The following is a 109,799-nucleotide window of genomic DNA, read 5'->3' as shown; positions in this document are numbered from 1 at the left end:
CCGCGCAGCGCGATCTCCAGCTTGTCCTGCATGACCCGCTCCAGCAGGGCCGCCAGCAGGGAGTGCTTGGTGTCGAAGTAGAAGTAGAACGTGGGCCGCGAGATGCCCGCCTTGGCGGCGACCTCCCCGACGGAGATCTCCGCGAACGGCTTCTCCGCCAGCAGGGTCTCCGCGGCGGCCAGCAGCGCCTCCAGACGGCGGTCCCCCCGGCTCGCGGGGCGCGCCCAGCTACGGGGGGCGGCCTGAGCCGGTTCTCGGGATGCGCTCGTGTCGGTGCGTCGGGCTGCCACGCCAGTTCCTCTCGTTCCGCGGCTCCCGTCCCGCGCCCGCGGCGATGCCGGCCGGTGGGGAGCCTGCCCATCGTAGCCAGCGGGGGAGGTGGTCGGGTGGCGCGGACTCAACAGGTGTTGGTTTAAGGTGACACATGTCGAGCGGCGTGCGTCGAGTGACGCCGCATCCCATCGAAAGGGGCCCACGTGGCAACCATCCTGATCACCGGCGCGTCCGACGGCCTCGGCCGCGCGCTGGCCGAGGATCTCGCGGCGGACGGCCACCGCCTGCTGCTGCACGGCCGCCACCGGGGGCGGCTCGCCGAGGTCGCCGCCGCCACGGGCGGCGAGGTCTACCCCGCCGACCTGTCGTCCCTCGCCGCGACCAAGCGGCTCGCCGCCGACGTCCGCGCCCGCCACGACCGTCTCGACGTCCTCGTCAACAACGCGGGCGTGGGCTTCCGCGGCGCAAGCACCCAGCGGGACCTCTCCCAGGACGGTCACGAACTCCGTCTCGCCGTGAACTACCTCGCGCCGGTGCTGCTCACCCGCGAACTCCTGCCCCTGCTGCGCGAGGGCGCCCCCGCACGCGTCGTCAACGTCGCCTCCGTCGGCCAGCAGCTCCTCGACTTCGACGACCCGCAGCACGAACACCGCTTCACCCAGGCCGACGCCTACTGCCGCTCGAAGCTCGCGCTGATCAGCCACACCGCCGACCTCGCGGAGCAACTGGCCGGCTCCGGCATCACGGCGAACTCCGTCCACCCCGCGACGTTCATGGCGACCACCATGACCAAGTCCTCCGGCATGCCGAGCCAGGAGCCGCTGGAGAAGGGGGTGGCGGCCGTCCGACGCCTGGTGGACGCCGCCGATGTCGCCGACGTGAGCGGCGCCTACTTCCACAGCGAGGAGAAGGCCGACCCTTCGGAGCCGGCCGCTCTCGACCCCGCCTACCGCAGGCGTCTCGCCGCGCTCACCCAGAACCTCCTGGACGCCGCGGGCGTCTAGGGCGTGTTGCGAAAGCCCCGCCCCGCCCGCCTTCTTCCCTCTCCCACCTCTTCATCAGGAGCATCCATGGCACACACGTACGTCAGCGCCGTCGTCCCCGCCGGCGCCGCATCCGTATGGCAGGTCGTCCGCCCCTTCGACGGCCTGCCGCAGTGGCATCCGGCCATCGAGTCGAGCGTGCTGGAGGAAGGCGAGGCCGCGACGGTCGGCGCGCTGCGGCGCCTGCGCTTCGCCGGCGGGGACACCACGGTGCTGGAACGCCTGACAGCGCTCGACGACACCGCACGCGCCTTCACCTACGAACTGGTCGAGCACCCCTTCCCCGTCCGGCGCAGCGTCTCCACGCTGCGGGTGCTGCCCCTGACGGACACCGGCGAGGCATTCGTCGAGTGGTCGGCCGAGTCGCAGGAGGACGCGGGGGACTCCGCCGCCGCGCAGAAGCTCGTGGCGGACCTGTACGGCAGCGGCCTGTCCGCGCTCCAGCGGTATTTCGCCACCCGTTAGGGTTGCCGGGCGAGGACGGGCCGTCGTGAGAAGGCCCTGCTGGGAACGCGGCACGCACGTGGCGTGCGGGAGGGCACGAGATGGAAGCGCCGCCACACGGCACGGTCGCCGAGCGCGTGAACACGGCGAGGGACACCGCGTTCGTCGGCAGAAGGACCGAACTGGCGCTGCTGCGTGACTCCCTCGCCGGTCGCCCCGGCGCCGCCTCCGTGCTGTACGTGCACGGCCCCGGCGGGATCGGCAAGTCGACGCTCCTGCGGCAGTACGCGAAGGAGGCCCGCGCCCTCGGCCGCCCCGTGGTCCACGTCGACGGACGGGCCCTGACCGCGGCGCCGGAGGCGTTCGAGAAAGCGGCCGCGGCGGCCGTGCGCGCGCCGGGCACGCTCCTGCTCATCGACACCTTCGAACACTGCCAGAGCCTGGAGGGCTGGCTGCGCGAGGAGTTCCTGCCGGGCCTCGCCGACGACGTCCTCGTGGTCGTGGCGGGCCGGCGGGCGCCGACCGTCGACTGGGTGACGGACCCCGGCTGGGCCGGCCTGCTGGCGGTGGTGGAGCTGGCGGACCTCGGCGCCGACGAGGCGGAACTCTTCCTGGAGCGGCGGGGGATCGCCCCCGCCGAGCGGGGGCCCCTGCTCGCCTTCGCCTCCGGTCACCCGCTCGCCCTGGCGCTCGCCGCCCACACGGCGCGGACCACGGGCATCGACCTGCCCGCGTCCGGCGCCTGGAGACCCGCCCCGGAGGTCGTCGCCGCCTTGCTGCGCCAGATCCTGGGACACCTGCCGGGCCCGCGCCACCGCCTCGCCCTGGAGGTCTGCGCCCAGGCGCATCTGACGACCGAGACACTGCTGCGGGCCGTGGTGGGCGAGGACGCCCCGGAACTGTTCGCGTGGATGCGCGAGCAGCCGTACATCGACCACTGCGCCGAGGGGATCTTCCCCCACGACGTCGTCCGGGAGGCGCTGGCGGCCGACCTGCGCTGGCGGGACCCGGAGAGATTCGACCGCCTGTACCGGAAGCTGCACGGACACCTGCTGGAGCGGATCGGCTCCGCGCCGTCCGAACGGCTGCTGCACACGGTCGGTTCCCTCCAGTTCCTCTACCGAGGGGAGGGACACATGGACCAGAGCCACCTGTGGCACCTGCCCGGGCTCGTCGACGACCACCCGTACGGGCCGTCGGACGAGGCCCAGGTCCTCGCCCTCGCCGAACGGGCGGAAGGCCCCGACTCGGCCGGGACGGTCCGGTACTGGCTGCGGACCCGGCCCCAGGACTTCCGGGTGCAGCGGCTGCGCGGCACGGCGCCCGCCGTGGCCTTCTCCGCCTGGCTGCGACCGGAGCCCGCCCAGGGCCGCGAGCACGACCCGGTCGCGGCCGCGGCCTGGGACCATGTGACGTCCCACGGTCCGCTCGGGCCCGGCGAGCACATCGCCCTCGGCCGCTTCCACGTCCACCCGCGCCACTACCAGCGGCCCTCGCCCGTCATGGACCTGATGCTCTGGCGCATGTTCGGCGAACTCCTGCGGGACAGTGGACTGGCGTGGTCGTTCATCGTGCTGCGCGACGACGGGTTCTGGGACGCGCACATGGAGTTCTGCGACATGACAGCGCTGGAGCGGCCCGTCGTCGTCGGCGGATCGGCCTACCGGCTCTTCGCCCACGACTGGCGCGACCTGGCACCGCGCGCGTGGCTGACGGAGAAGCAGCGCACGCTGCTGTCCGGCACGGACCCGGGGACCGCGAGCGCGGGCGCTCCCGATCCCCCACCGCTCCCCGGCGCCCCCGAACCCGCGTTGAGCCGCCCGGAGTTCGCCGCCGCCGTCCGGGCCGCGCTGCGTGACCTGACGCGGCCGGAGGCCCTGGAGCTGAACCCTTTGCGGCACAGCCGCCTGGTCACCGACCACGGCACGAAACTGCGGGACGTGCTCACCCACGCCATGGCGTGCCTCGTCACCCGGCGCGGAGGGGACAAGGCACTGCGGGTCGCCACCCTCGCCTTCGTGGAGGGGGCACCCACCCAGGAGGCGGCTGCCCGGCGCCTGGGCATGCCGTACAGCACCTACCGGCGCCACCTGGCCGCCGCGATCTCCCACATCGAGGAGATCATGTGGCGCCACGAGGAGACCGGCCTACCGCTCCTGCCCCCGTGACGCCGCCGCGGCCTCCGGTCGCAGGACGACCTTGCCGACGGTGGCCCGGGTCTCCAGGGCGTGGTGCGCCCGCGCCGCACGGGCGAGCGGGAAGGACTGGACGACAGGGCTCAGCCGCCCCTGCGCCGCCCACCGCAGCGCTGTCTCCTCCAGTCGGCGGATACCGCCCGGCAGCCCGAACAGCGCCGGTCCCACCGCCAGTTGGGAGGTGATGCCGTACGCCTCCAGCTCCTCGGGGGAGAAACCGGTGAACCGGCCCTCGTCGGAGACCCAGCCGAAGTACAGGTGCCGGCCTCCCGCACCGAGCGACTCGGCCGCGGCCCGCCCGAGCCGGCCGCCCACCCCGTCGAGGACGACGGTCGACGGTACGCCGCCCAGCGCCTCGCGCAGGTGCTCCTCCCAGCCGGGCAGGGTGTAGTCCACGGCGCCGTTCGCACCCTGCTCCCGCACCACCTCCAGCTTCCGCGGGCTCCCGGCCAGGCCCACGACCACGGCACCCGCCCGCCGTGCCGCCTGCACGAGCAGCGTGCCCAGGCCCCCGGCGGCAGCCGTGACCACGACGACGTCCCCGGCGGACAACGCGGCCTGCTCCAGGATGCCGACCGCGGTCCGCCCGGTCCCGATCATGGTGACGGCGGTGTCGTCGTCGACCCCGTCGGGGACCCGGTGCAGGGAGTCGGCCGATGTCACGGCATGCGTGGCGTAGCCGCCGTTGCGCTCGTGCCCCAGGTAGGCGGCCACCCGCTGACCGAGCCATTCCTCGGCGACGCCCGCGCCGACCGCGTCGACCACGCCCGCCGCCTCCCGGCCCGGTGTCATCGGCAGGCGCGGCAGGGCCATCCCCATCTCGCGGCCCGCGCGCAGCACGGTGTCCATGACGTGGACCCCGGCGGCGGTGACGGCGACGCGGACCTCGCCCGGGCCCGGCGCCGGGGTGTCCACCTCCTCGTACACCAGCATGTCCGGTGCGCCGAAGGCGTGTTGCCGTATCGCGTACATGGTTCTTCCTCTTTCCGGCTCAGCTTGTGAAGGGCTCAGCCCCGGCGCTCGGTCAGCAGCGCCAGGACTTCGGGAGCCGGAGTCATCGCGGCGATGTTCCGGGCGGCGGCCCCGGCGGCGGTGCGGAACGACGGCTGGTCCAGCACCCGGGCGACCGCGTCACCGGCCTCGTCCGCCGCGCCGATGACCTCCGCGGCACCCAGCGCGGCGGCCCGTTCGGCGTTCAGGGGCTTGTCGAGGCCCATGGGCCAGATCACCATCGGGATGCCGTCACCGAGCACCGAGAGCACCGTTCCGGCGCCGCCGGAGGAGACGACCGCGTCGACACCCCGGAGCAGCAGCCCCATGGGCACGAACCCGGTCACGTGCACGCCGTCACCGGCTCCGTCGACGGGAAGCCTGTCTCCCTCGGCCGACGGCGGAAGGGCGACCACGACGTTCACGTCGTGCTTGGTGAGCGAGGTGACGATCCGGGTGAGCGCGTCGGCGTCGTCGATGATCGTGCCCAGGGTCACGAGGACCCGGGGCAGGTGCTCACGGCCGGGGAAGGACGGCACCTGCCAGTCCGTACCGGTCTCGGACTCGTGGGCCTCGGGCCGAATGGTGACGCGGTCCGCCGCCGGCTCCCAGTCGTCGCGCTGGAGGCAGTCGGGCCAGGGGTCGACCGAGGTCACGGGCCGGGCGAGCGTGACGCCCCGTCCGGCCGCACGGGCGGCGGCCGTCGCCCACATCGCCTCGGCCAAGGGGGCCTCCAGGGCGATGCCCACACCGTGGGAGGCCCACGCCACGCCCGACTGCGAGGCCACGAGCGGGCCGAGGAAGTCCGCGGTCTCCGCTATCACCAGGTCAGGGGCGAAGTCCCGGGCCGCCGCCAGGGCCTCGTCCGCGCCGAGGTCGACACGGGTCCCGCCGAAGAACTCGCCCGCGGTGGCCGGACTCATGTCGGTGGCGGCGTTCTTGCCCGTACGCCGCTGGAACTCGCCCAGGGTCTCCTCGAGCGTCGCGCCCGCGCCGAGGACGGGAGCCGGGGCCACCACCTCGCCGAGGGAGGCGTGGGTCAGGAACGCGGTGGTGTGACCGGCCTGTCGGGCCGCTCTTTCCAGGGGGAGCAGCGGCAGCAGGTGGCCGTAGGCCGGCGTGCCGGAGAACAGGATGCGCATGGAACACCTTCAGCAGAGAGAACAGGGGGCCCGGGACGCGGCAGGGCCCGTACGAGTCCGGCCGTCGCAGACCGCTCGGCCTGTTCCGGACCTCGTCGTTCCATCATGCGGGCGCCCGCCGCCCGTCCGGCGCCCCGGCGACTGCTCAACTCCGCTCAATTCTGCCCACGCGCGCGCCCCGACTTCCGTTGTGCCGGGTGGAATTGGGCCCCCGCCGCGACCGACCATTCACGCGATGTGAGACAAACCTCAACGGGGCGCATCGCGCAACCAGTTGATTCAGCGATGAAGTAACTTATGAGCTAACCGTCGATGGCGAAGTCGGCCCAGCGCGGTGCATTTCTAGAGAGGAAAGAAACGGAATGGCGCCGGAAGAATCCGCCTCCCGCTCCGCCGGTGAAGAGGACCACCCGCCCGTCCGGGACCGGGGCGGCCGGCTCGCCGACAGGCTCGCCTCGGCGAGGATGCACAACTTCGTCGGGCGCGAGGAGGAGATAGGTCTCTTCCGCGGGGCGCTGCGGGGCGAACCGTCCGCGCCGATGGTCATCGCGTTGCACGGACCGGGCGGCATAGGCAAGAGCGCGCTCCTCCAGCGGTACGCCGCCGAGGCGCGCGCCGTCGACAGGCCGGTCGTGTCCGTGGACACCCGCACGATCTACCCCTCGCCGACCGCCTTCGAGCAGGCGGCCGCGGCGGTCTTCGCCCGTAGCGACTCCGTCCTCCTGGTGGACGGGTTCGAGCGCTGCCGGGACATGGAGGAGTGGATACGCGACCGGTTCCTGCCGCGGCTGCCCGAGGGCGCGCTCGTGGTCCTCGCGGGACGGCTTCCCCCGAGCCCCCTGTGGCGGGCCGACCTCGGGTGGAGCAGCCTGATGACGGTGGTCCCGCTCACCGAGCTGGGGCCCGCCGAAGCCGCTGCCCTGCTCGCGGGGCAAGGCGCCGATCCCGCCGCGCACGGTGAACTCCTCGCCTTCGCGGGCGGCAACCCGCTCGCACTGCGGATGGCCGCCGAGGTCGCCGTCCACGACCCCGCGGACAGCGTCGAGTGGGCGCCCTCCCGCACGGTCGTGGAGCAACTGCTCTCCCACCTGGTCGGTGAACTCCCTTCCCCCGCCCACCGCCGCGCGCTCGAGGTCTGCGGCCACGCCCTGGACACCACGGAGGACCTGCTCAGAGCCGTCCTGCCGGAGGAGGACGCGACGGAGTTGTTCGCGTGGCTGCGCCAGCTTCCGTTCGTCCGGTCCGGCCGGTTCGGCGTCTACCCGCACGACGTCATCCGTGACTCGCTGGACAGTGACTTCCGCTGGCGGGACCCGGGCCGCTACAAGGCCATGCACCGCGCGGTGCGCCGTCATCTCGTGGAGCGCATCCGCAACGCGCCCGAGGACGAGGCGCTCAGGGCGACGGGCGCCTACAACTACATCATCTCCAGGGCTCCTTGGATCCGGAAGTTCCACGGCAGCCGCGAGGAGAGCGGTGCCTACGAGGACGTCGCACGCCCCGAGGACGTCCCCGAACTGATCGCCATGGCCCGCGAAATGGAGGGGGAGGAGAGCGCGCGGATCGTCGAGTACTGGCTCGACCGGCAGCCCGAGGCCTTCCGGGTGCACCGCCGCTACAGCTCCGACGAACTGCTCGGTTTCATGGCCTGGTTGCGTGTCGGCACCGTCGACGCGGCCCTGCGGCGGACCGACCCCGTCGTCGCGGAGGCGTGGGACGCCGTCCGCGCCACGGCACCGCCCCGCCACGGCGAGCACCTGGCCGTCGCCCGCTTCATGGTGCACCGCGCCACCCACCACCGCCCCTCCCGCTCCTGGGACCTGGTCCACATGCGGATCATCTTCGAACTCCTGCGGGCCAAGCACTGCGCCTGGTCCTGCGTCGTCCTCGCCGACGCCGAGTTCTGGGAACCGCTGATGACCTACATGGGCATGTACCAGCCGTCCGGCCGCGGCGAGGGGGACGTGGGGCTGTTCTGCCACGACTGGCGCGCCGTGCGCGTGGAGGAGTGGGCCGACGGCATCGACGAGCGGCTGCTGAGCGGGCCTCCCGGCAGGCCGGCCGACGAACCGAGGGCGGCGGCGCCGGTACTGACGCGCGAGGAGTCGGACGCCGCCGTCCGCGACGCTCTGCGCAACTGGCTCGATCCCGACGGGCTCGCCCTCAACCCGTTGCTGCGCTGCCGCCTCGTGGAGACGTACGGCGCGCAGGACCCGGTGACGGCTTTGCGGGACGTGCTCGGCAAGGCCGTCGCACGGCTGGAGGCCAACCCCCGTACGCAGCACCTCCATCCCGTGCTGACCATGACCTTCCAGTCGTCGCTCACCCAGGAGGCGGTGGCGCGCCGGCTCAACATGGCCTTCAGCACCTATCGCCGGTACCTCGCGCGAGGCGTCGACGTGGTCAGGGAACGCATCTGGCTCTGGGAGACGCAGGGGTACGTGTCGGAGTGAGAGCCGACGCGCCGGTCCGTCGGCCGTCATCGGCGCCCCGGTCCGTCGGCGATCCGCCTCCGACGTGCGGGCGCGGGCGGGCGCGGCCGGGTGCCGGCGTCCGGATCGCGTCTCCACCCACCTGCGTTCCGCGGCGATCCGGCCGGCGCGTTCCGTGGGGGCGTGCCCCGGGGGACGACGTCGGCGGCGTCCGCCCGCAGCAGGCCACGCAGTCCGTGCGGTCGGGGGCGAGGACCATCAGGGAGGCGATGTTGCTGAGCGCCCGCACGCGCCGCTCCGGATCCGGGGCCCCTCGCGGATCGGGCACGTCCAGGACGGCCAACGCCGCGCCTTTGCTTCCCATCAGCGCCGCACAAGCCGATTCCGAGCCCCAGGTGTGACTCAGCGCGGGCCGTACCTGCTGACTGCGCATCGAGCGCGGCGAAACCGCCGTCAGGTCACGCCGGAGCGAGATGACGGTATGGACGGGAAAGCTTTCCCGATTCTCGTCGGAGAGAAATCTTCCTTAAATTCGCGGAGTTCGGTGAGGGGCATGCCGATGCCTTAGATGCAGACGTCCTTGGGGAATGTCTCCATCATCTCGGGCCCGGCAGCGCAATTCCGGACGAGGGGCTGCCCCATTACTGTCCGGTCCTGTTCCGTCAGGGCGCCGTGCGGGGTGTCACCAGTCCGCAGTCGTAGGCCAGGACCACCGCCTGTACGCGGTCGCGCAACTGGAACTTCTCCAGAATGCGGGCGACGTGGGATTTCACGGTCGTCTCTCCGATGCCCAGTTCCCGGCCGACCTCCGCGTTCGACAGGCCGCGCGCCAGAGCGCGCAGCACGTCGAGTTCGCGGGCCGTGAGCGCGTCGAGCCGGGGCGGCACCGCGGGCGCGGACTCCGACGGCATCGCGGCGAACCGGTCGAGGAGGCGGCGCGTGACGCGCGGAGCGAGGACGGCGTCGCCCGTGGCCACCGTCCGGATCGCCTCCACCAGGGAGTCGGCGGGGCCGTCCTTCACCAGGAAGCCGCTCGCCCCCGCCCGTAGCGCGTCCACGACGTGGGCGTCCAGGTCGAAGGTGGTGAGGATGATGACGCGACTGGCCGGAGCGGAGTCGGCGATCAGCCGGGTGGCCTCGACGCCGTCCATGTTCGGCATCCGGATGTCCATGAGGACGACGTCGGGCGTCAACCGCTCGGTCTCCGTGACCGCCTCCTGGCCGTCGGACGCCTCCGCGACGACCTCGATGTCCCCTTCCGCCTCCAGGATGAGCCGGAAACCTGTCCGGATCATGGGCTGGTCGTCAGCCAGCAGAACGGTGATGCGCCGCATACGGTTCGCTTCCTTCGTCATGGTGCGGTCGGGTCAGGCCAGATCCAGGACGGCGTGCACGCAGTAGCCGCCGCCGGGCCGCGTACCGGTGTGCAGGGTGCCACCGACGGCGGCGATCCGTTCCCGCATACCGACCAGGCCGTGGCCGGTGCCGTTGGCGGGCGTGACCGGGGTCCGGGCCGCCGGTACGGTCGCGGCCGGACCGTCGTCGCAGACCCGGATCGTGAGGCGCTGTGGTCCGTCCTCCCAGATGAGCCGCACCTGGGTGTGGGTCGGACCGGCGTGCTTCATCGTATTGGTCAGCGCTTCCTGCACGATCCGGTAGGCCGTCAGGTGCGTTCCGGCCGGCAGGGGCAGCGGCGTGCCCGTCACCCCGTAGTCGACGTCCAGGCCCGTGTCCCGCACGGAGCCGATCAGCGCGGGCAGGGCGTCCACCGTCGGCTGCGGCGGCTCCTTGGAAGGATCGGCCCCGGCCTCCTCATCGGTCCGCAGGACGTCCAGGAGCCGGCGCAACTCGGTGACGGTGTCCCGGCCGGTCTGCTCGACCGTCGCGTGCAGCTCGTGGGCCTTCTCCGGGGAGCGGTCCTGAATCCGGTCGGCGGCGATGGTCTGCACGACCATGAGGCTCACGTTGTGGGCGACGATGTCGTGCAGCTCCCGGGCGATGCGGGCCCGCTCGTGCATCACCGCCGCCCGGGCGTTCGCCGACTGTTCGCGTTCGAGCGCGGCCGCGCGCTCCACGGCGTCGTCCCGGATCGCGGCCCGCGCCCTCGCGAGGCGCCCCAGGGCCCAGGCCGCCAGCAGCAGGACCGCCTGGGTCAGGAACGTGGCGATCCGGTGCCCCGGGGGCGCGATGAACCCTTCCACCAGGGAGTCGAGCGGGATGAACACGCCCGCGACGACCGTGGTGATCCAGGGCCCGCGGCGCACGGCCGTGAGGAACACCGCCGTGGCGACGGCCAGGTACGTCGGACCGATCGAGGTGCCCTGCGCTCCCGAGAGCTGGGGAACGTACGTCAGCGCCTGCACCGTGCTCGCCGCCGCCGCCGTCACCAGCAGACTGCCCAGCGGCAGCAGACGGTGCGCCGCCAGCGGCAGCGCGACCAGCAGCACGAGGACGAACCACCGGGTGTCCGGCGCCCGCAGGTCCTGGCCGTCCGCCGGGATCACCGTCGGCAGGGCGAGACAGCCCGCCGCGGCCAGGACGGCCAGCACGGCGTCCGTCACCGCGGCCGGTATGCCGCGACCTGCCAAGAAGCCTGTCACCTTCATCATTCAACTTTAAAGTGTGTTCTTCCCCGCGCCGCCACCCACAGGGTGGACGCCGCTCGCGGCTCCTCCTCCCTGCTGCCCCCTCCTCAGGGAGGAGACGACGCGCACTCCTTCGCGACAGGCCGCCCGCCCCCTCGTCCGGGCGGCGGAGAGCCCGCCCCGCCTCCGCCACCGGGCGGAGGCGGGGATTCGACACGAGGGCGGAGGAACCGGCGCCTTGTCGCGGATGGACTGGAGTCATCACTCACCGCAGCACTCGACGAGGGCCACTCATGCTCAGAGCACGCAGCCGGAAGTCACCGGCCCGCACCACCCCCGACACCACCGCGGTCAGCACCGCGACCGCGGTACGACTGACCCAGGTCACCAAGCGCTACGGCGACGGCGTCTCGGGGGCCGTGGCCCTCGACGACGTCAGCATCGGCATCCGGCCCGCCACCTTCACCGCCGTCATGGGACCGTCGGGCTCGGGCAAGAGCACCTTCCTCCAGTGCGCGGCCGGCCTCGACCGGCCCACCTCGGGAACCGTGCAGCTCGGCGGCCAGGACCTGGCCGAACTGAGCGAGAGCCGGCTCACCGAGTACCGCAGGACCCGTATCGGCTTCGTCTTCCAGGCCTTCAACCTGCTGCCGTCCCTCACCGTGGAGCAGAACATCACCCTGCCGCTGCGCCTGGCCGGTACCGCGGCCGACAGCGGATCGGTCGACAGCGTCGCGGCCGGGGTCGGACTGGCCGGTCTGCTGCGCCGCCGGCCCGCCGAACTGTCCGGCGGGCAGCAGCAGCGGGTGGCCATCGCGCGCGCCCTGATCACCCGGCCCGAGGTCGTCTTCGCCGACGAACCCACCGGCGCGCTCGACCCCGACACCGCCCAGGACATCCTGTACCTGCTCCGGCAGGCGGTCACCGACCTGCACCAGACCGTGGTGATGGTCACCCACGACCCGGTGGCGGCCCAGCACACCGACCGGGTCGTCTTCCTCGACGCCGGACGCGTGGTGCACCGCGTGGACCGGCCCTCCGCGGACCAGGTCAAGCGCGTGATGTCCGAGCTGCGGAGGACCCGCTGATGCTGCGCCTCGCCCTCACGACGCTCCGCGCCCGCAAGGGCCCGTTCGCCGCGACCTTCCTCGCCCTGCTGATGGCGGCGGCCGTGATCAGCGCCTGCGGAGTGCTCCTGGAGTCCGGGCTGCGCTCCGCCCTGCCGCCCGAGCGCTACGCGAACGCGCCGCTGATCGTCGCGGGGCGGCAGAGCGCGGAACTCGACGTGAAGTCCGCCGACGGCTCCACCTACCGCAGCTCCCAGCCGCTGCCCGAACGTCTCGTACTGCCCGCGGCCCTCGCCGACGACATCGCCGCGGTCGACGGTGTCGCCTCCGTGGTACCGGACCGCGGCACGGCGGTCCGGCTCCTCGCCGGGGACCGGGCGGTGACCGGGCACAACGGCGCCTCGCCGCAACTGCACACCTGGGCGAGCCGCTCCCTGGGCGGCTTCCGCCTCACCGCGGGCCACCAGCCGCGCGGCGCGCACGAGGTGGTGCTCGACTCCGACCTCGCCGCCCGCTCCGGCCTGCGGATCGGCTCGTCGGTACGCCTCATGGCGACCTCCACCCCCGTCACCTTCGAGGTGGCAGGGATCGTCGCACTCGACGACGACCGCGCACCCCGGCAGTCCGTCCTGTTCGCCGCCGACACCGTCCTCGACCGCCTCGCGCCCGACACCGTACGCGGCGTGTACGCCTTCGGTGTGCTGACCGCCGCGGGAGCCGCACCGTCCGACGTCGCCTCGGACATCGAGCACGCCTTGAGGAAGCAGCGGTCCGTCACCGTGTACGCGGGCGACGACCGCGGCCGGGCCGAGTTCACCGACATCGCCGTCGGCGCCGCCAACGTGGTCGAACTCGCCACCGGCATCGGAGGGAACGTCCTGCTGGTGGCCGTGTTCGTGCTCTGCGCCACGACCTCCCTCGCGGTACGCCACCGCCGTCGCGAACTGGCGCTGCTGCGGGCCATCGGCACCACACCGCGCCAACTGCACGGCATGATCGGCGCCGAGTCGGCCGTGGCGGGCCTGGCCGCGGGTGTCCTCGGCTGCCCGCTGGGGGCCGGCGTCGTGTACTGGCTCAGCTCCGAGTTCGCGGGCCGCGGCATCGTCCCGCCGGACTTCCGGCCGGTGCTCGGCCCACTCCCGTTCCTGGCCGCCGTCGTCGCGACCGTCGTCACCGCCGTCGTGGCCGCCTTCGTCGCCGCCCGGCGCGCGGCCCGCATCCGCCCCACCGAAGCCCTGGGGGAAGCGGCGTCCGAGCCCGCCCGCCTCGGCCGGGGACGCCTCGTCACCGGCGGTGTGCTGCTCGCCCTGGCCGTGTCCGTCTTCGGCCTGGGCCTCGGCTACCGGGCCGACTTCATGACCCTCGTGGGACTCGCCAACTCCCTGGTCCTGCTGCTCGCCGTCGCCGCCGCCGTGCTCGGCCCGCTGCTGACCCGTACGGCGATCCGGCTGCTGGCACCGCTGCTGAACCGGACCGGCGTCACCGGCTGGCTCGCCGCGGCCAACTCCCGCGCCGGGGCGATCCGGACAGCCGGAGCCGTCACGCCGCTGATCCTCGCCGTCTCGTTCGCCGCGACCGTCGTCTTCACGCAGACCACCCAGTTGCGCGAGTCGACCGACCAGATCCGCTCCGGCACCGTCGCCGACCACGTGCTGACCGCCCCGGCAGGTGTCTCCCCCCAACTGGCGCGCAGGGCGGCGGAGTTGCCCGGCGTCACCGCCGCGACCGGCTTGGTGCGCTCCAAGGCCGTCGGCGTGGGCTCCCTGCTCGGGGAGGAGGAGACCGTGTCACTGAGCGCCCAGGGCGTCGAGCCGCGAGCGCTCACGGACACCCTCGACCTGGACGCGCGCGAGGGTGACCTGTCCGCACTGAAGCGTGACACGGTGGCCCTCAGCACGACGGCGGCCTCGTGGCTGGGCCTCGACGTCGGCGACCGGGCACACCTGCACCTGGGGGACGGCACGGCCTTCGACGGCAAGGTGATCGCCGTGTACGGCCGCGGCTTCGGCTTCGCCGACCTCACCTTCGACCACGATCTGCTGCTGGCCCACACCACGGAGGCCGTCGACCGGTCCGTCCTGGTCCGGTCGGCGCCCGGCTCGGCGGACACCGGCCGGAAGCTGTCCGCACTGGCGCGCGACTATCCGGGCACGGTGCTCAGCCAGGGCCTGGCGGCCGACGCCCAGGTCGAGGAGCAGCGGGCGACCGCCTGGGTGAACTACCTGGTGGTCGGCCTGATCATCGCCTACACCGCCATCACGGTCGTCAACACGCAGGCCATGAACACCGCCGCCCGCAGGCGGGAGTTCGCCCTCCTGCGACTGACCGGCACCAACCGCTCCCAGGTGCTCGCCATGATGCGGCGCGAGAGCCTGACGGTGGTCGCCATCGGCGCCGTGGTGGGCGTGGCGCTGGCACTGCCGCCGCTGGTCCTCGTCGCGACAGCCCTGACCGGCGGCCCCGCCCCGGCCGCCCCGCTGCTTGGCTGGCTGGCGATCCTCGGCTCCACGGCCGCACTGGCGGTGGCGGGCGCGATGCTGCCCGCACGGCTGATGCTGCGGGCCCGTCCGGTGGAGGCGATCGGCATGAAGGAATAGCTACGCCATGTACTAGGACGCTTCTGGACGCCGAAAACGCCGCGCCCCCCTTTGAGGAGCGCGGCGTTTCTCCATGCCCGGCAAGCCGCTGCCACGCGGGTCCCCGCCTACCCGGGGACCTCCTCCCACGACGTGAGTACGCGCATCCGTTCGCCCTGGGCGCCGAAGAGACTCAGGAACTCGACGGCCTGCTCGCCCGCGTTGGCCAGCGCGTGGGGCAGGCGGGTGTCGAACTCCGTGGCCTCCCCGGCGGTCAGGACGATCTGCCGGGTCCCGGCGGTGATGCGCAGCCGCCCGTGCAGGACGTAGACCCAACTGTGCCCCTGATGCGTGTGCGGTCCCTGTCCCGATGCGGTCGTCGTGCCCGGTGGCAGCACGTGCTTGTGCGCGTGGGGGCCGCCGTGGTGGCGGACCAGCGGAAGGACCGTCTGCTGTTGCCCGGGCACGGCGACGGGGCGCAGGTGGAGGCGCGGATCGCCGGTCGGCGGGGCGCCGACCAGTTCGTCGAGCGGCAGGCCGTAGACGGCCGAGAGCGGCAGCAGCAGGTCGAGGGTGTACTTGCGCTGCCCGGACTCCAGCCGCGACAGCGTGCTCGGGGAGATACCGCTGCGCTCGCTGATGTCGTCCAGCGTCGCGTTCCGCTGCTGCCGCAGGGTCCGCAGACGCGCCCCGACCGAGCGCAGCACCTCCTCCTGTTCATGGTGGTTCACACCCGCATCTTGCCAGGTCGGCAAGGTGCCTTGGGTTTCGCCGTCGGCCGCCCGCAAGATCACCGCCGAGCGAAGGGAACACCATGGAACACACGCAGGACACGTACGACACCGAACCGCGGGCGGCCGCGGGACAGCAGGAGCCGGGCTACGACGTCGTCGTGGTCGGGGGAGGCGCCGCGGGCCTGAACGCGGCGCTCACCCTGGGCCGCGCCCGACGCACCGTACTGCTCGTCGACGCCGGGCAGCAGCGCAACGCCCCCGCCCACAGCATGCACAACTACCTGGGCCACGAGGGCATCGCGCCCGCCGACTTCCTCGCTCTCGCGCGGCAGGAGGTGGCGCGCTTCGGCACGCGCACGGTCCAGGCGTCCGTCGTCGCCGCCGAGCGTGCCGGGGACGGGCACTTCGCGGTCTCGCTCGACAACGGCACCGTCGTGCGCGGACGCCGCCTGCTCCTGGCCACCGGCCTGGTCGACGAACTCCCCGACGTGCCAGGGATCGCCGAGCGCTGGGCGCGGGACGTGCTCCACTGCCCCTACTGCCACGGCTGGGAGGTGCGTGATCAGGCCATCGGCATCCTGGCGACCGGCCCGGTCGGCGTCGAGCAGGCGCTGCTGTGGAGCCAGTGGAGCGAGGACATCACCCTGTTCACCCATGTCGGGCCGCCACTGGACGACACGGCGCGCGCACGCCTCGCCGCGCGGAACGTGCGCGTGGTGGAGGGGGAGGCGGTACGCCTCGACGTGCGGGACGACCGGCTGCGCGGCGTCGTCCTGGCCGACGGCCGGTGCCCGGAGGTGAGCCACCTGGTGGTCGCCCCGCGCTTCACCGCCCGCCTGGAGGGGCTGGCCGGACTGGACGTCGAGACCACGGAGCTGCGCCTGTTCGGGCAGGTCGCCGGGGAGCACGTGGTGACGACCCCGCAGGGAGCGACGAGTACGGAGGGCGTGTACGCGGCGGGCAACGTCACCAGCCTCACGGAGACCGTCATCGGCTCGGCCGCCGCCGGTCTCATGGCGGCGGCGGCGATCAACCTCGACCTCATCGCCGAGGACACGCGGCGCGGCGTCGCCGCCGCGGCCCCGACCGCCGCCTGACCCCGCCTCGGCGGTGATCCGCTGATCCGGTGAGCCGCCCCGTCGGCTCAGTCGCGGGCCACGACCACCACCGCGTTGTGGCCGCCGAAGCCGAAGGAGTTGCTGACCGCGAACGCCGAGGAGACCGGCCGGGCCCGGCCGGCGACCACGTCGATGTCGAGCGCCGGGTCCTGGTCGGTCAGGCCCGCCGTGGGCGGGACGACGTCCGCGCGCAGGGCGAGGACCGTCAGGGCCGCCTCGATCGCGCCGGCCGCGCCGAGGGAGTGGCCGAGCGCGCCCTTGGCGGAGGTGACGGGCGGCCGGTGGGGGAGGACCCGGGCGAGGACCGCCGCCTCCATCGCGTCGCCCCGGAGGGTGGACGTGCCGTGCGCGTTCACATGGTCCACGTCGCCGGGGGCGATCCCGGCCTCGGCGAGCGCGGCGCGCAGGGCCCGCTCGGCATGGCGCCCCTCGGGGTGCGGGGCCACGAGATGGTGGGCGTCGCTGCTCGCCCCGTACCCGGCGATCCGGGCGAGCCGGGGCGCCGAGCGGGCCGCCGCGTGCGCGGGCCGTTCCAGGACCAGGGCGCCCGCGCCCTCGGCGATGACGAAGCCGTCGCGGGCCCGGTCGAACGGGCGCGAGGCGACATCGGACAGCGCTCGGAGCTGGGCGAAGCCGGTCACGATGAGCGGGGTGACGCTCGCGTCGGCGCCGCAGACCACGGCGATGTCGCACTGGTCGGAGGCGAGCAGGTCGCGGGCGGTGCCGATCGCGGTGGCCCCCGAGGCGCAGGCGGTCGCCACGTTCAACGTCGGCCCGCACGCCCCGAGGTGCAGGGCGACGGTCGCGCACACCATGTTGGGCAGATAGCCCGTCAGGAAGTACGGGGAGACACTGGCCGGGCCGTCGGCGGCGAACCGCGTCGCGGCGGCCCGCTGGGTGTGCACCCCGCCGACGGAGCACCCGGTGACGACGGCGACGCGTGCCGGGTCCCACGCGGCGGGATCGAGCTTGGCGGTGTCCAGGGCCTGGGCGACGGCGGCCAGACCCATCCGGGCGGCGGGATCGAGGTGCGCGGCTCGGGGCAGCCGCGGACGCGGCGCGGGCACGTCGTCGACGCGGCAGCTCAGGGACGTGGCCAGGTCCCGCAGCTCGGGGTCGGGCCGCGCGGTGACGCGGCCCTCACGGACCGCGGCCCAGGTGCTCTCCGTGTCGGGCCCGGCCGAGGTGACGAGGCCGAGCCCCGTCACCACGACACCGGCGTCCCGCGTCATCCGGCGCGGCGCTCGTCGACGCGGGCGGAGAACTCGGCGAACGTCAACTCCCGCAGTTCTTCCTCGGTGGCGCTGACACCCAGTTCGTCCTTGAGCGTGATGGCCATCTCGACGACCATCAGCGAGTCGGCGAGCAGGTCGGTCATCCGGGCATCGGCCCGCACGGCGGCCGGGTCGACCTCGAACCGGTCGACGAGCAGGCCGGTGATCAGATCCGCGGTCGCGGAGGACGCGGAGGACGCAGAGACACTCATGGCGGGCCTTTCCCTGAACGCCGCCCGGCGGTCGGGCGCAAGGGAGAGAGACCACCTCAATGGCACCTTTAGTCTTGCGCCGCCCCATTTTCAGCAGAAAGTGGGATCTTGTGACCGAAGCGATGGAGCGACCACGGGACGAGGCCGGTGCGGAACTGGTCGACGGCGTCCTGCGCTGGCTGGCCGACGACTACTTCCGCGTCGAGGTGTCGGGCCTGGAGCACCTGGCGCGCCGCGGGCCCGCGCTCCTGATCGCCAACCACTCGGGCGCCTGGGGACTCGACGCGTTCGTCCTGCACAAACTGCTCCACCGCGAGCTGCGCCGGCCCGTCCACTTCTACGCCTCCGAGGTGGCCTTCCGGCTGCCCCCGCTCGCCGCCTACGCCCGCCGGCACCACGCCTTCACCGACGATCCGACCCTGGGCCGGGACCGGCTGGAAGCGGGGCAACTCGTCGCCGTCTTCCCCGAAGGGCTCGACGGGGTCGGCAAACCGTTCTCGCAGCGCTACCGGCTGCGGCCCTTCAGCCCGGGCTTCGCCGCCACCGCGATGCGGACCGGCGCCCCGGTGGTGCCCGTGTCGATCGTCGGCGCCGAGGAGGCGTACCCCAAGCTGGGCGAGGTCCGGGCGCTGGCCCGCCGGTTGCGCCTGCCGTACTTCCCCGTGACGACGGCGCTGCCGCTGCCGACGAAGTGGCGCGTCAGCATCGGCGAGCCGATCCCGGCCCCGGCCCCGGCCGCCTCCTACGCCGACCGCTCGGCCGCGGCGCGGCGGCTCTGCGACGAGGTCTGGTTCACCGTCCAGGGCATGGTCGACCGGGACCGCGACCGCCGGCCCTCACCGTTCTGGTGAGTGGCCGGGAGCGTGGCCCGCGGGCTCAGTTGGCCAGCCAGTCGGCGGCCCGGCGCGCGTCGGCCGCGGCGCGGGCGCAGCGCCGGGCGTGGGCCAGCAGCGTCATCCGGCAGTGTTCGCCGAACGCGTCGTGGTTCCAGCCGGACTGACGTGCGCAGTCGGCGAGCCTGCGGGCGTGCTCGTCCAGGCTCCGGGCCCCGGCCGCGACGAGGGTGGCGTAGCGGGCGGCGCTCTGTCCGGCGGCGAGCGGCCCGCTCCCGTCGGCCGTGGGGCGGGCGGCGGTGCGGTCCGGCGTGTGGTCGGCGTCCGCGAGGGCGAGGCGGAGTGAGGCGGCGGGCAGCTCGGCGGGGAGCGCGTCGGCGCCGAGGTGCGGGGCGAGGACGACCGGTTCGGCGTGCCGGACGAGGGCGCGGACGAGTTCGGTGGCGGCGAGGGCGGCGAGTTCGGCCGCGCCGCAGGGAGCGGGTGCCGCGCACAGGGACGCCGACGCGCCCCCGGCGCCGTGGCCCCGCGCCTCGTCCAGGTCGCGCAGCCAGGCGGTCGCGCACAGGAGGTCGGTGCCCGCCTCGACGTCCAGACCGTGCCAGGTGAACGGGGCGAGCACCTGGTGCACCGTGGCGGCCAGCGGCGGATAGCGGCGCAGCGCCTCGCCCACCGACCGCTCGATGCGGTCGTCGGCCGGTAGCGGCGGGTCCACGCTCACCAGGGCGAGGGCCTGCGCCGCCGTGTCGGTGAGGGCGCGCGTCACGGTCTCCAGGGCGTGCTCGACCACCGCGTCCGCGTCACCGGCGGCGAGCCCGGCCGTGAGAACTCCGCTCCGCTGCGCGCCATGGACGTACGGGTCCAGGCGGCGCCGCAGCGCGGCCACGCGCCCCGTGTACTCGGTGGGGTCCTCGGCCCTGGCGGCGACGTCCAGGATGGCGCTGACGAGACTGTCGGCGGCGGCGTCGGCGCCGAGGACGATCCGGCGGGCGCAGCGCGCGGCGAGGGCGCACCAGTCGGCGCGGGCGAGACTCCCGTCCGTGTGCCGTGCGGCGTGGATCGCGGCGGCTGTCTCCTCGGCCGCCGCCCGCACCTCGTCGCGCAGCGCGCCGAGGGGGACGGGCAGCGGGGCGTGGGGTGTCAGGCGCAGACGGCGGCCCTCGGCGGTCAGGGCGGTGACGGTGCCGCGCGCACCGGTCTCCTCGGCCCGGCCGACCAGGCCGGTGGCGTCGTCGGCGGTCAACGGCATCAGATAGGTGCCGAACGCGGTGCGCAGCCGGGTCGGCCGGCCCGACGTGCGGCGCCGCAGCCCGGCCAGGGCCTGCCGGGTCAGGTGCTGCCGCGTGAACGGCTTGAGGCCGAGGCTGCGTGCGGGGGCGTCGATCCAGGAGACGCGCTGGGCCGCGAGCGCGGCGCTGATCAGCGCGTTCTCCAGGGGCCAGGCCGTCGCGGGCCGGTGTGGAGCGGTCGTGGTGTCACTGGCGGTCATCGCCGGTCTCCCTCGGGGTGTGCTCGGCCTCGCGGCGTCACTTGTCGCGCAGCAGATAGGGCTGGTTGCCGACGATCTCGCCGTCGTAGCGGGTGATGAGCGCGTTGACGCTCGCGCGGTGCGGGACGTCGCCGCTGCGCAGGGTGTCGGCGTACGCCTGCGGGGCGTGGGAGAGCGGATAGTCGTACGTCTCGTCCAGCCAGGAGAACTCGACCCAGTCGGCCGGGATGTCGTTCGCGGAGGCGGGACCGCGCCCGTCGAGGCCCGGGATGACGTCGTGCTGGTTGACGAGGCTGACCACCCGCGTCGTGGGGTCGGCGGGGCGCTTGGTGTCGATGGGGGAGCCGACCGTGATCACGTGCGTCAGCCGGTACGTGGACACGAAGTCGAGGTCGCAGGCGAGGTTCATGGCGGTGATGCCGCCGAGGCTGTGCCCGACGATCATCAGCTCCGAGCCCTCCGGCACCCCCGCCCGCACCAGCATCTGCTTCACGGAGCGGCTGTACGTCGTGTCGGTGCGCAGCAGCGCGTCGAACGCGCCGACGAGGTCCTGCGGGGTGCTGTTGCTCAGCCGCCCGAAGCTGGTGCCCGGCAGCAGCACGACGTGGCGCCGGGTGCCGTCCGCGCAGGCCACGCTCCGCAGCAGGGCGAGACCGTGGTTGCCGAGGGCGGAGATGTCGTCGATGTAGCGGACGATGTCGTTGCCCGAGCGCTCCAGGACGCGGGCCAGCATCGCGTCTGCCTCCGTCCGCTCGGCGCGCCCCGCGCCCGGGTTGAGGTGCCGGATGAGCGCGGCGGGCAGACCGAGGAGCGGGTCGGTGGCGGGCACGCCTCCGGCCAGGGTGACCCAGGCGAAACTGTCGTTGGTCGGGTTCTCGTCCAGCAGCCCGGCGAGCGCCAGCAGCTCCATGATCACGGGGCTGATCGTGGTGAGGGTGCGGGTGACGCCGAGAAGATCGACCAACTCCCTTGTGGCGCGCAGCACTTCGAGTCGGCGTCCGGCGACCACGGCGTCCGTGAGTCGTTTGGCGAGCGGCGCCGCCAGGTTCGGGTGCTCGCGGGCCGCGGCCTCGATGCGCAGCGCGAAGGCGTCCACGGCCATCGCCACGCAGGCGGGCCGCCGACGCGTCACCGCGCCGAGCGAGCGGACCGTCTCACCGACCATCCCGCCGTTGACGGCGAGGCCGAGCCCGCCGGGGTTCGACAGCGCGCGGGCCGCCGACAGCGCGGTGCCCAGGGCCCAGCCGGGGCGCCGCAGCGCCTGGAGCCCGACCCGCCAGCTCGCGGCGGCAGCGGTCAGTTCCGCGCCGGTCCGCCGCGCCGCGAGCGCGGCGTCCGCGAGCAGCACCGAGGCCGCGACCAGCAACTCCGCGTCGGTCTGCGCCTGCGGTTCCTGTCGTACGGGCGTCCGCCCGCCGACGACGATGTCGGCTGTCGGGGCTGTCATCCCGCCACCTCGTTCCTGAGCGCGTCGGCGGGACCGTCCACGAAGGTGCGGCGCCCGGCGTGTCCCCCTCCAGCAGTAGAACCGGCGCGGGGTCGCTCGGCAGGACCTGGCCGCCGCTCGGGTGAATCACCCCGCGTGCGCGCGTGTCGGGGCGCCGCCCCGCGCGTGACTGTGCGCAGCTTGCCGGTGTGATCATCGCAGGAGCGGATGTGCGGGGGGACCGGTCGGCGCGGTGGCTGCTGGTGGCTCTCCTCCTCGCCGCGGGCTGCTGGTCGGCCGCGGGACCGTCCGCCGCCGACGGCGCCGGGACCCGCGGGCTGACCCTCGACGTCACCGTGAACACCCGGCCCGGCCTGGGCGCCCTGCGCCCCGGGATCAGGACCGGCGCCCCCGTCGTCAAGTCGTACCGCCTCGTCAACCGCGGCGGCGCCGACCTGCACGAGGTGCGGGTGCGGGACCCCGGCATGCCGGGCGCCGTGATCCGCTGCCCGGGCGGCCCCGGCCGGGTGCCGCTGCTGGCAGGACTGCGCTCGGCGCGCTGCACGGCGACCGGGCCCGCACGCCCCGGCCCCTGGATCGGCGACGTGCAGGCCACCGGACAGGCACGGCTGCGCGCGATCGTCCGGGCCACGGCCCGCTCCGGATACACCGGCGTCGGCGCCACCCTCACCCTCACCGAGACGGCCCGCGTCACCGGCCAGGACCGGGCACGGCTCCACTACGTCCTGGCCAACCACGGCAACCGGCCGCTCCACGGCGTCCGGCTCACCGACCAGGCCCTGCCCCGCGAGCGGATCATCTGCCCGGGCGGGCGCCCTGTCGTCGCCCACCTCGCCGCAGGCGCCCGCGCCGTGTGCACGGCCGTGGTCCGGCGCACCCCCGGCACCTACCTCAGCAGCGGGCGGGCCGACGGCAGCGACCTGCTCCGCACCCTCGACCCCCGCGGCGGTCGGGCCCCGGCCCCGCGGCTCACGGCGCACGCCTCGGCACGCTTCACGCTCCGCGCCCCGGCACACGCCACCCCCGCGCCGCCACCGAAGCACCCCGCGCCCGCGGCCCCCGGCAAGCAGCCGCACCCCGCGCCACCGCCCGCCCGGCACCCGCGCCCCGCACCACCCGTCGCCGCGCTGCTGCTCCTGACGCCCCCACCCCCGGGCGTCGCGGCCCCGGGCCTCGTACCGCCCGGCGCCGCGACCACGGGCCCGCTGCCGCCCGGAGCCGTACCACCGGGCTCGTCCAGGCCCGGGGGAGCGGTCCCCGGTGTGGGCGCCGACCCTGCCGTACCCGGCACCCGGAAAGGGGCCGCGAAGACCCCGGCGTCGGTCCCGCCGCCCACGGTGCCGACAGCCGCGGTGCCGTCGGCGGCCGAGTCCCCGACCGCGCATCCGCAGAAGCGGGCCGCGTCGAGACCCTCGCTGCTCAGGCGCTTCGTCCGGGAGGACCACCGCCCCACCGACCTGGGCGTGCTGACCGCGCTGTTCCTCGTCCTGCTGCCCGCGGCCGTCGCCGCCGCCGTGTTCGGCTCCCGCCGACTCTGACCCGCCCCCACGGAACAGGACCCGCAGATGATCGAAAGCCTCGCCATCGTCCTGGGCGTCGCCCTGCTCGCCGCGGCGGTCGTCCTGGTCAAACACCGCTTCTGGCCCCTCGGACCGGACGACGAGCCGCGCGAGGACGTCGCCGAGTACATCTCCATGATGGTCGGCGTCCTGTACGCCCTCGTCCTGGGCCTCGCCCTGGTGACGGTCTGGGACACCCACTCCGGCGCCGAGGAACACGCGGCCACCGAGGCCAGCGCCGCGCACCAGATCCATCTGCTCGCGGCCGGACTGCCCGCCGAGCAGGGCGACCGGATGCGGGACCGGATCGAGACGTACACGCGGCACGTCGTCCACACGGAGTGGCCCGCCATGGCCGAGGGCGCCGCGCTGGGCCCCGCGGGCTGGCACCTGCTGAGCGAGGTGCGCGCGACGAGTCAGGTCCCGGCGGACGCCACCCCGGCCCAGCAGGCGACAGGACAGGAGACGTTGGCCCAGTTGAGCACCCTGGACGAGGCGCGCAGGGGCCGGGAGTCCGACGCCACGCAGCGATTGTCACCGGCGATCTGGTTCGGCCTGATCGTCGGTGGCCTCCTCACCATCGCCTTCATGTTCATGTTCGGTGTGCAACGCAGCTTCACCCATGTCGTGATGGTGATGGGCCTGTCCGCCCTCATCACCTTCACCGTGCTGCTCATCTACCAACTCGACAGCCCCTTCGACGGGTTGTTCGCCGTCGCACCCGATCCGTTCACGCGCTACTTCCCCGTTTGATACGACTGGCGCCATGGACAGCGGGCGGGAATCGCGCGCGGAGAAGGACGCCATGACGGTGGAGATCATGTTCGCCCTGGTCACGGGCGCCGCGCTGGGCGCCCTCGTGTTCGCCGCGTTCCTGGTGCCCGTCCTGGTCCTCGACGCCTCCCGATCCGCGCGGGAGGTGCTCCTGACCGTGGGCGCCGTGCCGGCCTGCGGGGCCGCCGTGTGGCGGGTCGTACGGGTACTGCTCCGGTTCGACGCGCGGCGGCGGCTGGGGCGCTGACGGCGCGGCGCGGCCGCATGCCCCGCAACCCGTGAAAGTAACGCACCCATTGTGTGTTTGTCGGGTGGCGCCAAGAGCACACGAGGGCCAGGAGGTTGATAACGATGGTTCCCCTGCTTCTGGTTCTTCTTCTGGCTCTGATCCTCTTCGGCGCGGGTTTCGCGCTGAAGGCCCTGTGGTGGATCGCGATCATCGTGCTCGTGGTGTGGCTGCTCGGCTTCGTGATCCGGCCCGCCGCACACGGCAGCCGCAAGGGCCGCTGGTACCGATGGTGAGGCGCGCCGTCTGAGGACTCCGCGCGGCAAGCGCGCACGGACACCTGAGCGGCACCGCGCCACGGGCGGTGGCGTGCGTGCCAAGGGGTGGGCCCGGCCTGGGACGGCCGGGCCCACCCCTCTGTCGTAGGGGACCGCGCGTCAGCCGGCCCGCGTCGCCGCGGCGACGTCCGGGTGGAGGGCGAAGACCTGGTCGAGGCCGACGATGCGCAGGATGCGCAGGGTGTTGGCGGGGACGGCGACCAGCGCCATACCGGCACCGGCTGCGCCGGCGTGGTTGTGGGCGGCGATCAGGGCGCTGACGCCGCTGGAGTCGCAGAACGGCATCCCGGCCAGGTCCAGGACGAGGAGTTGCCCCGGCCGCAGGGCGATCGTCGGCAGCAGTTCGCGCAGTGTGGGCGAGGTGTCGTGGTCGAGATCGCCGACGATCCGCAGCACGGGCCCGGCCGCGTGCTCCTCGGTGGTGATCCGCAGCGGGCTCATGGCGTACTCTCCGTCGTCGCGGGCGGGGTCGCGGTGGAGGCGGGCACACCCAGCGCGAGCAAGGCGGTGTCGTCGTCGAGGCCGTCGCCGAGTCCGCTCAGCAGGCCGCTGAGCGCGGCGATCAGTGCTTCGGCGGGACCGGCGTGCTCGGCGACGAAGTCGCGCAGCGCCTCCTCCCCGAAGAGCTCGGAGCGGTCGGAACCGGTCCGGGCCTCGGTGACGCCGTCGGTGTAGAGCAGCAGGGTGTCACCCGGGGCGAGGACGGTGGTCGCCGCGGTGAAGTGAGCGATCGGCAGGGCGCCGACGAGCAGGCCGCCTGGGGTGTGCAGGAACTCGGGCGGCCCGCCGGACCGCAGGACGAGAGCCGGCGGGTGTCCGCCGGAAGCGAGCCGGACGGTGACGTGCCCGGCCTCCGGGCCGGGATCGAGGACACCGAAGACAGCGGTGCAAAAGCGCGGGTCGACCCCCGAGTAACGCTCGTGGAGGACCTGGTTGAGCGTGGTCAGAGCCGCCACGGGGTCGGGGTCGTGCAGAGCGGCGGCGCGCAGGGCGTACCGGGTCAGGGAGGTGACCGAGGCCGCCTCGGGACCCTTGCCGCAGACGTCACCGAGGAAGAAGGCGAAGCGCCGGTCCGCCAGCGGGAAGACGTCGTAGAAGTCGCCGCCGAGCCGGTCGGGGGAGGCGGTGTGGTAGTACGCGGCCGCCTCCATCCCGGGGATCCGCGGCAGCGACGCCGGCAGCAGCGACTGCTGAAGGACCGCCAGCGCCTGTTGCAGCCGGGCCCGGTCCTCGCGGGCCTGCCGCGCGGACTCCTCGGCCGCCCTGCGACTGCGCAGCAGCTCCTCCTCGTACGCACGCCGGTCGGTGGCGTCGAAGACGGTGATGCGGGTCAGGAGCGGCGTTCCGGTGCCGCCGTACTTGACCACACCGGAGACCAGCACCGGCAGACGGCCGCCGTCGGCCCGCTTCAGTTCGAGGGCCACCCCGCTGATCTCGCCCCGCATCCGCAGCAGCGGCGCGAAGTGCGTCTCGTGGTACAGCCGGCCGCCCACGGGCAGGAGGTCCGTGAAGCGCAACCGGCCCACCACCGCCTGCCGTTCGAGCCCCAGCCAGTCCAGCAGGGTGTCGTTGAGCTTGACGATCGTGCCGTCCATCAGCGTGGACAGGTAGCCGCACGGCGCGTTGTCGTACAGATCCTCGTGGCTGTCCTCCAGGAGCGCCGCGAACGTCGCGTCGGATGCCGTTCGGCCGTCGGCCTCCCCGGCCCCCGACCCGTTCCGGCACATCACCGCTGACCTGCCAGGAACTCGATGATCGCCGCATTGGTGGCCGCGGGCTCCGACAGGTGCGGGCAGTGCCCGGTCGCCTCCAGCGTGACCAGCGTCGAGCCGGGTATCGCCCGGTGGACGTAGGCGCCGACCTCCCGGGGAGCGATGGCGTCCTGGGTGCATTCCAGGATGAGCGTCGGCACCCGTACGTCCCGGAGCGCGTCGCGGGCGTCCGAGAGGAAGGTGGTCCGGGCGAAGACGCGCGCCATCTCCGGGTCGGTCGCGCAGAAACTGTTCTTGAGCTCGTCACCGAGTTCGGGCCGCTCGGGGTTGCCCATGATGACCGGGGCCATCGCCGCCGACCAGCCCAGGTAGTTCGCCTCCAGCGACTCCAATAGCTCCTCGATGTCGCTCTCGCTGAACCCGCCCCGGTACTCCTCGTCGTCGATGTACCGCGGCGACGGAGCGACCATCACCAGCGCCCCGACGCGCTCGGGCACCTGCCGGGCGGCCAGCACGCCGATCATCGCGCTGACCGAGTGGCCCACGAACACGGCGTCGCGCAGATCGAGCGCTTCGCACACCTCCACCACGTCCCGCGCGTAACCGTCGAGGGAGCCGTAGCGCTCCGCCGAGAACGCGGACAGGTCCGAGCGGCCCGAGCCGACATAGTCGAAGAGGACCACGCGGTGCTCCCGCTCCAGCGCGGGCACGGTCAGCCGCCACATGTTCTGGTCACAGCCGAAGCCGTGGGCCAGCACCACCGTCCGGCCTCGTGGGTTGCCGGTGACCGTGACGTTGTTCCTGCGGAGGATGTCCATACCCCCATGATCGCAGGGCCGCCGCGGACGGCGCCAAGCGCGGTGACCCCCTGTTTGTCGCCGGAGGCCGAGGGCAGGCGGGTGTCAGTGCTTGGGACCACAGGCGCATTCGTGGGGAGCACCGTGCCCGGGATGCGGGCCCCGCTGCCTCTCACGATGACTCACGGAAGCAGCGATAGGAGGAGACATCCTGATGGCCGTTCGCCGACTGCACGATGACGCGCCCGAGACCGCAGAGGCGTTCCACCGTCTCGCCGCCGCTCCCGAGGGACCCGAACGCGACCTGCTGTGCCAGGAGTTGGTGGAGGCGTGGCTGCCCATGGCCCACCGTCTCGCCACGAAGTTCCGCAACCGGGGCGAGAACCTGGAGGACCTCAAGCAGGTCGCCGCCATGGGCCTGGTCAAGGCCGTCGACCGCTACGAGCCGAGCCGCGGGGCCTTCGAGTCCTACGCGGTCCCCACGATCACCGGCGAACTGCGCCGCCACTTCCGCGACCACACCTGGGACGTCCGGGTCCCGCGCCGGGTGCAGGACCTGCGCAACAAGGTCCGCGCCGCACGCCGCGACGTCATGAACCGGCCGGGCCACGCCGGGGAGGCGAGCCTGGAGGAGATCGCCGCACAGGCCGGGCTCACCGTGGACGAGGTACGCGACGGCATGGAGGCGCTGGAGAGCTACCGCTCGCTCTCGCTGGACGCCGAGTCCGGCACCGCCGACGACGACGGCGTCAGCCTCGTCGACACCCTCGGCCACACCGAGACCGGCTACGACGTCATCACCGACCGCGAGGCCGCCAAGGAAGGGCTCAGGGCGCTGCCCGAACGGGAACGCACCATCCTCTACCTGCGCTACTTCGAGGACATGACCCAGGCCGGGATCGCGGAGAAGGTCGGCATCTCGCAGATGCACGTCTCGCGCCTCATCAGCCGAAGCTGTGCCCGGGTCCGCGACCACGCCAACCGGGAACCCGCCCAGCGGCAGGCCGCATGAACGGCCTGCCGCCGACCGGATGGAGCGGGAGCCGCTTCAGCCGTCCTCGTCCGCGTCGTCGTCCGGGACGTGGATGTCGAAGACATTGATGTTGATCTCGGTCACGTCGAGCCCGGTCATCGTCTCGACCGCCTGAATGACGTTGGCGCGGATCTCCTCGGCGAGTTCGTGGATCAGGACGCCGTACTCGACCTCGACATCGACGTCGACGGAGACCTGATCGCCGTCCACCTGCGCCTTGACCGAGCGTCCGGGTGACGAGGGCCCGGGCATCCGGCTCGTGACCGCGCCCAACGCCTTGGACGCGCCTTTGCCCACGGAACGTACGCCGTCCGTCTCGCGGATCGCCACCCCGGCGATGGTGGCCACGACGCTGTCGGCGATGGTCGTGGTGCCGCGCGTGCCGCCGGTCTTCCGGGCGCCGCCTGTCGTCGTGCTGCCGGTTCCGATTCCGATGTCGGACATGGCCGCCTCACAGTGAGTCGCTGGCACGGACGGGGGTGCCCGCCCGTGAGACCCCCTCACCACTCTGCGCTCCCTGCTCGCGACCTGCCATTCGAGTGACGCGCGCCCGGCACAAAGCCCCTGAGGTCCCGGGCTCTCGGTCGCGGGGGAGGAGGGAGCCGAGCGGGCCGAGATCCAGATTGAGGTCTTCGGGGCGCACTCCGTGCCGGTCGCAGAGTTCCCGCATCCGTCGTCGAGCAGCATCAGGGTCGTCCCGATCTCCTCGACCTGCTCGTCGCGCAGATCTCCCTGCTCGACCCGCCGGACGGCCTGCCGCTCCATCAACTGTCGCACCAGCTCGGCCACGCTCGACCACGGTCAGCACCAGGGTCACCAGCCGCCGTCGTCAGCGTCGTACGGCCGAGACGCCTTCGGTGCGGTGGCCGCTCAGTCCTTCCGGGCTCTGGCAGGCCGCCCGGGCCGCGTACCCGGGACCCTTCCTGACCGCGGGTCTTCTCCGTGTCGCCACCGGGGAGCCACCGGCAGGTGCTCTGCGTTGGTCCGCCATGCAGACCAGGCTTGTCACTGTGCGGCGCGTCGCATCTTGGGAGAGCGACACGAAGGCAGCACGAAGGGACCGCTTCGGGAGGGGACACCGAGCGGTCGGGTCAGGGACGGTGCGAGGGGAGCGCTTCGACGCGCGGGGCTCCGGTCAGGAGCCGGTGCGGCGAGGTGGTCGCCGCTTCGTCCGGTCCGTGTCGGACGATGCCGACAGCGGTCCCGGGAGGGTTCCGCGCAACACCTTCAGCGGCGCGGCCAAGGGCCGCGCCGCTGAAGGTGGTCGGGACAGGGGGAATCGGGACGGGCGATCGTTGTCCCGGCTCAGGCGACCAGCGTCTGGTCGGCCTGTTCCTGACCTGCCATGGGCCGCGTCTCCGGGGTCGACGGATCGACGGCCAGGAGCCGTTCTGCCGCTGCGAGAGCGTCTTTGATCTCGCGGGTGGCAGTGGTGACGCACAGTGTGTAGGCGACGTCCTCAAGGAGGCGACGATTCGCGACTGTGTCGTCCTCGACGAGCTGGAGGCGCGCCTTGGCGTAGCGGGAGAGCAGCGCGCGCAGCATCTGCGGGTGGGGAGTGATCATTCCGAGAGGCTCCTTTTGTCAAAGCAACTCGCTCCCCGAGTGTCCCGCCACGCACATTTCATGCACGGCTGCGTCGTGGAACACGGGAGCGCGCGGGGACCACAGGGCTGAACCGCGTCGCCCAGCGGGTCATTCGCCCTGGACGTCCTCCTGGGCGGCGGGGTTGGGCGAGGTCGCGTCGGCGCCCTCCCCGCGCTGCCGGTCCTTCCTCTCACGGTGCCGCGGATCCGTCTCGGCCTCCTCGAACTCGTGCAGGACCTCCTCCGTCGCGGTCCGCGGCGGACGGGACTCGTCGTGCCGCTGTTCGCGGTCGTTCGTCATGTCATGCGTCATCGTGGCTCGTCTCCGATCAAGGTGTCGCGTGGGTTGGTTACGGCGCGGGGCGGACGGGAGTTTGAGACAGGTCCTACGACGTTGTCTCCTGCGCGGTGCGGTGACGTTGGTTGTAGGCGCGGGACGACCGGTCGTTCAGGGCGCTGCCCAGCGAGCGCAGCCGCTCCCCGAACGTGCGCGGGGCGGCCGGTTCGACGTCGATCCCGGGACGCAGTTCGGGCTCACCCGCCGCCGAGGGCAGCAGGGTGTTCACGGCGTGGCTCAGCCGCGCGGTCAGCACCGGGGCGAGGCCGTGGGCCTTGTCGGCGACCCGGGCGGCGGGGGTGAGGACGAGGCGGACCCGGCGGCGCTGCACGGCGGTGACGATGCGTTCGGCCGCGCGCTGGGCGTCCATCGAGACCAGCGGGGTGCCGGCGAGAGCGGAGAACCAGGCGAACTCGCGGCGCCGGTCACCGCCGAACACGGCGTGCAGGTGCGAGCCGGTCCGCATGAGCCCGGGATGTACGGCGGTCACGGAGACACCGTCGCGCGCCGCCTCCACGTGCAGCCCCTCGGCCAGCGCGCCGACGGCCGCCTTGGCGCAGGAGTACGGCAGCAGATGCGGCACCGCGAGCAGCCCGCCCACCGAGCCGATCACGGCGAGCCGTCCACCCGCCCGGCTCTCCCGCAGGTGGGGGAGTGCTTCGAGGCTCGTGTGCAGCGCGCCCTCGAAGATGGTGCTCATCGCGTCGTCGAAACCGGCCGTGCCGACCGTCTCGGCAGGCGCCACCTGGATGATCCCCGCGTTGGCGACGACCACGTCCACGCCCCCGCAGGCCTCGGCCGTCTGCCGGAACAGGTCGGCGACGCTCTCCCGGTCGCGTACGTCGGTCACGGCGGTGCGCACGGCCGCCGCCGCGTGCCGGTCGTGGAGCAGCCCGGCGGCCCGCTTCAGCTCGTCCGCGTCCCGGGCGGCGAGCGTCACGGAGCAACCGCGGCGCAGCAGTTCGTCGGCGATGAGCAGGCCGAGACCGCGCGAGCCGCCGGTGACCACGGCGGAGAGTCCGTGCAGGGACCCGGACGGGTGCGGGGGCAACGTTGCCGGCATGGAGGTCACTCCCTGTCTTTGCGTCTTCGCGTCTTCGCGTCTTCGCGTCATCACGGATTCGCGTGTTCGCGGGCTGTCGGAGGGGAAGGGGAACGTGCGGTCCGGCGGAGGGCCGCTCACCGCGTGGGGCCCCGCACCGGAGAGGCGCGGGGGCGGTCGGACCCTTCCCGAAGGAGCCGCCGTTCTCGCTGAGTACCCTCCGGTCGCACGAACAATCCGGTGGTCGCCGGGCCCCGTCCGAGCGCTCTCGTACGGCCCTGGAGTCACCATAAGTCCGGCCGCCGATCGCCGCACCGCCGTGCCCGGGGCCGTCGGCGAGGGCGGCGTTCTCCGCGGTGAGCTGGGCCGAACGGGTTTGAAGAGGCATGTGCAGGACACCCAGTGCAGTGGCCGCCCGGCCACGAACGGCTGCGTCGTTCGCGTCCGGGCTTCCCCACTGAAAGAGAGGACCCGCCATGTTCAAGGCCATAGCTGACGTACTGCGCGCGATCGGCGGCGCGGTCGCCACCGTCGTCACGCTCCCCTTCCGCGCTGTCGCACGGCTTTTCGGCGGTGCCTCGGCCGGCGCGCACGGTCATCACTGAGAACCACGGCACTGCCGACGGCGTGAGAGCGGCGGGCGAGACAAAGAATGAGAAGGGGCGGACACATGACCACCGTGACGGCGCAGGACCAGACCCAGGTACCGGCCCGACAGAGGGAACAGGACCTGATCGATCGCGCCTATGCGGACCCGGCCTCGCTCGCGCCCAAGGACGCGCGTGAGGTCGGCAGGCGGTTCTTCGACCGGCTCGCCGAGCTGGAGGAGGGCACGCACGAGTACCAGTACGTGCGCAACTGCCTGATCGAGATGAACTTGTCGCTCGTGCGGTACGCGGCGTCGAGGTTCAGGCACCGCGGGACCCAGGAGATGGAGGACATCGTCCAGGTCGGCACGATCGGCCTGATCAAGGCGATCGACCGGTTCGAGCTGACGCGTGAGGTCGAGTTCACCTCGTTCGCCGTCCCCTACATCACGGGCGAGATCAAGCGCTTCTTCCGTGACACCTCCTGGGCCGTGCACGTGCCGCGCCGCCTCCAAGAGGCCCGCCTCGAACTGTCCAGGGCCACCGAGGAGCTGCGGACGCGCCTCGGCCGCTCCCCCTCCACGGCGGAACTCGCCGAGCTGATGCAGCTCGAACCCGCCGAGGTCGCCCAGGCCCAGATGGCGTCCAACGGCTACAACAGCGTCTCCCTCGACGCCGCGGTCAGCGGCAAGGACGACGAGGCCGAGACGATCCTCGCCGACTTCATCGGCTTCGACGAGGGTCGCTTCGAACTCGTCGAGGACTTCCACTCGCTCGCCCCGCTGATCGCCGGTCTCGACGAGCGTGAGCGCAGGATCATCCACCTGCGCTTCGTCGAGGAGCGCACCCAGCAGCAGATCGCCGACGAGCTGGGCTACTCCCAGATGCACGTCTCCCGGCTGATCACCCGTGTGCTGGGCAAGCTGCGCGCCGGTCTGCTGACGACCGACTGACCGCACCCGCCGGTCCGGCTGGCTCCTCCCCGCCCCCGGTCCGTGAGAGACCGGGGGCGGTGGGGTAGAGCTGCAGAAACGGGGTAACGAAACCACGCAAACCGGTACGAGACAGGAGGCTGTACGTTGACTTCCAAGGCCAAGGCCACCACTCCCCGCTACACCGTCCCCGGCATCTCGGTGGAGGACGCTGCCACCGTCATCGAGGTGTTGCAGCAGCGGCTGCACAGCCTCAACGACCTCCACCTGACGCTGAAGCACGTCCACTGGAACGTGGTGGGCCCGCACTTCATCGCGGTGCACGAGATGATCGACCCGCAGGTGGAGCAGGTACGCGACATGGCGGACGACGTCGCCGAGCGCCTGGCCGCCCTCGGCGGAGTCGCCCAGGGCACGCCCGGCTCGCTGGTCGCCGCGCGCACGTGGGAGGACTACAGCGTGGGCCGTGCCGACGCCATCTCCCACCTGGGCGCCCTCGACATCGTGTACACCGGGCTCGTCGAGGACCTGCGCGCCGCGATCAAGACGGTGGGGGAGATCGACCCGGCCACCGAGGACCTGCTGATCGGGCAGTTGCGGGACCTGGAGCAGTTCCAGTGGTTCGTCCGCGCCCACCTGGAGACCGCGGGCGGCACGCTCACCACCGCCGATGCCACCACCGAGAAGGAGGCCGCGAAGTCGGCGTGACGCCGCGCGCGGCTCAACTGCCTCGCTCCTTCGCACGGGGACGCGACCGACGACCGGTCGCGTCCCCTTCCGCGCACCTGTGGGCCGTTGCGGGCGACATGTCCGCCCCGGCGCTCCGCTGACCCGTTCGTTCCGCCCGCACCAGGAGAATCGCCAGCCATGACCACTCCGACCGCCCGTGCCGGCGCCTTCGTGCCCCGCCTGCTGCGTTCCTGCCTCGACGCGCTCGACCGCGTGGAGAACACCGAAGCACTCGACCGTGTCGCGACGCCCGTGCAGAAGGCCGTCCGCGCCCTGCCGCTCGGCTCCCTGCGCGACGTCCTCCACGGCCGCCAGCTCGGCCACCCGCTGCACCCGGTCGCGGTGCAGGTGCCGATGGGGGCCTGGATCTCCTCCGCCGTCCTCGACTTCGTGCCGGGCGCGCGCAGGCCCGCCCGCCTCCTCGTCGGCCTCGGCACCGCGGCGGCGCTCCCCGCCGCGCTCGCCGGCTGGGCCGACTGGGCCGAGCAGCACCAGCAGCAGATGCGTACCGGCCTGGTGCACGCCACCGCCAACATCGCCGCCGTGTCGCTCTACGGTGCGTCGTTCGTCGCGCGGGGACGCCGTCCCGTGCTCGGCCGGGCGCTCGGACTCGGCGGCCTGGCCTGCGCCGGGGTCGGCGGCTTCATCGGCGGCCACCTGGCCTACCGGCAGGCCGCAGGGGCCAACAAGGCGGAACCCGTGGCGCACCTCGTCGAGCCCGGCTGGCACCGGCTCGGCCCGGTCGCCGAACTGACCCCCGGCAAGCCGGTGCGCCGGATGCTCGGCGAGGTGCCGATCCTGCTGGTGCGCGGCGAGGGCGACACGGTCGACGTCATCGCCGACCGGTGCAGCCACCTCTCGGGCCCGCTGTCGGAAGGGGAGGTCGCCGACGGATGCGTGACCTGCCCCTGGCACGGGAGCGTGTTCCGCCTCTCCGACGGGTCCGTGGAGCGCGGGCCCGCGACCGCGCCGCAGCCCTGCTTCGAGACGCGGATCGAGCCGGACGGCGTCCTCGCTGTGTCCCTGCCCGGCGCGAGCTGACCGCGGGACGTGACACGTATGCGGCTCGACTGCCTCATCCTGGACGCCGCCGACCCCGAGCGGCTCGCCGCTTTCTGGTCGGCGGTGCTCGAGCGGCCCGTCGTGGGCCGGACCGGACCCTACGTGTGGCTGCGCCGCGAGGACGGCCTGGGCATGGGGATCCAGCGCACAACGGAGCCCAAGGCGGGCAAGAACCGGCTGCACCTCGACATCTCCTCGCCCGACCCCGCCGCCGAACAGGCCCGCATCGAGGAGCTGGGCGGGCGCCGCCTCCACGAGTACGACGACGGGGGCTTCCTGGTGATGGCGGACCCCGAGGGCAACGAGTTCTGCGTCATCCCCGAGGACTCCGTCGGCCTGGACGAGGAGGGACGCGCGCACTACCTGGACCAGAAAGACCGGTGAGAACCGGGCCCGGTGGGCGCTCGGGTGCCCGCGCTCTCAGCCCACCAGGTCCGGTGCGCGCAGCATCTCCGGCGGGATGCCCCAGGCGTCTACGAGGTCGGCCGCGATCGGCCGGATCTCACGGCAGAGGACGTTCACCTCACGGGTGATCGCCTTGGACCGCTGCGCGGAGAGCCTGCCGTGCTCCATGAACCACGCCCGGTCCGACTCGATCGTGGAGAGGGCGAAGAGGTGGCACAGCAGCTCCAGCGCCGCCTTGTTGTCCCCCTCGGGCAATGACCGCACCTTCTCCACGAACGCCTCGAGGACCAGCCGTTCGACGTGCGCGTCGGCCAGGGCGATCACGTGGTCCTGCACCTCGGAGAAGACCGCGCCGGGGCCGGCCTTCCCGTCCATGCCGCGCTTGAGCCGTCGGGCCGCGCCCGCGAGCATGTGCTCCTCGCGGAAGCGGAGCATGGCGAGGTGGTACTCGGGGTCGAGCAGCCCCGCCTCCTGGTCCCATCGGTCGCCGCCGGGCAGCAGGTCCCGTACCCGTTCGAGGAGGGTGTGCGCCGACGTCCTCTCGATGACCGTCTCGACGGCAAGACCGGTGACGTAGCGGACCATGTCGAGCTGGTCCATGTCGCCGAACTCACTGGCGTAGCCGGTGAGGAGCCCCTTCGCCACGAGCTGGAGCAGCACGTGGTTGTCGCCCTCGAACGTGGTGAAGATGTCGCTGTCGGCCTTGAGCGCGGCGAAGCGGTTGACGGCGAGGTAACCGGCGCCGCCGCACGCCTCACGGCACTCCTGGATCACCTTCGTGGCGTGCCAGGTGCCGAGCGCCTTGGTGCCGGCGGCCCGTGACTCCAGCTCCCGCCGGCTCTGCTCGTCGTCCTTGATGCCGGAGAAGACCTCGTGCAACTGCGTGCGCACGACGTCCTGGGCGAAGTGCAGGGCGTAAGTGCGCGCGAGGAGCGGCAGCAGGCGGCGCTGGTGCAGCCCGTAGTCGAGGAGGACCTGCTCCTCGGTGTCGGAGTCCGCCTTGAACTGGCGGCGGCGCTCCGCGTACGTGACGGCGATGGCGAGCGCGACCTTGGCGGCGTTGATCGCGCCGCCGCCCACGCTGACCCGCCCCTGGACGAGCGTGCCCAGCATGGTGAAGAAGCGGCGGCCCGGATGCTCGATCGGGCTCTCGTAGACGCCTTCCGGGGTGACGTCGGCGAACCTGTTGAGCAGCGCCTCACGCGGCACCCGCACGCCGTCGAACCAGATCCGGCCGTTGTCCACGCCGTTGAGGCCCATCTTGCGGCCGTCGTCCTCGATCCGGACGCCGGGCGCCACCTGACCGTCGACCCGGATCGGTACGACGAAGGCGTGCACACCCTCTGACCTGCCGCCCACCTCCAGTTGGGCGAAGACGACCGCGAGCTCGGCGTGGCGGGCGGCGTTGCCGATGTAGTCCTTGCGCGCCCGGTCGTCACTGGTGGTGATGACGAACTCCTGCTTCTCGGCGTCGTACGTGGCGACGGTGCCGAGCGCTTGGACGTTGGAGCCGTGTCCGGTCTCGGTCATCGCGAAGCAGCCCATCAGTTTCCCGGTGATGAGGTCCGGCAGATAGGCCTCGTGGTGGCGCTCGGTGCCCAGTTGCAGGAGGGCGCCGCCGAAGAGGCCGAACTGCACGCCGACCTTCACCAGCACCGACAGGTCACCGAAGGCGAGGGTCTCGAAGGCGGCGATCGAGGCGCCGACCGAGCCGCCCCCGCCGTACTCCTTCGGGAAGCCCATCCCGGTCTGGCCCGTCGCCGCCATCTCGACGACGAGCGTGCGCACGCGTTCGCGGAACTCGTCGATCCCGAGGTGCTCGGCGTCGTCGAGGACGGCGGCGTGCGTGACCAGATTGCTGCGGACCAGGGCACGGATGTCGGCGTATTCGCCGTCGAGGAGTTCGGCCAGAGCCGGGACGTCGACGGCGGGTGGCACGTGACCGCTCGGGGGCGGGGCGCTTGGGGTGGACATGCCGGTCTGTTACCCGTCCGTAGGACGATCAAGCAGCGGGCCGATGCGGCGCAGCGCCTCGTCGCGGTCGGCGGCGGGCGCCAGGACCTCGGTGACGCCGGTGATGTCGAACAGCCTCCGGACGGCGCTGCCCTCGGCGACGGCGAGGACGAGGGGGCGCCCCGCCCGGTCGTGCTCGGCCTTCGCCCGCAGGATCAGGTTGAGCAGGGTGCTGTCGGCGAAATCGAGTGCGCACAGGTCCAACAGGGTGACGACGGTGCCGGGCTCGGTCCGTGCGCGGTCGAGGACGGCGGCCACCTCGTCCCCGAGCTCGATGTCGATGTCATGGCGCAACATGACGACCGCCACCCGGTCCCGCCGCGTGAGTTCGATGTTCTCGCTGTCACTGACCATGCCCCGACCCTGTCATATGCCAGAACTCCTCGGGAACGGGATCGCTGTGTTCTTCGACTCCCGTTCGCACCCTCGATTCACTGCCAAAAGGCCAGGTCGGGCAGGTTTTCACAAGTGTGAACGGCATCTGGGGGAGTTGCCCGCCCGTGCGGGTGTGCGGATAGCAGCGCTGGGAAAGCGGGGTGAAAGCGACGATGAAGTGCGGTGTTTGCACGTGTACAGAGAGGATCACGTCTTGATGAGTGTTCCCGAGACACCTGCTCCGGAGCGCACCACTTGTGCGCAGGCCCGGGCGGAAGTCAGTTGGGTTCTCATGGAAGTGTGCTGCGGGCTTCCCCTGCCGCAGGCGCGGCGTCTGCACGACGACGCGCTGCTCGTGGCCACCGAGTTGACGGCCAACGCGATCCGCCACGCAGGGGGGACGACGGCGTTCGAGGCCGGACTTCAGGGTGACTCCCTCTGGATGCGGGTGAGCGACCGCAGCGGACGCGTGCCGCACCGCGTCGTCTCGGAGCCGAGCGAGCCCGGCGGGTTCGGCTGGATGGTGGTCCAGCGGCTCAGCTCGCACGTGGCGGTCGAGGTGGGGCCCTGCGGGAAGACGGTCACAGCCATACTCGACCTGCCCGCGCACCCGGGCCCCGCATGACCCGGGTGGGGGAGCGAAGAAGGTGTCAGGCCGCCGTCGACTCGTCGCCGGTACGGGACGCCGCGGCGTTCTCCAGGACGCGGTCGGCCGCCATCAGGGCATCGCGCACGGTCCGGGTACCGGTGCTGGCGCACAGCGTGTAGGTGACGTCGTCGAGCTGCCACTGCAGTTCCTGCGTCGGACGTTCCGAGAAGCGCAACTGCACGTCGGCGTAGCGGCTCAGAAGAGTCCGGATGAACTTCGGGTCGGGGTTCAGCACGAGACGCTCCCTGTTCTATTGTCCGATGGCTGGTATCGACGGGACATCGACTGCCCCGGATCGCCGCGGACATGCCTGATTTCTGTCCGACGCGGTCAGGCCGCGGTGCGGGTGGGCCGTGCCGCGCAGGCGCTCTCGTGCTCCGCGCTGCGCGACACGAACCACACCGAGCAGCAGGCGGCCTCCAGCTCGGCTTCCGCCCCGAAGACCGCGGAGGTCCCGAAGGCGGCGGAGCCGAGAAGCCGGCCTCCGCGCGCCCGCGGTCCGACGATGCTGCGTTCCTGGCTGCGGACTGTCATCTACGTTCCTCGCTCATCGGCTGCTGGTGCGCCGCCCGGCGCGTCCGGCGCGGCTCATCCCGGTTGCCCCGGATACCGCCGCCGACGCCCGTGAGCAAGGCCACTTCTGATCGACGCCCTCCTGGTCAGTGACGACGCAGCCGACCGAGCCACTGGCGGGCCTGGGCGCGCTTGCGGGGGTCGGCCGCGGTACGCCGGGCCGTCGCGATGTTGCGCCGACCCTGGGGGGTACGGCTGTACTGCTTGATCCGATTGAGAATGCCGGGCATGACGCCTCCATGGTGTGTGCCGTTCGACACGGGCCACGACGAAGTGCCGGGCTTGTGTTGCGGCTACCCGTGAAGCGGGCCGGAACACGGCCCGGCGCCCGCCGACTTGACGGCGCCCCGCGTCCGGCGGCGCTCAGGAGGTCTGCCGCGCCTGCTGCACGTCCTCCTCGTCCCAGGCGCTGGTGTCCCGGGGCTCGACGAACAGTTCCTCCTGACTCGGATGGCCGCCGCTGATCGCGCGCTGACGGGCGATCTCGGCGTCGAACGCGAGACCGAGCAGGAGGGCGAGGCTGCTCAGCCACAGCCACACGAGGAAGACGATGACGCCCGCCATGGTGCCGTACGTCTTGTTGTACGACGCGAACCCGGCCGCGTACAGCGTGAAGCCCGCCGACGCCACGAGCCAGACGAGCAGGGCGAGGGCCCCGCCCGGTGTGACCCAGAGCCAGCCGCTGCCCTTGACATTGGGCGCCGCCCAGTACAGCAGGGCGATCATCAGCACCAACAGGACGGCGAGCAGCGGCCACTTGGCGACGGACCAGACGGTGAGCGCGGTGTCGCCCACGCCGAACACCGAGCCGACCCGCCGCGCGACCCCGCCCGTGAAGACGACGATGAGGGCACTGAGCGCGGTGAGCACCATCAGGGCCAGGGTGAGGCCGAGGCGCAGCGGCACGATCTTCCACAGCGGCCGTCCTTCCGGCACGTGGTAGATCTGGTTCGCCGTCCGGATGAACGCTCCGACGTAACCCGACGCCGACCACACGGCGAGCACGATGCCGACGACGGCCATGACCGAGCCGGTGCCCGCGCGGCCCTGCAACTGCTCGACGGCGCGGATCAGGATTTCCCGCGCGGGGCCGGGGGCCAGGGCCTCCACGCTGTCGAGGACCTTGTGTGTGGCGGACTCGCCGATCACGCCGAGCAGAGCCACCAGGACGAGCAGGGCGGGAAAGAGGGAGAGGACGGCGTAGTACGTCAACGCGGCGGCCCTGTCGGTCAGTTCCTCCTTCTGGAACTCGCGCAGACTGTGCCGCAGCACCTGGCCCCAGGCGTGCCCGGACAGACCGGCCGGAGTGTCGGGAGCGGCCTTCTCCACCTCGGGGGAGGGGCCGAAGGCGGCTGCCTGGTTCTCGTCCGGTGCGTCGGGCAGGTCCGTGGCGTCGGTGGGCTCGGTTCCGCGCTGTTCGAGGTCGCTCTGCTGTTCCGGCATGCCTTCCGGATGTCCGCGGCGCGGGGATTCAGACGCACGGGGGTGCAACGACAGGCGCTCTCACAGCCTGTCCGCCGACATGGGTCCCCAGGGCGCCGGCCCACTGCCCTCCGCCCAGGCGGTGAGCGCGTTGCCGTCGACACAGCGGATGCCGCACGCCGCGGCGTACTCCTCCGCGGGCGCGGTGAACTCGCTGGTGGTCACCACGGCCGCCAACTGGGCTCCGTGCACCGTCCAGCAGGTGCCGCCGAAGCGCTGGAGATCCTGGGAGCCGACCTTGTTCGTTGGGCCGTACTGCTTGCACTGGAGGACGACGCGTCGGCCGTCGGGCGCGGTCGCGAGGACATCGGCGCCGAGGTCTCCCGCGCCGCCCACGACCTCGACCTCCGTGCAGCCGTCCCGCTCGCACAGCGCGGCGACGGCCGCCTCGAACCCGTCGGGGTCGAGGGCCGTGAAGTCGGGGGCGGGCTCCGGCAGTACGGCGGTACGACCGTCGCGGACCGTGCCGGGGCCCGTGCCGAGCCGTACCGTGTCCCGGTCCCCTGCGACCGGGCCGGGCGCGGACACGGCGGCCGTCCGCGCCGCCTCGGCCAGTTCCCGGTCGGCCTGTTCCATCCCGGCGCGGGCGGCGCGGCGCAGTTCGCGGGCGCGCGGCATGGCGCGGAACAGGACGTAGAGCACGGGCAGGGCGAGCAGGGCGAGGAACGCCGCGGTCAGCGGGTGGCCACCGGCCCAGTCGGCGAAGCGCAGGAAGAGCAGGACGGCGGCGCAGATCAGGGCGCCGATCAGGCCGAGGGCGACGAGGGGCCCCGACAGTCGCTCCGCGGGCTGGGGCCGGCCGGCGGCGCTCTTGGTTTTCCGTATCAGCACTGGCTCTCCTGGGCGTCGCTACGAATCTCTCCGAGCGACACATGCCCCGGCCGGGGCCTCCCATGATCAACAAGTTCGCGCCCGTGCTCCGGTCAACTGCCCTATGGAGATGGCCCACTTGACGAGCCTCCGAGTCGTAACACGGCGACGGCGGGGCATTCGTTCGCCGAGACGGGGGGCGCGGTTCCCACTCCGAAAATCGACAGAACCGTGAAGGTTTGGCCAGAGATTCAAGGGCACGCGGGGAGGAGATCGCCATGACAAACACATCTCATTCTTCAGACAACGAGTCCGACGGCACATCCGGGGAAACCGCCAAGAAGGGGAGCGGTACGAGGAAACGCGCCGCGGCCGAGAGTCCGCGACGCACCAGGAGCCAGAGCCTTCGTCCGACCGAGGCGCTGCGCGAGGCACGTGAGCAGTTGATGGAGCTGACCGGCAAATCGGTCGACTCGGTGTCCTCGTTCCGTGCCACCGAGGACGGGTGGCTGCTCGAGGTCGAGGTCCTGGAGCTGTCCAGGGTCCCCGACACCATGAGTCTGCTCGCCAGTTACGAGGTCGCCCTGGACGACGAGGGGACTCTCACCGGCTACCGGCGGCTCAGGCGCTACGAGCGCGGGCGCTCCGACGAACGCCGCTGACCGGCCGTCGCCGGCCGCCCGCCACGAGCGGGCCGCACCCGGCGAACGGCCCCCCGGAAGGCGAACGACAAGGAGGAACTGCACATGACAGTCGCAACGACCCAGCAGGGCGGTGGAGGCGGCGGCGGGACCAGCGGTCTCTACGACGTCCTGGAACTCGTCCTCGACCGCGGCCTGGTGATCGACGCGTTCGTCCGTGTCTCCCTGGTCGGCATCGAGATCCTGAAGATCGACATTCGTGTCGTGGTCGCCAGCGTGGACACGTACCTGCGCTTCGCGGAGGCATGTAACCGCCTCGACCTGGAGACCGGCAGCAAGAAGCCCTCGGGCCTGACGGACATCATGGGCGACACCGTGGAGTCCGGCGCGCGGGGCAAGACCAAGGGCGCGCTCTCCGGCGCGGCGGAGACCATATCGGACGCGTTCTCGCAGGCCCGGGACGAGGGCAAGAGTGAGCGACCGCGCCAGCGCCGCACCACGTCGAGCCGCCGTAAGGAGGAGCAGGAGTGAGCACGTACGTCTACGGCATCGCCGATGCCGACCACCCGAGCCTGCCCGACGGCATGGAGGGCATCGGAAGCCCCGCGCTGACCGTCCGGATCGTCAAGGGCGGCGGCCTGGCCGCACTCGTCAGCGACGCCCCCGAGAACCTGCGGCCCAAGCGGCGCGACCTGCTCGCCCACCAGAACGTCCTCTCCGAGGCCGGTGGCGGCGGCACCGTCCTGCCCATGCGCTTCGGCAGCGTCGCCGAGGACGACGCGGCGGTCGCGGCGGCCCTGGAGGAGCGGGTCTCGCACTACAAGGAGCGCCTGGCCGCACTGTGCGACCGCGTGGAGTACAACGTCAAGGTCCAGCACGAGGAAGAGGCCGTGCTGCGTACCGTCATGGCGGAGAACTCCGACGTACGGGCGATGGCGGACCGCAACCGGGCCGCCGGCGGCGGAAGCCACGAGGAGAAGCTGCAACTGGGCGAGGCCGTCGCCAAGGCCGTCCAGGCCCGTGAGGCGCAGGACGCCCAGACCGTGCGTGCGGCGCTGGAGCCGACGGCGGACGCCGTCAGCGAGGGCCCCGAGAGCACCGGCTGGATCACCAACCTCTCCTTCCTGGTGGACCGCACCTCCTCCGAGCGGCTGCTCGGCGCGATCGAGGAGATCCGCACGTCGGCCCCGCACCTCGTGTTCCGGGTCAACGGCCCCCTGCCGCCCTACAGCTTCGTGGAGGCGACTCCCACGGCCTCCGCCAGGGGATGAGGCTCTCATGGGGCTCCTGAGTGAGGTGCTCCTGCTGCCGCTGGCGCCCGTCAGGGGCTCCATGTGGGTCCTCGACCAGGTGGTCGCGGAAGCGGAGAGCCAGTTCTACGACCCCTCGGCCATCCAGGCGCAACTTGCCGCCCTCGAGAAGCAGTTGGAGGAGGGCGCCATCGACGAGGAGACCTTCGACCGGATGGAGGACGAACTCCTCGACCGCCTGGAGGCCAGCCGCAACAGACAGACAGGCGCGTGACGACCGGCGCGTGAGGCCGGGTCACCACTAGGCGCGTGAAGCGATACGTGCAGGAACGGACACACCATGAACCGAACAGCAGTCGGCCTCGCGGTAGGAGCCGGGTACGTTCTCGGACGTACCAAGAAGATGAAGCTGGCCTTCGCCGTCGGCACGATGATCGCCGGTAAGAAGATGCAGCTCAGCCCCAAGGCCGTCATGGACATGGTCCGCACCCGGTTGGACAGTGATCCACAGTTCAAGGAGCTCGGCGGGCAGTTGCGCGACGATTTCCGCGGCGTCGGCAAGGCGGCCACCGGAGCGATCCTCGAACGGCAGATGGAGGGCCTGGCCAGCAGGCTGCACAGCAGCACGGCCGGAGTGCGGGACCGCCTGGAGGGCGGGGCCCCGGCCGACGACGCCGATGACCCCGAGGAGGCAGAGGAGACCGACGAGCCCCACGCCTCCGACGAGCCCGACGACGGTGACGAGCGCGACGACGGTGACGAGCGCGACGATGAGTCCGGCGCGGACGAGGAGCGCCGGGCACCCCGTAAGCGCGCCCCCGCCAAGAAGTCCGCCCCGTCGGGCCGGCGCAAGGCGGAGCAGGGTACGCGTGGCCGGGGGACAGCCGCCAAGAAGGCGTCATCGGGCGGCGCCAAGAAGGCCGCGGGGACCGCCCGGCGGGCCCCGCGCAGCGCAGCGAAGGGGGCGCAGGACCATGGCTGAGACCAAGGCGAACCCGCTCAAGGGCCTCGCGCAGAGCGAGGCGGCCGACCGGCTGAAGGCCGAGGCGCAGGACTACCTCGCCGCCCAGGCGACCCAGTTGCTGACCGGCGTCGGCCGCAAGCTGGGGCAGGCCACGACCCGGCTCAACGACATAGCCGAGGGGAACAGCCCCGGCTTCACCAAGCTCGCCCTGGACGGCGGCCGCAAGCTCGCCGAGGGCAAGGGCCCCGTGCGCTCGGCCGTCGAGAGCGGCGCGGGCCACCTCAAGGACAACGTGGTCGACGGGGTGAAGGGCCTGTTCAACAAGGGCAAGGGCGGCAAGGGCAAGTCCAAGTCCGGCGGCGGCCAGAAGCCGACCGTCATCATGGAGAGCATCGACGTGGGCGTGGATCTGCGGACCGCCTACGACCAGTGGACCCAGTACCAGGAGTTCTCCACCTTCGCGCGGGGCGTGAAGAACGCCAACCGTGCGGACGACGTCACCTCCGACTGGCAGATGAAGGTCTTCTGGTCCACCCGCAGTTGGAAGGCGCACACCACGGAGCAGGTGCCCGACCAGCGCATCAGTTGGAGCTCCGAAGGGGCCAAGGGCACCACCAAGGGTGTCGTCACCTTCCACGAGCTGGGCGAGAACCTCACCCGGGTCCTGCTGCTCATCGAGTACTACCCCAAGGGCCTCTTCGAGAAGACCGGCAACATCTGGCGGGCCCAGGGCCGGCGCGCCCGCCTCGACCTGAAGCACTTCGCTCGCTTCATCTCCTTCAAGGGCGAGGCGAGCGACGGCTGGCGGGGTGAGATCCGCGACGGTGAGGTGGTCCGCAGCCACGAGGACGCGGTGGCCGAGGAGGAGGAGCGCGCCCAGGAGGAGGGGCAGGAGGACGAGGACCGGCCCGATGAAGAGGCCGCCGAGCCCGAGAACCTCGACGCGGACGACGACGCCGACGACGAGGCGGAGTACGTGGACGAGGACGAGCCCGTCTACGAGGACGACGAGGACGAGGCCGAGGCGGACGACGGCGAGTACACCGACGAGGAGGGGTACGCCGACGAGGAGCCGGAGGAGGAGTACGCCGACGAGGACGCCCCGGCCGACGAGACCGATGAGACCGATGAGATCGACGAGCCGGACGAGGCCGACGAGGTCGACGAGTCCGACCGGCGTGAGCGCGTCTCCGCCCGGAGCCACTGATGAGTACCGCAAGCAGCTTTCCCGACTCCCCCCTGGGCGGGGGGAGTTCGGGGGCCAACCTCGCCGACATCCTGGAGCGGGTGCTCGACAAGGGCATCGTGATCGCGGGTGACATCCGCATCAACCTGCTCGACATCGAACTGCTCACCATCAAACTGCGTCTGATCGTCGCCTCGATCGACAAGGCGAAGGAGATGGGCATCGACTGGTGGGAGGACGACCCGGCCCTCTCCTCCGGCGCCCGGCGCAAGGAACTCGCCCGGGAGAACGCCGAGTTGAGGGAGCGGCTGGCAGCGCTGGAGGGTGGCGGCACGTCCGAGGCGCTGGAGACGGCGCGCAAGGAGGAACCGCACCATGACTGATCTGCGGTACGTCTACGCGGTCTGCGGCGCCCTCGACGCCCCGCTGCCACCGGAGCTGACGGGCGTCGGCGGGGCCACGCCGCGCGAGATCCGGCACGCCGGTCTGACGGCCGTCGTCAGCCACGTGCCGGCCGACCAGTTCTCGGAGAGCGCCCTGCGCCGCAACCTGGAGAACCTCGACTGGCTCGCCGATACGGCCCGCGCCCACCAGAACGTCATCGCGGCGCTCACCTCGCTCACCAGTCCGCTGCCGCTGCGCCTCGCGACCGTGTTCCGGGACGACAGCGGCGTGTGCGCCATGCTGGAGGAGCAGGAGGAGCGCCTGCGCACCTCCCTGGCGCGCATCGAGGACCGGATCGAATGGGGTGTGAAGGTCTTCGTCGAGGACCAGCCGGCAACGGCCGCCGAAGCGAGCACCGGCTCCGGGACCGCGCGCCGGGAGCGGGTCTCCGCGCAGTCGCTCGGCAGCGGCTCGGGCCGTGACTACCTGCGCCGTCGCCGCGCCGAACGTGAGGGCCGCGACCAGGTCTGGCGGCACGCGGAGACGTTCGCCCAGCGCCTGCACGACCAGCTCGCCGAGCACAGCGTGGAGAACCGCGTCCACCCGCCGCAGAACCCGGAACTGGCCAAGAGTTCGGGGCGCAACGTGCTCAACGGCGCCTACCTGGTGCCGCGTTCCGCGTCGGAGGCGTTCGTGGACATCGTCGACGCCACCAAGGACGGACAGCCCGGCCTGCGCGTCGAGCTGACCGGGCCCTGGGCGGCGTACTCCTTCTCCGCCCCGCCCGAGGAACGCGCGGACGAGGCGGCGCCCTCCGGTCCTTCGGGAGGTGACACGGCATGACCGTCATCGAGCGGCGCGAGGTCGCCCTCGTGGACCTCCTGGACCGGCTGCTCGCCGGGGGCGTGGTCCTCGCGGGAGACGTCACGCTGCGCATCGCGGACGTGGACCTGGTCCGTATCGATCTGAACGCCCTGATCAGCTCGGTGAACGAGAACGTCCCGTCCCCGTTCGAGGATCTGCTGTGAGCCCGCACGACGACGCACCGCGCCACGCCCCGGACACCGAGCACACCGGCCGCGGCACCTGCCCGACCTGCGGCGGACAGGTCCCCGACGGCGGCAGCGCGAAGACCGCCCCCGGCCCCCCGGCGGCGGCCCCGGGCGCGCCCGTGGAGAGGGTCGAGAAGGGGCGTGGCCGCATTCAGATCGAGCCCGACACGGTCGAGCGGGACCTGATGAAACTGGTCCTGACCATCGTCGAACTGCTGCGCCAGCTCATGGAGCGGCAAGCCCTGCGCCGCTTCGACACGGGCGACCTGACGGAGGAGCAGGAGGACCGCATCGGTCTCACCCTGATGCTGCTCGAGGACCGGATGGCGGAACTGCGTGACCGCTACGACCTCGCGCCCGAGGACCTCAACATCGACCTCGGGCCGCTGGGGCCCTTGCTGCCACGCTGAAGGCGCCGCCGGACGGGCGCGGAAGGAGGGGCCGGATGACGGCCGATCTGTGGGGCTTTCTCGCCGTGGTCATGGTGGCCTACCTCGTCCCCGGACCTGACTTCCTCGTGGTCGTCCGGTGCGCGGCCGACAACGCCGCCAAAGGGCGGGCGGCGGCACTGGGCGCGCAGAGCGGGCTCTGTGTGCACATGGCCGCGGCGGTGGTGGGCCTCTCCGTGATCGCGGCGCGCTCCGCCCTGGTCTTCCAGACCATCAAGCTGCTGGGAGCGGCCTACCTCGTCCACCTCGGCGTGCGGGCCGTGCTGGCGGCACGACGGGTCCCGGGCACCGCGGGGGCCGCCGCCGAGACCGCGAAGGGCGCCCCGGAAACGGGCGGGGCCCGCGCGCTCGGCCCCCGGTGGCGCTCGGGCTTCGCCGAGGGGCTCCTCACCAACGTCCTCAACCCGAAAGCCGCGCTGTTCTTCCTCAGCGTCCTGCCGCAGTTCGTCGACGGCGACGGTTCGGCGACCCGTCAGATCCTCTTCCTCGGCGCCCTGGACATCGTCATCGGGCTCGCCTACTGGTGCGTTCTGGTGGCCGTGGCGGCCCGGCTGCGCGCCCTGCTCGCCCGGCCCGCGATCCGGCGCCGCTGGGAGGCGCTGACCGGCTGGCTCCTCATCACCGCGGGCGGGGGAGTGGCCGCCTCGTCCTGAACGGGCGTATCGGACGGATCGGTGGGTACTGACTGCTGCATCGGCCCCCGCGGGCACTCGCAGTGGGAACCCTGCGCCTCCACGCCCGCGGGGGCCGGTGCCGGTCGCGGCGGGCCGCGTCGTTCGCAGGCGTGGGAGCGGGCAGAGTGGATACTCGCAGCCCATGAGCAAGCGAACGGATCTCGGGGACGAACACGGCGCGCCTGAGGGGCAGAGCGGCGACGACCGGTTCGGCCCGGCTGAGCAAGTCGAGGAGCGAGCCCCTGACACCCCCAGCGACCTGCCGAAACGGTCATGGGGAGCAGTGCTCAAAGGCAGCCTGCGGGAGTTCCAGGACGACGAACTCACCGACCGCGCGGCAGCCCTGACGTACTACGGGGTGCTGTCCCTGTTCCCCGCCCTCCTCGTGCTGGTCTCCCTGCTGGGCGTCACGGGCAAGTCCACCACCGACAAGGTGCTGTCCAACCTCAAGAGCCTCGCACCCGGCTCGGCGCGGGACATCATCACGCGGGCCGTGGAGCAGTTGCAGGGCAACGCCGGCACCGGCTCGCTGGTCGCGATCATCAGCCTCGTCCTGGCGGTGTGGTCGGCCTCCGGCTACGTGGCCGCGTTCATCCGCTCCGCCAACGCCGTCTACGACATGCCCGAGGGCCGCCCCATCTGGAAGGTCCTGCCGGTCCGCGTCGGCGTGACCGTGGTCCTGATGGTGCTCGCGACGATGAGCGCCCTGATCGTGGTGTTCACCGGCGGTATCGCCCGACAGGCCGGTGACCTGCTGGGCGTCGGCGACAGCGCGCTCACGGTGTGGTCGATCGTCAAGTGGCCGGTCCTCGTCGTCCTGGTCACGATCATGATCGCGATCCTCTACTGGGCCACACCGAACGCCAAGGTCAAGGGCTTCAGGTGGATCACGCCGGGCAGTGTGCTCGCCCTCGTGGTCTGGCTGATCGCCTCCGCCGGGTTCGCCTTCTACGTCGCCAACTTCGCCTCGTACAACAAGACGTACGGGACGATGGCCGGAGTGATCGTCTTCCTCGTGTGGCTGTGGGTCAGCAACCTGGCCGTCCTGCTCGGCCTGGAGTTCGACGCGGAGACCGCACGCCAGCGGGCCGTCGCGGGCGGCCATCCGCCCGAGGCCGAGCCCTACACCGAACCCCGCGACACGCGCGCGTGGGACGAGCGCGACAGGCGGCGCATGGACGAGACGTGACGTGAGATCGCCCGCCGGGCCGGGGGCCACGCGCCGCGCGTACCCTCGTCCCCGTGCCCGCCTCCCGCCTGCATCGCGTCGCCGTCCTCGTCAGCGAGGGTGCCAAGCCCCTTGACGTCGGCATCCCGGCCCAGGTGTTCACGACCCGCGCGAGCATGCCCTACGAGGTACGTGTGTGCGGCGCGGCGCCCGGCCCGGTGACCGGCGGTGACGGTCTCTCGTACGTCGTCGCCCACGGCCTGGAGGCGCTCGCGTGGGCCGACATCGTCTTCGTCCCCGGCTACCGCTTCCCGGACCGTGAGGACCCGCCGCCCGCCGTCGTCGACGCGCTGTCCGCCGCCCACGAGCGGGGCGCGCGGCTCGCCGCCATCTCGACGGGCGCCTTCACGCTCGCCGCGACCGGGCTGCTCGACGGCAAGCGGGCCACCACCCACTGGCACTACACGAAGGCGCTCGCCGCCCGGCACCCGCGGGTACGCCTCGACGAGAACGTGCTCTTCGTCGACGAGGGCTCCGTGCTGACGTCGGCCGGCGCCGCCTCCGGCATCGACCTGTGCCTGCACATCCTGCGCGGCGACCTCGGCGTCGCCGCCTCCAACCACGCCGCCCGACGCCTGGTCGCCGCCCCCTACCGCAGCGGCGGCCAGGCCCAGTACGTGCCGCGCAGCGTGCCCGAACCGCTCGGCGAGCGGTTCGCGGCCACCCGCGAATGGGCGCTGCGCCACCTCGGCGAACCCCTCACCCTGGAAGCGCTCGCCGAGCACGCGGCGGTGTCCGCGCGCACCTTCTCGCGGCGCTTCGCCGACGACACCGGCTACACCCCGATGCAGTGGGTGATGCGGGCCCGGATCGACGTGGCCCGCGAACTCCTGGAGCGTTCCCAGCTCGGTGTCGAACAGATCGCCGCGGACGTCGGGCTCGGCACCGGCGCCAATCTGCGGCTGCACTTCCAGCGCATCCTCGGCACCACTCCCAGCGAGTACCGGCGCACGTTCGCCCGGGGCGAATAGGCCCGCACGAGCGCGAGAGGCCCGGGTGGCGGGATCCTTGCGGACCATGGCGATCATGCCGCTGTCACCGGCGCCCGCCGCGCGCGAGGCTTACGGCGAAGAGAGTGAAGAGAGAAGGGACCTCATTCATGACTCGCATCGCCATCAACGGTTTCGGCCGCATCGGCCGCAACGTCCTGCGCGCGCTGCTGGAGCGGGAGACCGACCTGGAGGTCGTCGCCGTCAACGACCTCACGGAGCCCGCCGCCCTCGCCCGGCTGCTCGCCTTCGACTCGACGGCCGGGCGCCTCGGCCGCCCGGTGAGCGCCGACGGCGACGCCCTCGTCGTCGACGGCCACCGCATCACCGTGCTCGCCGAGCGCGAACCGGCCCACCTGCCCTGGGCCGACCTGGGCGTCGACATCGTCCTGGAGTCGACCGGCCGCTTCACCTCCGCCAAGGCCGCCCGCGCGCATCTCGACGCGGGCGCGAAGAAGGTGCTGGTCTCCGCGCCGTCGGACGGCGCCGACGTCACGCTCGCCTACGGCGTCAACACCGACGCGTACGACCCGGCCCTGCACACCATCGTCTCGAACGCGTCCTGCACGACCAACGCGCTCGCCCCGCTGGCCGCCGTCCTCGACGAACTCGCCGGGATCGAGCACGGGTTCATGACGACGGTGCACGCCTACACGCAGGAGCAGAACCTCCAGGACGGCCCGCACCGCGACGCCCGCCGCGCCCGCGCCGCCGCCGTCAACATCGTGCCGACGACGACGGGCGCCGCCAAGGCGATCGGCCACGTCCTGCCGAACCTCGACGGGAAGCTGTCCGGCGACTCGATCCGGGTGCCGGTGCCGGTCGGTTCGATCGTCGAACTCAACACGACCGTCGCCCGCGACGTGACCCGCGACGAGGTCCTGGCCGCCTACCGCACCGCGGCGCAGGGGCCGCTCGCCGGCGTCCTGGAGTACTCCGAGGACGCGCTCGTCTCCGCCGACATCACCGGCAACCCGGCCTCGGCGATCTTCGACTCGGAGCTCACCCGGGTCGACGGCCGCCACATCAAGGTGGTCGCCTGGTACGACAACGAGTGGGGCTTCTCCAACCGGGTCATCGACACCTTGGAACTCCTCGCCCGTCCTTGAGAGTTCGCCTGTTTGTGCGCGCCGAATACGGCTAATCGCAGACCATGGCAACTCAACGAGACAACGAGAACAGGACGAAGACCGCGCAGAAGACGGCGACCGGAGCGGCGACCGGCACGGCCGCCAAGGCGAAGGACGCCGGGGAAGCGGCCGGGAAGGCCGCCGAGTCGGCGGGCTCCGGGGCCGCCAAGGCCGCGACCGGCGCGGGCGAGGCCGCGGGTCGCGCCGCGCAGACGACGGGCGCCGCCCTGAACACCGCCCGCGAGGGCGTCACGGCGGCGGCGGGGCAGGTGGCCTCCGTGGCCACCACCGCCTGGACCGTCCTGAAGAACCGCAAGCTGGTCGCGGCGGGCGCCACGGTCGGGGCGACCGCTCTGACCGCGGCCTCCTACGCGGCCGGGCGCCGCGCGGAACGCGGCAGCCAGGGACCGCTGACGCGGCTGACCGGAGGCCGCGTCTGATCCGGTGGTGCCCCACCCCGACGACTCGTCACGCGGGTGGGCGCACTGCTGTGAGCAGCCCGTACAGGACGACGTTGCCGCTGTAGCCGCCCCGTGCGCTGTAGCTGCCGCCGCAGGTGATGACGCGCAGCTCGGGCAGTCCCGTACTGCCGTAGACGCGACGGCCCGGGAAGCGGGTCTTGTCGACGACGTCGATGCCGTGGATCTCGAAGACGGCTGTCCTGCCGTCGGCGCGGTCGACCTCGATGTGCTGACCCTTCCTCAGGGAGCCGAGGCCGTAGAAAACGGCGGGCCCTTCCGCGTTGTCGACATGGCCGTCGATGACGGCCGTGCCCGATTCGCCGGGGCTGACCGCGCCGGTGAACCAGCCCGCCACGTTGTCGTCCTCGGGCGGCGGCGCCTCCAGCCAGCCTCCGCGGTCACGGCCGACACGGACCAGTGGCGCGTCCACCCCGATCTCCGGGATGCGGACCCGCACGGGAACGGCGGCGGGCAGCGGGTCGGCGGGCGGCGTCGTGGTGCCGAGCCGCGCCGCACCCGGATCGGGCTGCGGCGGACCGTCGGCGCGGGACGCGCCATGGTGCACGAGCAGCACACCGGCCAGCAGGAGCACGGCGAGCAGCGCCCAGGGCGGGCGGCGGCTTCCCGCTGCGGACGCCGGGGGCATGGCTGACGGCCCGGCCCGTCAGCCGCCGCTGCGGCGTCGGCGCAGCCGCCCACGCAGAAGAAGGGGCGCACTGGACAGGACGAGGAGCGCGGCCGCGGCACCGAGGTGCCGGGTCAGCCCCGGTCCGGAGTCCGAGGGCGGCGCAGGCGCGGGCGGCGCGACGGCGGCGGCTGCCAACTTGTGCGCCGCGGGCGCGTGTTGGGGACCCGCGTTGTGCGCCGGGTGCTTCGGCATGGCGACGAAACCCCAGTCGAGCAGGGTGCGCGCTTCCTCGTAGACCGCGTTGAAGGAGCCCTGTCGGGGGTTCATGACGGTGACGAGGACCGTGCGGTCCCCGCGGGTGGCGGCGGTCACGAGGGTGCTTCCGGCCTGGGACGTGTAGCCGTTCTTGACACCGATGAGCCCCGAGTAGGGCCGCACGCCGTGCGAGCCCACCAGCAGCCGGTTGGTGTTCTGGATCCCGAACGCCTTCGGGCCGCCGGAAGCCGGGAAGCGGGCCCACTTGGTGCCCATGTAGCGCCGGAAGTCCGGGTTCTTGAAGCCCTCACGGGCGATGAGCGCCAGATCGTGCGCGGAGGAGTACTGGCCGGGGGTGTCGAAGCCGTCCGGCGACCGCACCTGGGTGTCACGGGCGCCGATCTCACGCGCCGTGGCCTGCATCTGGGAGAGGGTGCGCGACAGCCCGCCGTTCATCCGCGCGAGCGTGTGCACCGCGTCGTTGCCGGAGCTCAGGAAGACCCCGCGCCACAGATCGGCGACCGTGTAGACGCTGCCCTCGTCGACCCCGACAAGGCTGCTGCCCGCGGCGACCTGGGCGAGGTCGGCGTGGGTGGCCTTGTGGGCGGTGTCCTGGCGCAGCTTCGGCAGCAGCGTCACCGCGAACAGCGTCTTCAGTGTGCTGGCGGGCGGCAGTCGGCGGTGCGGTGCCTTCGCCGCCAGCACCTGCCCGGACCGCGCGTCCATGACCTCCCAAGACAGCGCGGACAGGGAGGGTGCGGCGGGCGGTGCGGGGGAGGGGGCCGCGGCCCCGGCGGGGCCTGCGACGGCACCCGCGGCGAACGCCGCACACAGTCCTGACACCACGCACACCCTGGAGATGCCGGCGCGAAAGCCGAAGAATGTCGCCATGCCGGAAACGTAGGTGCGTGAGCACGCACTCGCGCTCCGCTTACGCCATGTGGTCCAGATGCGCCGGACAGGGCGGAGGAACTACTCTTTTCGGGCGATGGTCCGCCATCCCGGCCCCGGTCGTGGCGTACGTACGCTGGAACGACACGACGGTGGAGGTGTTGCGCCATGACGGCTCGGACACGACTGCTGAACCGGCTCCCGCGTGCCTATCGCGAGCGGCTGATGGCCCTGGCGGAGGAAGTCTCCTTCCCCCAGGACACCCGCATCTTCGACGAGGGGGAGCGGGCCGACCGGTTCTGGATCATCCGCACCGGCATCGTCACGCTCGACGTGCGGGTCTCCGACCGCACCACGCTTCCCATCGAACCGCTCGAACCGGGCGACCTGCTCGGCTGGTCCTGGCTGTTCCCGCCCTACGAGTGGGACTTCGGCGCCGAGGCGTTCAGCCCGGTGCGGGCCTACGAGTTCGACGCGGGCGCGGTGCGCGGCCTCTGCGATCTGGAGCCGGCCCTCGGCATGACCCTGCTGCACGGCGTGGCCGAGGTGATGGCGCACCGCCTCGAGTCGTCCCGGATGAAGCTGGTCGAGGCGCACCGGATGCACGGGCACCTGTAGCGAGGTGCCCGTGCGAAGCAGCGGAGGTGGTCAGCCCTTGCGGGTCTTGATCTCCTCGGTGAGCTGGGGGAGGACGTCGAAGAGGTCGCCGACGACGCCGTAGTCGACGAGGTCGAAGATGGGGGCTTCGGCGTCCTTGTTGACCGCGACGATGGTCTTCGAGGTCTGCATACCGGCCCGGTGCTGGATCGCCCCGGAGATACCGTTGGCGATGTAGAGCTGCGGCGAGACGGCCTTGCCGGTCTGGCCGACCTGGTTGGAGTGCGGATACCAGCCCGCGTCCACCGCCGCCCGGGAGGCACCCACGGCCGCGCCCAGCGAGTCGGCCAGCGCCTCGATCACGGAGAAGTTCTCCGCACCGTTCACGCCCCGGCCACCGGAGACCACGATCGCGGCCTCGGTCAGCTCCGGGCGCCCGCTGGACTCCCGCGGGGTCCGCCCGGTCACCTTCGTACCCGTCGCCGCCTCGGAGAACGACACCTCAAGCGCCTCGACCGCACCCGCGGCCGGAGCCGCCTGGACCGGCGCACTGTTCGGCTTGACGGTGATGACCGGCACCCCGGAGGAGACCCGCGACCTGGTGGTGTAGGAAGCGGCGAACACCGACTGCGTGGCCACCGGACCCAGCTCACCGGCCTCCACATCGACGGCGTCGGTGATGATGCCGGAGGCGATCCGCAGCGCCAGACGCGCCGCGATCTCCTTGCCCTCCGCCGACGACGGCACCAGGACCGCGGCCGGCGACACCGCCGCGACCGCCGCCTGCAGCGCCTCCACCTTCGGCACCACCAGATAGTCGGCGTACTCGGCCGCCTCGTGCGTGAGCACCCGGACCGCACCGTGCTCGCCCAGCACACCCGCCGTGTCACCGGCACCGGCACCCAGCGCGACGGCGACCGGCTCACCGATCCGGCGGGCCAGCGTCAGCAGCTCCAGCGTGGGCTTGCGGACCGCACCGTCCACGTGATCGACGTAGACCAGAACTTCAGCCATGGGACTTCAATCTCCTGCAAGTCAAAGAAGGATGAGAAGGGGGGACCTGAGCGAGCGGCCGCACAAGGCCGCCGTTCGGGCCTAGATGAACTTCTGGCCCGCGAGGAACTCGGCGAGCTGCCTGCCGCCCTCACCCTCGTCCTTCACGATCGTGCCCGCCGTGCGCGCCGGACGCTCGGCCGCCGACTCCACCGCGCTCCAGGCACCCTCCAGACCCACCTGCCCGGCCTCGATACCCAGATCCGACAGGTCCCAGGACTCCACCGGCTTCTTCTTCGCCGCCATGATCCCCTTGAACGAGGGGTAGCGCGCCTCACCGGACTGGTCGGTCACCGACACCACCGCCGGCAGCGCCGCCTCCAACTGCTCCGAGGCACTGTCACCGTCCCGGCGCCCGGTCACCGTCCCGCCCTCGACCGCGACCTGCGACAACAACGTCACCTGCGGCACCCCCAGACGCTCGGCCACCAGCGCCGGCACGATCCCCATCGTGCCGTCCGTCGACGCCATCCCCGAGACCACCAGATCAAAACCGGCCTTCTCGATCGCCTTGGCCAGCACCAGCGACGTCCCGATCGCATCCGTGCCGTGCAGATCGTCGTCCTCGACATGGATCGCCTTGTCCGCACCCATCGACAACGCCTTGCGCAGCGCGTCCTTCGCGTCCTCGGGACCCACCGTCAACACGGTGACCTCCACATCGTCATCGGAGTTCTCCGAGATCTGCAGCGCCTGCTCCACCGCATACTCGTCCAGCTCCGACAGCAGACCGTCCACGTCATCACGGTCGACAGTCAGGTCATCAGCGAAGTGCCGGTCGCCGGTGGCGTCGGGCACGTACTTCACAGTGACAACGATCCTCAAGCTCACGCCGGCTCTCCTCGCTCAGAGCGTCCTCGCACGTCTACGACGCCAACGTATGGCACTCAGTTCCCTGTGTAAAGGTACGTAGTGCCAAACCGCCGTGCGCGGTGTTACGTTCCCGGCATGAGCGAGGCGCGCGAGGTCACCGGGGCACAGAAGAAGGCACCCATGCGGGAGGTGCTGGCCGAGGCGGCGTTCGCGCTGTTCCTGGAGCGCGGCTTCGAGCGGACGACCGTGGACGACATCGTGGCGCGGGCCGGGGTCGGACGGCGCTCGTTCTTCCGCTACTTCCCGTCCAAGGAGGACGCCGTCTTCCCGGACCACGAGAGCTGTCTGGCCGACATGACGGCGTTCTTGGACGCGGCCGGGGACGACCGGGACGCCGTCGAGGTGGTGTGCGGCGGCGCGCGGCTGGTCCTGCGGATGTACGCCGCGAACCCCGAGTTCTCCGTGCAGCGCTACCGGTTGACCCGCGAGGTGCCGGGTCTGCGCACCTACGAGCTGTCCGTGGTGCGGCGCTACGAGCGCACGCTCGCCGGGTATCTGCGCCGACGCTGGCAGGAGAGGCCGGACGGCGCGCTGCGGGCCGAGGTCGTGGCGGCGTCCGTGGTCGCGGCGCACAACAACGCGCTGCGCACCTGGCTGCGTTCGGGCGGCGAGGGCGATGCCGAGGTGGCCGTGGACCGCGCCCTCGATCTCGTGCGGCAGGTGTGGGGCTCGGCCCCGGCGGCCCCCGCTCCGGCGGACGCCGACGAGGAGGTGGTCGTCATGGTCGCGGCCAAGGGGGCCCCGATGTGGCGCGTCATCCAGCAGGTGGAGGCGGCCCTCAGGGACGGTTGAACCGCCCTGGAGGGGTACTCGGTGTCTTTACGCGCGGCACTGAGTGTCATACGCTGCGAGAGCGCCGTGGCCGCAGCCCGGCGCGCGGCGGACGAGCGCGGGGAGACCGAGTGATGTCAGCGACGACCGGGACGTTCAGGAGCGGCGTCGGCGTCATGACGCCGACCACGGAGACCGGTGCGGGCTTCGCCCATCAGCGGTGTCGCTGGTGCGGCACCGCGTCGTTCCGGCGGCTGCTGTGCCCGGTCTGCGCGTCGAGCGATCTGGAGACGGAGCACAGCGCGGGGCCCGGCGTCGTGATGCAGTCCCGCGTCGTCCACCGCGGCACCGGAGTGGCACGCAACGAGGCGCTGGTCCGGTTCCCCGAGGATTTCGTGGTGCCCTGCCGGATCGTGGGGACGGCCCCGCACATGGTGTGGGTGGGCGCCACGGTGCGCCCCGCGCGAGGCGCCCACGCCGACCCCGGCTGCGGGGAGGTCGTCTTCGAACTGGTCGACCAGGCCGGGGACGACGACCTGCGCTGAAGAGGGGCGCCACGGCCGCGCGCCCCGCTCTCTCACGCGCCGGCCGCCTCCCGGCCTATCCGGTCGAACTCCTCGCCCATCGCAGCGGCCAGCGCCTGCGCCGCCGACAGGGGCCTGACCATCACCATGAAGTCGTCGATCAGGCCGTCCTCGTCGACATGCAGGAAGTCGCAGCCGGTGATCTTCCGGTCGCCGACCCGCGCCTCGAAGACCAGCGCGTGGTCCCGCCCGTCGGCGTCGCCGATCTCACGTACGTAGCGGAAGTCCTCGAAGACCCGCGTGACGCCGCGCAGGATCGCCGCGGTGATCGCCTTGCCCGAGTACGGCTTGAACACGACCGGGCTGGTGAAGAGCACGTTCTCGGCCAGCATGGCCTCGACGGCCGCCAGGTCGCCCTTCTCCACCGCCGCGCGGAAGGGATGCATGGACCCCGCCTCCCTCTCATAGACAACTATTTGAATAGGTGTGGGTGAGAATAATCGCCTCGTTGTAAGGTGTCCATATGTCTCTCAAGTACGCGGTCCTGGCCGCCCTGTTGGAGGGTGAGGCGTCCGGATACGACCTGGCGAAGATCTTCGACGTCTCCGTGTCGAACTTCTGGGCCGCGACGCCGCAGCAGCTCTACCGCGAGCTGGACCGGCTGGCGGGCGAGGGACTGATCGACGCGCGGGTCGTGCCGCAGGAACGCAGGCCGAACAAGCGGATGTTCGGGCTGTCCGAGGCGGGCCGCGCCGATCTCGCCGCGTTCACGGCCAGGCAGCCGAAACCGATGGCGATGCGCGACGAACTGATGGTGAAGGTGCAGGCCGCCGACGCCGGTGACCTCGACGCGGTGCGCGCGCACGTCGAGGAGCGCATGTCCTGGGCCCAGGGCAAGCTCGCCCGCTACGAACGGGTGCGGCACCATCTGCTTGGCGGCCTCGGCGAGGACGAGTTCCTGGCGGAGGCGGAGCGTGTCGGCCCGTATCTCACGCTGCTCGGCGGCATCGCGTTGGAGCAGGAGTACCTGCGCTGGGGCAGGCGCGTCCTCGACGTCCTGGACCGCCGCGCCTCGCGGGTGTCCTGAGCGATATCGCCCTGGGCGAAGCCCGGTCCCCGTGCGAACGGCCCGCCGTAATCTGGGCCGATGAGCAGCTACCCCGAACCCCGCAGGCCCCGTCCCGCCACCGCTCAGGAGCCGCTGTGGCGGCATGTCGTCGGAGCCGTGCTGCGCCGTCGGCGGCGGGCGCAGGGCAGGACTTTGCAGGACGTGGCCGATGTGGCGGGGATCTCCATGCCCTACCTGTCCGAGGTGGAGCGGGGTCGCAAGGAGGCCTCCTCGGAGATGCTCGCCGCGGCGGCGGGCGCACTCGGCCTCGGGCTCGTCGACGTACTGGCGCTCGCGCAGGGCGAGTTGGCGCGCGCCGCCCAGGTCCGCGGGCCGGTCTCCGTCACCGCGGTCACCGCGCTCGGCGCGAGCGCGGGCGGCTCCCGGGGGCGCGGCACGATGTGCCTGGCCGCCTGAGCCGCCTCAGATCCGTCCGGCGGACCCCTCCCCGGGCTCCCCGGGCTCCCCGGGCTCGCCGGGCTTGCGTTCGAGATGGCGTACGAGCACGGGTACGTGGCTGTGCTCGATGTCCTTCACCGCGGTCACCAGGGTGACGGAGCCCCGCCGGGCAAGTGCGCGTACGTGCGCGACCAGCTCGGCGCGGACCGGCTCGGCCAACTCCGCGCCGTAGCGCTCGGCGAACGCCTCGTACCGCCTGTCGCGGTCCTCGTGGTACCAGGAGCGCAGCTCCCTGGACGGCGCGATGTCCTTGAGCCACTCGTCGACCGCGGCCCGCTCCTTGGAGAGGCCGCGCGGCCACAGCCGGTCGACCAGCAGGCGGGCGCCGTCGGACGGAAGGGCCGGATCGTAGACGCGGCGGACCGGGAAGGAACCGGGCGCCGGAAGGGCGGTCATACGTCCATTGTGCTGCTCCCCCTGCTCCCGGTCGCGTCGTCCCGCGCCGAAGCCGCGGCACGAGGAGCCCTCTGCGCCTCCACCGCGGGGCGTCACCCGTTCGGCCCTATCCCGGTGGCGTGCGGCGGACGCCGGCGCGAACAGTCGGACATGACCCAAGCACCGCACGAACCGCAGAGCCGGCACCGGAGCACCGAGCACGACGGGCCGCCGCGCGGCCCCGAGGGCCCGCTCGGCAGACTCGCCGACGTCGCGTGGCAGGCGGTCCTGCTCGCGGGCGTCGCCGCGCTGATCCTCGGGGTGCTCGTCCTCGTGTGGCCCGGCGCGTCCCTGTGGGCAGCCGGTGTCCTGTTCGGCGTCTACCTCGTGGTCAGCGGCGTCTTCCAACTGGTCACGGCGTTCGGCACCCATGTGACGGCGGGGCTGCGCGTGATGGCGTTCATCAGCGGCACCGTCTCGATCCTCCTCGGCCTGTTCTGCTTCCGGGGCTCGATGCAGTCGATCCTGCTGCTCGGCCTGTGGATCGGTATCGGCTGGCTGTTCCGCGGCATCACCCAGACCGCCGCCGCCGCGTCCGATCCCGCGATGCCCGCGCGCGGCTGGCAGATCTTCCTCGGGATCGTCAGCGCGATGGCGGGCATCGTGCTCATCGTGTCGCCGTTCCGATCGGTCGCCGTCCTCACCCTGGTCGGCGGCTGCTGGCTGGTGGCCATGGGCGTCGTGGAGATCGTCGAGGCGTTCATGCTGCGCGGCCGGGCCAAGAAGGTGTCGCACGGCGTCTGAGAGCCTGTACGCGACCGGGCCCCGCGCCGTCGGATGCGCGGGGCCCGGTGCTGTCCGGGGGAGCGGCGGTCAGACGCCGACCGCCTCCTCCAACTCCTCCTCTTCCTCGTCCTCGGCCGGGGCCTTCTTTACGGCGAGCGCGCCGCGCTGCCGCCGTTCGGCCGCCGCCGCGACCGCGAGGACGACCGCGCCCACCGCGAGCCACGCGACCAGCGTCCCCACGTAGTGACCCAGGTCGTAGTGGTCGAAGTAGAGAAGACTGCGGGCCCCCTCGACGAAGCCGGCGCCGTTCCAGAAGGCGTGCAGGCTCCCGAAGAACCCGTTCTGGAGCTCGGGGCGGAAGACACCGCCGGAACTCGTGAAGTTGAGCATCACGAACAGCACCATCACGGCGAGCGTCGTCCAGCGCTTCAGGAACGTGTGCAGGCCGACGCCGATCAGCAGGATCCCCGCCGAGTAGACCCAGGCCATGCCCCACAGGCCCCACAGGCCGGTGTGCGCGAGATGGAAGACCGGCCCCGCGAACGCCGCGCCGAGCAGGCTGACCACCGCGGAGACGCCGACCACGAGGAGCGCCCGCGTCCGCATCCGCAGTGCGCCGCCCGCTCCCCCGAGCACCGCCACCGAGGCGTACGAGCCGATGCTCAGGGCGACGAGCAGGAAGAACAGGCCCTGACCCGTGGGGTCGTCGGAGACGGGCGGCGCCACGTCCGTCACCTTGAGCGGAACACCTTGCCGCGTGGCGATCGGTGTGAAGACCTTCTGGACGACGGAGACCGTGGTGTCGGAGCCCGCCGAGGCCACGACGAGTTCCGGCGCCTTGTCGCCGAGCACGTACGCGCCGTCGATGTGCCGCGTCCGCAGCTCGTGCACCGCCGCGTCGCGGGAGTCGAGCGTCGTCACGTCGAGGGCGTCGCCCGCCTTGTCCTGCACGGTCTGCGCGAAGACCTTCGCCTCGGGGCCCGGACCGACGACGGCCACCGGCAGGTGGTGCGGCTCGGGAGCGGCGAAGGCGCCGAGATAGGCCAGACCCATGCCCACGCACATCAGGAGCGGGGTGAGCAGATGGGTCAGGACGTGGCGCAGCGCCGCTCTGTTGTCGGCGGGCATGGGCAGGACCTCCACGGGGTTGGCATATACAACTCTAACCAAGTTGTACTGTACAACCACATGGGCGGGGCGGGGCGCCGAGCAGGTGTGAGAACCGGCACGCGGTCAGGCGGGGCGGATGAGTGAGCTGCCCGCGAATTCGGGGGAGGCGGTGGGACGGTTCTCGTCGTTCTCGTACGTACGCAGGCGCTCGCGCAGTGCGCGCAGTCGTGCGCTCGTCTCGTACAGATAGCGGACCTTCGTCCGCATCACCCACGGTTCCACCGGCTTGACGACATAGTCGGCGACGCCGAGTTCGAAGGCGCGGACGGCGAGCGCGGGGTCCTGACCCGCGCCCGTGATCATCATGATGGGTATGTCCTGGGTCTGCTCCAGGCGCGCCATGTAGTGGGCCACCTCGAAACCGCTGACGTCGGGCATGAGCACGTCCAGCAGGACCAACGCTATGCCGCCGCGCAGCACCGCCTTGAGCGCGTCGTCCCCGGTGTTCGCCCGGTCCATCGGGTAACCGAGCGGGGCGAGGGCGCTCTCCATCGCGAAAAGGGTGTCCTCGCGATCGTCGACGACCAGGATCTTGGGCCGTTCAGCGGTGGGCATCGCCGGGTGCCTCCCCTCGGTCGGCATCACAGCATATGCCGGAACGCGGTCGAGGCGGAGACCCTCAGTCCTCCCCGCGCACCAGATTCCAGTCAGAATCCCGCTCGGTGTCGCCCCCGCCGGTCTCGTCCCTGTCACGGCGGGCCGGGAGGCAGGTGCGGACACGGCCCCTGACCTCGTGCTGGGTCTCCGCGGGGTGCGGGGCGCGCGGACTGGCGCTCATGAGTGAACCTCTTTTCGGACAGAAGCGGGCCGGTAGAGCCCAAGGACGGGCATGCGGCCACAGCGCCGACCGCATGGGGCCGAGTACCCCGCACCGTCCTCGTGACGCGCCCGGTCAGCTCGCCTTCGGCTTCACGAACTCCTCCGTGCTGCGCAGCGAGAACGGGTGCCCGGCCGGATCGGCGTACAGGCGTGACTCGGTGCGGCCCTTGCCGCGCGTCTCCAGCGGCCGGGCGCCGAGGCCGACGATCTGCCGCTCCACCTCGTCCAGGTCCTCGGCCGCCACCAGCAGGTCCAGATGGGCCTGCTGGGAGTCGTCGGGGCGGGGCCAGCTCGCGGGGACGGCGTTCAGGTCGCGGCGGAACGCCATCCGGGTGCCGCCCGCCCCGACCAGCTCGATCCGGCCGCCGCCCTCCTGCGACTGGATCTTCCCGTCGAGGAGCACCCGGTAGAACTCGCAGAGCTCCTCGGGTTCCGCGCAGTCGAGCACCAGCACCGCCGCCGTCACGTGGCTCATCGGACCTCCCCTGCCGGCCCCTGCGGCCGGCGTACGCGTGGCTGCACCAGTACCCGGGTCCGCACCCCCGAATCAGCCGGGCGGTGCGGTCACTCGCGCACCCCGGCCGGCACCTCCACCACGTCCAGGAAGATCTGGTCGGCCTCGGGCCAGGCGTCCTTGATGGCCTTCTTGATGCGCTCGCTGACCAGCTCGAGGGCCTCGCTCTCGATGCCGGGGGCGAGGTCGATACGGGCCGCGACGAGCGTCGAGTCCATGCCGAGCCGCATGGTGTGCAGCGCCGCCACGTAGTCGATCTCCGGCTGGGAGTCGAGGAGTTCGAGGATCTCGCGGCGCAGCTCCGGGTCGACGGCCTCGCCGATGAGCTGCTCGCGGGCGGTCTTGCCGAGGCGGTACGCGACGTACACGAGGAGCGCGCCGATCGCCAGGGACGCCGACGCCTCCCACACGATGCCGCCCGTGACCATGTGCAGGACCATGCCGCCCGCGGCGAGCAGCACGCCGAGCACCGCCGTGCTGTCCTCGGCGAGGACCGTGCGCAGCGCCGGGTCGGAGCCGATGCCCTCGCCGGGCTGGGCGCGGACCTGGAGGACGGCGCGGACCAGGGAGCCGCCCTCGGCGAGGAGCGCGACACCGAGGACCACGAGACCCGCGACGTACCCCGAGTGCGTCTCCTTCGGCGCGGGGCCCGTCAGCGCCTCGAAGCCCTGGAAGAACGAGAAGCAGCCGCCCATCACGAAGATGCCGACCGCGGCGAGCAGCGACCAGAAGAACCGCTCCTTGCCGTAGCCGAAGGGGTGCTGCCGGTCCGCCGGGCGGCGGCTGCGGTGCAGCGCGGCGAGGAGGAAGACCTCGTTGAGGCTGTCGGCCACCGAGTGCGCGGCCTCGGACAGCAGCGCGGGCGATCCGGCGATGAGGCCGCCGACCGCCTTGGCCACGGCTATGAGCAGATTCGCGGAGAGGGCCACCAAGACCGTCAGACGGGTCTTGCGGTCCTCCCGCGTACCGGACTTCTCGGGATCGGCCACCGGGCGACTCGCAATGTGTGAAGGGTGATCACGGAAAGGTGAGCGGGCGCGCGGCGACGGCGAGGCGATCGTGGGGTGGTTCGCCGGTGCGCGCCGACATCGATGGTGAGTAACCGGCCCGGTGACGCCGTAAACCACGGCGCCGGTCCGCAGGTGCTTCTTCCGGAGCGGCACGCCAGGGGGAGCGCGGGTGTGACGGATGCGCCGGAAGTGCCCCTGTGCGCCGCCTGTGGTGGGGGAATTGAGCGGTCTCCCGCCGTCGAGCCAGTTTGGCCACCGGCGATGCGGCTACCCGGCCGGTCAGCAGACCGTTCCGTGGAGAGGAGCCGGGCCGGTGACCCCCCTGGCGAAACAACCGCGTCTTGGCACCGAGACCACCGAGACCACCGAGGGCGCCGAGGGCGCCGAGCCCGCCCTGATGACCGACCCGCCGAAGGACGCGCTCGTTCGCTTCCTGGAGGCCAGGTTCGCCTGCGCCCAGGCCTGCACCGAGTGCGCCCGCGCCGGGGCCGTGCGCGTCAGCGCCCTGGAGCCCGGCCCGGTCGCCCCGCCGCTGCACGGCCCCGTACGCCGCGCACCGGCCGTCGACACCGAGCGGGAAAGCACACGGCACGGCCTGCGACGGTCCCTGCTGCTGTGCGTGGAGGTCTGCGACGCGACCTGCCGCCTGCTGTCGGAGGACGGCATCCAGGACGAGTACGGGCTGCGGCTCCAGGTCGAGTGGTGTCGCGCCGTCGCCCTGGAGTGCGCGCACGCCTGCGACGCGGTCCCCGAGGCCGCGGACTGCGCCGAGCGGTGCCGCGCCTGCGCACGGGCCTGCACCGACTTCCTGGCGATCCTCGCCTGACGGGCATTCCCAATTTCTGGAACGGGTTCTACTGTGTGCGCCGTCAACACCGCGCCGACGCCGCTCAGTCGACCGCCAGGAGGGGCCGTGCACCTCGCATACACGCCCGAGCAGCAGCAGTTGCGCGCCGAGCTGCGCGACTACTTCGCCGAGCTCGTGCCCGACCACGCGTACGCCCGCTACGAGGAACCGGCCGCCCAGAAGTGCTTCTACCGCGAGATCGTGCGCCGTCTCGGCGCCGACACCTGGCTCGGGGTCGGCTGGCCGAAGGAGTACGGCGGGCGCGGGCTGACCCCGATGGAACAGTTCATCTTCTTCGACGAGGCCGCCCAGGCGGGCGTGCCGCTGCCCCTCATGGCGCTCAACACGGTCGGTCCCACGATCATGCGCTACGGCACGGACGAACAGAAGGAGTACTTCCTGCCGAGGATCCTCTCCGGAGAGCTCGACTTCGCGATCGGCTACAGCGAACCCGACGCGGGCACCGACCTCGCGGCCCTGAAGACCCGCGCCGTCCGGGACGGCGACACCTACGTCGTGAACGGGCAGAAGATCTGGACGACCAACGGCGACACCGCCGACTGGGTCTGGCTCGCCGTGCGCACCGCCTTCGACGATCCAGCCGCCCCGCCCCACCAGGGCATCACGATGCTGCTCGTCCCGACATCGGACCCCGGCTACTCCTGCACCGTCATCAACACCCTCGCCTCGCACGACACCACGGCGAGCTACTACGAGGACATCCGCGTCCCCGTCTCGCGCCGCGTCGGGGAGGAGAACAAGGGCTGGCGCCTGATCACCAACCAGCTCAACCACGAGCGCGTCACCCTCGCCGCGCACGGCACCACGGCCATCCGCGCCCTGCACGACGTCCAGCGCTGGGCCATGGAGACCAAGCTCGCCGACGGCCGCCGCGTCATCGACCTCGGCTGGGTCAGGAAGCGGCTCGCCCAGACCCACACCGAGCTGGACGCGATGAAACTCCTCAACTGGCAGATGGTCGACGCCGTCCACCAGGGCACCCTCCAGCCGCAGGACGCCTCCGCCGTCAAGGTCTACGGTTCCGAGGCGCGCCGCCGTGCGTACAGCCGGCTCATGGAGGTCGTCGCCGCGCCGGGCGCCCTGAAGGAGGGCAGCGCAGGGGCCGTGCTCCACGGTGAACTCGAACGCGGCTACCGCTCGGCCGTCATCTTCACGTTCGGCGGCGGCAACAACGAGATCCAGCGCGAGATCATCTCGTGGATCGGGCTGGGGATGCCGCGTGTACGCCGCTGACGCGCCCGGCGCGACCCGGACGGGCACCCCGGACCCAGGACTGTTCGGACCCGGCTCGGTGACCTGGCAGGTGCATTCCGACCCCATGATGTGGGTGGCGGGCATCCGCGCCCTGTACCTCCAGGCACTGCACCCGCGCGCGGTCCGCGGCGTCATGCAGAACTCCGACTTCCGGCGCGACGCCTGGGGCCGCCTCATGCGTACCGCGAGCTTCGTCGGGACGACGACGTACGGCACCAGCGAGGCGGCCGAGAAGGCCGGTGCCCGGGTCCGCGCCATCCACCGGCGGCTGACCGCCACCGACCCGGACACGGGCGAACGGTACGGCGTCGACGAGCCCGCCCTGCTCCTGTGGGTGCACTGCGCCGAGATCGACTCCTACCTGCACGTCGCCCGCCGCTCGGGGTTCCGCCTCACCGACGCGCACGCCGACCGGTACATCGCCGAACACCGCACCAGCGCCCGCCTCGTCGGTCTCGACCCGGACCGGGTGCCGGGCAGCCGCGCCGAGCTGGCGGCGTACTTCGCGTCGGTACGGCCGGAGCTGGCCGCGGGACCCGAGGCGCGCGTCGTCGACGACTTCCTGCGACGGCCGCCCACCCACCCGCTGCTCGTCCCGGCGCGCGCGGCACTGTGGCGGCGCGTGGCCCACCTGGCGTACGCCTCGCTGCCCCCGTACGCCCACGAGCTGTACGGCCGACGTGCTCCGGCCCCCGCCGTCACCACCCGCCGCCTGCGGGCCACCGGCACCGTGCTGCGCGCTGTCCCCGCCCGTGTGCGCTGGCAACTGCCCCCCAAACACATCCTGCGCGCCATGGCACGACTCGGTCCCGACGCCCGCCCCGCGCCGTACAAAGTCGGCACCGGGGTAGCCATACTGAGCCAGGGGAGGGCGCGGCGAGGCGACGGGGGCGACGAGGGACCATGTCGGAGTCGGGGGAGACCCGGAACGTCCAACTGATCCACGGGCGGTACCGGCTGCTCGAACAGATCGGCCGAGGCGGCATGGGCGAGGTGTGGCGCGCCCGCGACGAATCGCTCGGCCGCCACGTCGCCGTGAAGTGCCTCAAGCCGCTCGGACCGCAGCGCGACCAGTCCTTCACCCGGGTACTGCGGGAGCGCTTCCGCCGGGAGGCGCGGGTCGCGGCGGCGCTCCAGCACCGCGGTATCACCGTCGTGCACGACTTCGGCGAGTACGACGGCATTCTCTACCTGGTGATGGAGCTGCTGGAGGGAAAGAACCTCAGCGAACTCCTGGAGGCCAACCGGCACCACCCGCTGCCCGTGGACGACATCGTCGACATGGCCGGACAGATCGCCGACGCCCTCGCCTACACCCACGACCAGGGCATCGTGCACCGCGACCTGAAGCCCGCCAACATCGTGCGGCTGGCCGACGGCACGGCGAAGATCTGCGACTTCGGCATCGCCCGCCTCGGCCACGACATCGGCTTCACCGCTCGCCTCACCGGCACCGGCATCGCCATGGGGACCCCGCACTACATGTCCCCCGAGCAGATCGGCGGCGCCCACGTCGACCGGCGCAGCGACCTCTACTCGCTGGGCTGCGTGCTGTACGAGATCGCCACCGGCGCGCCGCCCTTCGACCTCGACGACGCCTGGGCCGTCCTCGTCGGGCACCGGGACACCCCGCCCGAGCCGCCGCGCAGCCACCGCCCCGAACTCCCCGCGTACGTCGAACGCATCATCCTCGACCTGCTCGCCAAGGACCCGGGGCAACGGCCGCGCGACGCCACCGAGCTGGGGCGCCGCATCGCCACCGGACGCGCCGCCCGCGGGGTGTACGTACCCACCGTGCGGGCCCCGCGGATCGTGCCGGACGCGGACGCCCGGACCGTCGCCGAACAGCCCCTCTCGCGCGAGCCGCGCCTGCCGTCCTGGACGCGGGGCATGACCACGGGACACAAGGCCACCGGTGGCGCGGGCCCCCTCCAGGGCCCGCCGGAACCCGCGACCGCCCTGTCCGGCGAGTGGATCCCGCGGCCCGCGGGAGCCTGGCCCGCGCCCGACGAACGGACGGAACGGCCCGCGCCCGCACCGGAGTTGCTCGCCACCCTCGTCTCCCGCCACCAGGCGGGGCTCAGCCTCGGCAGGCTCGGCCGCTGGGCCGAGGCGGGCGAGGTGCACCGCGCCGTCGCGGCCGAACGGGAGCACGCCCTCGGCCCCGACCACCCCGACACCCTCGCCAGCCGCTACGAGGTCGCCTTCTCGCTGAGCCGCACCGGCCGCGCCGCCGACGCGCTGCGCGAGTACCGGCGCGTCGTCGACGGACGCGCCCGCGCGCTCGGCGCCGACCACCCCGAAACGCTCGGCGCGCGCCAGGAAGTGGCCTACGTCCTGGGCAAGTTGAGCCGCCACCTCGAAGCGCACGAGGTCTACACCGCGGTCCTCGCCGCCCGTGAGCGGGCCATGGGGCCCGACCACCCCGACACCCTGCGCTGCCGCCACAACCTCGCCTTCAACCTGAGCCGTCTCGGACGCCTGGAGGACTCCCACCGCATGGCGAGCGAGGTCGCCGAGGCGCGCGCCCGCGTCCTCGGCCCCGACCACCCCGACACCCTCGTCACCCGCTGCGAAGTCGGCTACACGCTGGGCCAGTTGGGGCGCTGGGGTGAGGCGCTGCGCACCTACCGCTACGTGGCCGAGGCGCGGGCGCAGGCGCTCGGCCCCGACCACCCGGACACCCTCGCCGCACGGTACGAGGTGGGCATCGCTCTGGGCCGGCTCGGCCGCAGCGCCGAAGCGCTCACCCTCTACCGCGACCTGATCGAGGACCGGACCCGGGTCAGCGGCCCCACCGACCCCGAGACGCTGCGCGCCCGGCACGGCCTCGGCGTCAACCTCGGCCGCATGGCCCGCTGGGAGGAGGCCCTCGCGGAGGCCCGCGACGTGTGCGCGATCCGGCGGCGGGTGCTCGGCGCCGACCACCTCGACACCCTCGTCAGCCGCCGCGAGGTCGCGGTCGGCCTCGGTTGGCTGGGGCGCTGGGACGACGCGCTGGCCGAGTACCGCGCGGTGGCCGACGCCCGGCAGCGTGTGCTGGGGGAGGCCCACCCCTCCACGCTGGCCAGCCGGAACGACGAGGCGCACTGCCTGGAGCAGTTGGGGCGGGGGACGGAGGCGGTGCGGCTGCACCGGCGGGTGGCCGAGCTGCGGCAGCGGGGCGCCTGATCCCGGCGCCAGGGGTGCCGCCCGCTGCCGGGAGTGCTACCAAGGGGCATGCCCGTACAGGATCAGTACGACGTCGTCATCGTCGGCGGTGGCCACAACGGTCTCGTCGCCGCCGCCTACCTCGCCCGCGCCGGTCGCACCGTCGCCGTGCTCGAACGCCTCGGGACGACCGGCGGCGCCGCCGTCTCCACGCGCCCCTTCCCCGGCGTGGACGCCCGTCTCTCCCGGTACTCCTACCTGGTCAGCCTGTTCCCCAGGAAGATCCTGGCCGAGCTGGGGCTCGACTTCGCCGTCCGGCGGCGGACCGTGTCCTCGTACACGCCGACCGTCCGCGCCGGCCGCCCCACGGGGCTGCTGGTCGGGGGCGGCGCGGACCGCACCCGCGACGCGTTCGCCCGGCTCACGGGGAGCGAGCGCGAGTACGAGGCGTGGAGCCGGTTCTACGCGACCACCCGGCACGCCGCCGAACGGATCTTCCCCACCCTCACCGAACCCCTGCCGACCCGTGCCGCGCTGCGGGACCGCGTCGGGGACGACGCGGCCTGGCGGCTGCTCTTCGAGGAGCCCCTCGGTGTCGCCGTCGAGGAGCGTTTCGCGGACGATCTGGTGCGCGGCGTCGTCCTCACCGACGCGCTGATCGGCACGTTCGCCGACGCGCACGACCCCTCGCTCGCCCAGAACCGCTGCTTCCTCTACCACGTGATCGGCAACGGCACGGGCGACTGGGACGTGCCCGTCGGCGGCATGGGCGCGCTCACCGACGCCCTCGCCGCCACGGCCCGCGCGGCCGGCGCCGACCTGGTCACCGGGCACGAGGTCACCCGCGTCGAGACCGACGGACGGCGCGCCGAGGTGACGTACAGGACGGAGGACGGTGAGGGCACCGTGGCCGCCCGGCACGTGCTCGTCAACGCCTCCCCGCAGGACCTCGCCCGGCTCCTCGGCGCGCCCGCGCCCCCGCCCGCCGAGGGCGCCCAGTTCAAGGTCAACATGCTGCTGAAGCGGCTGCCGCGCCTCAAGGACACGTCCGTCGACCCGCGCGAGGCGTTCGCCGGTACCTTCCATGTCGCCGAGGGCTACGCGCAGTTGGCCGCCGCGTACGCCGAGGCCGCCGCCGGTACGGTGCCGAGCGTCCCGCCCTGCGAGCTGTACTGCCACTCCCTGACCGACCCGACGATCCTCGCCCCGGAACTGGTGGAGCGCGGCCACCAAACCCTCACCCTCTTCGGACTGCACACCCCCGCGCGCCTGTTCAGGCAGGACAACGACGCCGCCCGCGCCGCTCTCCTCGCCGCCACGCTGGCACAGCTCGACGCCCACCTCGCCGAGCCCCTGGCCGACTGCCTCGCCGAGGACGCCGACGGCCGCCCCTGTGTCGAGGCGCGGACGCCGCTGGACCTGGAGCGCGACCTGCGCCTGCCCGGCGGCCACATCTTCCACCGCCCCCTGTCCTTCCCGTACGCCGGGGACGGCACCGGCCGCTGGGGCGTGGAGACCGCGCACGCCAACGTGCTGCTGTGCGGCGCCGGAGCCGTGCGCGGCGGCGGGGTCAGCGGCGTCCCCGGGCACAACGCGGCCATGGCGGTGCTCGGCCGGTGACCCCGGCCCCGCGTCAGTCCCGGGACGCGGTCCAGCCCACCGCCTCGATGCGGGAGGAGTCGGCCGGGCGGGCCTCGTCGAAGACGACGCGGCGTCCGTCGGTGACCCGTACGCCGTCCACGTAGACCCCGCGGCCCACGTACAGCTTGTCCGTCGTGTACCGCCACCGCACGCGCACGGAGGCCGCGTCGTGTCCGCCGAGGTCCGCGGTGAGGCGGTGCCAGACGCGGTCCGCGTAACCGTCCACCGTGCCCGTCGGGTGGTCGTCACCGCGGTCCGTGGTGAAGGGCAGCGCTGTCCAGGTCGTGCCGCCGTCCGTCGAGACCTCCAGGAAGAGGCGGTCGGCGTGCGGTTCGGTGTCCCACCACAGGGCGCATGTCAGCCGGGCGCCGGATGTGCTCAGGCGCAGGTCCGGCAGGGTCAGGGTGGCCGAGGCGGCGCTCGCCGTGCCCGAGAACCAGGCGGTGCGGCCGTGCGCGGGGCGCACCGCGACGGCGCGGGCCATGTTGTTCCCCGCGGCGACCCGGGGAGCGGAGCCGGATCGCCAACTGCGCACCGGGTGGACGGAGTTGCCCAGGACGATGAGGAAGGAGTCGGTCGTCGGGTCGAGGACGATCGAGGTGCCGGTGAAGCCGGTGTGGCCGGCGGTGCGCGGAGTCGCCATCGCGCCCATGTACCAGTGCTGGTAGAGCTCGAAGCCGAGGCCGTGCTCGTCGCCGGGGAAGGCCGTGTTGAAGTCGGTGAACATCAGCTCCACCGACTTCTCGGAGAGGATGCGGGCGCTGCCGTAGACCCCGCCGTTGAGCAGGGTCCGGCCGAGGATCGCCAGGTCCCAGGCGCTGGAGAAGACCCCGGCGTGACCCGCGACGCCACCGAACCCGAACGCGTTCTCGTCGTGGACCTCGCCCCATACGAGGCCGCGGTCGAGCCCCGACCACGGTGCGCGGGCGTCCTCCGTCGCCGCGATCCCCGGCTTCCAGTCGGCGGGCGGGTTGTAGCGGGTGCGGGTCATGCCGAGCGGCCCCGTGATCCGCTCGCGCAGCAGCACGTCGAGACGCTTGCCGGTGAGCTTCTCCAGGACCAACTGGAGCGAGATGAGGTTCAGGTCCGAGTAGAGGTACGCGGTGCCGGGCGGGTTGAGCAGGGCCTCGTTCCAGATCAGGCGGAGCTGTCCCTCCCGCGTCGTCTCCTTGTACAGCGGGATCCAGGATCGGAAACCCGAGGTGTGCGTCAGGAGTTGACGAACAGTCACGTCCTGTTTGCCCGCGCCGGCGAACTCCGGAAGGTAGGAGGCGACCGTCGCCTCCAGTTCCAGCGCGCCGTGCTCGATCTCCTGCACGGCGAGGATCGACGTGAACAGCTTCGACACCGAGGCCAGGTCGAAGACGGTGTCCTCGGCCATGTCGATCTGCTGCTCCGCGGGGAACTCGACACCGGTGTCGGCCGTCTCGTCGTAGCGCGCGTAGCGCACCGCCTTGCCGATGGGCTGGTGCAGTGCCACCGTGCCGCCGCGGCCCGCGAGCAGGACGGCCCCCGCGTACCACGGGTGGGTGGGGGAGGGGCCGAGGAACTTCTCGGCGTCGGTGACCAGTTGCCGCAGGTGGCCGGCGAGCAGGCCCGCGCGCTCGGGGGAGCCGTGGCGCAGGGTGGGTCGCCGCTTCGTGTGCCGCTCGGCGGCAGCGGCGGGGCCCGCGGGGAACGGGGTGAGGGCGAGGGCGCCGCCCAACGCGAGCCCGGCCGCACCCAGTTGGCGCCGGGTGAGGCCGCCGCGTGATCTGTCCTGGTCCCCTGAGCTCATGAACAGGCCTCCTGAAAGTATCTTTCGGGATCTCCTTGGACTGGTGAAACTTTCATGTCAGCGCTGCCTCGTGTCAACCACCCCGCGCCCGCCGGGCGCCCGCCGGGCGCCCGCTCCAAGAAACTGACGCGGCATCAGAAAAGCCCTTCCGTCGTCCGGCCCGCTGCGGCATCCTGCGCGCATGCAGACGGAGCTGAGCAACACACTGGGGATCGAGCACGCCGTCTTCGGCTTCACCCCCTTCCCCGCGGTGGCCGCCGCCATCAGCAGGGCCGGAGGCCTCGGCGTGCTCGGCGCGGTCCGCTACACGGCGCCCGAGGACCTCGCCCGCGACCTGGACTGGCTGCACGCGCACGCCGACGGCCGCCCCTACGGCCTCGACGTCGTCATGCCCGCCAAAAAGGTCGAGGGCGTCGGCGAGGCGGACGTGGAGGCGATGATCCCCGAAGGCCACCGGCAGTTCGTCCGGGACACCCTCGCCAAGCACGGCGTGCCCGAACTCGAAGCGGGCGAGGCGTCCGGCTGGCGCATCACCGGCTGGATGGAACAGGTCGCCCGCGGCCAGCTCGACGTCGCCTTCGACTACCCGATCACACTCCTCGCCAACGCGCTCGGCTCACCCCCGGCCGACGTCGTCGCCCGCGCCCACGAGCACGACGTCCTCGTCGCCGCGCTCGCGGGCAGCGCCCGGCACGCCCGCAAACACGCCGCGGCGGGCATCGACATCGTCGTCGCCCAGGGCTACGAGGCAGGCGGCCACACCGGCGAGATCGCGTCGATGGTGCTGACCCCCGAGGCCGTCGAGGCCGTCGCCCCGCTGCCGGTACTCGCCGCCGGCGGCATCGGCAGCGGCCAGCAGGTCGCGGCGGCCTTCGCGCTCGGCGCGCAGGGCGTCTGGCTCGGCTCGGTGTGGCTGACCACCACGGAGGCCGACATGAGTTCGCCCGCCCTCACCCGCAAACTCCTCGCGGCCGGCTCGGGCGACACGGTGCGCTCCCGCGCCCTCACCGGCAAGCCCGCCCGACAGTTGCGCACGGAGTGGACGGACGCCTGGGACGACCCGTCGGGCCCCGGCACCCTGCCGATGCCGTTGCAGGGACTGCTCGTCGCCGAGGCGGTCTCGCGGATCCAGAAGTACGAGGTCGACCCGCTGCTCGGCACACCCGTCGGCCAGATCGTCGGCCGGATGAACGAGGAGCGCAGCGTCCAGGCCGTCTTCGACGACCTGACGCGGGGGTTCGAGCGGGCGATCGACCGGATCAACCGGATCGCGGGCCGCTGACGGCACCCGCCCGCCGAGCAGCCGCACACCCCTCCTCGCAGAAAGGAACGCCCCCATGCCCGACCCGACCCCACCGAACGGCTTCTGGGCGCAGGCCACCGCCGACCCCGACCGCGTCGTCCTGCACGCCCCGGACGGCGAGGAATGGAGCGCGGGCCGCCTCCACGCGGCCGCCAACAAGCTGGTGCACGGCCTGCGCGGGGCCGGGATGCGGCGCGGCGACGTGTTCGCCGTCGTGCTCCCCAACGGCGTCGAGTTCTTCACCGCCTACCTCGCCGCCTCGCAGGCGGGGTTCTACCTCGTACCGGTCAACCACCACCTCGTCGGCCCGGAGATCGCCTGGATCGTCGCCGACTCCGGGGCCAAGGTGCTGATCGCCCACGAGCGCTTCGCCGAGCAGGCCGGGGCCGCCGCCGACGAGGCGGGGCTCCCCGGCACCCACCGCTACGCCGTCGGCGACATCGACACCTTCCGCCCCTACGCGGAACTCCTCGACGGGCGACCGGAGTCCGCGCCGGACGACCGGACGCTCGGCTGGGTCATGAACTACACGTCCGGCACGACGGGCCGCCCGCGCGGCATCCGGCGCCCCTTGCAGGACAAGCTCCCCGAGGAGGCCTACCTCGGCGGTTTCCTCGCCATCTTCGGCATCAAGCCGTTCGACGGCAACGTGCACCTGGTGTGCTCGCCGCTCTACCACACCGCGGTGCTCCAGTTCGCGGGCGCCGCACTGAACATCGGGCACCCGGTCGTCCTCATGGACAAGTGGACCCCCGAAGGCATGCTGCGCGCCATCGACACCCACGCGTGCACGCACACCCACATGGTGCCGACGCAGTTCCACCGCCTCCTCGCACTCCCGCAGGAGGTGAAGGACCGCTACGACGTGACCTCCATGCGACACGCCATCCACGGCGCCGCGCCCTGCCCCGACCATGTGAAGCGCGCGATGATCGACTGGTGGGGCACCTGCGTCGAGGAGTACTACGCGGCGAGCGAGGGCGGCGGCGCGTTCGCCACCGCGGAGGAGTGGCTGAAGAAGCCCGGCACGGTCGGCAAGGCCTGGCCCATCAGCGAGCTGGCCGTCTTCGACGACGACGGGAACCGGCTGCCCGCCGGTGAACTCGGCACCGTCTACATGCAGATGAAGACCGGGGGATTCGCGTACCACAAGGACGAGGCCAAGACACGGCAGAACCGGATCGGCGACTTCTTCACCGTCGGCGACCTCGGCGTCCTCGACGAGGACGGCTACCTCTTCCTCCGCGACCGCAAGATCGATATGATCATCTCCGGGGGAGTCAACATCTACCCCGCCGAGATCGAGTCGGTGCTCCTGACCCACCCGGCCGTCGCCGACGCGGCGGCGTTCGGCATCCCGCACGACGACTGGGGCGAGGAGGTCAAGGCCGTGGTGGAGGTCGTCGAGGGCCGCGAGGCCGATGACGCCCTCGCCGCCGAGATCCTCGCCCACTGCGCGACCCGGCTCGCGGGCTACAAACGGCCCAAGAGCGTCGACTTCATCGAGACGATGCCCCGCGACCCCAACGGCAAGCTGTACAAGCGGCGGCTCCGCGACCCGTACTGGGAGGGGCGTACCCGGACCGTGTGACACGGGCGGCCCCTCCCGACGGGCGGTACCGCGCCGTCAGCCGCGCACCCGCACCACCTTCAGCACGGGCGAGCGCAGGATGTCCTTCGCGCAGAAGCGCTCCGTGACCCACTTCTTCCCCGAGAACAGGCGCGTCTGGTCACCGGAGTGCGACGACGCCGGATTCGAGGACTGCGAGTACGTCAACAGGGTGCGCGCCACCGGGCAGCGCCCGCCGTCCCAGCCGACGGCCTGGATGTAGCTGGAGCCGTGGGCGACCTCCGTGTAGCCGCCGCCCGCCGGGTCCCACACCGGCTCGACCTTGTTCCACACGCCGAGCGACTCGGTGCCGCCGTGGACGGGGATCCGCTCGCCGCCGCGCACCACGAACTGGTGGTCGCCGAGGCGCGCGTCCAACGGGATGCCCGCACCCCGCAGCTCGGCCACCGCGTCGGCGAGCGCCGTGCCGAACGCGGGCTGCCGCGTGTCCAGGGCGCGCGGTGTGCGGACCGGGTCGGCGGCGGAGAACGGCACCTTCCACAGCTTGTCCGGCGTGACCGCCGCCGTCAGCTTCCGCCAGAACCGGTCGAAGAGCAGCGCGCCCCGGCTACCGGTGTTCATGGTGCGGTCCCAGTCGGCGAGAACCGCGCACGCCTGTCCGACCTCGACCGCCGCCCCGCCGCTGCCCGTCGCCGTGCCACCCGGCAGCGCCGCGCATGCCGTCGCCGCGTCCGCCGCCGCCAGCTCCCCGGCGGGCACCCGGTCGGCGAACTGCTGTTTCTGGAGATCCGCGACCGTCAGGCCGCCCTCGTCCGCCATCGCCGCGACGGCCTCGACCGCGCCGCGCGTCCGCATCGAGCGCGGGGTGCCGACCGTCCCGAAGATCCGCTCGTACCCGGTCAGCGGCCGGTCCGCGTTGGCCAGCCAGGCGCTGTCGTTGGAGTTCTCCACGTACGGGGCGTCCTTGAGGACCGGCATCCTGGAGGGCCCGAAGATACCGGGCTGCACCGCGTCCCCGTCCCGGCCGAGCGCGCAGTCGCCGCGCGAACCGTCGAGCACGGCGACGCCCGAGGCGGGATACGTGACCTTGCCGAGCGGCGTCGAGCAGCGCGCCGCGAGATCGTCGGTGATGCGCGGCAGGACCTGCGACTGGGTGAACAGCGAGTGGCCCGCGGAGTCCGCCGCGATCGTGTTCACCCACGGAATGCCCTGGCTGCGGCGCAGCGCCCGCAGCACGTCGTCCGTCGAGCGCGCTTTGCCGAAGCCGAGCGCGGTGTCCGAGGCGCGCAGGTTCGCCGCGTTCGGATCGTTCAGCGCGTACGCCGTCGTCGCCGTCCACGGCAGCGGCAACTGGGCGCCGAGCGAGGTGACGACCGGCCCGTACCGCGTCCACCACTGCGTCCGCGTCACGTCGGCGCCGCCTCGCACAGGCACCGTGACGGTCCGCTTCGTCATCTTCTCCCGCTCGCCGTCGATGACGTACGCCGTCGGGTCGGCCGGGTCGAGGGTCAGTTGGTGGAGGTTGAGGGTGACGCCCGTCGCGACCGTGTGGCTCCACGCGACATGCGCGTTGTGGCCGATGGATATGCCGGTCGTGCCGAGCAACGAGCCCCCCATGACGTCCAGTTCCCCGGGGATCGTCTGCTGGGACTGCCAGAAGCGACGGCCGCCCTGCCACGGGTAGTGCGGGTTGCCGAGCAGCAGCCCGCGCCCGTTCGCCGTCGTCGCGCCGCTGAACGCCACCGCGTTCGAGCCCATGTCGGAGTCCTCCTGGGAGAACAACGCGCTTGCCGCAGCCGCCAGTTCGGCCTTCGAAGGCGCCGGTTCCGGCCGCGCGCCCGCCGCCGGCGGCTGCGCGGCCGTGATGCCGTCGACACCGCGTCCCTGCCCGCCGAGCACCGAGATCGCGAAACCGCGCGCCGCCACGTCCAGTGCCGTCACCGGCCTCACCCAGCCCGCGCCCTTGCACGCGGGGTCGGTGATCCGGTGCTGCCGCAGCCAGGCGTTGTACCCGGCGGCCCAGCCGCGCATCGCGTCCTTGACGTCCGCGCTCGGGCCCGCCGGGGCGGGGGTCGCGAGCAGCTTCTCCACCGTGTGCGCGTCCCGCACGCCGCGGAAGTACAGGTCGCTGGAGAGGTTCCTCGTCGCCGAGGAGAGCGACCCGTCGGGAGCCGCGTCGGGACCGAACCAGCGCGAGCGCTCGCCCCGTACGGTCAGGAACCCGTCGGCGAGTGTGCACACCTGGTCCGCGGCCTGCGCCCAGCCGGTACCGAAACCGAGGTCCGCGTAGTCCTTCGCGAGGATGTGCGGAATGCCGTACTCGGTGTAGCGGATCGTGGCGGAGAAGCCGCCGTCGTGCGGGCGCTCGTGCCGGTCGGCCGCGACCGACGGCAGCGAGGCCGTGGCGGTGAGCGCGGACAGCAGAGCGACAAGGGCGACCGTGCGACGCCGTTGTCTCGAACGGATGCGCATCGTGCTCCCAACTGCGAAGCGGACAGAGGCGGTTGAGCGTACCAACCGGTATGTCGCCTGCCGAGGGTCGTGCGCACACGTCTTGACCTGGCGTCCGTCTGCGCACAGGATCACGCCATGACGACGTCACCGGCGGCCGGAGCGGCGGACAGCACCGTGGACGGGGTGCTGCGACGCAGTGCCCGCCGCACCCCGGCCCGGCTCGCCCTGCGCTACGGGCCCCGCGTATGGACGTACGAGGAGTTGGACGACGCCGTCTCGCGCGCGGCCGGTGTCCTGCGCGCCCTGGGCCTTGCCCCCGGCGACCGGGTCGGCGCCTACGGGCACAACTCCGACGCCTACCTCATCGGCTTCCTGGCCTGCGCCCGCGCGGGTCTCGTACACGTCCCCGTCAACCAGAACCTGACCGGCGACGACCTCGACTACATCGTCCGGCAGTCCGGCAGCGCCCTGGTGCTCACCGACCCCGCGCTCGCGGACCGGCTGCCCGAGGGCGTCAGAAGCCTGGCGCTGCGCGACACGGACGACTCGCTGCTTGCGCGGCTGGCGGCGAGCGCGCCCCACGACGGGCAGCGGCCCGGCGCCGACGATCTCGTACAGCTTCTCTACACCTCCGGGACGACGGCCCTTCCCAAAGGGGCCCGCATGTCGCACCGCGCGCTCGTCCACGAGTACGTCAGCGCGATCCACGCGCTCGACCTCAGGGCCACCGACCGGCCCGTCCACGCGCTGCCGCTGTACCACTCGGCGCAGATGCACGTGTTCCTGCTGCCGTACCTCGCGGTCGGCGCCACGAGCACGATCCTCGACGCGCCGGACGCCGGACGGATCTTCGATCTGGTCGAGGCGGGCGAGGCGGACAGCCTCTTCGCGCCGCCGACCGTGTGGATCGGCCTCTCCCAGCGCCCCGACTTCGCGACCCGGGACCTCAGCGGCCTGCGCAAGGCGTACTACGGCGCGTCGATCATGCCGGTGCCCGTCCTGGAGCGGCTGCGCGAGCGGCTGCCCGGGCTCGCCTTCTACAACTGCTTCGGGCAGAGCGAGATCGGCCCGCTCGCCACCGTCCTCGGGCCGGACGAGCACGACGGGCGGATGGACTCCTGCGGGCGGCCCGTCCTCTTCGTCGAGGCGAAGGTCGTCGACGAGGACGGCAAGGACGTGCCCGACGGCACGCCGGGCGAGGTCGTCTACCGCTCCCCGCACCTGTGCGACGGCTACTGGGACAAGCCCGAGGAGACCGCGCGGGCCTTCCGTGACGGCTGGTTCCGCTCCGGTGATCTCGCCGTGCGCGACAGCGAGGGCTACTTCACCGTCGTCGACCGGGTGAAGGACGTCATCAACTCCGGTGGCGTACTGGTCGCCTCACGCCAGGTGGAGGACGTCCTCTACACGCATCCGGCGGTGGCGGAGACCGCGGTGATCGGTCTGCCCGACGCACGCTGGATCGAGGCGGTGACGGCCGTGGTCGTCCGGGCGCACGACGTCACCGAGGACGCGCTGCTCGCCCACGCGCGCGACAGGCTCGCCCACTTCAAGGCGCCCAAGCGGATCGTCTTCGTCGACGAGCTGCCGCGCAACGCCAGCGGCAAGATCCTCAAGCGGGAACTCCGCGACCGCTTCGCCCGGCCGGACTGATCACACGTTCCGCAGGTCCACGATCCGTTTGAGCTTGCCGACCGAACGCTCCAGCGTCTCCGGGTCGACGATCTCGACGGCCACGCTCACCCCGACCCCGTCCTTCATGCCCGCCGCGATGGACCGCGCCGCGGCGGCCCGCTCGTGCGCCGTCGCGTCCGGCCTCGCCTCCGCGCGGACCGTCAGCGCGTCCATCCGGCCCTCGCGGGTCAGCCGGAGCTGAAAATGCGGGGCCACCCCGGGCGTGCGCAGGACGATCTCCTCGACCTGCGTGGGGAACAGGTTCACCCCGCGCAGGATCACCATGTCGTCGCTGCGGCCGGTGATCTTCTCCATGCGGCGGAACGCGGGCCGCGCCGTCCCCGGCAGCAGCCGCGTCAGGTCCCGCGTGCGGTAGCGGACCACGGGCATCGCCTGCTTCGTCAGGGAGGTGAACACCAGCTCGCCCGGCTCGCCGTCGGGCAGTACCTCGCCCGTGACCGGGTCGACCACCTCCGGATAGAAGTGGTCCTCCCAGATGTGCAGCCCGTCCTTCGTCTCCACGCACTCCTGCGCGACCCCCGGCCCGACGACCTCCGACAGCCCGTAGATGTCCACGGCGTCGATCCCGGCCCGCTCCTCGATCTCCCGCCGCATCTCCTCGGTCCACGGCTCCGCCCCGAAGATGCCGATCTCCAGGGACGTGGAGCGCGGATCGACGCCCTGCCGCTCGAACTCGTCCAGCAGCGTCAGCATGTACGACGGCGTCACCATGATGATCTCGGGCCGCAGATCCAGGATCAGCCGGACCTGGCGGGCCGTCATGCCGCCGGACGCCGGGACGACGGTGCAGCCGAGCCGCTCCGCGCCGTAGTGCGCGCCGAGCCCGCCCGTGAACAGGCCGTAGCCGTAGGCCACATGGACCGTGTGGCCGGGCCTGCCGCCCGCCGCGCGGATCGCCCGCGCCACCATGTCCGACCACATCGACAGATCGTCCTCGGTGTAGCCGACGACCGTGGGTACCCCCGTCGTCCCGCTGGAGGCGTGCAGCCGCCGCACCCGCGACCGGTCCACGGCGAACATCCCGAAGGGGTAGTTGTCCCGCAGATCCGCCTTCGTCGTGAACGGGAAACGCGCCAGATCGCCGAGCGTCCCGCAGTCCTCGGGGCGCACCCCGGCCTTGTCGAACGCCTCGCGGTAGAACGGCACCCGCTCGTACACCCGGCTCAGCGTGCCGCGCAGCCGCTCCAACTGCCGCGCGCGCAGCTCCGCCGCGCCCAGGCGCTCGCCCTCGTCCCACCATCGCGTCGTCATCGACGTCATCGACCGCACTCCCGGACTCCCGACCGATCATTCGGTTGACCTGCTGGCCGTCAGTAATGCAAGACGGGGCCGTCCCCGTCAAGACATGCGACGTCACGTGAGGCATCGGTTCGGCCCGGCCCGGGCCGAAAACGTTGCCGCCAGGACCACCCGGCTGTGATGATCACGCCATGTTCACGTTCACCGCACCGGACGGCACCGAGCTGGCCTGCCACGTCCGCGGCTCGGGACCACCCCTGGTGTGCCTGCCCGGCGGCCCCATGCGCGCCTCCGCGTACCTCGGCGACCTGGGCGGTCTCACCGCCCATCGGACCCTGTACCTCCTCGACCTGCGCGGCACGGGGGATTCGGCGGTGCCGGACGACGAGGCGACATACCGCTGCGACCGGCAGGTCGCCGACGTCGAGGCGCTCCGCGTCCGTCTCGGTCTGGAGCGGATGGACGTCCTCGCCCACTCGGCGGGCGGCAACCTCGCCGCCCTTCACGCGGCCCGGCACCCCGAACGGATCGCCCGGCTCGTCCTGGTCACCTCGGCGCAGCGCGCCCTGGGCCACGCGGCGAGTCCGGAGGAACGGCGCGCGGCGGCTCGGCTGCGCCGCCACGAACCGTGGTTCGAGGCCGCGTACCCCGAGTACGAGAAGATGCTCGCCGGACGGGACGACGCGGACTACCTCTACGACGCGTTCTTCTACGGCCGGTGGGACGAGCGGGCCAGGGCGCACGCGGCCCGCACCGACGAGCAGACCAACGAGCGCGCCGAGGCCCGCTACGCCGCCGAGGGCGCCTACGACCCGCCCGCCACCCGCGCGGCGCTGACCCGCCTCGCCGCCCCGGTCCTGCTGATCGCCGGTGAACTGGACGGCGGCCCCTGCCCCGAGCTGGTGCGCCGCGTCGCCCGGTGCTATCCGCGGGGACGCGTCGTCGTGCAGCCGGGGGCCGCGCACTATCCCTGGCTGGACGACGAGGAGTTCTTCGTGGCGAAGGTGGCGGAGTTCCTGTCGGCCGCCTGAGCCTTGAGCACGTACGGCGTGGTCGTCCCCAGCGCCACGAAACCCGACCGTTCCAGGATGGGCCTGCTGTACGACGAGGCGTCGACGTGCACGTACCGGAATCCGCGCTCGGCCGCGATCCTGACCCGGTACGCGACGAGCGCCCGGTAGATGCCGCGCCCCCGCCACCCGGGCACGGTGCCGCCGCCCCACAGGCTCGCGAAGTCGGTGCCGTCGTGCAGTTCGAGCCGGGCCGCGCCGACCGGCTCGGCATCGTGCAGCGCGACGACGGCGGGCACGGTCGCCGGATCGTGGGCGAGCTGCTGACGCACCTGGTGCCCGATCGAGGAGCGCCCGCCGTCGAAGGCCCGGTCGTGCACGCGCTCGACCAGTTCGACCTGGGCCTCGTCGGTGACGGGCAGCAACCGGATGCCGTCCGGCGGTGCGACGTCGCATGCCGGCCCGGTCGTCGCCGCCACGAGCAGCGTCTCCGTCTCCTCGGCCACGAACCCGGCGGCGGTCAGCCGCGCCCCCAGGTCGCCGGGCCGGTCGTGCCCGTAGGACTTCCACTCCGCTTCGACGCCCAACGCGTGGTAGAAGCGGACCTGTTCGGCGATGGCCGCGTCGGCGCCGGCGGCGTCGAGCCCCGACCAGAGCACCCCGTTCCACCCGGCGCCCGGACCGACCTGCCGCACGACGTCACCGACCCGCTCGACGCGCGCGCCGGGCTCGTCGGGCCGGGCCTCGCGCCGCATCTGCCGGTCGAACAGGGCCAGCACCGCTTCGTGATCCATGCGGCCACTCCAGCAGGCGGCCGAGCGGCGGGCAACCGCATAAAGTCCGGGCTCCCTGCTCGGTGTTCTACCGCTCGCCGTCGGACTTCGCGGCCACCGCGCGCGCCCAGCGGTAGTCCGCCTTGCCGCTCGGCGACCGCTGGATGCCGTCCGACAGGACGAGCCGGCGGGGGATCTTGTAGCCCGCGAGACGGGCGCGGCAGTGGCTCTGGAGGGCGTCCAGGGTGAGGGCGGGGGCGCCGGGTCTGAGCTGGACGACGGCGGCCACGCGGTTGCCCCACTTCGCGTCGGGAACCCCGGCCACCAGCGCGTCGTAGACGTCCGGATGGGACTTCAGGGCCTGCTCCACCTCCTCCGGGTAGACCTTCTCGCCGCCCGTGTTGATGCACTGGGAGCCGCGGCCGAGGACGGTGACGATGCCCTCCTCGTCGACCGTGGCCATGTCACCGAGCAGTACCCAGCGCTCGTCGCCCTTCTGGAAGAACGTCTCGGCGGTCTTCTTCGCGTCGTTGTAGTAGCCGAGCGGGACGTGCCCGCGCTGGGCGATCCGCCCCACCTCCCCGACGCCGACCGGCTCGTACGTCGCCGGATCGACCACCCTGGTACGGGAGTTGACGCGTAGCCGGAAGCCCTGGCCCGCGCCCGAGTCGTCCGTCGCGGTGCCGTTGAAGCCGGACTCCGACGAGCCGAAGTTGTTGAGCAGCATCACATGCGGCACCAGCGCCTGGAACTGGGCGCGCACCGTGTCCGACATGATCGCGCCCGACGACGAGACGCTGAACAAGGACGAGCAGTCCGTGCCCTTCGACGGGCCGCTGAGCGCGTCGATGAGGGGACGCAGCATCGCGTCGCCCACCAGCGACATGCTCGTCACCTTCTCCTTCGCGATCGTGCGCAGCACTTCCTCCGGCACGAACTTGCGGTGGATGACGACGCGCTGGCCGAAGTGGAAGCCGATGAACGCCGTCAGGGTGGACGTGCCGTGCATCAGCGGGGGAGTGGGGAAGAACGTGATCCCGTCGCCGCCCGCCGCGACCCGCTCGGCCAGCTCCTCGGGGCGTGCCACCGGCTCACCCGTCGGCGCTCCGCCGCCCAACCCGGAGAAGAACAGGTCCTCCTGACGCCACATCACGCCTTTGGGCATACCGGTCGTGCCGCCGGTGTAGATGATGAACTGGTCGTCCGCCGAGCGCGGGGCGAACCCGCGCCCGGGCGACGCGGCGGCCACGGCCTCCTCGAAGTCGACGCACGTGAGCGGCGGCGCGTCCGGTGCGGGGACGCCCACCCGCACCAGGTGGCGCAGCGTGTCCGTTCGCGGCAGCGCCCCCGCCACGCGCTCGGTGAACTCCGCGTCGAAGACCAGGGCGGCGAGGTCGGCGTCCCGGTAGAGGTAGACCAACTCCTCCTCGACGTAGCGGTAGTTGACGTTGACCGGGACGATCCGTGCCTTGAGGCAGCCGAGCACCGTCTGGAGGTACTCGACGCCGTTGTAGAGATGCAGCCCCAGATGTTCGCCCGGACGCAGCCCGCTGTCGATCAGGTGGTGGGCCACGCGGTTCGCCGCCGCGTCGAGGCGCGCGTACGTGAGCCGGCGTTCGGCGCCCGTGCCGGGGTGGTCGAGGTGGACGAGTGCTTCGCGGTCCGGGACCACGTCGACGACCGACTCGAACAGGTCGGCAAGGTTGTACTCCACCGCTCCTCCTGACCCTGGCCGCATCTCGTGTGGCCGTCATCAGAGCAGAGGCGGCCGGTAGGGGGAAGGGGCCCCGCGAAAGAATCTGACTGCCTGTCAGAAAACTCTTGTACTGGCTCGTCCGCTCCTGCAACCTGTTCTGGTCCCGCGCGGGACTTGGGGCACCGGCGGCCGACTGGAGGTCAGCTATGGACGGGACCGAACACCTGGATGTGCGGCGCGAGGGAGCGACGCTCGTGCTCACGCTCAACCGGCCCGAGGCCAAGAACGCGCTGTCCCTGCCGATGCTCGTCGGCCTGTACGACGGATGGCTCCTCGCCGATGCCGACGACGCGGTCCGCTCGGTCGTGCTCACCGGGGCGGGCGGTTCGTTCTGCTCGGGGATGGACCTCAAGGCGCTGGCCGGCGACGGCATGGACGGCGAGCGGTACCGCGACCGCCTCAAGGCCGACCCGGACCTGCACTGGAAGGCGATGCTGCGCCATCACCGGCCGCGCAAACCGGTGATCGCGGCGGTGGAGGGCCACTGCGTCGCGGGCGGCACGGAGATCCTGCAAGGCACCGACATCCGCGTCGCGGGGGAGTCGGCGACGTTCGGACTCTTCGAGGTGGTGCGGGGGCTGTTCCCCATCGGCGGCTCGACGGTGCGGCTGCCCCGGCAGATCCCGCGCACCCACGCGCTGGAGATGCTGCTGACCGGCCGGCCGTACCCCGCGCCCGAAGCGGCGGCGATCGGCCTGGTGGGGCGCGTGGTGCCGGACGGCACGGCACTGGAGACGGCGCTGGAGATCGCCGAGCGGATCAACGCGTGCGGGCCGCTGGCCGTGGAGGCGGTCAAGGCGTCCGTCTACGAGACGGCGGGGCTGCCGGAGGCGGAGGGCCTGGCGGCGGAGCTGAAGCGGGGCTGGCCGGTCTTCGACACGGCCGACGCGAAGGAAGGTGCCCGTGCTTTCGCCGAGAAGCGGTCTCCGGTGTTCCGGCGGGAGTGATGGTCGCCCTGCGCTGCGCGTGCCCTCTCGGTCTCGCGTCTGCCGGACGGGCTCGCGTCGCCGGGTGCGGGTCGTGGTCCTGCTTCGCGCAGTTCCCCATCCCCTGGGATGGGCCGCGGCGGAGCCGCATGCCCCAGGGGCGCGGGGAACCGCGCGACCAGCCACCCACAACCCGCACCCGGCAACGCACCCCGACCTGGCAGATGCGTCCCCGCCCCCAACCCCCTGCACCTCTAGAGGAGCCCAGATGACAACCACGCCCCGACCGGAGGTACTCCGCGCACCCCTAGTCGTGGAGTTCCCCTTCACCCGCTCCCTGGGCCCCGTGCAGAGCGCCTTCCTCACCGCCCTTCGCCACCGCACGGTGCTCGGCGTACGCACCACGAGCGGCAGCGTCCTCGTACCGCCGGTCGAGTACGACCCCGTCACCGCCGACGAGATCCGCGACCTGGTCGAGGTGGGCGCGACCGGCACCGTCACCACCTGGGCGTGGAACCCCGAACCCCGCCGCGGGCAGCCCCTCGACACGCCCTTCGCCTGGGTCCTGGTCCGGCTCGACGGCGCCGACACCGCCCTGCTGCACGCCCTCGACGCACCGGGCCCCGAGGCCGTCCGCACCGGTCAGCGCGTCCGCGTCCGCTGGGCCGCCGAGCGGGTCGGCGCCATCACGGACATCGCCTGCTTCGAGCCGGACGACACCGGCGCCCCACAAGGGCGGGCCGTCGCGCACAGCGGGCAGTTCGACGACCCGGTGACGGGCATCGTCGCGCCCGCCCGACTCGACTACACCTACAGCCCCGGCGGCGCCCAGAGCCGCTACATCAACGCCCTCGCCGAGCACCGCACGGTCGGCGAACGCTGCCCCTCCTGCCACAAGGTCTACGTCCCGCCCCGCGGCGCCTGCCCCACCTGCGGGGTCGCCACCACCGAGCAGGTCGAGGTCGGCCCGGCCGGCACCGTCACCACGTACTGCATCGTCAACATCAAGGCGAAGAACCTCGACATCGACGTGCCCTACGTCTACGCCCACATCGCACTCGACGGCGCCGACCTCGCCCTGCACGGCCGCATCGCCGGCATCCCCTACGACGAGGTGCGGATGGGCCTGCGCGTCGAGCCGGTGTGGAGCGAGGGCGGTCGCCACCCGGACCACTACCGGCCGACCGGCGAGGCGGACGCGGACTACGACACGTACAAGGAGCTGATCTGAATGCGGCCGCCGATCCGGGACATCGCCGTCGTCGCCTTCGGGCAGACCGATCACCGGCGCACCACCGACGAGGAGTCGGAGGTCGAGATGCTGATGCCCGTGCTGCACCAGGTGCTCGACGCGACGGGCCTGAGGACCGGTGACATCGGCTTCACCTGCTCCGGGTCGAGCGACTACCTCGCCGGGCGCGCCTTCTCCTTCACCATGGCGCTCGACGGCGTCGGCGCCTGGCCGCCGATCTCCGAGTCGCACGTCGAGATGGACGGCGCCTGGGCGCTGTACGAGGCATGGACGAAACTGCTCACCGGCGAGGCCGACACCGCGCTCGTCTACGCGTACGGGAAGTCGTCGCCGGGCTCGGTGCGTGACGTCCTGACCCGGCAGCTCGACCCGTACTACGTCGCCCCGCTCTGGCCCGACGCCGTCGCGCTCGCCGCCTTGCAGGCCCAGGCCCTGATCGACGCGGGCGCCACCGACGAACCCGCCCTGGCGAAGGTCGCCGCCCGCAGCCGCCTGGCCGCCGCCGACAATCCGCACGCCCAACTGCGCGGCGCCGACATCCCGCACGGTGCGTACCTCGTCCACCCGCTGCGGACCGGGGACTGCCCACCGATCGGGGACGGCGCCGCCGCCGTGATCCTCGCCGCCGGGGACCGGGCCCGCGACCTGTGCGAGCGGCCCGCCTGGATCCGCGGCATCGACCACCGCATCGAGGCGCACGGCCTGGGCGTACGCGACCTCACCGACTCACCGTCGACGCGGCTCGCCGCCGAGAACGCGGGAGCCTTCGAACGGCCCGTGGACACCGCCGAGTTGCACGCCCCCTTCACCGCGCAGGAAGTCGTCCTGCGCAAGGCACTGCGGCTCGGCGACGACGTCATCGTCAACCCGTCCGGCGGCGCGCTCGCCGCGAACCCCGTCATGGCCGCCGGGCTCATCCGCATCGGCGAGGCCGCAGCCCGTGTCCACCGCGGCGACTCCCACCGGGCACTCGCCCACGCCACCTCGGGACCCTGCCTCCAGCAGAACCTGGTCGCCGTACTCGAAGGAGAACAAGGAGGCGAGCAGCGATGAGCAGCACAGCCAAGGAGCCCGTGGCCGTCGTCGGGATCGGGCAGACCCGGCACGTCGCCGCCCGGCGTGATGTGTCCATCGCCGGACTGGTCCGGGAGGCTGCCCGCGCGGCGCTGGACGACGCCGAGCTGACCTGGGCCGACATCGACGCCGTGGTCATCGGCAAGGCGCCCGACTTCTTCGAGGGCGTCATGATGCCGGAGCTCTACCTCGCCGACGCGCTCGGCGCCGTCGGCAAACCGATGCTGCGCGTGCACACGGCCGGGTCCGTGGGCGGCTCGACGGCGCTCGTCGCCACCAACCTCGTCGCGGGCCGCGTCCACGGCACCGTCCTCACCCTCGCCTTCGAAAAACAGTCGGAATCCAACGCGATGTGGGGGCTCTCCCTGCCCATCCCGTTCCAGCAGCCGCTCCTCGCCGGGGCCGGCGGATTCTTCGCGCCGCACGTACGCGCCTACATGCGGCGTACCGGCGCCCCCGACACCGTCGGCTCCCTCGTCGCGTACAAGGACCGGCGCAACGCGCTGAAGAACCCCTACGCCCACCTCCACGAACACGACATCACCCTGGAGAAGGTGCAGGCCTCACCGATGCTCTGGGACCCCATCCGCTACTCCGAGACCTGCCCTTCGTCCGACGGCGCCTGCGCGATGATCCTCACCGACCGCGCGGGCGCGGCCCGCGCACCGAGGCCGCCCGCCTGGGTGCTCGGCGGCGCCATGCGCAGCGAACCCACCCTCTTCGCCGGCAAGGACTTCGTGTCACCGCAGGCCGGCAAGGACTGCGCCGCGGATGTGTACCGGCAGGCGGGCATCGCGGACCCGCGCCGCGAGATCGACGCCGTCGAGATGTACGTACCGTTCTCCTGGTACGAGCCGATGTGGCTGGAGAACCTGGGCTTCGCCGCCGAGGGCGAGGGCTGGAAACTCACCGAGGCGGGCGTGACCGAACTCGACGGCGACCTGCCGGTGAACATGTCGGGCGGCGTCCTGTCCACCAACCCCATCGGCGCCTCCGGCATGATCCGCTTCGCCGAGGCCGCCCTCCAGGTACGCGGACAGGCGGGGGAGCACCAGGTCGAGGGCGCCCGCACGGCGCTCGGGCACGCCTACGGAGGCGGCTCGCAGTTCTTCTCCATGTGGCTCGTCGGCGCCGAACCGCCCTCGCGCTGACCCCCGCTGACCGGCCGTCGGGCGATCGCTCCGGTCGCGGCCTGTGCGGGGTACGAACCGATCGCTAGGCTGGCGCACGGACGACGAACCGGGAGGAGCACGGACGTGGCCGAAAGCACCATCGACCAGCACCCGCTCACGGGGTGGGACAAGCCGGATCTGGACCTGAGCAAGGCGGACTGGCGCTCCAGCAGCAGGGGCGCGGGCGATGTCCAGATCGCCTTCGTGGAGGGATTCATCGCCATGCGCAACAGCGGGAGCCCACAGAGCCCGTCGCTGATCTTCACACCGGACGAGTGGGGAGCGTTCGTGCTGAACGCCCGGGAGGGCGAGTTCGATCTGACGTAGGGACCGAATTCTCCATTCGGTTTCCGACACGTGACCCTCGGCCCTGTCCTGTGGCTCCCGGGTGCGCGAGCCTGGCCACAGGAACAGCCGGTCAATGAGGGGCACGTCGGGCGTGCCCTGTGTCGGAGGCGAAGAAGTCATGAGCACGCCGCACCCGCAGCCCGTCGTCGCCGCCGTCGACGGGTCCGAGCACAGCAACCGCGCCCTGGAGTGGGCACTCGCCGAAGCGACCCGGCGCGGCGCAGACCTGCGCATCGTGCATGTGCGGCAGTACGCGCCCCACCTCCAGCCCGCCGTGCTCGTCGCCGGGCCCGACGAACCCGCCGACGACCCGGTCATCGGGAACGTGCGCAAGGCGCTCGAACACCGGCAGGGCCCGCCGCCGCTGGAGTTCATCAGCCGCGAGGGGGTGCCCGCCGCGGTGCTCCCGGAGATGGGCGCCGAGGCGCAACTGGTGGTGCTCGGCTCGCGCGGGCGCGGCGGTTTCGCCGGCCTCCTGCTCGGCTCGAACGGGGTGGCCGCCGCCCGCGACGCCGTCTGCCCCGTCGTCGTGGTGCCGCCACCGGGCCGCGTGGTCCACGGCGAGGCGCCCGTCGCGCCCGGCCCGCGCGTCGTCGTCGGCCTGCGCCTCGACGACACCGGCGGCCCGGACGAGACCGTGCTCGACTTCGCCTTCGCGCACGCCGCGCGCTCCGGCGCACGGGTGCGGGTCGTCGCCGCGTACCCGTGGCCGCCGCTCGTCTGGTCCGCGTTCGGCGACTTCACACCGACCACGATCGACGAGGAGGCCGCCCGGCAGGAGACCCTGCGGCTGGCGGAGGAAGCGATCGCCGGCCGGCGAAAGTCTCACCCTGAAGTAGAGGTCGACCTCTATGTGGCACCGGGTGACGCGGCGGGCCACCTGGTCGAGAACTCGCGCGGCGCCGACCTGGTCGTCGTCGGCCGTCACCGCCGCCGCCTCACCCGCCCCGCCCCGATCCTCGGCTCCGTCACCCACGCGGTGCTGCTGCACGCGGCGAGCCCGGTCGCGGTCGTGCCGCCCGACGGCCGGGCGCAGGGCTGAGGCTCCACCGGTTCAGCGCAGCACGACGCACCCGCGCCCGGTCAGCTCGGCGAGCAGACCGGGCGCCACCTCTACGTCGTTCCAGCGCAGATCGAGCTTCTCCAGCGCGGGCAGTTCACCGACCCAGTCCGGGAGTTCGCCGATCCGGTTGCCGCGCAGATCGACTCTGCGCAGCGACGGCAGACCGCGCAGCGGCTCCGGGACGGCGTCGAAGGCGTTCTCGCGCAACTCCAGTTCCCGCAGCTCCCGCAGGTCCCCGACCGAGGCGGGCAGGGCGGAGAGCCGGTTGCCGCGCAGCCACAGCTCCCGCAGTGAGGCGAGTGCGCCGACGCTCCCGGGCAGCTCGGTCAGGTGGTTGTGCTGGGCGCGCAGTTCGACGAGGCCGGTCATCGAGCCGAGCGTCGCGGGCAACGCGCTCAGCCGGTTCTCGCCGACGTTCAGATACGCGAGCCGGTCCAGGGCGCCCAGCGTGGCGGGCAGCTCGGTCAGCAGGTTGTCGTGCAGATAGAGGAACCGCGTCAGGCCGGTGAGGTCACCGAGACTCGACGGCACCGAGGTCAGCCGGTTGTGTCCCAGGTCGAGAGTGTGCAGAGCGGTCAGCGTGCCGATGCGGTCGGGCAGACGCGTGAGCCGGTTGTCGGGCAGCAGCAGGACATCGAGCGCCGGATGGCTCCACACCTCCTCCGGTACGGAGTCCAGACCGGCACGCCAGTAGGAGAGTGTGCCGTCCACCATGATCCTCAGCCCCCTCGGCGGCCCGCACACCGCCGTGATGACCGGCCGTGAATCTAGCATCGGGGGCGCCCGCGGTCCGATCCCGGCCCGCCGTCCGCGGCACAACTTCCTTGCGCGGAAAGCCACATGACACTCCGGGCCGGGTCGTTCGGCGTAGGCTGGGAGACCTGGAACCCGCGGCGTGCACCGGCTCCCCGCGCCGGGCGCACCACCGCGACTGGGGGTGCGCCATGGGGCAGCGCGGAGGCCGGGGCAGACGGACACTGTTCGAGCGCGACAGTGAACTCGCCGCCGTCGACGAGGCGCTCGGCGAGCTGACCGGACTGCGCCCCGGCGGCGTGGAGCCGACCGAACGACCGCGCGGCGCGCTGCTCGCCGTCGCCGCACCCGCCGGACTCGGCAAGACCTCGCTGCTCGCCGAGGTGCGCAGGCGCGCCGCCGCCAAGGGCTGCACGGTCCTCTACGCCCGCGGCGGCGACCAGGAGCAGGGCGTCGCCTTCCACGTCGCCCGCCAGCTCGTCCAGCCCCAGCTCGCCGGGGTGCCCGAGGCCGAACTCCGCTCCCGGCTGGGCAGTTGGTACGCCATCGTCGGCCCCGCCCTCGGCCTGTGCGCCCCCGCCGACGGGGCGACGCCCGACCCGCAGGGCCTGCGCGACGGCCTCGACTGGGTGCTCACCCACCTCGCCGTGCGGCGCGCCCCCATGGTCCTCGTCCTCGACGACGCCCACTGGGCCGACCCCGAGTCCCTGAGCTGGCTCGGAGCGTTCGCGCCGCGCGCCGAGGAACTGCCGCTGCTGCTCGTCGTCGCCTACCGCCCCGAGGAACTTCCCGATCACGCCGAGGCGCTGCGCGGGCTTCCCGGCCGCGCGGGCCGAAGGCCCCTCGGCCTCGAACCGCTCAGCGCGCCCGCCGTCGCCCGCCTGGTCCGCGAATCCCTCGGCTCCCACGCCGACGACGCCTTCTGCCGCGAGTGCTGGGCCGTCACCGCCGGCAACCCCTTCGAGGCGGTCGAGCTGACCGCGAAGGTGCACGACCGGGGCCTCGCCCCGACCGAGAACGGCGCCCACCTGCTGCGCGATCTCGCCGCCGCCGTCAAGGGCAGCGGACTGATCGCCCGCCTCGAACGACTGGGCACCTCCACCGTCCGCTTCGCCTGGGCCTGCGCCGTCCTCGGCACCGAGATCTCCCCCGAACTGGCCGCGGCCGTCGCCGGACTGGGGGCCGAGGAGGCGGCCGACGCCGCCGACCGGCTCCGCACGGCCCGCGTCCTCACCGGCGTGGACACCCTGGAGTTCGTCCACCCGCTGATCGCCACCGCCGTCTACCGCGCCATCCCGGGCGGTGTTCGCGTCGCCCTGCACGGCCAAGCCGCGTGGACCGTCGTCGATGCCGGACTCGGGTCGTCCGCCGCCGCCCGCCACCTCCTGGAGACCCACCCCGACGGCGACGGCTGGGTCGTCAAGGAACTGCGCTCCGCCGCCCGCGAGACCGTCCGCGCCGGCGCCCCCGAGGCCGCCCGCCGCTATCTGGCCCGCGCGCTGCGCGAACCCCCGCCCTTCGAGGACCGCGCCGCCGTCCTGTACGAACTCGGCAGCGCCTCCCTGCTCACCGAACCCGCCACCACCGTCAACCACCTGCGTGCCGCCCTGGAGGAGCCCATCACCGACCCGGCGCTGCGCACCGGCATCGTCTACCGGCTCTCCCAGGTCCTCGCCCACAGCGACCGGCTCGCCGAGGCCTCCGAGACCCTCGGCCGGGAACTGTCCCGCGCCACGGACTCCCGCGTGCGGCTGCGCCTCCAGGCCGAACAGTTCATGTGGGACGCCTTCCGCGCCGACGAACCCGAGTCCCCGGCGCGCTCCCGGCGCCTGGCCGCACTCGCCGACCGGCTCACCGGACGCGACCTCACCGAGCGCTACCTCATCGGCCTGCGTGCCTGGGACGCCACCCTGCGCGGCGAACCCGCCGCCACCGTCCTCCGGCACGCCGAGCGCGCCCTGGCCGGCGGCCTGCGCTGGGCCGCCGACGAGGACCGCGGCTTCGAGGTCCCCGTCCTCGTCGCCCTCTCCTTCCTCTACGCCGACCGCCCCGGCCGCACCGAGGAGCTGTTCGTCGAGGGCATCGCCGACTTCGAGCACGCCGGCTGGCACGGCGGCCATCTCTCCTTCGCGTACACCCTGCTCGGCTATGTCCGCTACCGGCGCGGACGCCTCGCCGAGGCCGAGGACTTCGCCCGCGCGGGCCTGCGCCGCGCCGAGCGCGTCGGACCCGGCACCCCCGCCCACTGGTACGCCGTCGGCACCCTCATCGAGGTGCTGCTCGCCCGCGGCCGGGTGAGCGAGGCCCGGAGCGTGGCCGAGACGTACGCCTTCGGGGCCCCGTTCCCCGCCGCCGTCGTCTTCCCCGACGCCCAGACCGTCCACGGCGAACTGCTCCTCGCCCTCGGCCGCACCAAGGACGCCGCCGTCGAGCTCGCCGCCGCCGGGCGCCGGCTCGAACCGCGCGGCATCCGCAACCCCTCCTGGTGCCCCTGGCAGCTCCACCTCGCCCGCGCCGAGGCGCACGACGCCCCCAGGGCCGCCGTCGTCACCGCCCGCAGCGCCGTCGACCGCGCCCGCCACTTCGGGGCGCCGTCCGCGATCGGGCAGGCCCTGCGCGTCGCCGCCGAGGTCTCCCACGGAGCGGCCCGCGCCGAACTCCTGGAGGAGTCCGTCAGCCACCTCGAACGCTCCCCGGCCGGGTACGAGCTGGCCTGCTCGCTCGTCGCCCTCGGCGCGGAACTGCGCCGCACCGGCCGCGCCGAGGAAGCCGCGGACCAGCTCTACCGCGGACTCGACGCGGCGGTCGGCTGCGGCGCGGACGGTCTGGTGGAGCGGGCCCGGGACGAGCTGGCCGCCGCCGGACTGCGGCCCCGCCCCCTGCGGGGCGCGGCGTCCGACACGCTGACCGCGCCGGAACGCAGGGCCGCGGGACACGCGGCCCGCGGCCTCGGACCCGCCGGGATCGCGGCGGAACTGCGCCTCGACGAGCGGACCGTCGTACGGCTCCTGTCGGCGGTCTACCGCAAGCTGGGCACCGATCGCAGCGGCCTCGCCGCGGCCCTCGGGGAGTAGCCCGGCCGGCCAAACCCCGGGGCTGCCCATCGCCCGCGGCGACGTACGATGGAGGGCATGTCCTTCCTCCGCCGCCGCGCAGCCACCCCCGCGGGCCCCGACTTCGACGTCCTGGCCATGGATCCGGGCGACTGGCCGGGCAATCTCGGCGCGGGCCTGCTGCCCGCCCCCGACGGAAGCTGCCAGGGCGTGTTCCTGCGCTACGACCTGTTCGGCGGCCGCGGCCCCGCGATGATCATCGGCAATCTGCCCGAGGGGTCACCGGCCCGCGACACCGCCGAGGGGGAGATCCCCTTCGAGGTCGCGCAGCTCCTCATCGCGCTGGAGAACGACGAGGAGGTCACCGTCACCGGCGTCGAGGACGTCCCGGTGATGCAGGGCGACAACCTCCTCATCGTGCGGCGCCTCAAGCTCTCCGAGACGCGTATCTCCTGCGTCCAGTTCGACCGCAGCGACAAGGTGCTCGTGACCATCGCGTCCTGGGACCGCCCGATCACCGACGACCTGTACGCGCTGCTCAAGCCGCTGCCGGCCGAACTGTTCCAGCAGGGCTGACACCCCCGGCTACGACCCCGTGGACGGCGCCACCCGCACGTCGGCGGCGCGCACATAGGCGACCCGGTGGCCGAACTGGATCTCGTAGTACACGTCCTCGCCCTTGACCACCCGGTGCGTCGACGTGTCGAACGTCGGCGAGTAGAAGTACTCGCCCGTCGTCCGCCCGCCGATCACATAGCGCTGACCGGGGAGCAGCTTGTACGGCAGGGGTGACACCGCCTGCGGCGTCATCCCCGCCGGATAGGCCGCGGCCTCGGGGTAGGCCCGCCCGTACACCGGCACCTGGGTCGCGCCCTCCTTCGGCGTGACCACCAGCCCCTTCGCGCCGACGGCGGTCGGCTGCTTCGCGGGGTTCCTGAACCAGGCCTTCTGACCCAGGTACCAGATCGCCGTCCAGTCACCCTCGCGGCCGGCGACCGCGTACTGCTGGCCCGTGGAGACACGCGACGCCATGTCGTTCACGTCGATGGTCGAGTCCTGGCCGCCCGGCCGCAGACCGATGTCCTTGACGAGCGGCGCGTCCTCGCTCGGCGCCGTGTACAGGCGCACCGCGCTCGACCCGTGCGGCGCGCACGCCTCACCCGCCTTGACGCAGCCCGTGAAAGTCGGCTGGTTCTTCGCGAAGTCGGGCCTGATGGTGACGACACCCGCATGCCCCTTCGCCGTCGGCCGGAACGGCCGCCCCATCAGCGCGAAGTAGTGCGCCCAGTCCCAGTACGGGCCGGGGTCCGTGTGCATGGAGGGGACCGTCGACGCCGTCGGGCCCGGCACCGTGTCATGGCCGAGGATGTGCTGCCGGTCCAGCGGGATGTCGTACTTCTTGGCGAGGTACGACACCAGCCGCGCCGACGAGCGGTACATCTCCTCCGTGTACCAGGAGTCGGGCCGCGCGAGGAAGCCCTCGTGCTCCAGGCCGATCGACTTGGCGTTCACGTACCAGTTGCCCGCGTGCCAGCCGACGTCCTTGGCCTTGACGGACTGCACGATGTGCCCGTCGGTCGAGCGCAGCGAGTAGTGCCAGGCCAGATACGTCTTGTCCTGGACCAGCTTCAGTGTCTGCTCCCACGTCGCCTCCGTGTCGTGGATGACGATGTAGTCGATGCTCTGGTCGTTCGGACGGTCCGCCAGGTCGTGGTTGCCGTAGTCGCCGTCGCCGAACTCCTCGTAGGGCGCCGGGATCCACTCGCACGACACCGTCCGCGGGCACTCCGTCCCCGACGTGTCCGCCTTGCGCAGACCCGTCCGCGCGAGCTGCGCCGCCCGCGGCTTCGCGGCCGGGTCGGCGGTGAGTGTCAGACGCTGGCCCGCGTCCGTGGTCCGCCGCTCGCCGTCGCGGATCACCGCGAAGACATCGTTGGCGTACGTCGCCGCGGTCGCCGTGTCGTCCGCGCCGGAGAACGAGGCGACCGCCCCGTACCAGTCGGCCGGGGTGTCGCTCAGCGGATTGCCGAGCCGCTTCTGCGCCGCCGCGAGCAGCGCCGCGCCACCGCGTACATTGGCCGCCGGATCACCGCGCAGCTTCTCGGCCGGGATGCCGGTGAGGTCCGCGGCGCGGGTCAACGTCTTCAGCCGGGCCGGGAGTTGGGAGGCGGTCGGCACGGACGCCGAGGTCCGCAGCGGGGCGCGGGAGTCGTCGCCGCGGGCGTCGCCCTCGGCGTGGCTGTGCGCCACGGTGTGCGCGATCGCGGTCCGGGCGTCCGTCAGGTGCATGGGTCCGTAGCCACCGGTGACGCTGGGCGTGCCGTCGTGGCTGTCCCAGCGCGACTGGAGATAGGAGACGCCGAGCAGCACGCTCTGCGGTACGTGGTACTCGGCCGCCGCCGCGGCGAAGGCGCCCTGGAGCCGGTCCGAGGGGGCGGGTCCGGCGTCCTGGGGCGGGGCCGCGCCGAGCAGGGGGAGCAGCAGCGCCGCTGTGGCGAGCGTGCCCGCCGCCGCTCGGGGACGTCTGCCGGGGATGGAACGGGTGGACCGGTGCAACGGTGCCTCCTGGGGCGCGGGGAAACGGATGGGAGCGCGGGCGTCACGGGCGCCTTGTGCGTCAGTGGTATCGGCTGGCCGACCATCCGTCAATCACCCGAGGAGCAACGAAACTTCCCGGAAATTCGCATGTCAGCGGGCGTGTGCGGGGGCGGCCCCAGGGGTTTCCCGTGCGGTGGTGGCTCCGCCTGCGACGCATCAGTGGCGTAGACCAATAAGGGCGCGCGGGGACGGGAGTCTCCTCGACCGCCCCGGCCCCCGGACGACACGACGACACAGGTCCGCGGTGCGCCCCGTCCTCGGGCGCACCGCGGACCTGTGTCGTCCCTCTCAGCGAGTGCCGACCGCGGCCCGGACCGCCTTGCGGGCCATGTTGCAGTCGTCGTGCAGACGGCGCAGCAACAGCCGCTGCTCCTCGCCGGACGGCGCGGCACCGGGCTTGGCAGGCCCCGGCAGCGTCGGCGTCTGCTCGTGCAGAAGGCGCTGCGCGGCCGTCTCGTACGTACGGATCTCCCGGGTCAGTACGAGCATCAGGTTGACCAGGAACGCATCGCGCGAGGCCGGACCGCCGGACTGCGCGAGCTGACTGATCTGACGGCGCGCCACGGGCGAGTCGCCCAGGACGGCCCAGAGGGTCGCCAGGTCGTAACCCGGCAGATACCACCCCGCGTGCTCCCAGTCCACGAGCACCGGCCCGGTCGGCGACAGCAGGATGTTCGACAGCAGCGCGTCACCGTGGCAGAACTGGCCCATGCCGCCGCGGCCCGCGGTGTGCGCGATGCCGTGCAGCAGCTTCTGGAGATCGCCCATGTCACGGTCGGTCAGCAGACCCAGATCGTGGAACCGGCTGATCCGCTGCGCGTAGTCCAGCGGCGCGTCGAAGGTGCCCGCCGGGGGCCGCCACTGGTTGATCCGGCAGATCGCGCCGAGCGCGGCGCGCACGTCCGCCCGCGGCGGTGCCTCGGCCGGGTGGCGGTGCAGGGCCGCCACCCGGCCGGGCATCCGCTCGATCACCAGCGTGCCGTTGTCCGGGTCCGCCGCGATGAGACGCGGCACCCGCACCGGCGGCCGGTGTCGGACGAACGACCGGTACGCGGCTATTTCGTGCCGGACCCGCTCCGTCCACACGGGGGAGTGGTCCAGTAAACACTTCGCGACGGCGGTGCTGCGCCCGGTCGTGCCGACGAGCAGGACGGAACGGGGAGTGCGCCGCAGCACCTGCACCGGATGGAACTCCGGACAGATCCGGTGCACCGAGGCGATCGCCGTGCGCAGTTGGGCGCCCTGAGGGCCGGACAAGTCGAGTCTCCCGCTGAGCGGAGGTGTGCCGGCCCCCGGGGCGCGACGCGGCCGGCCGACGCCGCCGAGCGTCCCGTTCGCGGGCCGCAGGGGGTCGAGGTACGGGCCACTGCCGGGCACCGCCGGACGGGTGGAGCGGGGCGACCGGAGCGGGGCGGACACGGAGGACGATGCTGCGTACATGGGCGATACAGATCCCTTCGCGTGCCGACGAGTTGCCTGCGCCGCCCGGCCCGGCCGATTCGGTACACCCTGGGGAATGTCCCGCGGCGACCGGGTCGGGGTGGCGCATTCCTACCTGACACCGCGGGGGCAGGAGCACAACAGCTGGCGCACCCTGGCGAACCCTGGCGAATAGTCGCTCTGCAACTGACAGAGGGCTACTGTCATTTTCAGCCGAGAACCTGGGGGCTTACGTGAACGGACAACCCAACACCCGCCTGAACGACCTGTTCGGCCTGGCCGGCTGGTCCAAAGGTGAACTCGCGCGACTCGTCAACCGGCAGGCGGCGGCCATGGGCCACCCCCAACTGGCGACGGACACCTCGCGGGTGCGGCGTTGGATCGACACGGGAGAGATCCCGCGCGATCCGGTGCCCCGGGTGCTGGCGGCGCTGTTCACCGAGCGACTCGGCCGTGTCGTGACCATCGAGGATCTCGGTCTCGTCCGGCGCGGGCGCACGGGGAAACGGCAGAGCGACGGAGGCCTGGAACAACAGGGCCCCGACGGCGTGCCGTGGGCGCCCGAGCGGACGGCTGCGGTCCTCACCGAATTCACGGGAATGGACCTCATGCTCAACCGACGCGGCTTGGTGGGCGCGGGTGCCGCGCTCGCCGCGGGTTCCGCACTCAGCAGCGCCATGCACGACTGGCTGCACACCGACCCGGCCCTCGCGGCCGACGCTCCCACCCCCCACGATCCCCTGCACGCCGACCCCGCTGGGTTCGACCGCTACGAGGCCGCCCCCATCGGGTCGCAGGAGATCGAGGAACTGGAGCGCTCGGTCGAGGTGTTCCGTGCCTGGGACGCCTCCCGCGGTGGCGGGTTGCAGCGCAAGGCAGTCGTCGGCCAACTCAACGAGGTCGGCGGGATGCTCTCCTACCGACACCCCGACCATCTCCAGCGGCGCCTGTGGGGCGTCGCCGCCAATCTCGCGGTCCTCGCGGGCTGGATGTCCCACGACGTGGGCCTCGAACCCACGGCCCAGAAGTACTTCGTCATCGCCGCGCACGCCGCGCGCGAGGGCGGCGACCGGCCGCGGGCCGGCGAGGCCCTCTCACGGGCCGCCCGTCAGAAGATCCACCTGGGCGCGCCCGACGAGGCGCTCGACCTGATGAAGCTCGCCAAGTCCGGTGCGGGCGAGGAGGTACTGCCCCGGACGCAGGCCATGCTCTACACCATCGAGGCCTGGGCACAGGCGTCACTGGGCAAGGGGCAGGCGATGCGCCGCACCCTCGGCCAGGCGGAGGACCTCTTCGTCTCCGACCGGGGCGACGTGGAACCGCCGAGCTGGATGCAGATGTTCGACGAGGCGGACCTGCACGGCATGCAGGCCCTGGCCTACCGCACCCTCGCCGAGCACGAGCCGGGCGCCGCGATCATCGCGCAGCGCCACGCGAAGGAGGCTCTGGCGCTGCGCGCGGGCGGGCGCGACCGTTCGAAGATCTTCGACCATCTGTCCATGGCCTCGGCCTGCTTCATCGCCGACGACCCCGAACAGGCGGACCGGTACGCACGGTTGGCGCTCTCGTCGATGGGGTCGAACTCCTCCCATCGCACCTGGGACCGGCTGCGTGAGATGTACCGGCTCACCGGCCAGTTCGCGGGCTATCCGAAGATCGAGGACCTGCGCCAGGAGATCAAGCTGGCCCTGCCCAGGCCGTCCGGGAAGCGCGTCCAGGCGTAGGGCTCTCGGGAACGCCCCGCTATCCCCCCGCCACCTGGGCGACGAGCACACAGGCGTCGTCCTCGCGCTCCTGCGCGCCGAACGCGTCCACGATCACCCGTAGGCACTCCTGTGCGCCTCGGGCCGTGGTCAGAGCCGGTGCCAGGGCGAGAAGCCGGTCCCTGCCGAGGTTCCTGCCGAGCCGCGCCGTCAGATCGTCGGTGTGGAGCACCAGGACGTCGCCGGGGCGCAGGGTCTCCTCCGCCTGCCCGTACCCGGCACGGGAGGCCGCTCCGAGGGCCGCGCCCTCGGGTGACGTGAGCGCACGCCCCGCCCCGTCGCGGAAGAGCAGCGGGGGAGGGTGTCCCGCCTGCGCCCACGCCAGCGTGCGGGCCGCCGGGTCGTACCGGCAGCACACGGCGGCGGCCGGGGAGGACGCCGGGGAACCGGAGTGGAGATCGTTCAGCCGGGAGAGGAGGTCGTCCGGGGCGGTGTCGCAGAGAGCCATGGCGCGCACCGCGCCGAGCAGCATCGCCATGGCCGAGGCGACCGCGACACCGTGGCCGGTGAGAGTACCGGCCGTCAACTGCACGCGGCCGTCCGGTAGTTCGGCTACGTCGTACCAGTCGCCGCCGGACGGGGCGCCGGCGAAGGAGGGAAGGTGCCGGGCGGCCACGTCGAGGCCGTCGGTCGTGTCAGGTGCGTCGGGTGTGCTGCGCGGGAGCCGCAGGGAGCCACGCCACGGCGGCAGCACGGCTTCCTGGAGCTCGACCGCGAGCCGGTGCTCGGTCTGCGCGATGTGCCGCTGACGCTGGAGCGAGTCACGGGTCTCGCTCACCGCGCGCTGGCTGCGCCGCAGTTCGCTGACGTCCCGCACGACCGCCCACATGGAGGCGGTCGAGCCGTCGGCGTCGAGCACGGGTTCGCCCATCATGTGCACCGTGCGCAGGGACTCGTCCGGGCGCACGACGCGGAACTCCCCGTCGATCGGTTTGCCGTCGATCAGGCAGTCCGTGACCATCGCCGTCAGCATCGGCTGATCCTCGCGGTGCACCAGGGCGGGCAGCTCGTCGAGGGTCAGGGCGGGCGCGTCCGGGTCCCGGCCGAGGATCCGGTACAGCTCCTCCGACCAGGTGGCCTCGTCGGTGAGCAGGTTCCACTCGGCGCTGCCGACCCGGCTGAGCAGTGATCCCCGCTGCCGCTGGGCCGCGCTCCGCGGGGGCGGGGGTGTGGCGCGGGTGGCGGGGCCGTCGCGCAGTTGCGCCAGATGCCTGTCCAGGTCGTTGAGCTGATGCACCGCCAGCTCGTACAGGGCGCGCTGCCACCGGGCCTCGGGGTCCGTCCCGTCGGCGGTGGGCCCCGTGGCCTCGCGGCGCACCGCGTCGACGTCACCGAGCAGGCGACGCGTCTGCGAGATCAGCGCGTCGACCGTGCCACGCTCCGGCGGTTGGCCGGGCGGGCGGTCCGCGAAGACATGGGGGGACATGACGCACTCCGATGCAGGCGCAGGGGCCACGGCGAATGGGAGGACCGGTTACGACTGTGGCACAGGCCGCCGGGGCTCGTAAGGCATTTCGCCATACACGATGCGGTGGTGCTTCTGGCATATGTCAATGTCCTTCGGGACGCCCGTCCCGGCCGTCACGGTCGAACGGACGACCGGGTGGGGCGTATGCCGTGTACGTCCGTCCGCCGGGGCGCGGCGGTCCGGACGTCGTAGGGGCTCCTACGACGCGGAGGCGGTCCGCAGCCAGACCGCCGTGTCGCGCGGCAGCCGGCCCGCGTGGTCGAGGGCGTTGCTGGACAACAAGATCCTCTCGTGCGGAGGCAGCCGGACGGGTTCCGCGGCGCCCAGGTTCACGACGCAGACGAGGCCGTCCTCGCGCGTGAAGGACAGCGCACCCTCGGGTGCGGGGAGCCAGGTCAACTCGGCCCCGGTGAAACCCGGTTGGTTGCCGCGCAGACGCAACGCCGCACGGTAGAGGGACAGCATCGAGGTGGGATCGGCGGCCTGGTCCTCGGCCGCGTACGCCCCCCAGTCCGCGGGCTGCGGCAGCCAGGGTTCGCCCGCGGGCCCGAAGCCGTACGAGACCCCCCGCGCGGACCACGGCATCGGCACCCGGCAGCCGTCGCGCCCCGGGTCGACACCGCCGGAGCGGAAGTGCATCGGGTCCTCGATGTGCTCGCGCGCCACCTCGACCTCGGGCAGCCCCAACTCCTCGCCCTGGTACAGGTATACGGCTCCCGGCAGGGCGAGCGAGAGCAGGGCCGCGGCGCGGGCGCGGCGCAGTCCGAGCGTCAGGTCGCTCGGTGTGCCGAACCGCTTGGTGGCGAAGTCGAAGCGGGTGTCGGCGCGGCCGTAGCGGGTGACGGTGCGGGTCACGTCGTGGTTGCAGAGCACCCAGGTGGCGGGCGCGCCGACCGGCGCGTGGTAGGCGAGGGTGCGGTCGATCGAGGCACGCAGTTCGGCCGCGTCCCAGGCGCGGGTCAGGAAGTCGAAGTTGAAGGCGGTGTGCAGTTCGTCGGGGCGCAGGTAGCGGGCGAAGCGCTCCGGGTCCGGTACCCACAGCTCGCCGATCAGGACGCCGTCGTACTCGTCGGCGACGGCGCGCCAGGCGCGGTAGATGTCGTGGAGTTCGTCGCGGTCGACGTAGCCGCTCTCGTCGCCGTCGGCGGCGTCGGCCAGCTCGGGGTCCTTCGCGACGAGCGCGGCCGAGTCGATCCGCACCCCGGACGCGCCCCGCTGGAACCAGAACCTGAGGACGTCCTCGTGCTCCTGACGGACCGCGGGATGCGCCCAGTTGAGGTCCGGCTGCTGCGCGGTGAACAGGTGCAGGTACCACTCCCCGTCGGGCACCCGCGTCCAGGTGTCGCCGGAGAACTGCGAGGGCCAGTTGTTGGGTGGTAGCGAGCCGTCCTCGCCGCGGCCGGGACGGAAGTGGAACAGCTCCCGCTCGGGGCTGCCGGGGCCCGCCGCCAACGCCGCCTGGAACCAGGGGTGTTGGTCGGACACGTGGTTCGGGACGATGTCGACGATCACGCGGATGCCGAGGTCCCTGGCCTCCTCGATCAGCTTCTCCGCCTCGGCGAGCGTGCCGAAGGCCGGGTCGATCGCGCGGTAGTCGGCGACGTCGTAGCCGCCGTCCGCGAGCGGCGAGCGGTACCAGGGGGTGAACCAGATCGCGTCGACGCCGAGCTCCGCCAGGTAGGACAGGCGCGCTCGGACGCCGGAGAGATCTCCCGTCCCGTCGCCGTCGCCGTCGGCGAAGCTGCGGACGTACACCTGATAGATGGCTGCGGAACGCCACCAGTCGTCGGCCACCACGAAGGGTCCTTTCGGGCAGGGGGAGGCGCGCCGCGGCGGACCGCGGCGGCGCACACAGGAGAGGTGAGGGGAAGGACCGGGGCGTCAGCCTTTGAGGCCGCCGGCGGTCAGGCCGCTCATGATGTTGCGCTGGAAGAGCAGGAACAGGAGCAGCGTCGGCACCGAGGCGATGGTGAGCGCGGCGATGAGCTGATTCTGCGGAACGCCGTTGGCCAGTGAGTAGATCCCGACGTTCAGGGTCTGCTTGGCCGGGTCGGGCAGGGTCAGCATCGGCCAGAGGAAGTCCTTCCACACGCCGATGACCGCGAAGATGGAGACCACGCCGAGGATCGGCCGGGAGATCGGCAGGACCACGGAGCGCAGGGTGCGAAGCGCCGAGGCGCCGTCGATGGAGGCGGCGTCGAGCAGTTCTTGCGGGATCGAGTCGAAGAACCGCTTGAGCAGGAAGATGTTGAACGCGTTGGTGACGGACGGCAGCCAGATCGCCCAGGGGCTGTTGAGCAGGTTGCGCTCGAAGATCGGTACGTCGAGGACGGTCAGGTACTGCGGGACGACGAGGACGGTCGCCGGGATCATCAGGGTCGCCAGCATCATGCCGAGGATGACGTTGCCGAACAGGGGCCGCAGCTTCGACAGGGAGTACGCGGCGGCCACGTCGAGGACGAGTTGGAAGGCGAGCGCGCCGAACGCGTAGTAGACGGTGTTGAACAGGAGCTTGGCGAGGTCCATCACGCGCCAGGCGTCCTGGTAGTTCTCCGGGTGCGTGCTGTGCGGCACCAGGGTCGGCGGGGACTGGACGATCTCGGCGGTCGTCTTCAGGCCGCCGGTGACCATCCAGTACAGCGGGCCGAGGAAGACCAGGGTGAACAGGGCGACGGTCACGCCGAAGACGGTCCAGTAGATGATCTTCCCGCGGCGCCGGCCGAGCGACGCCGGGGAGATCAGGGTGCGCGGGCGCATCGTGTCGGTTGCCATGTCGGTGAATCCCCACTCCCGTGGCGGTCAGTCGTCCGATGAGCGGCTGAGGCGTACGTACACCGCGGAGAAGGCCGCGAGCAGGACGAGCAGGACGAGGCCGAGAGCCGCCGCGCCGCCGTAGTTGTTGAAGTTGAAGGCGTACTGGTAGATGAGGTAGACGACGGTCGTCGTGGAGCCCTCCGGTCCCGCGCCGTTGGTCAGCAGGAAGGGCTCCGTGAAGACCTGCATCGTCGCGATGATCTGCATGAGGAACATCAGGGAGAGGATCAGCCGCGTCTGCGGGATCGTCACGTGCCAGATCTTGCGCCACAGGCCCGCGCCGTCCAGTTCGGCGGCCTCGTACAGCTCGCCGGGGATGCCCTGGAGCGACGCCAGGTAGATGAGGGTCGCCCCGCCCATGTTCATCCACGTCGCCGCGATGACGACGGAGAGCATCGCGGTGTCGGTGGACTGGAGCCACTGCTGTTCCGGTATCCCGACGATGCCGAGGACCCGGTTGAACAGGCCGTACCCGGGGTCGTAGAAGTACTTGAACAGCAGGACGGAGGCGACCGGCGGGAGCATCACCGGCAGGTAGACGAGCAGCCGCAGGTAGCCCTGGCCGTGCCGGAACTCGTTGAGCAGCACCGCCACGAAGAAGGGCACGGCGAAGCCGAGGACCAGGGCCAGGGCGGTGAACAGGAGGGTGTTGCGCCAGGCCTGCCAGAAGGCCGGGTCGTTGAGGACGTAGGTGAGGTTGGACCAGCCGGCCCAGGTGGTGCGGCCGTCCTTCGTCTTCTGGAAGGCCAGGACGAACTCCCTGACCATCGGGTACCAGGAGAAGAAGGAGAAGCAGAGCACCGCGCCGATCAGAAAGCCGTGGGCGGAGAGGTTGCGTCGCACGGCGCGCGCCAACGAGCCGTCGCTCGGAGCGGGTTGGCGCTTGACAAGCGGTGCGGCCTGCGGGGACTTCGCGGGCAGCGTCGGGGCCGACATGGTCACTCCTCGGATCACGGACACCTTCGGGGCGGTGGCTTACTGGTTCGCCAGCACCTGGTTGACCTGGCTCTCGGCGGTGGACAGGAGCTTGTCGATGTCGGCGTCCTTGTTGGTCAGCACGCCCGACATGACGTTGTCGAGGACCTTGTAGATCTCCTGCGCCTTCGGCGGCTCCGCCTTGCCGGGCACCGGGTTGTCCATGAACGGCTTGAAGTTCTCCACCGGCATGGTGGCGTTGTCGGTACGGGACTTCAGGTCCCGCTCCTTGACCTCACCGGTGAAGAAGTTCGGCTGCGGCAGTCCGACGGGCAGCTTGTCGGCCTTGGTGCGCTCCCACTGGAACTGGCCCTTGCCGGGGGTGAGCGTCCTGAAGTTCAGCCAGGCGACGGCCGCCTTGATCTTGTCGGGCGACGACCCCTTCTTGATCATGTAGTCGTTGCCACCGAACAGGGTCGCCTTGCCGCCGGGGATCGGGCCCATCCCGAAGTTCGCGTACGCGGCGCCCAGTTGCTGCACCATGTACGTCACGTCGTCGGGCGCGGCGAGGAACATGCCGAGTTTGTCGGAGGCGATCTGCTTCTGGAGGTCGCCCCACTTCAGGAGCTGCGTCTTGCCCATGCTGTTGTCGGTCCAGCGCATGTCGTGGAGCTGCTGGACGACCCGCTTGCCGGTCGCGTCGTTGAACGCGGCCTTCTTGCCGTCGGCGGTGACCATGTCCCCGCCGAGGCCGTACACCGTCGCCGCGAAGTGCCAGCCGCCGGTGTTCTCCGCGCTGTACTCGCCGTACCCGGCGATGCCGTTGCCGAGCCCCGCGATCTTCTTCGCGGCGGTGCGGACCTCGTCCCAGGTGGCCGGCGGCCGGTCCGGGTCGAGCCCGGCCCGCTGGAACAGCTTGCGGTTGATGAGCAGGCCCATCGTGTAGTTGCTGGTCGGCAGGCCGTACAGCTTGCCGTCCTTCTTCAGGGCGTTCATCACGTTCGGGTCGATCGAGTCGATCGCCGGGACGGTCTTGGGCGTGACGTACGCCGATATGTCCTCGGCGCCGTTGTTGTCGAGGACCTGCTGGAGATCGGTGAAGTACGTGTAGAAGACGTCGGGCTGCGACTTCGCCTTGAGGGCGGCGGTGAACCGGGCCGGTTCCTCGCACTGCCCCGCGGTCGCCTTCCCGTCGATCGTGACGTTCGGGTACTTCTTGTTGAACTCCTTGACGTCCTCCTGCCACTCCTTCAGCTCGGCCGCCTTCGCCTTCGGCGGCATGCAGTCGATGGTCAGCGTGACCTTGGTCCTGGGGTCGAGCGGGGCGCTGATGTCGGCCTTCGACCCGGCGCCGCCCGATCCCTCGTCGTCGGAGCTGCTGCTGGTGCCGCAGGCCGCGAGGGAGCCCAGGGCGAGAGCGGTGGCGATGGCCACCGCGGACGTTCGGCGGGCAGGGCGTGACCAGGTGCTGCTTCTCATCGGTGGGTCCCCTTCGGGCCTGAGCCTGTGCAGGCAGGAACGTGGCGGCCTGCGGCACTGGATGCACGGGGAGGTGCGTGCCGGGGCGTGCCACACTCAAGCACCGACGACGGATGTCCGCAAGATGTCGCGCGTACTCCGCAAAAAATGAACAGGCGGGGTGCGTGGGGGAGTTGACGCCGGGAACCGCTGACGCGCGGCGGACCCGTCACGTCCGTTTCCGGGCGGCCCGGCGCCACCGCTCAGGAGAGGCCGCTCAGGTGGTCGCCGACGGCGGCGCCGTCGAGCCCCGTACCACCAGCTCCGGTTCGAAGAGCAGCTCGCCGGGCGGGACGGCGCCGCCCTGGATCTGCGCGACCAGCAGCTCGACCGCCGCGCGCCCCATCGCCTCGATGGGCTGGCGCACCGTCGTCAGGGGCGGCTCCGTGCAGTTCATGAACGCCGAGTCGTCGTAACCGACCACCGAGACCTCGCCGGGGACCGCGAGCCCGGCGCGGCGGGCGGCCCGCACGGCACCGAGCGCGAGGGGGTCGCTGGCGCAGATGATGCCGGTGATGCCGCGTTCCAGGAGGCGGGCCGCCGCCGCGTGCCCGCCCTCCAGCGAGAACATGGCCCGCTCCACCGCCTCGTCAGGGAGCTTCCCGCCGGCGGCGCGGGCGGCGGCGCGCGCCGCGGTGAGCTTGCGGCGCGAGGGCATGTGGTCGTCGGGGCCCAGGACCAGGCCGATGCGCTGGTGCCCCAGCGAGGACAGATGCCGCCACGCCTGCTCGACCGCCACCGCGTCGTCGCAGGACACGCACGGGAAGCCGAGCCGCTCGATGGTCGCGTTGACCAGCACCACCGGCACCTTGCGCTCGGCGAGGCGCCGGTAGTGCCCGTGCTCGGCGTCGGCCTGCGCGAAGAGGCCACCGGCGAAGACCACACCGGACACCTGCTGTTGCAGCAGCAACTCCACGTAGTCCGCCTCCGAGACCCCGCCCTTGGTCTGTGTGCAGAGCACGGGGGTGAGTCCCTGCTGGGCGAGAGCGCCGCCGATCACTTCCGCGAAGGCGGGGAAGATCGGGTTCTGGAGCTCCGGCAGCACCAGGCCGACCAGCCGGGCCCGCTCACCGCGCAGTTGCGTCGGCCGCTCGTACCCGAGCACGTCGAGCGCGGTGAGCACCGCCTGCCGGGTGGCCTCCGAGACGCCTGGCTTGTTGTTGAGCACCCGGCTGACCGTGGCCTCACTGACTCCGACCTTCTTCGCCACCTGGGCAAGTCTGCGCGTCATGGAACGCAAGATTAGCGCAAGGCTTGCGGTTCGTTTGCGTGACGGAGACATCCGCCTTCGGGGCGGATGGCCGGCGGTCCGACGGGTGTCCGGTGGGCTGGGCGGTCAGCGCGCCGCGGCGCCCGTGGGGAGGCCCGAAGCGATCAGTTCGAGTACGCGCCGGTCGTCGTCGGCGCTGCCGCGGGACGCGGGGTCCCCCGGATACGTGTCGAAGAGTACGTGTGTCGCCCCGAGTTCCGCGAGCGTCTCCACGTCGGCCCTGATCCGCTCGATGCTGCCGTGCCCCAGCGGCCGGTCCGCCGTGTCGGGCACGGCGCCCACCGCCACCTGGACGCGGGGCGCGAACTCCGGTGTCGGCCGCCCCGCCCGGTCGGCCTCCTCCGCCAGCCGGGGCAACTGCCGGCGCAGCGCCGCGAGCGTCGGCCGGAACGGGTGCCACGCCTCGCCGAGCCGCGCCGCCCTGCGCAGCGCCGCGGGGGAGTCACCGCCCACCCAGACCGGCAGATGCGGGGTCGTCGCGGGGGCCGGCGCGGTGCGGACGCCCTCGAAGGACACGTACCGGCCCTCGAAGTCGCACGGGTCCTGGGTCCACGCCGCCCGGATCGCCGTCAGGTACTCGTCCGTGATCGCGCCGCGCTCCTCGAACGGCACGCCCAGGGTGCGGTACTCGGCCGCGGACCAGCCGACGCCCGCGCCGAGGATGAAGCCGCCGTCGGTCATCCGGTCGAGGTTCGCGGCGAGCCGCGCCGTCTGCAACGGATGCCGGTAGGGGATCACGGTGATCGTCGTGCCGAGGGTCAGGCCTGGTACGCGCCCGGCGAGATGGGCCGCGGCGAGGAACTGGTCGTAGAACGGGGCCGGATAGACCGCGTGCACGTCCTCGGTGACCGCGATGTGGTCCGAGATCATCGCGAAGGCGAAGCCGAGGTCCCGGGCGTCCGTGGCTTGCCGGACCATGCTCTCGGGGGTCGTTCCGGAGCCGAAGTTGAGGAGGTTCACGCCGTATCGCATGGGAGGAAGTCTTGATCATCAACGGCCGTGTGTCGATCCGGACCTCGTGCCTGCTTACCCGTCGCGATCGTCGCGATCGTCGCGAACGGCCCGACGGCGGCCGGACAGCACCGCCCGGCAGCGGCTCCCCGGTGTCGTCGAGGACGATCGTCCCGCGGATGTGCGCTCATCGTCGCGGTGCTGTCTCAGTCCTTCGCCAACGCGAAGACGCCGTAGCCGAACCCGTCCGCCTCGACCGCCGTGCCGTCCGCTCCCACGCGCACCCCGGACACCTCCACCGCCCGCGCCCCCGCGAGCCGCCCGCCGTCCGGCGCCTGCCAACCGCGCCGCTTCGAGCCGGGGTTGACGACCACGAGGAACCGTCCGCCGCGCACGTACACGAACGGATGCCCCTCGTGCAGCACCTCGACCGGCGAGCGCGGGCCGAGGGCCGGGGTCGACGTGCGCAGCGCGACGAGACGGCGCACGAGATGCAGGAGGGAGCGCTCGTCGGCGCGCTGCGCCGCGACCGAGGGACGCCGCGGGTCCGGGTCGAGCGGCAGGTAGAAGCGGTCCTCGGGCGCGGCCGAGAAACCCGCGCCGGGGCCTTCGTCCCACTGCATCGGCGTACGGGAACCGGCCCGGTTGTAGTACGGGCCGAGCACACTGCCCTCGGTGTCGGGCAGACCGGGCACGTACCGCATGCCGATCTCGTCGCCGTAGTAGATCGCGGGCAGCGTCGGCCAGGTCAGCAGAAAGGCGAAGGCCGCCGGGAGCTGAGCCGCGTCGCGCGGGCCGCAGTTGAGGCGGGAGAAGTCGTGGTTGGCGGTGGGCAGGGAGACGAAACCGGTCTCGCCCAGGGCGGTGGTCGCCGCGCGCCAGGCCTCGACGAACGGCCGGGGCGAGCCGAGCCCCGACGCGTCGAAGAAGCAGTCCAGCGGGTCCCACGCCTCGTTCCGCGTGCCCGCCCCGTTGTTCCACAGGGAGCGCATCGCGAGCCCGTCCGTCGGGCCGCCGAACTGGAGGAAGAAGTCGGCGTGGAAACCGGCCGGCACGGACACCTGCGGATCGCCCCACTCGGACAGCAGCACGGCCTCGGGGTGGGCGCGGTCGAGCCAGTGCCGCAGCTCGGTCCAGAGCTGCGACGTCGCCCGCTTGTCCGGGTCGTCCTTCACCAGGGACGCCGCCATGTCGACCCGGAACCCGGCGACCCCCAGACGCAGCCAGTGGTCCATGACGGCGCGCAGGGCAGCCCGGTTGGCGCGCGGACCCTCGGCGTCGACCGGCTGCCGCCACGGCTCGGCCGGACTCTCGCGCGCGTAACCGAAGTTGAGGGCGGGCTGGGAGTCGAAGAAGTTCGGCAGGTACCCGCCGGGCCGGGGCCCGGGGGAGGGCACGAACCCCTCAGGCACCCCGTCCGCGCTCCAGATGTACCGGTGGTCGGCGCCGTCGCGCACGGCCGCGCGGAACCACGGGTGCTCGTCGGAGGTGTGCCCGGCGACCAGGTCGAGGAGGACCCGGACACCGCGCCGCCCGGCGAGCTCCACCAGGGCGGCGAGCTCGTCGTCGGTCCCGTAGCGCGGCGCCACCGAGAAGTAGTCCGCGACGTCGTAGCCCGCGTCGCGGAAAGGCGACACGAAGCACGGGTTGAGCCAGACGGCGTTGACCCCGAGCCAGGCCAGATGGTCGAGCCGTTCGGCGATACCGCGCAGGTCACCGATGCCGTCGCCGTTCGAGTCGGCGAACGACTGCGGATAGATCTGGTAGAACACGGCCTCGGACAACCAGGCCGGGGCGGGGCGGAACGAGGACATG

General features: G+C 72.4%; 109 protein-coding genes and 1 pseudogene (1 of these 110 only partly in view). 58 read left to right on the top strand and 52 right to left on the bottom strand.

The features are described 5' to 3' along the window. Positions 1–290: the 5' portion of a TetR/AcrR family transcriptional regulator gene (locus tag ACIRF8_RS19860; RefSeq protein WP_404216614.1), read on the bottom strand. Its footprint begins 400 nt before the window's first position; the window shows 290 of its 690 coding nt (coding positions 1–290); its start codon is at positions 288–290; its stop codon lies beyond the left edge, outside the window. A 186-nt stretch (positions 291–476) separates the two neighbouring features. On the opposite strand from ACIRF8_RS19860, the gene ACIRF8_RS19855 reads away from it, so the two are divergent. The 3 genes from ACIRF8_RS19855 (at position 477) to ACIRF8_RS19845 (ending at position 3,928) form a co-directional block, all read left to right on the top strand. Continuing rightward, positions 477–1,277 carry an SDR family NAD(P)-dependent oxidoreductase gene (locus ACIRF8_RS19855; RefSeq protein WP_404216612.1) on the top strand — a complete coding sequence of 267 codons (801 nt, stop codon included), beginning with the start codon at positions 477–479 and terminating at the stop codon, positions 1,275–1,277. Between the two features lie 66 nt (positions 1,278–1,343). Next, positions 1,344–1,781 (top strand): SRPBCC family protein, encoded by a 438-nt coding sequence (locus ACIRF8_RS19850; protein WP_404216610.1) that lies wholly within the window; start codon positions 1,344–1,346, stop codon positions 1,779–1,781. A gap of 80 nt (positions 1,782–1,861) precedes the next feature. After that, the gene (locus ACIRF8_RS19845; RefSeq protein WP_404216608.1) at positions 1,862–3,928 is read left to right on the top strand and encodes an ATP-binding protein; all 2,067 of its coding nucleotides are present in this window, start codon (positions 1,862–1,864) and stop codon (positions 3,926–3,928) included. Here the strand turns inward: ACIRF8_RS19845 and ACIRF8_RS19840 are convergent. After that, positions 3,908–4,927: a zinc-binding dehydrogenase gene (locus tag ACIRF8_RS19840; RefSeq protein ID WP_404216606.1), complete on the bottom strand. Its 1,020-nt coding sequence runs from the start codon at positions 4,925–4,927 to the stop codon at positions 3,908–3,910. The genes ACIRF8_RS19845 and ACIRF8_RS19840 overlap by 21 nt on opposite strands. A 35-nt stretch (positions 4,928–4,962) precedes the next feature. After that, positions 4,963–6,087 carry a glycosyltransferase gene (locus tag ACIRF8_RS19835; RefSeq protein ID WP_404216604.1) on the bottom strand — a complete coding sequence of 375 codons (1,125 nt, stop codon included), beginning with the start codon at positions 6,085–6,087 and terminating at the stop codon, positions 4,963–4,965. 362 nt (positions 6,088–6,449) lie between these two features. On the opposite strand from ACIRF8_RS19835, the gene ACIRF8_RS19830 reads away from it, so the two are divergent. Next, positions 6,450–8,540, top strand: a complete 2,091-nt coding sequence (locus ACIRF8_RS19830; protein ID WP_404216602.1) for an ATP-binding protein — start codon at positions 6,450–6,452, stop codon at positions 8,538–8,540. A 641-nt stretch (positions 8,541–9,181) separates the two neighbouring features. Here ACIRF8_RS19830 and ACIRF8_RS19825 read toward each other — a convergent pair. Then, on the bottom strand, positions 9,182–9,853 hold the full coding sequence (locus ACIRF8_RS19825) for a response regulator (protein WP_404216599.1): 672 nt from the start codon (positions 9,851–9,853) through the stop codon (positions 9,182–9,184). 33 nt (positions 9,854–9,886) lie between these two features. Next, positions 9,887–11,119 (bottom strand): sensor histidine kinase, encoded by a 1,233-nt coding sequence (locus tag ACIRF8_RS19820; protein WP_404216597.1) that lies wholly within the window; start codon positions 11,117–11,119, stop codon positions 9,887–9,889. Positions 11,120–11,397: 278 nt separating this feature from the next. Here ACIRF8_RS19820 and ACIRF8_RS19815 point away from each other — a divergent pair, with 278 nt between their 5' ends. Next, positions 11,398–12,192 carry an ABC transporter ATP-binding protein gene (locus ACIRF8_RS19815; RefSeq protein ID WP_404216595.1) on the top strand — a complete coding sequence of 265 codons (795 nt, stop codon included), beginning with the start codon at positions 11,398–11,400 and terminating at the stop codon, positions 12,190–12,192. Continuing rightward, the gene (locus ACIRF8_RS19810; RefSeq protein WP_404216593.1) at positions 12,192–14,768 is read left to right on the top strand and encodes an FtsX-like permease family protein; all 2,577 of its coding nucleotides are present in this window, start codon (positions 12,192–12,194) and stop codon (positions 14,766–14,768) included. The genes ACIRF8_RS19815 and ACIRF8_RS19810 overlap by 1 nt, the downstream gene beginning before the upstream one ends. A 107-nt stretch (positions 14,769–14,875) precedes the next feature. On the opposite strand, the gene ACIRF8_RS19805 is transcribed toward ACIRF8_RS19810, so the two are convergent. Continuing rightward, entirely contained in the window at positions 14,876–15,478 is a 603-nt protein-coding gene (locus ACIRF8_RS19805) for a helix-turn-helix domain-containing protein (protein WP_404216591.1), read from the bottom strand. Between the two features lie 83 nt (positions 15,479–15,561). On the opposite strand from ACIRF8_RS19805, the gene ACIRF8_RS19800 reads away from it, so the two are divergent. Beyond that, positions 15,562–16,578 carry an NAD(P)/FAD-dependent oxidoreductase gene (locus ACIRF8_RS19800; RefSeq protein WP_404216589.1) on the top strand — a complete coding sequence of 339 codons (1,017 nt, stop codon included), beginning with the start codon at positions 15,562–15,564 and terminating at the stop codon, positions 16,576–16,578. A 47-nt stretch (positions 16,579–16,625) separates the two neighbouring features. Here ACIRF8_RS19800 and ACIRF8_RS19795 read toward each other — a convergent pair whose 3' ends face one another. Both ACIRF8_RS19795 and ACIRF8_RS19790 read right to left on the bottom strand, forming a co-directional pair. Next, positions 16,626–17,831: a beta-ketoacyl-[acyl-carrier-protein] synthase family protein gene (locus ACIRF8_RS19795; protein ID WP_404216587.1), complete on the bottom strand. Its 1,206-nt coding sequence runs from the start codon at positions 17,829–17,831 to the stop codon at positions 16,626–16,628. Beyond that, positions 17,828–18,085 carry an acyl carrier protein gene (locus ACIRF8_RS19790; protein ID WP_404216585.1) on the bottom strand — a complete coding sequence of 86 codons (258 nt, stop codon included), beginning with the start codon at positions 18,083–18,085 and terminating at the stop codon, positions 17,828–17,830. The genes ACIRF8_RS19795 and ACIRF8_RS19790 overlap by 4 nt, the downstream gene beginning before the upstream one ends. Positions 18,086–18,195: 110 nt before the next feature. On the opposite strand from ACIRF8_RS19790, the gene ACIRF8_RS19785 reads away from it, so the two are divergent. Continuing rightward, on the top strand, positions 18,196–18,936 hold the full coding sequence (locus ACIRF8_RS19785) for a 1-acyl-sn-glycerol-3-phosphate acyltransferase (RefSeq protein WP_404216582.1): 741 nt from the start codon (positions 18,196–18,198) through the stop codon (positions 18,934–18,936). A gap of 25 nt (positions 18,937–18,961) precedes the next feature. On the opposite strand, the gene ACIRF8_RS19780 is transcribed toward ACIRF8_RS19785, so the two are convergent. Together ACIRF8_RS19780 and ACIRF8_RS19775 are read right to left on the bottom strand one after the other, a co-directional pair. After that, positions 18,962–20,407 carry a hypothetical protein gene (locus ACIRF8_RS19780; RefSeq protein WP_404216580.1) on the bottom strand — a complete coding sequence of 482 codons (1,446 nt, stop codon included), beginning with the start codon at positions 20,405–20,407 and terminating at the stop codon, positions 18,962–18,964. A 37-nt stretch (positions 20,408–20,444) separates the two neighbouring features. Beyond that, complete coding sequence (locus ACIRF8_RS19775; RefSeq protein WP_404216578.1) at positions 20,445–21,854, bottom strand: hypothetical protein; 1,410 nt, start codon at positions 21,852–21,854, stop codon at positions 20,445–20,447. 188 nt (positions 21,855–22,042) lie between these two features. Between ACIRF8_RS19775 and ACIRF8_RS19770 the strand changes: the two genes are divergently transcribed. From ACIRF8_RS19770 to ACIRF8_RS19755, 4 genes are all read left to right on the top strand, one after another. Next, the gene (locus tag ACIRF8_RS19770; RefSeq protein ID WP_404216576.1) at positions 22,043–23,392 is read left to right on the top strand and encodes a hypothetical protein; all 1,350 of its coding nucleotides are present in this window, start codon (positions 22,043–22,045) and stop codon (positions 23,390–23,392) included. Positions 23,393–23,419: 27 nt separating this feature from the next. Next, positions 23,420–24,166 (top strand): DUF4239 domain-containing protein, encoded by a 747-nt coding sequence (locus ACIRF8_RS19765; protein ID WP_404216574.1) that lies wholly within the window; start codon positions 23,420–23,422, stop codon positions 24,164–24,166. Positions 24,167–24,179: 13 nt separating this feature from the next. Then, the gene (locus tag ACIRF8_RS19760; protein ID WP_404216572.1) at positions 24,180–24,434 is read left to right on the top strand and encodes a DUF6332 family protein; all 255 of its coding nucleotides are present in this window, start codon (positions 24,180–24,182) and stop codon (positions 24,432–24,434) included. Positions 24,435–24,538: 104 nt separating this feature from the next. Next, positions 24,539–24,709 carry a hydrophobic protein gene (locus ACIRF8_RS19755; protein ID WP_404216570.1) on the top strand — a complete coding sequence of 57 codons (171 nt, stop codon included), beginning with the start codon at positions 24,539–24,541 and terminating at the stop codon, positions 24,707–24,709. 141 nt (positions 24,710–24,850) lie between these two features. On the opposite strand, the gene ACIRF8_RS19750 is transcribed toward ACIRF8_RS19755, so the two are convergent. Genes ACIRF8_RS19750 through ACIRF8_RS19740 form a run of 3 tightly spaced genes read right to left on the bottom strand, consistent with a single transcriptional unit; the run spans position 24,851 to position 27,281 of the window. Beyond that, positions 24,851–25,192 (bottom strand): STAS domain-containing protein, encoded by a 342-nt coding sequence (locus tag ACIRF8_RS19750; RefSeq protein WP_404216568.1) that lies wholly within the window; start codon positions 25,190–25,192, stop codon positions 24,851–24,853. Then, a complete protein-coding gene (locus ACIRF8_RS19745) occupies positions 25,189–26,478 on the bottom strand; it encodes a PP2C family protein-serine/threonine phosphatase (RefSeq protein WP_404216566.1) in 1,290 nt (429 codons plus the stop codon). The genes ACIRF8_RS19750 and ACIRF8_RS19745 overlap by 4 nt, the downstream gene beginning before the upstream one ends. Continuing rightward, entirely contained in the window at positions 26,478–27,281 is an 804-nt protein-coding gene (locus tag ACIRF8_RS19740; RefSeq protein ID WP_404216564.1) for an alpha/beta fold hydrolase, read from the bottom strand. Before ACIRF8_RS19740 ends, ACIRF8_RS19745 begins: the two co-directional genes overlap by 1 nt. 193 nt (positions 27,282–27,474) lie before the next feature. Here ACIRF8_RS19740 and ACIRF8_RS19735 point away from each other — a divergent pair, with 193 nt between their 5' ends. After that, the gene (locus ACIRF8_RS19735) at positions 27,475–28,272 is read left to right on the top strand and encodes a SigB/SigF/SigG family RNA polymerase sigma factor (RefSeq protein ID WP_404216562.1); all 798 of its coding nucleotides are present in this window, start codon (positions 27,475–27,477) and stop codon (positions 28,270–28,272) included. Positions 28,273–28,308: 36 nt separating this feature from the next. On the opposite strand, the gene ACIRF8_RS19730 is transcribed toward ACIRF8_RS19735, so the two are convergent. The 5 genes and pseudogenes from ACIRF8_RS19730 to ACIRF8_RS19710 all read right to left on the bottom strand — a co-directional run bounded on the left by ACIRF8_RS19730 (position 28,309) and on the right by ACIRF8_RS19710 (position 31,279). Then, the gene (locus ACIRF8_RS19730) at positions 28,309–28,737 is read right to left on the bottom strand and encodes an Asp23/Gls24 family envelope stress response protein (RefSeq protein ID WP_404216560.1); all 429 of its coding nucleotides are present in this window, start codon (positions 28,735–28,737) and stop codon (positions 28,309–28,311) included. Positions 28,738–28,876: 139 nt separating this feature from the next. Then, positions 28,877–29,082: pseudogene (locus ACIRF8_RS19725) on the bottom strand (gas vesicle protein K); the annotation flags it as partial. 516 nt (positions 29,083–29,598) lie between these two features. Beyond that, on the bottom strand, positions 29,599–29,859 hold the full coding sequence (locus tag ACIRF8_RS19720; RefSeq protein ID WP_404216558.1) for a DUF5133 domain-containing protein: 261 nt from the start codon (positions 29,857–29,859) through the stop codon (positions 29,599–29,601). Positions 29,860–29,988: 129 nt separating this feature from the next. After that, positions 29,989–30,180 (bottom strand): hypothetical protein, encoded by a 192-nt coding sequence (locus ACIRF8_RS19715; protein ID WP_404216556.1) that lies wholly within the window; start codon positions 30,178–30,180, stop codon positions 29,989–29,991. 85 nt (positions 30,181–30,265) lie between these two features. Then, positions 30,266–31,279: an SDR family NAD(P)-dependent oxidoreductase gene (locus ACIRF8_RS19710; protein ID WP_404216554.1), complete on the bottom strand. Its 1,014-nt coding sequence runs from the start codon at positions 31,277–31,279 to the stop codon at positions 30,266–30,268. A gap of 455 nt (positions 31,280–31,734) precedes the next feature. Here ACIRF8_RS19710 and ACIRF8_RS19705 point away from each other — a divergent pair, with 455 nt between their 5' ends. The 5 genes from ACIRF8_RS19705 (at position 31,735) to ACIRF8_RS19685 (ending at position 34,952) form a co-directional block, all read left to right on the top strand. Further along, complete coding sequence (locus ACIRF8_RS19705; RefSeq protein WP_404216552.1) at positions 31,735–31,863, top strand: LPFR motif small protein; 129 nt, start codon at positions 31,735–31,737, stop codon at positions 31,861–31,863. Positions 31,864–31,928: 65 nt separating this feature from the next. Next, positions 31,929–32,798 (top strand): SigB/SigF/SigG family RNA polymerase sigma factor, encoded by an 870-nt coding sequence (locus ACIRF8_RS19700; protein WP_404216550.1) that lies wholly within the window; start codon positions 31,929–31,931, stop codon positions 32,796–32,798. A gap of 126 nt (positions 32,799–32,924) precedes the next feature. Continuing rightward, positions 32,925–33,485 (top strand): DNA starvation/stationary phase protection protein Dps, encoded by a 561-nt coding sequence (gene dps / locus ACIRF8_RS19695; RefSeq protein ID WP_404216548.1) that lies wholly within the window; start codon positions 32,925–32,927, stop codon positions 33,483–33,485. Positions 33,486–33,644: 159 nt separating this feature from the next. Next, positions 33,645–34,547, top strand: coding sequence for a Rieske 2Fe-2S domain-containing protein (locus ACIRF8_RS19690; RefSeq protein ID WP_404216546.1), 903 nt, complete (start codon positions 33,645–33,647; stop codon positions 34,545–34,547). 18 nt (positions 34,548–34,565) lie between these two features. Then, on the top strand, positions 34,566–34,952 hold the full coding sequence (locus tag ACIRF8_RS19685) for a VOC family protein (protein ID WP_404216951.1): 387 nt from the start codon (positions 34,566–34,568) through the stop codon (positions 34,950–34,952). 36 nt (positions 34,953–34,988) lie between these two features. On the opposite strand, the gene ACIRF8_RS19680 is transcribed toward ACIRF8_RS19685, so the two are convergent. Together ACIRF8_RS19680 and ACIRF8_RS19675 are read right to left on the bottom strand one after the other, a co-directional pair. After that, positions 34,989–36,947 (bottom strand): acyl-CoA dehydrogenase family protein, encoded by a 1,959-nt coding sequence (locus ACIRF8_RS19680; protein WP_404216544.1) that lies wholly within the window; start codon positions 36,945–36,947, stop codon positions 34,989–34,991. A 9-nt stretch (positions 36,948–36,956) separates the two neighbouring features. Further along, on the bottom strand, positions 36,957–37,340 hold the full coding sequence (locus tag ACIRF8_RS19675) for an STAS domain-containing protein (RefSeq protein ID WP_404216542.1): 384 nt from the start codon (positions 37,338–37,340) through the stop codon (positions 36,957–36,959). 238 nt (positions 37,341–37,578) lie between these two features. Between ACIRF8_RS19675 and ACIRF8_RS19670 the strand changes: the two genes are divergently transcribed. Then, the gene (locus ACIRF8_RS19670) at positions 37,579–37,986 is read left to right on the top strand and encodes an ATP-binding protein (RefSeq protein ID WP_404216540.1); all 408 of its coding nucleotides are present in this window, start codon (positions 37,579–37,581) and stop codon (positions 37,984–37,986) included. A gap of 25 nt (positions 37,987–38,011) precedes the next feature. On the opposite strand, the gene ACIRF8_RS19665 is transcribed toward ACIRF8_RS19670, so the two are convergent. The 5 genes from ACIRF8_RS19665 to ACIRF8_RS19645 all read right to left on the bottom strand — a co-directional run bounded on the left by ACIRF8_RS19665 (position 38,012) and on the right by ACIRF8_RS19645 (position 40,896). Continuing rightward, entirely contained in the window at positions 38,012–38,245 is a 234-nt protein-coding gene (locus ACIRF8_RS19665) for a DUF5133 domain-containing protein (RefSeq protein WP_404216538.1), read from the bottom strand. Between the two features lie 95 nt (positions 38,246–38,340). Then, entirely contained in the window at positions 38,341–38,544 is a 204-nt protein-coding gene (locus tag ACIRF8_RS19660; protein ID WP_404216536.1) for a hypothetical protein, read from the bottom strand. A gap of 125 nt (positions 38,545–38,669) precedes the next feature. Beyond that, positions 38,670–38,813, bottom strand: a complete 144-nt coding sequence (locus ACIRF8_RS19655) for a hypothetical protein (protein WP_404216534.1) — start codon at positions 38,811–38,813, stop codon at positions 38,670–38,672. Between the two features lie 133 nt (positions 38,814–38,946). After that, positions 38,947–40,026, bottom strand: a complete 1,080-nt coding sequence (locus tag ACIRF8_RS19650) for a YihY/virulence factor BrkB family protein (protein WP_404216532.1) — start codon at positions 40,024–40,026, stop codon at positions 38,947–38,949. 60 nt (positions 40,027–40,086) lie between these two features. Next, positions 40,087–40,896 carry a restriction endonuclease gene (locus tag ACIRF8_RS19645; RefSeq protein WP_404216530.1) on the bottom strand — a complete coding sequence of 270 codons (810 nt, stop codon included), beginning with the start codon at positions 40,894–40,896 and terminating at the stop codon, positions 40,087–40,089. Between the two features lie 257 nt (positions 40,897–41,153). On the opposite strand from ACIRF8_RS19645, the gene ACIRF8_RS19640 reads away from it, so the two are divergent. The 15 genes from ACIRF8_RS19640 to ACIRF8_RS19570 all read left to right on the top strand — a co-directional run bounded on the left by ACIRF8_RS19640 (position 41,154) and on the right by ACIRF8_RS19570 (position 51,262). Next, on the top strand, positions 41,154–41,537 hold the full coding sequence (locus tag ACIRF8_RS19640) for a gas vesicle protein (RefSeq protein WP_404216528.1): 384 nt from the start codon (positions 41,154–41,156) through the stop codon (positions 41,535–41,537). Positions 41,538–41,621: 84 nt separating this feature from the next. Further along, entirely contained in the window at positions 41,622–42,047 is a 426-nt protein-coding gene (locus ACIRF8_RS19635) for a gas vesicle structural protein GvpA (protein ID WP_404216526.1), read from the top strand. Beyond that, the gene (locus ACIRF8_RS19630; protein ID WP_404216524.1) at positions 42,044–42,787 is read left to right on the top strand and encodes a GvpL/GvpF family gas vesicle protein; all 744 of its coding nucleotides are present in this window, start codon (positions 42,044–42,046) and stop codon (positions 42,785–42,787) included. Before ACIRF8_RS19635 ends, ACIRF8_RS19630 begins: the two co-directional genes overlap by 4 nt. A 7-nt stretch (positions 42,788–42,794) precedes the next feature. Then, a complete protein-coding gene (locus ACIRF8_RS19625; protein ID WP_404216522.1) occupies positions 42,795–43,040 on the top strand; it encodes a gas vesicle protein GvpG in 246 nt (81 codons plus the stop codon). A 66-nt stretch (positions 43,041–43,106) separates the two neighbouring features. Next, positions 43,107–43,748, top strand: a complete 642-nt coding sequence (locus ACIRF8_RS19620; RefSeq protein ID WP_404216520.1) for a DNA primase — start codon at positions 43,107–43,109, stop codon at positions 43,746–43,748. Continuing rightward, positions 43,741–44,937 carry an SRPBCC family protein gene (locus ACIRF8_RS19615; protein ID WP_404216518.1) on the top strand — a complete coding sequence of 399 codons (1,197 nt, stop codon included), beginning with the start codon at positions 43,741–43,743 and terminating at the stop codon, positions 44,935–44,937. The genes ACIRF8_RS19620 and ACIRF8_RS19615 overlap by 8 nt, the downstream gene beginning before the upstream one ends. Next, positions 44,937–45,299, top strand: a complete 363-nt coding sequence (locus tag ACIRF8_RS19610) for a gas vesicle protein (RefSeq protein ID WP_404216516.1) — start codon at positions 44,937–44,939, stop codon at positions 45,297–45,299. The genes ACIRF8_RS19615 and ACIRF8_RS19610 overlap by 1 nt, the downstream gene beginning before the upstream one ends. Further along, positions 45,292–46,143 carry a GvpL/GvpF family gas vesicle protein gene (locus tag ACIRF8_RS19605; RefSeq protein ID WP_404216514.1) on the top strand — a complete coding sequence of 284 codons (852 nt, stop codon included), beginning with the start codon at positions 45,292–45,294 and terminating at the stop codon, positions 46,141–46,143. The genes ACIRF8_RS19610 and ACIRF8_RS19605 overlap by 8 nt, the downstream gene beginning before the upstream one ends. Next, positions 46,140–46,328, top strand: a complete 189-nt coding sequence (locus tag ACIRF8_RS19600; protein WP_404216512.1) for a gas vesicle protein — start codon at positions 46,140–46,142, stop codon at positions 46,326–46,328. Before ACIRF8_RS19605 ends, ACIRF8_RS19600 begins: the two co-directional genes overlap by 4 nt. 209 nt (positions 46,329–46,537) lie before the next feature. Next, a complete protein-coding gene (locus ACIRF8_RS19595) occupies positions 46,538–46,762 on the top strand; it encodes a gas vesicle protein K (RefSeq protein WP_404216950.1) in 225 nt (74 codons plus the stop codon). Between the two features lie 35 nt (positions 46,763–46,797). Then, a complete protein-coding gene (locus ACIRF8_RS19590; protein ID WP_404216510.1) occupies positions 46,798–47,454 on the top strand; it encodes a LysE family translocator in 657 nt (218 codons plus the stop codon). A gap of 163 nt (positions 47,455–47,617) precedes the next feature. Then, positions 47,618–48,664 carry a YihY/virulence factor BrkB family protein gene (locus ACIRF8_RS19585; RefSeq protein WP_404216508.1) on the top strand — a complete coding sequence of 349 codons (1,047 nt, stop codon included), beginning with the start codon at positions 47,618–47,620 and terminating at the stop codon, positions 48,662–48,664. A 53-nt stretch (positions 48,665–48,717) separates the two neighbouring features. Continuing rightward, positions 48,718–49,674, top strand: coding sequence for a GlxA family transcriptional regulator (locus ACIRF8_RS19580; protein WP_404216506.1), 957 nt, complete (start codon positions 48,718–48,720; stop codon positions 49,672–49,674). A gap of 128 nt (positions 49,675–49,802) precedes the next feature. Then, on the top strand, positions 49,803–50,801 hold the full coding sequence (gene gap / locus ACIRF8_RS19575; RefSeq protein ID WP_404216504.1) for a type I glyceraldehyde-3-phosphate dehydrogenase: 999 nt from the start codon (positions 49,803–49,805) through the stop codon (positions 50,799–50,801). 44 nt (positions 50,802–50,845) lie between these two features. Continuing rightward, positions 50,846–51,262 carry a hypothetical protein gene (locus tag ACIRF8_RS19570; RefSeq protein WP_404216502.1) on the top strand — a complete coding sequence of 139 codons (417 nt, stop codon included), beginning with the start codon at positions 50,846–50,848 and terminating at the stop codon, positions 51,260–51,262. Positions 51,263–51,290: 28 nt separating this feature from the next. Here the strand turns inward: ACIRF8_RS19570 and ACIRF8_RS19565 are convergent, their stop codons facing one another. Then, positions 51,291–51,929, bottom strand: coding sequence for a class F sortase (locus ACIRF8_RS19565; protein ID WP_404216500.1), 639 nt, complete (start codon positions 51,927–51,929; stop codon positions 51,291–51,293). Positions 51,930–51,947: 18 nt separating this feature from the next. Further along, on the bottom strand, positions 51,948–53,057 hold the full coding sequence (locus tag ACIRF8_RS19560; RefSeq protein WP_404216498.1) for a D-alanyl-D-alanine carboxypeptidase family protein: 1,110 nt from the start codon (positions 53,055–53,057) through the stop codon (positions 51,948–51,950). A 168-nt stretch (positions 53,058–53,225) separates the two neighbouring features. Between ACIRF8_RS19560 and ACIRF8_RS19555 the strand changes: the two genes are divergently transcribed. Continuing rightward, positions 53,226–53,675 carry a cyclic nucleotide-binding domain-containing protein gene (locus tag ACIRF8_RS19555; RefSeq protein WP_404216496.1) on the top strand — a complete coding sequence of 150 codons (450 nt, stop codon included), beginning with the start codon at positions 53,226–53,228 and terminating at the stop codon, positions 53,673–53,675. Between the two features lie 30 nt (positions 53,676–53,705). Here the strand turns inward: ACIRF8_RS19555 and ACIRF8_RS19550 are convergent, their stop codons facing one another. Together ACIRF8_RS19550 and ACIRF8_RS19545 are read right to left on the bottom strand one after the other, a co-directional pair. Then, positions 53,706–54,668: an electron transfer flavoprotein subunit alpha/FixB family protein gene (locus ACIRF8_RS19550; protein ID WP_404216494.1), complete on the bottom strand. Its 963-nt coding sequence runs from the start codon at positions 54,666–54,668 to the stop codon at positions 53,706–53,708. Between the two features lie 81 nt (positions 54,669–54,749). Next, positions 54,750–55,538, bottom strand: a complete 789-nt coding sequence (locus tag ACIRF8_RS19545; RefSeq protein ID WP_404216492.1) for an electron transfer flavoprotein subunit beta/FixA family protein — start codon at positions 55,536–55,538, stop codon at positions 54,750–54,752. A 117-nt stretch (positions 55,539–55,655) separates the two neighbouring features. Here ACIRF8_RS19545 and ACIRF8_RS19540 point away from each other — a divergent pair, with 117 nt between their 5' ends. Both ACIRF8_RS19540 and ACIRF8_RS19535 read left to right on the top strand, forming a co-directional pair. Beyond that, a complete protein-coding gene (locus ACIRF8_RS19540; RefSeq protein WP_404216490.1) occupies positions 55,656–56,372 on the top strand; it encodes a TetR family transcriptional regulator in 717 nt (238 codons plus the stop codon). A gap of 155 nt (positions 56,373–56,527) precedes the next feature. Continuing rightward, a complete protein-coding gene (locus ACIRF8_RS19535) occupies positions 56,528–56,896 on the top strand; it encodes a Zn-ribbon domain-containing OB-fold protein (protein ID WP_404216949.1) in 369 nt (122 codons plus the stop codon). Between the two features lie 32 nt (positions 56,897–56,928). Here the strand turns inward: ACIRF8_RS19535 and ACIRF8_RS19530 are convergent, their stop codons facing one another. Further along, positions 56,929–57,321 (bottom strand): nuclear transport factor 2 family protein, encoded by a 393-nt coding sequence (locus ACIRF8_RS19530; protein ID WP_404216488.1) that lies wholly within the window; start codon positions 57,319–57,321, stop codon positions 56,929–56,931. A 77-nt stretch (positions 57,322–57,398) separates the two neighbouring features. Between ACIRF8_RS19530 and ACIRF8_RS19525 the strand changes: the two genes are divergently transcribed. After that, positions 57,399–57,962 carry a PadR family transcriptional regulator gene (locus tag ACIRF8_RS19525; RefSeq protein WP_404216486.1) on the top strand — a complete coding sequence of 188 codons (564 nt, stop codon included), beginning with the start codon at positions 57,399–57,401 and terminating at the stop codon, positions 57,960–57,962. 60 nt (positions 57,963–58,022) lie between these two features. Then, positions 58,023–58,400: a helix-turn-helix domain-containing protein gene (locus ACIRF8_RS19520; RefSeq protein ID WP_404216484.1), complete on the top strand. Its 378-nt coding sequence runs from the start codon at positions 58,023–58,025 to the stop codon at positions 58,398–58,400. A gap of 6 nt (positions 58,401–58,406) precedes the next feature. On the opposite strand, the gene ACIRF8_RS19515 is transcribed toward ACIRF8_RS19520, so the two are convergent. Next, positions 58,407–58,838, bottom strand: coding sequence for a DUF488 domain-containing protein (locus tag ACIRF8_RS19515; RefSeq protein ID WP_404216482.1), 432 nt, complete (start codon positions 58,836–58,838; stop codon positions 58,407–58,409). 150 nt (positions 58,839–58,988) lie between these two features. On the opposite strand from ACIRF8_RS19515, the gene ACIRF8_RS19510 reads away from it, so the two are divergent. Further along, on the top strand, positions 58,989–59,621 hold the full coding sequence (locus ACIRF8_RS19510; protein ID WP_404216480.1) for an HdeD family acid-resistance protein: 633 nt from the start codon (positions 58,989–58,991) through the stop codon (positions 59,619–59,621). A gap of 69 nt (positions 59,622–59,690) precedes the next feature. Here ACIRF8_RS19510 and ACIRF8_RS19505 read toward each other — a convergent pair whose 3' ends face one another. From ACIRF8_RS19505 to ACIRF8_RS19485, 5 genes are all read right to left on the bottom strand, one after another. Next, positions 59,691–60,731, bottom strand: coding sequence for a hypothetical protein (locus ACIRF8_RS19505; protein ID WP_404216478.1), 1,041 nt, complete (start codon positions 60,729–60,731; stop codon positions 59,691–59,693). A gap of 105 nt (positions 60,732–60,836) precedes the next feature. Then, positions 60,837–61,328, bottom strand: a complete 492-nt coding sequence (locus ACIRF8_RS19500; RefSeq protein ID WP_404216476.1) for a two-component system response regulator — start codon at positions 61,326–61,328, stop codon at positions 60,837–60,839. A 64-nt stretch (positions 61,329–61,392) separates the two neighbouring features. Continuing rightward, positions 61,393–61,551, bottom strand: a complete 159-nt coding sequence (locus ACIRF8_RS19495; protein WP_404216474.1) for a hypothetical protein — start codon at positions 61,549–61,551, stop codon at positions 61,393–61,395. 114 nt (positions 61,552–61,665) lie between these two features. Beyond that, positions 61,666–62,067 (bottom strand): VOC family protein, encoded by a 402-nt coding sequence (locus ACIRF8_RS19490; RefSeq protein ID WP_404216472.1) that lies wholly within the window; start codon positions 62,065–62,067, stop codon positions 61,666–61,668. An 89-nt stretch (positions 62,068–62,156) separates the two neighbouring features. Next, positions 62,157–63,095: a cation diffusion facilitator family transporter gene (locus ACIRF8_RS19485; protein ID WP_404216470.1), complete on the bottom strand. Its 939-nt coding sequence runs from the start codon at positions 63,093–63,095 to the stop codon at positions 62,157–62,159. A gap of 334 nt (positions 63,096–63,429) precedes the next feature. On the opposite strand from ACIRF8_RS19485, the gene ACIRF8_RS19480 reads away from it, so the two are divergent. From ACIRF8_RS19480 to ACIRF8_RS19460, 5 genes are all read left to right on the top strand, one after another. Continuing rightward, positions 63,430–63,942 carry a ferredoxin gene (locus tag ACIRF8_RS19480; protein ID WP_404216468.1) on the top strand — a complete coding sequence of 171 codons (513 nt, stop codon included), beginning with the start codon at positions 63,430–63,432 and terminating at the stop codon, positions 63,940–63,942. Positions 63,943–64,029: 87 nt separating this feature from the next. Next, positions 64,030–65,217 (top strand): acyl-CoA dehydrogenase family protein, encoded by a 1,188-nt coding sequence (locus tag ACIRF8_RS19475; RefSeq protein ID WP_404216466.1) that lies wholly within the window; start codon positions 64,030–64,032, stop codon positions 65,215–65,217. Beyond that, positions 65,204–66,178 carry an oxygenase MpaB family protein gene (locus tag ACIRF8_RS19470; RefSeq protein WP_404216464.1) on the top strand — a complete coding sequence of 325 codons (975 nt, stop codon included), beginning with the start codon at positions 65,204–65,206 and terminating at the stop codon, positions 66,176–66,178. Before ACIRF8_RS19475 ends, ACIRF8_RS19470 begins: the two co-directional genes overlap by 14 nt. Then, positions 66,142–68,409 carry a tetratricopeptide repeat protein gene (locus tag ACIRF8_RS19465; protein ID WP_404216462.1) on the top strand — a complete coding sequence of 756 codons (2,268 nt, stop codon included), beginning with the start codon at positions 66,142–66,144 and terminating at the stop codon, positions 68,407–68,409. Before ACIRF8_RS19470 ends, ACIRF8_RS19465 begins: the two co-directional genes overlap by 37 nt. A 48-nt stretch (positions 68,410–68,457) precedes the next feature. Then, entirely contained in the window at positions 68,458–70,008 is a 1,551-nt protein-coding gene (locus tag ACIRF8_RS19460) for a phytoene desaturase family protein (protein WP_404216460.1), read from the top strand. Between the two features lie 13 nt (positions 70,009–70,021). Here ACIRF8_RS19460 and ACIRF8_RS19455 read toward each other — a convergent pair whose 3' ends face one another. Further along, positions 70,022–71,806, bottom strand: coding sequence for a serine hydrolase (locus ACIRF8_RS19455; protein ID WP_404216458.1), 1,785 nt, complete (start codon positions 71,804–71,806; stop codon positions 70,022–70,024). A 181-nt stretch (positions 71,807–71,987) separates the two neighbouring features. On the opposite strand from ACIRF8_RS19455, the gene ACIRF8_RS19450 reads away from it, so the two are divergent. After that, positions 71,988–73,088 carry an NAD(P)H-dependent flavin oxidoreductase gene (locus tag ACIRF8_RS19450; protein ID WP_404216456.1) on the top strand — a complete coding sequence of 367 codons (1,101 nt, stop codon included), beginning with the start codon at positions 71,988–71,990 and terminating at the stop codon, positions 73,086–73,088. A gap of 55 nt (positions 73,089–73,143) precedes the next feature. Then, the gene (locus tag ACIRF8_RS19445) at positions 73,144–74,700 is read left to right on the top strand and encodes an acyl-CoA synthetase (RefSeq protein ID WP_404216454.1); all 1,557 of its coding nucleotides are present in this window, start codon (positions 73,144–73,146) and stop codon (positions 74,698–74,700) included. A gap of 36 nt (positions 74,701–74,736) precedes the next feature. Here ACIRF8_RS19445 and ACIRF8_RS19440 read toward each other — a convergent pair whose 3' ends face one another. Then, positions 74,737–77,151, bottom strand: coding sequence for a penicillin acylase family protein (locus ACIRF8_RS19440; RefSeq protein ID WP_404216452.1), 2,415 nt, complete (start codon positions 77,149–77,151; stop codon positions 74,737–74,739). Between the two features lie 117 nt (positions 77,152–77,268). Here ACIRF8_RS19440 and ACIRF8_RS19435 point away from each other — a divergent pair, with 117 nt between their 5' ends. After that, on the top strand, positions 77,269–78,786 hold the full coding sequence (locus ACIRF8_RS19435) for an acyl-CoA synthetase (protein WP_404216450.1): 1,518 nt from the start codon (positions 77,269–77,271) through the stop codon (positions 78,784–78,786). Here ACIRF8_RS19435 and paaK read toward each other — a convergent pair whose 3' ends face one another. Next, on the bottom strand, positions 78,787–80,088 hold the full coding sequence (gene paaK, locus ACIRF8_RS19430; protein ID WP_404216448.1) for a phenylacetate--CoA ligase PaaK: 1,302 nt from the start codon (positions 80,086–80,088) through the stop codon (positions 78,787–78,789). It abuts the gene before it with no gap. Positions 80,089–80,258: 170 nt separating this feature from the next. On the opposite strand from paaK, the gene ACIRF8_RS19425 reads away from it, so the two are divergent. Then, entirely contained in the window at positions 80,259–81,098 is an 840-nt protein-coding gene (locus ACIRF8_RS19425) for an alpha/beta fold hydrolase (protein ID WP_404216446.1), read from the top strand. On the opposite strand, the gene ACIRF8_RS19420 is transcribed toward ACIRF8_RS19425, so the two are convergent. Both ACIRF8_RS19420 and ACIRF8_RS19415 read right to left on the bottom strand, forming a co-directional pair. Then, complete coding sequence (locus tag ACIRF8_RS19420; RefSeq protein ID WP_404216444.1) at positions 81,032–81,871, bottom strand: GNAT family N-acetyltransferase; 840 nt, start codon at positions 81,869–81,871, stop codon at positions 81,032–81,034. The two genes, ACIRF8_RS19425 and ACIRF8_RS19420, sit on opposite strands and share 67 nt — an antisense overlap. 67 nt (positions 81,872–81,938) lie before the next feature. Beyond that, the gene (locus ACIRF8_RS19415) at positions 81,939–83,564 is read right to left on the bottom strand and encodes an acyl-CoA synthetase (RefSeq protein ID WP_404216442.1); all 1,626 of its coding nucleotides are present in this window, start codon (positions 83,562–83,564) and stop codon (positions 81,939–81,941) included. Positions 83,565–83,752: 188 nt separating this feature from the next. On the opposite strand from ACIRF8_RS19415, the gene ACIRF8_RS19410 reads away from it, so the two are divergent. The 6 genes from ACIRF8_RS19410 to ACIRF8_RS19385 all read left to right on the top strand — a co-directional run bounded on the left by ACIRF8_RS19410 (position 83,753) and on the right by ACIRF8_RS19385 (position 89,420). Next, a complete protein-coding gene (locus ACIRF8_RS19410; RefSeq protein WP_404216440.1) occupies positions 83,753–84,553 on the top strand; it encodes a crotonase/enoyl-CoA hydratase family protein in 801 nt (266 codons plus the stop codon). Between the two features lie 247 nt (positions 84,554–84,800). Continuing rightward, on the top strand, positions 84,801–85,763 hold the full coding sequence (locus tag ACIRF8_RS19405; protein WP_404216438.1) for a Zn-ribbon domain-containing OB-fold protein: 963 nt from the start codon (positions 84,801–84,803) through the stop codon (positions 85,761–85,763). After that, on the top strand, positions 85,764–86,837 hold the full coding sequence (locus ACIRF8_RS19400) for a thiolase domain-containing protein (protein WP_404216436.1): 1,074 nt from the start codon (positions 85,764–85,766) through the stop codon (positions 86,835–86,837). Further along, a complete protein-coding gene (locus ACIRF8_RS19395; RefSeq protein WP_404216434.1) occupies positions 86,834–88,009 on the top strand; it encodes a thiolase domain-containing protein in 1,176 nt (391 codons plus the stop codon). The genes ACIRF8_RS19400 and ACIRF8_RS19395 overlap by 4 nt, the downstream gene beginning before the upstream one ends. A gap of 105 nt (positions 88,010–88,114) precedes the next feature. Beyond that, positions 88,115–88,357 (top strand): DUF397 domain-containing protein, encoded by a 243-nt coding sequence (locus tag ACIRF8_RS19390; RefSeq protein ID WP_404216432.1) that lies wholly within the window; start codon positions 88,115–88,117, stop codon positions 88,355–88,357. Positions 88,358–88,496: 139 nt separating this feature from the next. Next, positions 88,497–89,420 (top strand): universal stress protein, encoded by a 924-nt coding sequence (locus ACIRF8_RS19385; RefSeq protein ID WP_404216430.1) that lies wholly within the window; start codon positions 88,497–88,499, stop codon positions 89,418–89,420. Between the two features lie 12 nt (positions 89,421–89,432). Here the strand turns inward: ACIRF8_RS19385 and ACIRF8_RS19380 are convergent, their stop codons facing one another. After that, complete coding sequence (locus ACIRF8_RS19380) at positions 89,433–90,155, bottom strand: leucine-rich repeat domain-containing protein (RefSeq protein WP_404216428.1); 723 nt, start codon at positions 90,153–90,155, stop codon at positions 89,433–89,435. Positions 90,156–90,385: 230 nt separating this feature from the next. Here ACIRF8_RS19380 and ACIRF8_RS19375 point away from each other — a divergent pair, with 230 nt between their 5' ends. Together ACIRF8_RS19375 and ACIRF8_RS19370 are read left to right on the top strand one after the other, a co-directional pair. Then, positions 90,386–93,268 carry an ATP-binding protein gene (locus ACIRF8_RS19375; protein WP_404216426.1) on the top strand — a complete coding sequence of 961 codons (2,883 nt, stop codon included), beginning with the start codon at positions 90,386–90,388 and terminating at the stop codon, positions 93,266–93,268. Positions 93,269–93,325: 57 nt separating this feature from the next. After that, the gene (locus ACIRF8_RS19370; RefSeq protein WP_404216424.1) at positions 93,326–93,823 is read left to right on the top strand and encodes a hypothetical protein; all 498 of its coding nucleotides are present in this window, start codon (positions 93,326–93,328) and stop codon (positions 93,821–93,823) included. Positions 93,824–93,832: 9 nt separating this feature from the next. Here the strand turns inward: ACIRF8_RS19370 and ACIRF8_RS19365 are convergent, their stop codons facing one another. Both ACIRF8_RS19365 and ACIRF8_RS19360 read right to left on the bottom strand, forming a co-directional pair. Then, positions 93,833–95,803, bottom strand: a complete 1,971-nt coding sequence (locus ACIRF8_RS19365) for an N-acetylmuramoyl-L-alanine amidase (protein ID WP_404216422.1) — start codon at positions 95,801–95,803, stop codon at positions 93,833–93,835. Positions 95,804–96,133: 330 nt separating this feature from the next. After that, positions 96,134–97,285, bottom strand: coding sequence for an aminoglycoside phosphotransferase family protein (locus ACIRF8_RS19360; protein WP_404216420.1), 1,152 nt, complete (start codon positions 97,283–97,285; stop codon positions 96,134–96,136). A gap of 233 nt (positions 97,286–97,518) precedes the next feature. Here ACIRF8_RS19360 and ACIRF8_RS19355 point away from each other — a divergent pair, with 233 nt between their 5' ends. After that, the gene (locus ACIRF8_RS19355; RefSeq protein ID WP_404216418.1) at positions 97,519–99,009 is read left to right on the top strand and encodes a hypothetical protein; all 1,491 of its coding nucleotides are present in this window, start codon (positions 97,519–97,521) and stop codon (positions 99,007–99,009) included. 19 nt (positions 99,010–99,028) lie between these two features. Here ACIRF8_RS19355 and ACIRF8_RS19350 read toward each other — a convergent pair whose 3' ends face one another. The 8 genes from ACIRF8_RS19350 to ACIRF8_RS19315 form a co-directional block, all read right to left on the bottom strand. Next, a complete protein-coding gene (locus ACIRF8_RS19350) occupies positions 99,029–100,474 on the bottom strand; it encodes a PP2C family protein-serine/threonine phosphatase (protein WP_404216416.1) in 1,446 nt (481 codons plus the stop codon). 240 nt (positions 100,475–100,714) lie between these two features. Beyond that, positions 100,715–102,313: a glycoside hydrolase family 13 protein gene (locus ACIRF8_RS19345; RefSeq protein ID WP_404216414.1), complete on the bottom strand. Its 1,599-nt coding sequence runs from the start codon at positions 102,311–102,313 to the stop codon at positions 100,715–100,717. 84 nt (positions 102,314–102,397) lie between these two features. After that, on the bottom strand, positions 102,398–103,273 hold the full coding sequence (locus ACIRF8_RS19340) for a carbohydrate ABC transporter permease (RefSeq protein ID WP_404216948.1): 876 nt from the start codon (positions 103,271–103,273) through the stop codon (positions 102,398–102,400). A gap of 42 nt (positions 103,274–103,315) precedes the next feature. Then, entirely contained in the window at positions 103,316–104,266 is a 951-nt protein-coding gene (locus ACIRF8_RS19335; protein WP_404216412.1) for a carbohydrate ABC transporter permease, read from the bottom strand. A gap of 39 nt (positions 104,267–104,305) precedes the next feature. Next, positions 104,306–105,724 (bottom strand): extracellular solute-binding protein, encoded by a 1,419-nt coding sequence (locus ACIRF8_RS19330; protein ID WP_404216410.1) that lies wholly within the window; start codon positions 105,722–105,724, stop codon positions 104,306–104,308. A 256-nt stretch (positions 105,725–105,980) separates the two neighbouring features. After that, on the bottom strand, positions 105,981–106,994 hold the full coding sequence (locus ACIRF8_RS19325) for a LacI family DNA-binding transcriptional regulator (RefSeq protein ID WP_404216408.1): 1,014 nt from the start codon (positions 106,992–106,994) through the stop codon (positions 105,981–105,983). A 105-nt stretch (positions 106,995–107,099) separates the two neighbouring features. After that, on the bottom strand, positions 107,100–108,005 hold the full coding sequence (locus ACIRF8_RS19320; RefSeq protein ID WP_404216406.1) for a TIGR03619 family F420-dependent LLM class oxidoreductase: 906 nt from the start codon (positions 108,003–108,005) through the stop codon (positions 107,100–107,102). 185 nt (positions 108,006–108,190) lie between these two features. After that, positions 108,191–109,798: an alpha-amylase family glycosyl hydrolase gene (locus ACIRF8_RS19315; protein ID WP_404216404.1), complete on the bottom strand. Its 1,608-nt coding sequence runs from the start codon at positions 109,796–109,798 to the stop codon at positions 108,191–108,193. Position 109,799: the final 1 nt, after the last annotated feature.

It is taken from the genome of Streptomyces sp. NPDC102406 (genome assembly GCF_044765725.1).
Taxonomy (GTDB): Bacteria; Actinomycetota; Actinomycetes; order Streptomycetales; family Streptomycetaceae; genus Streptomyces.
Note: the sequence above shows the minus strand (reverse complement) of the source record. Positions and strands in the feature narration are given on the sequence as shown.

Coding starts and splice junctions, on each gene's coding strand:
- ACIRF8_RS19850 (WP_404216610.1), top strand. CDS start 1,344: ATGGCACACACGTACGTCAGCGCCGTCGTCCCCGCCGGCGCCGCATCC.
- ACIRF8_RS19845 (WP_404216608.1), top strand. CDS start 1,862: ATGGAAGCGCCGCCACACGGCACGGTCGCCGAGCGCGTGAACACGGCG.
- ACIRF8_RS19840 (WP_404216606.1), bottom strand. CDS start 4,927: ATGTACGCGATACGGCAACACGCCTTCGGCGCACCGGACATGCTGGTG.
- ACIRF8_RS19835 (WP_404216604.1), bottom strand. CDS start 6,087: ATGCGCATCCTGTTCTCCGGCACGCCGGCCTACGGCCACCTGCTGCCG.
- ACIRF8_RS19830 (WP_404216602.1), top strand. CDS start 6,450: ATGGCGCCGGAAGAATCCGCCTCCCGCTCCGCCGGTGAAGAGGACCAC.
- ACIRF8_RS19825 (WP_404216599.1), bottom strand. CDS start 9,853: ATGCGGCGCATCACCGTTCTGCTGGCTGACGACCAGCCCATGATCCGG.
- ACIRF8_RS19815 (WP_404216595.1), top strand. CDS start 11,398: ATGCTCAGAGCACGCAGCCGGAAGTCACCGGCCCGCACCACCCCCGAC.
- ACIRF8_RS19810 (WP_404216593.1), top strand. CDS start 12,192: ATGCTGCGCCTCGCCCTCACGACGCTCCGCGCCCGCAAGGGCCCGTTC.
- ACIRF8_RS19800 (WP_404216589.1), top strand. CDS start 15,562: ATGGAACACACGCAGGACACGTACGACACCGAACCGCGGGCGGCCGCG.
- ACIRF8_RS19795 (WP_404216587.1), bottom strand. CDS start 17,831: ATGACGCGGGACGCCGGTGTCGTGGTGACGGGGCTCGGCCTCGTCACC.
- ACIRF8_RS19790 (WP_404216585.1), bottom strand. CDS start 18,085: ATGAGTGTCTCTGCGTCCTCCGCGTCCTCCGCGACCGCGGATCTGATC.
- ACIRF8_RS19780 (WP_404216580.1), bottom strand. CDS start 20,407: ATGACCGCCAGTGACACCACGACCGCTCCACACCGGCCCGCGACGGCC.
- ACIRF8_RS19775 (WP_404216578.1), bottom strand. CDS start 21,854: ATGACAGCCCCGACAGCCGACATCGTCGTCGGCGGGCGGACGCCCGTA.
- ACIRF8_RS19765 (WP_404216574.1), top strand. CDS start 23,420: ATGATCGAAAGCCTCGCCATCGTCCTGGGCGTCGCCCTGCTCGCCGCG.
- ACIRF8_RS19760 (WP_404216572.1), top strand. CDS start 24,180: ATGGACAGCGGGCGGGAATCGCGCGCGGAGAAGGACGCCATGACGGTG.
- ACIRF8_RS19755 (WP_404216570.1), top strand. CDS start 24,539: ATGGTTCCCCTGCTTCTGGTTCTTCTTCTGGCTCTGATCCTCTTCGGC.
- ACIRF8_RS19750 (WP_404216568.1), bottom strand. CDS start 25,192: ATGAGCCCGCTGCGGATCACCACCGAGGAGCACGCGGCCGGGCCCGTG.
- ACIRF8_RS19745 (WP_404216566.1), bottom strand. CDS start 26,478: ATGTGCCGGAACGGGTCGGGGGCCGGGGAGGCCGACGGCCGAACGGCA.
- ACIRF8_RS19740 (WP_404216564.1), bottom strand. CDS start 27,281: ATGGACATCCTCCGCAGGAACAACGTCACGGTCACCGGCAACCCACGA.
- ACIRF8_RS19735 (WP_404216562.1), top strand. CDS start 27,475: ATGGCCGTTCGCCGACTGCACGATGACGCGCCCGAGACCGCAGAGGCG.
- ACIRF8_RS19730 (WP_404216560.1), bottom strand. CDS start 28,737: ATGTCCGACATCGGAATCGGAACCGGCAGCACGACGACAGGCGGCGCC.
- ACIRF8_RS19720 (WP_404216558.1), bottom strand. CDS start 29,859: ATGATCACTCCCCACCCGCAGATGCTGCGCGCGCTGCTCTCCCGCTAC.
- ACIRF8_RS19715 (WP_404216556.1), bottom strand. CDS start 30,180: ATGACGAACGACCGCGAACAGCGGCACGACGAGTCCCGTCCGCCGCGG.
- ACIRF8_RS19710 (WP_404216554.1), bottom strand. CDS start 31,279: ATGCCGGCAACGTTGCCCCCGCACCCGTCCGGGTCCCTGCACGGACTC.
- ACIRF8_RS19705 (WP_404216552.1), top strand. CDS start 31,735: ATGTTCAAGGCCATAGCTGACGTACTGCGCGCGATCGGCGGCGCGGTC.
- ACIRF8_RS19700 (WP_404216550.1), top strand. CDS start 31,929: ATGACCACCGTGACGGCGCAGGACCAGACCCAGGTACCGGCCCGACAG.
- ACIRF8_RS19690 (WP_404216546.1), top strand. CDS start 33,645: ATGACCACTCCGACCGCCCGTGCCGGCGCCTTCGTGCCCCGCCTGCTG.
- ACIRF8_RS19685 (WP_404216951.1), top strand. CDS start 34,566: ATGCGGCTCGACTGCCTCATCCTGGACGCCGCCGACCCCGAGCGGCTC.
- ACIRF8_RS19680 (WP_404216544.1), bottom strand. CDS start 36,947: ATGTCCACCCCAAGCGCCCCGCCCCCGAGCGGTCACGTGCCACCCGCC.
- ACIRF8_RS19675 (WP_404216542.1), bottom strand. CDS start 37,340: ATGGTCAGTGACAGCGAGAACATCGAACTCACGCGGCGGGACCGGGTG.
- ACIRF8_RS19670 (WP_404216540.1), top strand. CDS start 37,579: ATGAGTGTTCCCGAGACACCTGCTCCGGAGCGCACCACTTGTGCGCAG.
- ACIRF8_RS19660 (WP_404216536.1), bottom strand. CDS start 38,544: ATGACAGTCCGCAGCCAGGAACGCAGCATCGTCGGACCGCGGGCGCGC.
- ACIRF8_RS19655 (WP_404216534.1), bottom strand. CDS start 38,813: ATGCCCGGCATTCTCAATCGGATCAAGCAGTACAGCCGTACCCCCCAG.
- ACIRF8_RS19650 (WP_404216532.1), bottom strand. CDS start 40,026: ATGCCGGAACAGCAGAGCGACCTCGAACAGCGCGGAACCGAGCCCACC.
- ACIRF8_RS19640 (WP_404216528.1), top strand. CDS start 41,154: ATGACAAACACATCTCATTCTTCAGACAACGAGTCCGACGGCACATCC.
- ACIRF8_RS19635 (WP_404216526.1), top strand. CDS start 41,622: ATGACAGTCGCAACGACCCAGCAGGGCGGTGGAGGCGGCGGCGGGACC.
- ACIRF8_RS19625 (WP_404216522.1), top strand. CDS start 42,795: ATGGGGCTCCTGAGTGAGGTGCTCCTGCTGCCGCTGGCGCCCGTCAGG.
- ACIRF8_RS19620 (WP_404216520.1), top strand. CDS start 43,107: ATGAACCGAACAGCAGTCGGCCTCGCGGTAGGAGCCGGGTACGTTCTC.
- ACIRF8_RS19615 (WP_404216518.1), top strand. CDS start 43,741: ATGGCTGAGACCAAGGCGAACCCGCTCAAGGGCCTCGCGCAGAGCGAG.
- ACIRF8_RS19610 (WP_404216516.1), top strand. CDS start 44,937: ATGAGTACCGCAAGCAGCTTTCCCGACTCCCCCCTGGGCGGGGGGAGT.
- ACIRF8_RS19605 (WP_404216514.1), top strand. CDS start 45,292: ATGACTGATCTGCGGTACGTCTACGCGGTCTGCGGCGCCCTCGACGCC.
- ACIRF8_RS19600 (WP_404216512.1), top strand. CDS start 46,140: ATGACCGTCATCGAGCGGCGCGAGGTCGCCCTCGTGGACCTCCTGGAC.
- ACIRF8_RS19595 (WP_404216950.1), top strand. CDS start 46,538: ATGAAACTGGTCCTGACCATCGTCGAACTGCTGCGCCAGCTCATGGAG.
- ACIRF8_RS19590 (WP_404216510.1), top strand. CDS start 46,798: ATGACGGCCGATCTGTGGGGCTTTCTCGCCGTGGTCATGGTGGCCTAC.
- ACIRF8_RS19585 (WP_404216508.1), top strand. CDS start 47,618: ATGAGCAAGCGAACGGATCTCGGGGACGAACACGGCGCGCCTGAGGGG.
- gap (WP_404216504.1), top strand. CDS start 49,803: ATGACTCGCATCGCCATCAACGGTTTCGGCCGCATCGGCCGCAACGTC.
- ACIRF8_RS19570 (WP_404216502.1), top strand. CDS start 50,846: ATGGCAACTCAACGAGACAACGAGAACAGGACGAAGACCGCGCAGAAG.
- ACIRF8_RS19565 (WP_404216500.1), bottom strand. CDS start 51,929: ATGCCCCCGGCGTCCGCAGCGGGAAGCCGCCGCCCGCCCTGGGCGCTG.
- ACIRF8_RS19560 (WP_404216498.1), bottom strand. CDS start 53,057: ATGGCGACATTCTTCGGCTTTCGCGCCGGCATCTCCAGGGTGTGCGTG.
- ACIRF8_RS19555 (WP_404216496.1), top strand. CDS start 53,226: ATGACGGCTCGGACACGACTGCTGAACCGGCTCCCGCGTGCCTATCGC.
- ACIRF8_RS19550 (WP_404216494.1), bottom strand. CDS start 54,668: ATGGCTGAAGTTCTGGTCTACGTCGATCACGTGGACGGTGCGGTCCGC.
- ACIRF8_RS19540 (WP_404216490.1), top strand. CDS start 55,656: ATGAGCGAGGCGCGCGAGGTCACCGGGGCACAGAAGAAGGCACCCATG.
- ACIRF8_RS19535 (WP_404216949.1), top strand. CDS start 56,528: ATGACGCCGACCACGGAGACCGGTGCGGGCTTCGCCCATCAGCGGTGT.
- ACIRF8_RS19530 (WP_404216488.1), bottom strand. CDS start 57,321: ATGCATCCCTTCCGCGCGGCGGTGGAGAAGGGCGACCTGGCGGCCGTC.
- ACIRF8_RS19525 (WP_404216486.1), top strand. CDS start 57,399: ATGTCTCTCAAGTACGCGGTCCTGGCCGCCCTGTTGGAGGGTGAGGCG.
- ACIRF8_RS19520 (WP_404216484.1), top strand. CDS start 58,023: ATGAGCAGCTACCCCGAACCCCGCAGGCCCCGTCCCGCCACCGCTCAG.
- ACIRF8_RS19515 (WP_404216482.1), bottom strand. CDS start 58,838: ATGACCGCCCTTCCGGCGCCCGGTTCCTTCCCGGTCCGCCGCGTCTAC.
- ACIRF8_RS19510 (WP_404216480.1), top strand. CDS start 58,989: ATGACCCAAGCACCGCACGAACCGCAGAGCCGGCACCGGAGCACCGAG.
- ACIRF8_RS19505 (WP_404216478.1), bottom strand. CDS start 60,731: ATGCCCGCCGACAACAGAGCGGCGCTGCGCCACGTCCTGACCCATCTG.
- ACIRF8_RS19500 (WP_404216476.1), bottom strand. CDS start 61,328: ATGCCCACCGCTGAACGGCCCAAGATCCTGGTCGTCGACGATCGCGAG.
- ACIRF8_RS19495 (WP_404216474.1), bottom strand. CDS start 61,551: ATGAGCGCCAGTCCGCGCGCCCCGCACCCCGCGGAGACCCAGCACGAG.
- ACIRF8_RS19490 (WP_404216472.1), bottom strand. CDS start 62,067: ATGAGCCACGTGACGGCGGCGGTGCTGGTGCTCGACTGCGCGGAACCC.
- ACIRF8_RS19465 (WP_404216462.1), top strand. CDS start 66,142: ATGTCGGAGTCGGGGGAGACCCGGAACGTCCAACTGATCCACGGGCGG.
- ACIRF8_RS19460 (WP_404216460.1), top strand. CDS start 68,458: ATGCCCGTACAGGATCAGTACGACGTCGTCATCGTCGGCGGTGGCCAC.
- ACIRF8_RS19455 (WP_404216458.1), bottom strand. CDS start 71,806: ATGAGCTCAGGGGACCAGGACAGATCACGCGGCGGCCTCACCCGGCGC.
- ACIRF8_RS19450 (WP_404216456.1), top strand. CDS start 71,988: ATGCAGACGGAGCTGAGCAACACACTGGGGATCGAGCACGCCGTCTTC.
- ACIRF8_RS19445 (WP_404216454.1), top strand. CDS start 73,144: ATGCCCGACCCGACCCCACCGAACGGCTTCTGGGCGCAGGCCACCGCC.
- ACIRF8_RS19440 (WP_404216452.1), bottom strand. CDS start 77,151: ATGCGCATCCGTTCGAGACAACGGCGTCGCACGGTCGCCCTTGTCGCT.
- ACIRF8_RS19435 (WP_404216450.1), top strand. CDS start 77,269: ATGACGACGTCACCGGCGGCCGGAGCGGCGGACAGCACCGTGGACGGG.
- paaK (WP_404216448.1), bottom strand. CDS start 80,088: ATGACGTCGATGACGACGCGATGGTGGGACGAGGGCGAGCGCCTGGGC.
- ACIRF8_RS19425 (WP_404216446.1), top strand. CDS start 80,259: ATGTTCACGTTCACCGCACCGGACGGCACCGAGCTGGCCTGCCACGTC.
- ACIRF8_RS19420 (WP_404216444.1), bottom strand. CDS start 81,871: ATGGATCACGAAGCGGTGCTGGCCCTGTTCGACCGGCAGATGCGGCGC.
- ACIRF8_RS19410 (WP_404216440.1), top strand. CDS start 83,753: ATGGACGGGACCGAACACCTGGATGTGCGGCGCGAGGGAGCGACGCTC.
- ACIRF8_RS19405 (WP_404216438.1), top strand. CDS start 84,801: ATGACAACCACGCCCCGACCGGAGGTACTCCGCGCACCCCTAGTCGTG.
- ACIRF8_RS19400 (WP_404216436.1), top strand. CDS start 85,764: ATGCGGCCGCCGATCCGGGACATCGCCGTCGTCGCCTTCGGGCAGACC.
- ACIRF8_RS19395 (WP_404216434.1), top strand. CDS start 86,834: ATGAGCAGCACAGCCAAGGAGCCCGTGGCCGTCGTCGGGATCGGGCAG.
- ACIRF8_RS19385 (WP_404216430.1), top strand. CDS start 88,497: ATGAGCACGCCGCACCCGCAGCCCGTCGTCGCCGCCGTCGACGGGTCC.
- ACIRF8_RS19380 (WP_404216428.1), bottom strand. CDS start 90,155: ATGGTGGACGGCACACTCTCCTACTGGCGTGCCGGTCTGGACTCCGTA.
- ACIRF8_RS19375 (WP_404216426.1), top strand. CDS start 90,386: ATGGGGCAGCGCGGAGGCCGGGGCAGACGGACACTGTTCGAGCGCGAC.
- ACIRF8_RS19370 (WP_404216424.1), top strand. CDS start 93,326: ATGTCCTTCCTCCGCCGCCGCGCAGCCACCCCCGCGGGCCCCGACTTC.
- ACIRF8_RS19360 (WP_404216420.1), bottom strand. CDS start 97,285: ATGTACGCAGCATCGTCCTCCGTGTCCGCCCCGCTCCGGTCGCCCCGC.
- ACIRF8_RS19350 (WP_404216416.1), bottom strand. CDS start 100,474: ATGTCCCCCCATGTCTTCGCGGACCGCCCGCCCGGCCAACCGCCGGAG.
- ACIRF8_RS19340 (WP_404216948.1), bottom strand. CDS start 103,273: ATGCGCCCGCGCACCCTGATCTCCCCGGCGTCGCTCGGCCGGCGCCGC.
- ACIRF8_RS19335 (WP_404216412.1), bottom strand. CDS start 104,266: ATGTCGGCCCCGACGCTGCCCGCGAAGTCCCCGCAGGCCGCACCGCTT.
- ACIRF8_RS19330 (WP_404216410.1), bottom strand. CDS start 105,724: ATGAGAAGCAGCACCTGGTCACGCCCTGCCCGCCGAACGTCCGCGGTG.
- ACIRF8_RS19325 (WP_404216408.1), bottom strand. CDS start 106,994: ATGACGCGCAGACTTGCCCAGGTGGCGAAGAAGGTCGGAGTCAGTGAG.
- ACIRF8_RS19320 (WP_404216406.1), bottom strand. CDS start 108,005: ATGCGATACGGCGTGAACCTCCTCAACTTCGGCTCCGGAACGACCCCC.
- ACIRF8_RS19315 (WP_404216404.1), bottom strand. CDS start 109,798: ATGTCCTCGTTCCGCCCCGCCCCGGCCTGGTTGTCCGAGGCCGTGTTC.